97 protein-coding genes, 4 tRNA genes and 1 pseudogene (1 of these 102 running past the window's edge) are annotated in these 115,343 nt (G+C 70.3%); 59 read left to right on the top strand and 43 right to left on the bottom strand.

All coding sequences use genetic code 11. From position 1 onward, the window contains the following. Positions 1–2,957: the 3' portion of a magnesium-translocating P-type ATPase gene (gene mgtA / locus K8625_RS28930; RefSeq protein WP_223784506.1), read on the top strand. Its footprint begins 532 nt before the window's first position; only the last 2,957 of its 3,489 coding nucleotides appear in the window; its start codon lies beyond the left edge, outside the window; its stop codon occupies positions 2,955–2,957. Here mgtA and K8625_RS28925 read toward each other — a convergent pair. The 4 genes from K8625_RS28925 to K8625_RS28910 form a co-directional block, all read right to left on the bottom strand. Continuing rightward, positions 2,878–5,397 (bottom strand): cation-transporting P-type ATPase, encoded by a 2,520-nt coding sequence (locus K8625_RS28925; RefSeq protein ID WP_223784505.1) that lies wholly within the window; start codon positions 5,395–5,397, stop codon positions 2,878–2,880. The genes mgtA and K8625_RS28925 overlap by 80 nt on opposite strands. Positions 5,398–5,861: 464 nt before the next feature. Then, a complete protein-coding gene (locus tag K8625_RS44585) occupies positions 5,862–6,047 on the bottom strand; it encodes a suppressor of fused domain protein (RefSeq protein ID WP_223784504.1) in 186 nt (61 codons plus the stop codon). Between the two features lie 210 nt (positions 6,048–6,257). Continuing rightward, the gene (locus K8625_RS28915; RefSeq protein WP_223784503.1) at positions 6,258–7,676 is read right to left on the bottom strand and encodes a hypothetical protein; all 1,419 of its coding nucleotides are present in this window, start codon (positions 7,674–7,676) and stop codon (positions 6,258–6,260) included. Between the two features lie 156 nt (positions 7,677–7,832). Then, on the bottom strand, positions 7,833–8,900 hold the full coding sequence (locus K8625_RS28910; RefSeq protein ID WP_223784502.1) for an alkene reductase: 1,068 nt from the start codon (positions 8,898–8,900) through the stop codon (positions 7,833–7,835). A gap of 65 nt (positions 8,901–8,965) precedes the next feature. On the opposite strand from K8625_RS28910, the gene K8625_RS28905 reads away from it, so the two are divergent. Then, positions 8,966–9,868, top strand: a complete 903-nt coding sequence (locus K8625_RS28905) for a LysR family transcriptional regulator (protein WP_223784501.1) — start codon at positions 8,966–8,968, stop codon at positions 9,866–9,868. Between the two features lie 60 nt (positions 9,869–9,928). On the opposite strand, the gene K8625_RS28900 is transcribed toward K8625_RS28905, so the two are convergent. Together K8625_RS28900 and K8625_RS28895 are read right to left on the bottom strand one after the other, a co-directional pair. Continuing rightward, on the bottom strand, positions 9,929–10,636 hold the full coding sequence (locus K8625_RS28900) for a hypothetical protein (protein WP_223784500.1): 708 nt from the start codon (positions 10,634–10,636) through the stop codon (positions 9,929–9,931). Between the two features lie 39 nt (positions 10,637–10,675). Then, the gene (locus K8625_RS28895) at positions 10,676–11,518 is read right to left on the bottom strand and encodes a pirin family protein (protein ID WP_223747849.1); all 843 of its coding nucleotides are present in this window, start codon (positions 11,516–11,518) and stop codon (positions 10,676–10,678) included. An 85-nt stretch (positions 11,519–11,603) separates the two neighbouring features. On the opposite strand from K8625_RS28895, the gene K8625_RS28890 reads away from it, so the two are divergent. The 13 genes from K8625_RS28890 (at position 11,604) to K8625_RS28830 (ending at position 27,248) form a co-directional block, all read left to right on the top strand. Beyond that, complete coding sequence (locus K8625_RS28890) at positions 11,604–12,434, top strand: LysR family transcriptional regulator (RefSeq protein WP_223747848.1); 831 nt, start codon at positions 11,604–11,606, stop codon at positions 12,432–12,434. A 171-nt stretch (positions 12,435–12,605) separates the two neighbouring features. Further along, positions 12,606–13,370 (top strand): hypothetical protein, encoded by a 765-nt coding sequence (locus tag K8625_RS28885; RefSeq protein ID WP_223747847.1) that lies wholly within the window; start codon positions 12,606–12,608, stop codon positions 13,368–13,370. 388 nt (positions 13,371–13,758) lie between these two features. Beyond that, positions 13,759–14,913 carry an EGF domain-containing protein gene (locus tag K8625_RS28880; protein WP_223747846.1) on the top strand — a complete coding sequence of 385 codons (1,155 nt, stop codon included), beginning with the start codon at positions 13,759–13,761 and terminating at the stop codon, positions 14,911–14,913. A 60-nt stretch (positions 14,914–14,973) separates the two neighbouring features. Further along, positions 14,974–15,612: a glutathione S-transferase family protein gene (locus tag K8625_RS28875; RefSeq protein WP_223747845.1), complete on the top strand. Its 639-nt coding sequence runs from the start codon at positions 14,974–14,976 to the stop codon at positions 15,610–15,612. A 90-nt stretch (positions 15,613–15,702) separates the two neighbouring features. Beyond that, positions 15,703–16,806, top strand: a complete 1,104-nt coding sequence (locus K8625_RS28870) for an alpha/beta fold hydrolase (RefSeq protein WP_223784499.1) — start codon at positions 15,703–15,705, stop codon at positions 16,804–16,806. A 241-nt stretch (positions 16,807–17,047) separates the two neighbouring features. Beyond that, positions 17,048–18,415, top strand: a complete 1,368-nt coding sequence (locus K8625_RS28865) for a TolC family protein (protein WP_223784498.1) — start codon at positions 17,048–17,050, stop codon at positions 18,413–18,415. A 232-nt stretch (positions 18,416–18,647) separates the two neighbouring features. After that, the gene (locus tag K8625_RS28860) at positions 18,648–19,739 is read left to right on the top strand and encodes an efflux RND transporter periplasmic adaptor subunit (RefSeq protein WP_223784497.1); all 1,092 of its coding nucleotides are present in this window, start codon (positions 18,648–18,650) and stop codon (positions 19,737–19,739) included. Position 19,740: 1 nt separating this feature from the next. After that, positions 19,741–22,881, top strand: coding sequence for an efflux RND transporter permease subunit (locus K8625_RS28855; protein WP_223784496.1), 3,141 nt, complete (start codon positions 19,741–19,743; stop codon positions 22,879–22,881). 379 nt (positions 22,882–23,260) lie between these two features. After that, on the top strand, positions 23,261–23,815 hold the full coding sequence (locus K8625_RS28850) for a peroxiredoxin (RefSeq protein WP_141324803.1): 555 nt from the start codon (positions 23,261–23,263) through the stop codon (positions 23,813–23,815). Between the two features lie 6 nt (positions 23,816–23,821). After that, positions 23,822–24,346 carry a carboxymuconolactone decarboxylase family protein gene (locus K8625_RS28845; RefSeq protein WP_223747840.1) on the top strand — a complete coding sequence of 175 codons (525 nt, stop codon included), beginning with the start codon at positions 23,822–23,824 and terminating at the stop codon, positions 24,344–24,346. A gap of 129 nt (positions 24,347–24,475) precedes the next feature. Next, positions 24,476–24,952: a DNA starvation/stationary phase protection protein Dps gene (gene dps, locus K8625_RS28840; RefSeq protein ID WP_046711706.1), complete on the top strand. Its 477-nt coding sequence runs from the start codon at positions 24,476–24,478 to the stop codon at positions 24,950–24,952. A gap of 179 nt (positions 24,953–25,131) precedes the next feature. Then, a complete protein-coding gene (locus K8625_RS28835) occupies positions 25,132–25,938 on the top strand; it encodes a hypothetical protein (RefSeq protein ID WP_223747839.1) in 807 nt (268 codons plus the stop codon). Positions 25,939–25,985: 47 nt separating this feature from the next. Next, the gene (locus K8625_RS28830; RefSeq protein ID WP_223747838.1) at positions 25,986–27,248 is read left to right on the top strand and encodes a pyridoxal phosphate-dependent aminotransferase; all 1,263 of its coding nucleotides are present in this window, start codon (positions 25,986–25,988) and stop codon (positions 27,246–27,248) included. Between the two features lie 71 nt (positions 27,249–27,319). On the opposite strand, the gene K8625_RS28825 is transcribed toward K8625_RS28830, so the two are convergent. Further along, positions 27,320–27,724, bottom strand: a complete 405-nt coding sequence (locus tag K8625_RS28825; protein WP_223784495.1) for a hypothetical protein — start codon at positions 27,722–27,724, stop codon at positions 27,320–27,322. 295 nt (positions 27,725–28,019) lie between these two features. Between K8625_RS28825 and K8625_RS28820 the strand changes: the two genes are divergently transcribed. From K8625_RS28820 to K8625_RS28810, 3 genes are all read left to right on the top strand, one after another. After that, positions 28,020–29,336, top strand: coding sequence for an MFS transporter (locus K8625_RS28820; RefSeq protein ID WP_223784494.1), 1,317 nt, complete (start codon positions 28,020–28,022; stop codon positions 29,334–29,336). 93 nt (positions 29,337–29,429) lie between these two features. Next, entirely contained in the window at positions 29,430–30,206 is a 777-nt protein-coding gene (locus K8625_RS28815; protein ID WP_223747835.1) for a hypothetical protein, read from the top strand. A gap of 155 nt (positions 30,207–30,361) precedes the next feature. Continuing rightward, positions 30,362–31,141, top strand: a complete 780-nt coding sequence (locus tag K8625_RS28810) for a hypothetical protein (RefSeq protein ID WP_223784493.1) — start codon at positions 30,362–30,364, stop codon at positions 31,139–31,141. 3 nt (positions 31,142–31,144) lie between these two features. Here the strand turns inward: K8625_RS28810 and K8625_RS28805 are convergent, their stop codons facing one another. The 6 genes from K8625_RS28805 to K8625_RS28780 all read right to left on the bottom strand — a co-directional run bounded on the left by K8625_RS28805 (position 31,145) and on the right by K8625_RS28780 (position 37,908). Continuing rightward, complete coding sequence (locus K8625_RS28805; RefSeq protein WP_223747833.1) at positions 31,145–33,349, bottom strand: hypothetical protein; 2,205 nt, start codon at positions 33,347–33,349, stop codon at positions 31,145–31,147. A gap of 94 nt (positions 33,350–33,443) precedes the next feature. After that, entirely contained in the window at positions 33,444–33,836 is a 393-nt protein-coding gene (locus tag K8625_RS28800; protein WP_223747832.1) for a hypothetical protein, read from the bottom strand. A gap of 17 nt (positions 33,837–33,853) precedes the next feature. Beyond that, a complete protein-coding gene (locus K8625_RS28795; RefSeq protein ID WP_046711697.1) occupies positions 33,854–35,002 on the bottom strand; it encodes a zinc-dependent alcohol dehydrogenase in 1,149 nt (382 codons plus the stop codon). Positions 35,003–35,115: 113 nt separating this feature from the next. After that, a complete protein-coding gene (locus K8625_RS28790; RefSeq protein ID WP_223747830.1) occupies positions 35,116–35,787 on the bottom strand; it encodes a DNA-3-methyladenine glycosylase in 672 nt (223 codons plus the stop codon). Between the two features lie 54 nt (positions 35,788–35,841). After that, complete coding sequence (locus tag K8625_RS28785; RefSeq protein WP_223747829.1) at positions 35,842–36,330, bottom strand: hemerythrin domain-containing protein; 489 nt, start codon at positions 36,328–36,330, stop codon at positions 35,842–35,844. Between the two features lie 66 nt (positions 36,331–36,396). Next, a complete protein-coding gene (locus K8625_RS28780) occupies positions 36,397–37,908 on the bottom strand; it encodes an FAD-dependent oxidoreductase (protein ID WP_223784492.1) in 1,512 nt (503 codons plus the stop codon). A 442-nt stretch (positions 37,909–38,350) separates the two neighbouring features. Between K8625_RS28780 and K8625_RS28775 the strand changes: the two genes are divergently transcribed. The 3 genes from K8625_RS28775 (at position 38,351) to K8625_RS28765 (ending at position 42,296) form a co-directional block, all read left to right on the top strand. Beyond that, on the top strand, positions 38,351–40,465 hold the full coding sequence (locus tag K8625_RS28775) for an ATP-binding protein (protein WP_370640353.1): 2,115 nt from the start codon (positions 38,351–38,353) through the stop codon (positions 40,463–40,465). After that, on the top strand, positions 40,462–40,872 hold the full coding sequence (locus K8625_RS28770) for a response regulator (protein ID WP_046711692.1): 411 nt from the start codon (positions 40,462–40,464) through the stop codon (positions 40,870–40,872). Before K8625_RS28775 ends, K8625_RS28770 begins: the two co-directional genes overlap by 4 nt. Before the next feature lie 611 nt (positions 40,873–41,483). Beyond that, positions 41,484–42,296: a GvpL/GvpF family gas vesicle protein gene (locus tag K8625_RS28765; RefSeq protein ID WP_223784491.1), complete on the top strand. Its 813-nt coding sequence runs from the start codon at positions 41,484–41,486 to the stop codon at positions 42,294–42,296. Here K8625_RS28765 and K8625_RS28760 read toward each other — a convergent pair. The 5 genes from K8625_RS28760 to K8625_RS28740 are packed head-to-tail and all read right to left on the bottom strand — an operon-like array spanning position 42,279 to position 48,357. Continuing rightward, positions 42,279–43,373 carry a hypothetical protein gene (locus K8625_RS28760; protein ID WP_223784490.1) on the bottom strand — a complete coding sequence of 365 codons (1,095 nt, stop codon included), beginning with the start codon at positions 43,371–43,373 and terminating at the stop codon, positions 42,279–42,281. The two genes, K8625_RS28765 and K8625_RS28760, sit on opposite strands and share 18 nt — an antisense overlap. Next, on the bottom strand, positions 43,370–45,241 hold the full coding sequence (locus K8625_RS28755; RefSeq protein WP_223784489.1) for a Gldg family protein: 1,872 nt from the start codon (positions 45,239–45,241) through the stop codon (positions 43,370–43,372). Before K8625_RS28755 ends, K8625_RS28760 begins: the two co-directional genes overlap by 4 nt. Next, positions 45,238–45,960 carry an ABC transporter permease gene (locus K8625_RS28750; RefSeq protein ID WP_141329342.1) on the bottom strand — a complete coding sequence of 241 codons (723 nt, stop codon included), beginning with the start codon at positions 45,958–45,960 and terminating at the stop codon, positions 45,238–45,240. Before K8625_RS28750 ends, K8625_RS28755 begins: the two co-directional genes overlap by 4 nt. After that, entirely contained in the window at positions 45,957–46,886 is a 930-nt protein-coding gene (locus K8625_RS28745) for an ABC transporter ATP-binding protein (RefSeq protein WP_141329344.1), read from the bottom strand. Before K8625_RS28745 ends, K8625_RS28750 begins: the two co-directional genes overlap by 4 nt. Positions 46,887–46,938: 52 nt before the next feature. Then, positions 46,939–48,357: a TIGR01777 family oxidoreductase gene (locus tag K8625_RS28740; protein WP_223747824.1), complete on the bottom strand. Its 1,419-nt coding sequence runs from the start codon at positions 48,355–48,357 to the stop codon at positions 46,939–46,941. 31 nt (positions 48,358–48,388) lie between these two features. Between K8625_RS28740 and K8625_RS28735 the strand changes: the two genes are divergently transcribed. The 3 genes from K8625_RS28735 (at position 48,389) to K8625_RS28725 (ending at position 51,787) form a co-directional block, all read left to right on the top strand. Continuing rightward, positions 48,389–49,360 (top strand): L-threonylcarbamoyladenylate synthase, encoded by a 972-nt coding sequence (locus tag K8625_RS28735; protein WP_223747823.1) that lies wholly within the window; start codon positions 48,389–48,391, stop codon positions 49,358–49,360. A gap of 634 nt (positions 49,361–49,994) precedes the next feature. After that, the gene (locus K8625_RS28730; protein WP_223784488.1) at positions 49,995–50,582 is read left to right on the top strand and encodes a hypothetical protein; all 588 of its coding nucleotides are present in this window, start codon (positions 49,995–49,997) and stop codon (positions 50,580–50,582) included. A gap of 182 nt (positions 50,583–50,764) precedes the next feature. Further along, positions 50,765–51,787 (top strand): hypothetical protein, encoded by a 1,023-nt coding sequence (locus tag K8625_RS28725; protein WP_223784487.1) that lies wholly within the window; start codon positions 50,765–50,767, stop codon positions 51,785–51,787. On the opposite strand, the gene hemH is transcribed toward K8625_RS28725, so the two are convergent. From hemH to K8625_RS28695, 6 genes are all read right to left on the bottom strand, one after another. Further along, positions 51,735–52,826: a ferrochelatase gene (gene hemH, locus K8625_RS28720; protein WP_223747820.1), complete on the bottom strand. Its 1,092-nt coding sequence runs from the start codon at positions 52,824–52,826 to the stop codon at positions 51,735–51,737. The genes K8625_RS28725 and hemH overlap by 53 nt on opposite strands. Further along, entirely contained in the window at positions 52,826–53,212 is a 387-nt protein-coding gene (gene apaG, locus K8625_RS28715) for a Co2+/Mg2+ efflux protein ApaG (RefSeq protein WP_223747819.1), read from the bottom strand. Before apaG ends, hemH begins: the two co-directional genes overlap by 1 nt. Before the next feature lie 67 nt (positions 53,213–53,279). Then, positions 53,280–54,230 (bottom strand): TerC family protein, encoded by a 951-nt coding sequence (locus K8625_RS28710; protein WP_223747818.1) that lies wholly within the window; start codon positions 54,228–54,230, stop codon positions 53,280–53,282. A gap of 123 nt (positions 54,231–54,353) precedes the next feature. After that, positions 54,354–56,492 carry a glycogen debranching protein GlgX gene (glgX, locus tag K8625_RS28705; RefSeq protein WP_223747817.1) on the bottom strand — a complete coding sequence of 713 codons (2,139 nt, stop codon included), beginning with the start codon at positions 56,490–56,492 and terminating at the stop codon, positions 54,354–54,356. Continuing rightward, positions 56,489–59,590, bottom strand: coding sequence for a malto-oligosyltrehalose synthase (treY, locus tag K8625_RS28700; protein ID WP_223784486.1), 3,102 nt, complete (start codon positions 59,588–59,590; stop codon positions 56,489–56,491). The genes glgX and treY overlap by 4 nt, the downstream gene beginning before the upstream one ends. 178 nt (positions 59,591–59,768) lie before the next feature. After that, the gene (locus K8625_RS28695) at positions 59,769–60,086 is read right to left on the bottom strand and encodes an SWIB/MDM2 domain-containing protein (protein WP_223747815.1); all 318 of its coding nucleotides are present in this window, start codon (positions 60,084–60,086) and stop codon (positions 59,769–59,771) included. Positions 60,087–60,484: 398 nt separating this feature from the next. On the opposite strand from K8625_RS28695, the gene K8625_RS28690 reads away from it, so the two are divergent. The 5 genes from K8625_RS28690 to K8625_RS28670 all read left to right on the top strand — a co-directional run bounded on the left by K8625_RS28690 (position 60,485) and on the right by K8625_RS28670 (position 69,295). Continuing rightward, positions 60,485–61,465 (top strand): NAD(P)-dependent oxidoreductase, encoded by a 981-nt coding sequence (locus K8625_RS28690; RefSeq protein WP_223748024.1) that lies wholly within the window; start codon positions 60,485–60,487, stop codon positions 61,463–61,465. A 91-nt stretch (positions 61,466–61,556) separates the two neighbouring features. Next, a complete protein-coding gene (locus K8625_RS28685; protein ID WP_046711679.1) occupies positions 61,557–62,222 on the top strand; it encodes an HAD family phosphatase in 666 nt (221 codons plus the stop codon). A gap of 13 nt (positions 62,223–62,235) precedes the next feature. Continuing rightward, positions 62,236–63,846 carry a lactate racemase domain-containing protein gene (locus K8625_RS28680; protein WP_223747814.1) on the top strand — a complete coding sequence of 537 codons (1,611 nt, stop codon included), beginning with the start codon at positions 62,236–62,238 and terminating at the stop codon, positions 63,844–63,846. 8 nt (positions 63,847–63,854) lie between these two features. Beyond that, complete coding sequence (locus K8625_RS28675; protein ID WP_223784485.1) at positions 63,855–68,270, top strand: AMP-binding protein; 4,416 nt, start codon at positions 63,855–63,857, stop codon at positions 68,268–68,270. Further along, complete coding sequence (locus tag K8625_RS28670) at positions 68,267–69,295, top strand: NAD-dependent epimerase/dehydratase family protein (protein WP_223747812.1); 1,029 nt, start codon at positions 68,267–68,269, stop codon at positions 69,293–69,295. Before K8625_RS28675 ends, K8625_RS28670 begins: the two co-directional genes overlap by 4 nt. Positions 69,296–69,653: 358 nt before the next feature. On the opposite strand, the gene K8625_RS28665 is transcribed toward K8625_RS28670, so the two are convergent. The 3 genes from K8625_RS28665 to K8625_RS28655 form a co-directional block, all read right to left on the bottom strand. Beyond that, a complete protein-coding gene (locus K8625_RS28665) occupies positions 69,654–71,198 on the bottom strand; it encodes an MFS transporter (protein ID WP_223784484.1) in 1,545 nt (514 codons plus the stop codon). 206 nt (positions 71,199–71,404) lie between these two features. Further along, entirely contained in the window at positions 71,405–71,560 is a 156-nt protein-coding gene (locus K8625_RS28660) for a hypothetical protein (RefSeq protein WP_194869235.1), read from the bottom strand. 2 nt (positions 71,561–71,562) lie between these two features. Continuing rightward, positions 71,563–72,444, bottom strand: a complete 882-nt coding sequence (locus K8625_RS28655) for a GGDEF domain-containing protein (protein WP_046711675.1) — start codon at positions 72,442–72,444, stop codon at positions 71,563–71,565. Between the two features lie 226 nt (positions 72,445–72,670). Between K8625_RS28655 and glgC the strand changes: the two genes are divergently transcribed. Both glgC and K8625_RS28645 read left to right on the top strand, forming a co-directional pair. Next, positions 72,671–73,900 (top strand): glucose-1-phosphate adenylyltransferase, encoded by a 1,230-nt coding sequence (gene glgC, locus K8625_RS28650; RefSeq protein WP_223747810.1) that lies wholly within the window; start codon positions 72,671–72,673, stop codon positions 73,898–73,900. Positions 73,901–73,907: 7 nt separating this feature from the next. Next, the gene (locus K8625_RS28645; protein ID WP_223747809.1) at positions 73,908–74,441 is read left to right on the top strand and encodes a GNAT family N-acetyltransferase; all 534 of its coding nucleotides are present in this window, start codon (positions 73,908–73,910) and stop codon (positions 74,439–74,441) included. Here the strand turns inward: K8625_RS28645 and K8625_RS28640 are convergent. The 4 genes from K8625_RS28640 to add all read right to left on the bottom strand — a co-directional run bounded on the left by K8625_RS28640 (position 74,434) and on the right by add (position 78,679). Then, complete coding sequence (locus K8625_RS28640) at positions 74,434–74,901, bottom strand: hypothetical protein (protein ID WP_223747808.1); 468 nt, start codon at positions 74,899–74,901, stop codon at positions 74,434–74,436. The genes K8625_RS28645 and K8625_RS28640 overlap by 8 nt on opposite strands. Before the next feature lie 128 nt (positions 74,902–75,029). Beyond that, positions 75,030–76,454 (bottom strand): RtcB family protein, encoded by a 1,425-nt coding sequence (locus K8625_RS28635; protein ID WP_223747807.1) that lies wholly within the window; start codon positions 76,452–76,454, stop codon positions 75,030–75,032. Positions 76,455–76,629: 175 nt separating this feature from the next. Then, positions 76,630–77,409 (bottom strand): SDR family oxidoreductase, encoded by a 780-nt coding sequence (locus K8625_RS28630; RefSeq protein WP_223784483.1) that lies wholly within the window; start codon positions 77,407–77,409, stop codon positions 76,630–76,632. Positions 77,410–77,515: 106 nt separating this feature from the next. Further along, a complete protein-coding gene (gene add / locus K8625_RS28625) occupies positions 77,516–78,679 on the bottom strand; it encodes an adenosine deaminase (RefSeq protein ID WP_046711669.1) in 1,164 nt (387 codons plus the stop codon). A gap of 92 nt (positions 78,680–78,771) precedes the next feature. Here add and K8625_RS28620 point away from each other — a divergent pair, with 92 nt between their 5' ends. Beyond that, positions 78,772–79,818 (top strand): PQQ-binding-like beta-propeller repeat protein, encoded by a 1,047-nt coding sequence (locus tag K8625_RS28620; RefSeq protein WP_370641995.1) that lies wholly within the window; start codon positions 78,772–78,774, stop codon positions 79,816–79,818. A gap of 214 nt (positions 79,819–80,032) precedes the next feature. On the opposite strand, the gene K8625_RS28615 is transcribed toward K8625_RS28620, so the two are convergent. Next, entirely contained in the window at positions 80,033–82,345 is a 2,313-nt protein-coding gene (locus K8625_RS28615; protein ID WP_141326224.1) for an ATP-dependent helicase, read from the bottom strand. Between the two features lie 125 nt (positions 82,346–82,470). Here K8625_RS28615 and K8625_RS28610 point away from each other — a divergent pair, with 125 nt between their 5' ends. From K8625_RS28610 to K8625_RS28595, 4 genes are all read left to right on the top strand, one after another. Beyond that, the gene (locus K8625_RS28610) at positions 82,471–82,956 is read left to right on the top strand and encodes a PaaI family thioesterase (RefSeq protein WP_141326223.1); all 486 of its coding nucleotides are present in this window, start codon (positions 82,471–82,473) and stop codon (positions 82,954–82,956) included. A gap of 123 nt (positions 82,957–83,079) precedes the next feature. Beyond that, positions 83,080–83,724: an RNA polymerase sigma factor gene (locus K8625_RS28605; protein WP_223747803.1), complete on the top strand. Its 645-nt coding sequence runs from the start codon at positions 83,080–83,082 to the stop codon at positions 83,722–83,724. Next, entirely contained in the window at positions 83,717–84,265 is a 549-nt protein-coding gene (locus tag K8625_RS28600) for a zf-HC2 domain-containing protein (RefSeq protein WP_223784481.1), read from the top strand. Before K8625_RS28605 ends, K8625_RS28600 begins: the two co-directional genes overlap by 8 nt. A gap of 11 nt (positions 84,266–84,276) precedes the next feature. Next, positions 84,277–85,443: an AraC family transcriptional regulator gene (locus K8625_RS28595; protein ID WP_223784480.1), complete on the top strand. Its 1,167-nt coding sequence runs from the start codon at positions 84,277–84,279 to the stop codon at positions 85,441–85,443. Positions 85,444–85,512: 69 nt separating this feature from the next. On the opposite strand, the gene K8625_RS28590 is transcribed toward K8625_RS28595, so the two are convergent. Together K8625_RS28590 and K8625_RS28585 are read right to left on the bottom strand one after the other, a co-directional pair. Then, positions 85,513–86,700 carry a hypothetical protein gene (locus K8625_RS28590; RefSeq protein ID WP_223784479.1) on the bottom strand — a complete coding sequence of 396 codons (1,188 nt, stop codon included), beginning with the start codon at positions 86,698–86,700 and terminating at the stop codon, positions 85,513–85,515. A 46-nt stretch (positions 86,701–86,746) separates the two neighbouring features. After that, positions 86,747–87,418: an RNA polymerase sigma factor gene (locus K8625_RS28585; protein WP_046711661.1), complete on the bottom strand. Its 672-nt coding sequence runs from the start codon at positions 87,416–87,418 to the stop codon at positions 86,747–86,749. A gap of 319 nt (positions 87,419–87,737) precedes the next feature. Here K8625_RS28585 and K8625_RS28580 point away from each other — a divergent pair, with 319 nt between their 5' ends. The 4 genes from K8625_RS28580 to K8625_RS28565 all read left to right on the top strand — a co-directional run bounded on the left by K8625_RS28580 (position 87,738) and on the right by K8625_RS28565 (position 91,974). Beyond that, entirely contained in the window at positions 87,738–88,445 is a 708-nt protein-coding gene (locus K8625_RS28580; RefSeq protein WP_223784478.1) for a metallophosphoesterase, read from the top strand. Between the two features lie 332 nt (positions 88,446–88,777). Continuing rightward, complete coding sequence (locus K8625_RS28575; RefSeq protein WP_223747798.1) at positions 88,778–90,541, top strand: VWA domain-containing protein; 1,764 nt, start codon at positions 88,778–88,780, stop codon at positions 90,539–90,541. A 32-nt stretch (positions 90,542–90,573) separates the two neighbouring features. Beyond that, positions 90,574–91,581 carry a hypothetical protein gene (locus tag K8625_RS28570; RefSeq protein ID WP_223784477.1) on the top strand — a complete coding sequence of 336 codons (1,008 nt, stop codon included), beginning with the start codon at positions 90,574–90,576 and terminating at the stop codon, positions 91,579–91,581. 21 nt (positions 91,582–91,602) lie between these two features. Further along, positions 91,603–91,974 (top strand): Mov34/MPN/PAD-1 family protein, encoded by a 372-nt coding sequence (locus tag K8625_RS28565; RefSeq protein ID WP_223747796.1) that lies wholly within the window; start codon positions 91,603–91,605, stop codon positions 91,972–91,974. A 2-nt stretch (positions 91,975–91,976) separates the two neighbouring features. Here the strand turns inward: K8625_RS28565 and K8625_RS28560 are convergent, their stop codons facing one another. The 3 genes from K8625_RS28560 to nfi all read right to left on the bottom strand — a co-directional run bounded on the left by K8625_RS28560 (position 91,977) and on the right by nfi (position 95,816). Beyond that, positions 91,977–92,483, bottom strand: coding sequence for a DUF2267 domain-containing protein (locus K8625_RS28560; protein WP_046717553.1), 507 nt, complete (start codon positions 92,481–92,483; stop codon positions 91,977–91,979). Positions 92,484–92,587: 104 nt separating this feature from the next. Beyond that, the gene (locus tag K8625_RS28555; protein WP_223784476.1) at positions 92,588–94,930 is read right to left on the bottom strand and encodes a GMC family oxidoreductase N-terminal domain-containing protein; all 2,343 of its coding nucleotides are present in this window, start codon (positions 94,928–94,930) and stop codon (positions 92,588–92,590) included. 184 nt (positions 94,931–95,114) lie between these two features. Beyond that, the gene (nfi, locus tag K8625_RS28550) at positions 95,115–95,816 is read right to left on the bottom strand and encodes a deoxyribonuclease V (protein WP_223784475.1); all 702 of its coding nucleotides are present in this window, start codon (positions 95,814–95,816) and stop codon (positions 95,115–95,117) included. A 299-nt stretch (positions 95,817–96,115) separates the two neighbouring features. On the opposite strand from nfi, the gene K8625_RS28545 reads away from it, so the two are divergent. From K8625_RS28545 to K8625_RS28515, 7 genes are all read left to right on the top strand, one after another. Next, the gene (locus K8625_RS28545; RefSeq protein WP_223747793.1) at positions 96,116–97,147 is read left to right on the top strand and encodes a hypothetical protein; all 1,032 of its coding nucleotides are present in this window, start codon (positions 96,116–96,118) and stop codon (positions 97,145–97,147) included. Positions 97,148–97,183: 36 nt separating this feature from the next. Beyond that, on the top strand, positions 97,184–98,539 hold the full coding sequence (locus tag K8625_RS28540; protein WP_223747792.1) for a hypothetical protein: 1,356 nt from the start codon (positions 97,184–97,186) through the stop codon (positions 98,537–98,539). Positions 98,540–98,644: 105 nt separating this feature from the next. Beyond that, entirely contained in the window at positions 98,645–99,730 is a 1,086-nt protein-coding gene (locus K8625_RS28535; RefSeq protein WP_223784474.1) for a hypothetical protein, read from the top strand. A 139-nt stretch (positions 99,731–99,869) separates the two neighbouring features. Further along, the gene (locus K8625_RS28530; protein ID WP_223747790.1) at positions 99,870–101,171 is read left to right on the top strand and encodes a S8 family peptidase; all 1,302 of its coding nucleotides are present in this window, start codon (positions 99,870–99,872) and stop codon (positions 101,169–101,171) included. A 190-nt stretch (positions 101,172–101,361) separates the two neighbouring features. After that, on the top strand, positions 101,362–101,610 hold the full coding sequence (locus tag K8625_RS28525) for a hypothetical protein (protein ID WP_046711652.1): 249 nt from the start codon (positions 101,362–101,364) through the stop codon (positions 101,608–101,610). Positions 101,611–101,619: 9 nt separating this feature from the next. Continuing rightward, complete coding sequence (locus K8625_RS28520) at positions 101,620–102,201, top strand: ThiF family adenylyltransferase (protein ID WP_223784473.1); 582 nt, start codon at positions 101,620–101,622, stop codon at positions 102,199–102,201. 84 nt (positions 102,202–102,285) lie between these two features. Continuing rightward, positions 102,286–102,356: transfer RNA gene (locus tag K8625_RS28515), tRNA-Gly, on the top strand. A 115-nt stretch (positions 102,357–102,471) separates the two neighbouring features. Here K8625_RS28515 and K8625_RS28510 read toward each other — a convergent pair. Continuing rightward, complete coding sequence (locus K8625_RS28510; protein WP_223747788.1) at positions 102,472–102,813, bottom strand: zinc ribbon domain-containing protein YjdM; 342 nt, start codon at positions 102,811–102,813, stop codon at positions 102,472–102,474. On the opposite strand from K8625_RS28510, the pseudogene K8625_RS28505 reads away from it, so the two are divergent. Beyond that, positions 102,812–103,135 (top strand): annotated as a pseudogene (locus K8625_RS28505) (AAA family ATPase); the annotation flags it as partial. The gene K8625_RS28510 and the pseudogene K8625_RS28505 sit on opposite strands and share 2 nt — an antisense overlap. Before the next feature lie 170 nt (positions 103,136–103,305). Here K8625_RS28505 and K8625_RS28500 read toward each other — a convergent pair. Both K8625_RS28500 and K8625_RS28495 read right to left on the bottom strand, forming a co-directional pair. Then, positions 103,306–104,322: a hypothetical protein gene (locus K8625_RS28500; RefSeq protein ID WP_223784472.1), complete on the bottom strand. Its 1,017-nt coding sequence runs from the start codon at positions 104,320–104,322 to the stop codon at positions 103,306–103,308. Between the two features lie 87 nt (positions 104,323–104,409). Further along, positions 104,410–105,072 (bottom strand): glutathione S-transferase family protein, encoded by a 663-nt coding sequence (locus K8625_RS28495; protein WP_223784471.1) that lies wholly within the window; start codon positions 105,070–105,072, stop codon positions 104,410–104,412. A gap of 198 nt (positions 105,073–105,270) precedes the next feature. Here K8625_RS28495 and K8625_RS28490 point away from each other — a divergent pair, with 198 nt between their 5' ends. After that, positions 105,271–106,248 (top strand): hypothetical protein, encoded by a 978-nt coding sequence (locus K8625_RS28490; protein WP_223784470.1) that lies wholly within the window; start codon positions 105,271–105,273, stop codon positions 106,246–106,248. Between the two features lie 11 nt (positions 106,249–106,259). On the opposite strand, the gene K8625_RS28485 is transcribed toward K8625_RS28490, so the two are convergent. Beyond that, positions 106,260–107,327 (bottom strand): serine/threonine-protein kinase, encoded by a 1,068-nt coding sequence (locus K8625_RS28485; RefSeq protein ID WP_223747784.1) that lies wholly within the window; start codon positions 107,325–107,327, stop codon positions 106,260–106,262. Between the two features lie 284 nt (positions 107,328–107,611). On the opposite strand from K8625_RS28485, the gene K8625_RS44580 reads away from it, so the two are divergent. Together K8625_RS44580 and K8625_RS28475 are read left to right on the top strand one after the other, a co-directional pair. Further along, positions 107,612–107,818 (top strand): LytTR family DNA-binding domain-containing protein, encoded by a 207-nt coding sequence (locus K8625_RS44580; protein WP_223784635.1) that lies wholly within the window; start codon positions 107,612–107,614, stop codon positions 107,816–107,818. Positions 107,819–107,916: 98 nt separating this feature from the next. Continuing rightward, positions 107,917–108,174: a hypothetical protein gene (locus tag K8625_RS28475; protein ID WP_223747783.1), complete on the top strand. Its 258-nt coding sequence runs from the start codon at positions 107,917–107,919 to the stop codon at positions 108,172–108,174. Positions 108,175–108,532: 358 nt separating this feature from the next. Here the strand turns inward: K8625_RS28475 and K8625_RS28470 are convergent, their stop codons facing one another. After that, positions 108,533–109,186 carry a glutathione S-transferase family protein gene (locus K8625_RS28470; protein ID WP_223784469.1) on the bottom strand — a complete coding sequence of 218 codons (654 nt, stop codon included), beginning with the start codon at positions 109,184–109,186 and terminating at the stop codon, positions 108,533–108,535. Positions 109,187–109,275: 89 nt separating this feature from the next. On the opposite strand from K8625_RS28470, the gene K8625_RS28465 reads away from it, so the two are divergent. The 7 genes from K8625_RS28465 to K8625_RS28435 all read left to right on the top strand — a co-directional run bounded on the left by K8625_RS28465 (position 109,276) and on the right by K8625_RS28435 (position 112,359). Next, a complete protein-coding gene (locus tag K8625_RS28465; protein WP_223747781.1) occupies positions 109,276–110,085 on the top strand; it encodes a helix-turn-helix transcriptional regulator in 810 nt (269 codons plus the stop codon). A gap of 103 nt (positions 110,086–110,188) precedes the next feature. After that, positions 110,189–110,347, top strand: a complete 159-nt coding sequence (locus K8625_RS28460) for a hypothetical protein (protein ID WP_223747780.1) — start codon at positions 110,189–110,191, stop codon at positions 110,345–110,347. A gap of 98 nt (positions 110,348–110,445) precedes the next feature. Continuing rightward, positions 110,446–110,531, top strand: a tRNA-Tyr gene (locus K8625_RS28455). A gap of 44 nt (positions 110,532–110,575) precedes the next feature. Continuing rightward, positions 110,576–110,646: transfer RNA gene (locus K8625_RS28450), tRNA-Ile, on the top strand. Positions 110,647–110,652: 6 nt separating this feature from the next. Beyond that, positions 110,653–110,725, top strand: a tRNA-His gene (locus K8625_RS28445). Between the two features lie 59 nt (positions 110,726–110,784). Then, positions 110,785–111,843: an amidohydrolase family protein gene (locus K8625_RS28440; protein WP_223747779.1), complete on the top strand. Its 1,059-nt coding sequence runs from the start codon at positions 110,785–110,787 to the stop codon at positions 111,841–111,843. A 240-nt stretch (positions 111,844–112,083) separates the two neighbouring features. After that, on the top strand, positions 112,084–112,359 hold the full coding sequence (locus tag K8625_RS28435; protein ID WP_223747778.1) for an ABC-type transport auxiliary lipoprotein family protein: 276 nt from the start codon (positions 112,084–112,086) through the stop codon (positions 112,357–112,359). A gap of 259 nt (positions 112,360–112,618) precedes the next feature. Here the strand turns inward: K8625_RS28435 and K8625_RS28430 are convergent, their stop codons facing one another. Further along, positions 112,619–113,443, bottom strand: coding sequence for a hypothetical protein (locus K8625_RS28430; protein WP_223784468.1), 825 nt, complete (start codon positions 113,441–113,443; stop codon positions 112,619–112,621). 860 nt (positions 113,444–114,303) lie between these two features. Between K8625_RS28430 and K8625_RS28425 the strand changes: the two genes are divergently transcribed. After that, complete coding sequence (locus tag K8625_RS28425) at positions 114,304–115,224, top strand: potassium transporter TrkG (RefSeq protein WP_223784467.1); 921 nt, start codon at positions 114,304–114,306, stop codon at positions 115,222–115,224. The last annotated feature ends 119 nt before the right edge of the window (positions 115,225–115,343 follow it).

Below are 115,343 nucleotides of genomic sequence, written 5' to 3'. Positions count from 1 at the left end.
GTGTCCCGTCCTCGCGGCGCATCGCGAGGATTCCCGGCGCCAGGACCCTCCTCGAGGCGCTCAGCGAAGCACCACCGTCACTGACGCACAGCCCCCGGGTGCTGGGCGAGGCCACCGGCTACAACTTCCTCATCCACCTGCTCGACGCCGCGACCCTGTGGGCCCTGCTCCGCTCGGTGGGGGTGGACGCTCCCGCGGCGGGGGTCTTCACGGCGTTCATGCTGTCCACGCTGGCCCGCACGCTCGGGGTCGTCCCCGGCGGCCTCGGGACGTTCGAGGCCGCGTCCATCGGCCTGCTGCACCTGATGGGCGTCTCGATGGAGGCGTCGCTCTCGGCGACGCTGCTGTTCCGTGGGTTCAGCTTCTACCTCCCCCTGGTCCCCGGGCTGCTGCTGTCCAGGCGCGAGCTGCGCGGGCAACGGGAGGCCTCCCGTCCGAGCCCCGTCGAGCGATATTGGAGTCAGTCCCTCCCGGCCCTGCTCGAGGCCCTGCGGACGACCCCCGAGGGACTCTCCCGTGAGGAGGCCGCGCGTCGGCGGGAGCTTCACCGCGCGAACGCGGTGGAGCAGACGCATGCGCCCTCCCGCCTGGGCGTCGTCTGGGGCCAGCTCAAGAGCCCCCTGGTCCTGCTCCTGGTCATCGCGGCGGCCATCTCCGCGTTCACCGGCGCGTGGAGCGATGCCCTCATCGTCCTGGCCATCCTGTCGGGCAGCGTGCTGCTCGGCTACTCACGCGAGTACAAGGCCCAGGCCACCATCGCGCGGCTGAGGGAGCAGGTCACGACCGGGGTGAAGGTCCTGCGCGACGGGCGACCCACCACCGCGCCGCTGCCGGACATCGTCCCGGGGGATGTCGTGCTGCTGTCGGCGGGCAGCGTGGTGCCCGCGGACGCCCGCCTCCTCGAGGCGACGGACCTGTTCGTCAGCCAGGCGGTGCTGACCGGAGAGAGCTTCCCGGTGGAGAAACGCCCCGGGAGCGCGCTCCCCGAGGCGGCGCTCATCGGACGTGACAACTGCGTCTTCCGGGGGACGCATGTGCGCAATGGCACCGGCCGATGCCTCGTCGTCGCGACCGGCCGGGACACGTCTTTCGGAGGCATCACCCGACACCTGGCGCTCCGGGCCCCCGAGACGGAGTTCGACCGGGGCCTGAGGCAGTTCGGTCATGTCCTGCTCACCACCATGATGGTGATGGTGCTCACCGTCGTCGCCATCAACACGCTGCTGAACCGGCCGCCCCTGGAGACGCTCCTGTTCGCCCTCGCCCTCGCGGTGGGGCTGAGCCCGGAGCTGCTGCCGGCCATCCTCAGCGTGAACCTCTCCGCAGGCTCTCAGGCCATGGCCAACCGAGGCGTGCTGGTCCGCAGGCTCGGCGCCATCGAGAACCTGGGCAGCATGGACGTGCTGTGCACCGACAAGACGGGGACCCTGACCGAAGGGGTCGTCAGCCTCCTGGGGGCCCACGACACCTCGGGCCAGCCATCCGAGCACGTCCTCACCCTGGCGACCCTCAACGCCGGACTCCAGGCGGGCCTGGCCAATCCGCTCGACGAGGCCATCCTCCGGGCGCGACCGCTCCCGGCCGAGGGCGCCCGGAAGCTGGGGGAGATTCCCTACGACTTCGTCCGCAAGCGCCTGTCCGTCATCGTCCGCCAGGGTGGCGAGGTCCTGCTCGTCACCAAGGGGGCCTTCCCCCAGGTCGTGGAGGCCTGCACCCGGACGGCCGGAGGAGCCCCGCTCGACGCGCCGCTCCGGGCGAGGCTTCAGGACCAGGTCGACGCCTGGGGAGAACAGGGAGTGCGCGTGCTGGCCCTGGCGACGCGCGCCATCCAGGCCCGGGAGCGCTACACGCGGGAAGACGAGCACGAGCTGACCTTCCTGGGATTCTTGACCTTCGTCGACCAGCCCAAGGCGGGCGCCCGGGAGGCCCTCCTGGAGCTCTCCGGGTTGGGGGTGCGCGTCAAGCTCATCACCGGAGACAGCCGCAGGGTCGCGGAGCACGTCGCGAGGCAGGTGGGGCTCGGCGCCGAGCGGGTGCTCACGGGCGCCCGGCTCCACCACCTGACGGACGAGGCGCTGTGGCACCAGGTCGAGCACGTGGAGCTCTTCGTCGAGGTGGACCCGACCCAGAAGGAGCGCATCATCCTGGCGCTGAAGAAGCAGGGCCATGTGGTGGGCTTCCTGGGAGACGGGGTGAACGACGCCCCGGCGATGCACGCGGCCGATGCCAGCCTCTCCGTGGACCAGGCCGCGGACGTGGCCCGGGAGGCCGCGGACTTCGTCCTCCTCCGGCGACACCTGGACGTCGTCCGACACGGCATCGAGGAGGGGCGCAGGACGTTCGCCAACACGATGAAGTACGTGCTCACCACGACGAGCGCGAACCTGGGGAACATGATCAGCATGGCGGCCGCCTCGCTGTTCCTTCCCTTCCTGCCGCTGCTGCCGGGGCAGATCCTCCTGAACAACTTCCTCTCCGACATCCCCGCGGTGGGGCTGGCGGGCGACAGCGTGGACCCCGAGCTGGTGGACCGGCCGCGGCGCTGGGACAAGCGCCTCATCGGGCGGTTCATGGTGACCTTCGGACTGCTGAGCTCGCTCTTCGACGTCCTCACCTTCGGGGTGCTGCGGCAGCTGTTCCACGCCGGCCCCGAGCTGTTCCGCACCGGCTGGTTCATCGAGTCGCTGCTGACGGAGCTGGCGGTCGCGCTGGTGGTGCGCACGCGCCGTCCCTTCTACCGCAGCCGCCCTGGGAGGCTGCTGCTGGTCTCCACGGGGGCCGTCATCGCGCTCACCTTCCTGGTGCCCTTCATCCCCCACGCGAGCGTCCTCGGCTTCGTGCGCCCTCCCCTCCTGCTGCTCGTGGCGGTGACCACCATCACCCTGCTGTATGTCGTCGCAGCGGAGCAGGCCAAGGGGCCCTTCTTCCGGAGACAGGACCCAGCCCACGTCCGATGAGCAGCGGCACCAGCGCCACCAGCACCCCCAGCGCGACGCGCGCCCAGTCATCGACATGCAAGGGGTGCAGCCCCAGCACCGCCGCGAAGGGCCGCACCTGGATGAGCAGGACGGACACGCCCAGGGACAAAGCGCAGATCCACCGGGCCGTGCGGGTGCGCAGCCCCGTGAGCACGGCCGCGAAGCAGGCGCTCGCGAGCGTGAGCGAGGCCAGCGCCACCGCGCGACCGTGCTCCACGTCGCGCGTGGGGCCGAGGCTCCGGTCGTAGCCCCAGACCAGTCCCGCGGTCAGCAACCCGCCCGCCACCACGAGGGTGACCCAGTCCCGCGAGGAGAAGACGCGCGTGGCGCTCCGTCCCCGGGAGGGCCCCAGCCGGCCCGGCCGCGCCGCCTCCTGGAAGGCCAGCATCGCCGTGGGGTGGATGATGAGCTCCAACCACACGATGTGGATGGGCAGGTACAGCAGCGGATAGCCCGCCAGCGGGAGCAGCGCGGCCGTGAACACGAGCGGGATGTGGACGAGCAGCAGGTACTGGAAGCAGCGCTGGAGGTTGTCGAAGAGCTGTCGGCCCTCCGCGATGGCGCGCACCAGCGTGCCGAAGTCGTCGTCGAGCAACACGATGGACGAGGCCTCGCGCGCGCCGCGCGTCCCGCGCTCCCCCATGCAGATGCCCACGTCGGCGGACTGGAGCGCGGGGATGTCGTTCACCCCGTCCCCCGTCGCCGCCACCACCTCGCCGTGCTCTTGCAGCGCCCGCACCAGCGCGTGCTTCTGGGCCGGCAGCGCCCGGGCCACCACGTCCACCGCCGGGGGCGCGCCCGCGTCCTGAAGGCGCGCCTCCAGCACCTCGCCCGTCATGACCACGGGCCGTGCGCCGCCGAGCCCCAGCTCCCGCGCCACCGTCAACGCCGTCTCCGGATGGTCCCCTGTCACCATCACGGTGCGCAGCCCCGCCTCCCTGCACTCGCGCACCGCCTCCCTGACCCCGACGCGAATCGGGTCCTCGCAGGCGATGACCCCCAGGAAGTGGAAGCCCTGGTCGGGCTCGCCCCCACGCCACGAGGCGGGGTCCAACGGCTGACTCGCGCACGCGATGACCTTGCGCCCCTCGCGCGCGAGCGCCGAGACGCGCTGGGCCCACGCCGCCCGGTCGTCGGGCGCGAGCGCAGCGCGGGCCATCACCTGTTCGGGGGCTCCCTTCACGGCGGCGAGCAGCCCAGCGCCCTCCTCCACCACCGCGGTCTCCCGCTGGCGCTCCTCCGTGAAGGGGAACGTGGCCCGGACCCACCCTCCGCGCACGGGGACCGAGGCCCGCGCGGCCTCTTCGAGCAGCGCGGTGTCGAGCGGGTCCTGCCCTTCCTCGCGCGACGCCAGCGCCGCGACGCGCAGCAGCTCCTCCCGGGTGACGTCCGACGAGGGGAGCACCCTGGCCACGCCCAGCCGACCCTCCGTCAGCGTGCCCGTCTTGTCGGAGCAGATGCACGTGACCCGGCCGATGTTCTCCACGGAGACGGCGCGCCGCACCAGGGCCTGCCTGCGCGCGAGCCGGTAGACGCCCGCGCCCAGGAAGAAGGTGAGCGCCAGGGGGAACTCCTCGGGGAGCGCGGCCACGCCGAGCGTGGCGGCGCTCAAAAGCGCATCCGCCCATCCGAAGCCCTGGCGCCAGCGGACGAAGGCGAGGACGCCACACAGCCCGGCGGCCACCATCACCAGGACGGAGACCAGCTGCGCCACGGCCTGCTGGAGCGGTGTACGGGCTCGCGCGCCCCGCTCGGCGGAGCGCACGATGCTCCCATAGAGCGTGTCGGCGCCCGTGTAGACGACGCGCACCCAGGCCGTCCCCGTCAGCAGGCGCGTCCCGGCGAGGCCCCAGTATCGCCCCTCCACGGGTGGCGCCTCTCCGGGCGGCAGTTGCCCCAGGGGCCGCTTGCCCACCGGCAGGGACTCGCCCGTCAGCGAGGACTCCTCGGCCTGGAGTCCCTCGCCCCGCACGACCAGACCATCGGCGGGGAAGTAGGCACCGGCGTCCACGCGGGCCAGGTCCCCCACCACCACCTCCGCGGCGGGGACCTCCGCCTCGCGCCCATCCCGGAGCACGACGGCCCGCGCCGCCAACCGGCTCTGCAGGCCCTCGGTGGAGACGCGCGTGCGATGGTGAAGGAAGGCATCCATGCCGAGCAGTGGAGCAATGGCTCCCAGCAGCACCAGCCCCTCCGACACCTTGCCCAGCACGAGGTAGAGCGTGCTCATCCCCACGAGGAACCAGAGCATCGGGTCGCCCGCCGCCTCGCGAAGGCTCGCCAGGGTGGAGCGGCGGGGCCTCACCACCACGTCATTGCGCCCATACTGCCCGCGCCGCGCCAGCACTTCGTCGGATGCGAGCCCCGTGGCCTCTTCCAGGGGACAGGGCAGGCGGCGGGTGGGGACGGGGATGCGCATGAGCGCTCACGGTGCCGCTTCGTCGCGAGGCTGGCGGGTCGCCAGGGCGTCCACGGAGACGGGTCTGGCGGCGACGCCCGACTCCGGATTGGCTCGAGGCAAACGTGCGGCGGGAGCACGCGTCGCACATTCACCGCCCCCACGCAGGGTCGCTGCGTCGGCTCCGTTCGGGCGCTCGGCGCGCTGTCCCCCGCCGGGTTCCGCCAGGACGACCCCGACCCGCCAAGACCACGCCGACGGGATGGGCTCCTCCCCTGGCGGGCATCAAGGTCGAGCAATGGCTCCAGGTAGAAGAGGTCCACTACCGCCAGCGACAGGAACAGGGTCAACAAGCGGCGCCCGCCGGCCACCCCCACTGCGCCATCCCGGAGGAAGTGCTGCCCTTGGCCCGTGGTGCGTGGGGCCCGCGTGCGCGCCCCCTGGCGCGCGGACGGCTGGCGCGTGCCCGGACAGCCCGCTTGAGCTCAGACGAGCGAAGGGCGATGGACGTCCGCGGGGCTCACGTCGCTGGCCTCCAGGAGCTCGCTGAAGGCGTCGAACCCTTCCTTCTGGATGAACGCGTACTCCGCCTCATGCAGCGGCACGAGCCAGCACAGCTCGAGGTGCTGGGGGCCCAGGTGGAGTCCGCCGAACTCCTCGTCCTCCCCCACGGCCTCGTCCACGGGCGGTGGCGAAGCGCGCGACGGGGGACTGCGCGGAGGCCGGGAAGAAGTGGACCTCGACGACGTCGGTCTGCCGGGAGAAGCGCTGCCGGTCGCGCGGCATGCCCCAGTGCCGCAGGTAGGCCCCCAGCACGACGGTCCGCCGGAGGTCCTGTTGGAACAGCTCGGGTGAGTCCATGCGGCCAGTCTACCGTCACGTCACTTCGTGGCGGGCACAGGCGGCTTGACGGGCTCGGGCCGCGGCGGTGCCTGGAGCGGAGGCAGTGACGCGGTCAACGCGCCCACGTAGAGCCGGCCGGAGAAACCATCCGGCTGTCGGGCGGGGTAGAGCTTCAGCCCCGCGTCCTGCGCGGTGGCCTGCCGCGCCTCCAGCGACGGGCTGATTCCGAAGACGTTGCACTCCACGTCCTCCTCCCAGACGCTGTAGCGACACACGTACTGGGTGCCGCGCCGGAAGCCCACGTCCAGCGCTCGCACCGAGGGCAGCACCTTCGCCACCCGCGAGCCCATGGGCTCCAGGTCCCCATCCCAGCTCACCTGCGTGGTGCGAGCGTGGACGCTCCCCGTGAGCACCAGCGTCCAGGCCTGGAGGCGCCTGGCCCGCGCCTTCAACAGTCCCTGGGCCATCCGCTCCTCGCGCTCGTTGCCGTGCGCCTTGTCGGAGTCGATGGCGACCACGGCCACGTCCTTGCCGGAGACGCGCAGGCGGCGCGCCTGCTCGACGAGCCAGAGCATGGCGCGGCTGCTGCGCCCGTCCTGGTACACCCGGCGCCAGAAGGCGCTCCCCGAGAGGAGCTCCTGCAACGCGGAGGAGTCACCGGAGCTGCCCAGATAGCGCTCGAGCAGCGGCTGCTCCACGTCGGGGATGGACAGCGCCAGCGTCACCGGCAACTCCCGGGACGTGGCCTCACACAACATCCGCAGCGCCACGGACGGCACCTCCTGTGTGCCCAGCGGGTCCGCCACCAGCAGGACGCCGCCCGCGGAGAACAGCGACGAAGCGCCCTCCACGGGAGCACCACAGGAGGGCGGAGCGACGGGGGCGCGCTCCTCCTCGTTGCCTCCCTCCATCACCACCGAGCGCATGGGCAGGGGAGGATTGCCGCCCACCAGCTCCAGCGCGGGAGCCATCTCCAGCGCCGCGAGGAGCCGCTGCTCCACGCCCATGTCGCGAAGGCCCTGCGCCGGCCGGTAGCCCTCCAGGCCGGGGAGGCCCTTGAAGTCGGCGATGATATCCACCTGCCTGCTCGGGGTGCCGCGGACCTCGGAGGCGAACGCCGGGTCATGCACGTAGCGAAGGCGGAAGATGCGGACGACGGACTGTCGGGGGCCGTGCCGCTCACCCTGGATGTAGAAGCGCTCCGGCGGGGAGATGTCCGGGATGAAGGAGGAGAACATCTCCAGGCCGCCCTCCTTCTCCAGCACGTCGAAGCGGCCCGTCTCCAGGATGTGCCGGGCCGTCATCATCGCGTCCTCGACGGGCACCTGGTAGACGAGCTCCTCCGCCGGAACCTCGTATTGGCCCGTCTCCGGGTTGTACTGGGTCGCGATGCCTCGCGTGGGGCCGACACATCCCACGAACCCCAACAGCCCCAGCATCACTCCGGACCATCGCATCGAAGCCTCCATGGCCAACCCGCGGCCCTCGATGAACGACTGGCGCGCGCCGGACATATTCCTCCACCGTCGGATTCGTGGGAACCCGGGCCCGTGCGAGCACCGGCTCCGGTGCGGACCTGGCAGCTTGCCCGCGCCTCGGGTGCGCTTCGCGCTTCACCTCGCGGAGGGCGTGCCGCGCGGGTAGTCCGTGTACCCCTCCGCGCCACTCGCATGGAGCAGCTCCTTGCGAATCTCCGCCAGGGGGAGCCCCTCTCGTGCGCGCGTGACGAAGTCGGGGTTCGCGATGAATGGCGAACCGAAGGCCACCAGCTCCGCCTGCCCGGCGGCGAGGGCGGCCTGGGCGCTCTGCGCCGTGAAGCCCCGGTTGGCGATGAGCGCCCCCCCGAAGGCGGCGCGGAGCGCCTTCACCGTCGCCGGCAACGCCTGGTGCGAGTTGCCCACCACGTGGACATAGACCAGACCGCGCAGCCTGCCCGCGACGTAGGTGTAGAGCGCGTGGATGTCGTCGTAGAGGGGCATGTCCACGTGGGTGTTGTAGGGCGACAACCGCACGCCCACCCGGTCCGCGCCAATCGCCTCTGCGCAGTCGTGCGCCACCTCCACCAGGAGCCGCGCGCGGTTCTCCAGGCTGCCGCCATGGGCATCCGTGCGCGGGTTCAGGTGCGGGTTGAAGAACTGCTCGAACAGGAAGCCATTGGCCCCATGCAGCTCGATGCCGTCGAAGCCGGCATCGATGGCGTTCCTCGCGGCCTGGACGAACTCGCGTCGGACCTGGGCCACGTCCCGCGAGGTCATCGCCTCGGGCGTCGAGATGGGCCTGGGCCCCTGGGCGTCGGTGAATATGTCTCCTTGGGCCGGCACCACGCCCGGCGCCAGCAGTCGCGCCCCCGGCGGCAGGTTGAGCACGTGGCCGACACGGCCGCAGTGCATCACCTGGACGAAGATGTGGCCGCCCGCGTCGTGCACGGCGTCCGTCACCTCACGCCAGCCGGCCACCTGCTCGCGGCTGTAGATGCCCGCCTCACGGGCGAAGCCGAGGCCGTTGGGCGAGGGGCTCGTCCCTTCGGTGATGATCAACCCCGCCTCCGCCCGCTGCCGGTAGTAGTCGCGCATCAACGCGTTGGGCGTCCCGCCGATGGCGCGACTTCGCGACATGGGCGCCATGACGACGCGGTTCGACAGCGTGATGCGACCCAATCCGTAGGGAGTGAACAGTGCCATGCGCGGAACATGCGCGGACGAAGGCTTCCGGACAATCGAACCTGGATTGGATACACTGTCCGGATATGCGGACAGTCGACCCGAATGGCATCATCGCGTTCCTGGAGGTGGTCGAGCGCGGCAGCTTCCGGGGCGCCGCGCGGGCGCTGGCCCTGCCCAAGTCGACGGTCAGCCAGCGTGTGGCGGTGCTCGAGGAGCAGCTCGGCGTCCAGTTGCTCCTGCGCACCACGCGCACCGTCATGCTCACCGACATCGGCGCCAGCTACCAACGTGAGGTCGCGCCGGCCATGGCCGCGCTGCGTGACGCCGAGGCATTGGTGAGCGAGCTGCAGGCGCACCCGAGCGGACGGCTCCGCATGAGCGCGCCGGTCGAGCTCGGCCAGCGGTTGATGGGCGGGGTGCTCGCGGCCTTCGCGCAGCGGTATCCGCAGGTGAAGCTGGAGCTGGAGCTCACCGACAGGGAGGTGAACATGGTCGAGGAGGGACATGACCTGTGCATCCGCGTCGGTCCGCTCCGGGACTCGCAGCTCATCGCCCGCAAGCTCGGCGCGCCCTCGCACGTGGGCGTCTTCGGGAGCGCCGCCTATCTCAAGAAGGCGGGCAGACCCAAGCACCCTCGCGAGCTGTCGGCGCACCGGTGCCTGAGCATGGGCAGCTCCACCTCTCCGATGACCTGGGCGTTCAGCGGGACGCGGCCCGTGGGCATCCGGCCGGCCATCGCGGTGAACAGCTTCCAGGTGCTGTGCGCGCTGGCGGCCGCGGGGGCGGGGCTGGCGCGCCTGCCCCGCGCGCAGGCGAACACGCGCGCCCTGGTGGAGGTCCTCGAACCGTTCGCGCCAGCCCCGCACCAGGCCTTCGCCGTCTATCCGGCCGCGCGGCACCCGAGCGCGGCGCTGCGCGCGATGCTCACGGTGCTGGGCGAGACGTTCGGCTCCTGTGAGGCCGCGGTTCGCGGGGGTGAGCCGTGATGGCCTCGCGGCGGCGGGAGGCGGTGCCCGTCCGGCTCAGCCTCGCCCCCACGGCGCCCCTCACAGGGGCTTGAGCCGGGCCTCGGCCTCGACGTGCCGGGCGCGGAGCTTCTCCCATGCGCCGGGCAGGAACGGGTCCTTCCCGCTCGCCATCAACTCCCACACCGACTCCTCGTGGTAGCCGTCCTCATCCAGCGCCTCGGGGACGAAGAACTCCGCGGCCACGTCCTTCGAGGTGAAGTGGAGCGGCAGGCCCCAGCCCTCGCCCGCGAACACCACGGCGTCGAGCTCGGTGGCGTTCACCCCCGTGTGGCCATCGAGCATCACCACGCGGGCCTTCAAGCGCGCCGTGTGCAACTCGGCCGACTCGTCCCCGTGGTCTCCGAAGCAGCCGCCCGTGAGCTCCACCGACTTCGTCACGTAGCAGCACGCGCTGCCGCTGAAGCGCAGGTTCCTGGCGCGCACCTCGCCGAACACCACGAACAAGCTGATGTCGTAGGGGCTCGTCGACAGGTCGATGTCGCCGGCCACCTCGAGGTCGCCATCCACCACGAGAATCCACGGAGACTCGGGGACGAGCTTCTCGAGTCGCACGGGCCCGGTCGCCAGATGAATCTCGGGCACGGGATTGTCGTGCTGCCCGGCCCGCTCCTGGATGTGCTCGAGGTTCTGGACGAACCAGCTGAAGGTCTCCGCTTCGTTCGCGGCCTCGAAGCGGGCCTTGATCTCGTCGAGCGGGACGACGCGCGTTGCCAGGTCGGGGAACATCGGGCCGTCATATCAAACGCGGCCCGCGCCCAGCGTGCGTCAGGCCACGTCGATGAAGATGGCGGCGCTCCCGGTGGCCGCGCTCAGCTGGACCTCGCCCTCCCCCAGCTGCGCGCCCTCGCCGAGCGCCAGATCCACGCCCGAGCCACCTCCCACCGCCTCCACCCGGACGGGCCCCGTCGTCGCGAGCAGGTAGCCACGACGGGCACGGCCGATGGTGAGCCGCTCCGACCGGCCCGCGGCGAGCGGGAGCCACCAGACCTTCACGTCCGCGCGCAGCGACATTCCCTCGTCGCCCGCGATGAGCTGGCGCCCTCCCCCCGAGAAGTCGCGCGACGAGTAGACCGGCGGCCCCCCATGGGTGTTCGGCCGGAACCACAGCTGGAGCATCCGCGTGGGGCTGTCCGTGTCGTTCCCCTCCGCGTGCACCATCCCATCCCGCGCGGAGATCAACTGCGCGGTCCTGGCGCCCATCGTGGCGCCGTGCGCCTGGTCTCCGTGGTGGGACAGCGTCCCGTCCACGACGATGCTGAGGATCTCCATCTCCTCGTGTGGATGGAGCGGGAAGCGCGACCTCGGCGCGAACGTCGCGTCCGCGAGGACGAGCAACGGCCCCAGCGGCTTCCCCCGTCCGGCGTGAGGTCCCACCGTCGCCACGAAGTGGTCACGGAGCGAGAGCCACGAGAGCGTGGTTCGTGGCAGGGAGGCGAGCGGACGGTGTTCGAGGTGCGGCATGGGTGTGCTCTTTTCGGTGCGGCAGCCGGAGAGGGCGACGGCGCTCCCGGCAACGAACGCTCGACGGGAGAGCGTCACGACGTGCGCCTGGGAGGCGTCGTCGGGCGACCCGGTGCCCGAGCGGCGGAAGGTGGGGTGGCGGGCCATCAGCGCGTGCTCCTACGTGGTGGGATTGATAGCCGGGCACGCCTCGTTTGACACCTGCGCGTGGGCGCACAGAGGATGTGTGCCCATGCACATCTCCTGGGATGAGATTCAGACCCTCGAGGCGCTCGTCCGCACCGGCGGCATCGAGGCCGCGGGGCGCGAGCTGTCGCTGCGCCACTCCTCCGTCTCCAGACGCATCGCCGCGCTGGAGGCGCGCCTGGGAACGGCGCTCTTCGCGCGGGGTGCGCGCCTGGTGCCTGGCACGCTGACGCTGCGAATCGCCGAGCGGGCCGCGCCCATGCGCGATGCGGCCCGGGACATCGAGGGCTTCCTGGGGTCCGAGCGGCGGGGTCGGGAGCGGACCGTGGTCGTCACGACCAGCGACGTGCTGGCGCCGCTCCTGTTCCGCGCGCTCGCGAAGGCACGCCCCGCGCAGGCGGTGGAGGTCCTCGTGAGCGACGACGAGCTGGAGCTCTTGCCCGGCCAGGTCGACCTGGCGCTGCGCCCCGGCCAGAACCCGAGCGGCTCGCTGCGCGGTCGGCGGCTCGGGCGGCTGAAGGTCGGCGTCTACCGCGCGAAGGGCGGAAATGCGGACTGGCTCCAGCCGAGCGCCGAGCTGCGCGCCAAGTCCTCGATGCGCTGGTGGCGCGAGGTGCCCGGGGCTTCGCCGGGCGCGGTGACGTGCAATTCACTCCTGGCCATGCGGGACGCGTGCTGCGTGGGGCTTGGGAGGGCCGCGCTCCCGTCCTTCCTCGCGCATGGAGATGCCCGGCTGCAGTTGGAGCGGGAGCTCGACGGTGGGCCACCGCTCTGGCTCCTCGCGCCGATGGCTCGCGGCGTCCCCAAGGCGCTTCGAGAGACCCAGAGCGACATCTTCACCGCGCTGCGCTCGACGGAGGACGCCTTCGCCGAGTAGCGCGGAGGTCACGCGAGCATCAGGGACGAAGCTCCCCGAGCAGACGCAACGTGACCTCTGTCCATGGCGGCGCCATCATCGATTTCGGCATCCAGCCCCTCGACGACGCGGTCCTCGAGCGTCCGCCATGTTATGCGGTTTCGCCCAAGCATCTCCGCCACGGAGCAAGCCATGCGCAGCCTCATCCTCTGGACCCTGTTGTTGTTCGCCACGGAGAGCCTGGCCGTCGAGACCCGGCTCGTCGTCCGGGCGCGCGCCCGGGACGGCAAGTTCGTCGGGACGTCCATGGGCGGCGTGCAGGTGGTGCTCCGCGATGCACGGACGGGTCAGGTGCTGACCCAGGGCGTCACCGCCGGCTCGACGGGCAACACCCAGACGCTGATGAAGCAGCCCCAGGTGCGCGGCGCGCCGCTCGCGGACGAGGCCTCCGCGAAGTACACGGCCACGGTGGACCTCACCGAGCCGACCCTGGTGACGGTGGAGGTCTCGGGGCCCCTCGCGCAGCGGCAGGCGCTCGCCACCAGCACGACGCAACTGTGGCTCCTGCCCGGCAAGCACGTCGAGGGCGATGGCCTCATCCTGGAGCTGCCCGGCTTCGTCGTCGACGTGGTGACGCCGTCCGCGCAGGAGTTCATCAAGCTGCCGGCCGACAAGAAGCTCACCGTGCCACTCCGCGCCAACCTGGTGCTCATGTGTGGCTGCTCCACCGAGCCCAACGGCATCTGGGACTCCAATCGGTACGAGCTGCGGGCCTCCGTGAAGCACAACGGCAAGCCCCTCTCCCAGGTCCCCCTGAAGTTCGCCGGGAAGACCAGCACCTACGAGGCCGCGCTGTCCGTGCAGCAGCCGGGCATCTACGAAGTCACCGTGACGGCGTTCGACCCCGCCACCGGAAACTCCGGCGTCGACTCCACCACGTTCGTCGTCGAGCAGTAGCGCGGCGCCTGTCCGCCCCTGAACGAGCGGACGCCGCCTCCGAGTCGGAGTCAGCGTCCGCAAGTCACCAGGAGGCCGACACCGCCGCGGCTCCGTGCGCCCGAAATGGAAGACTCGCGCTCGGGGTGGATTCGACTTCCCCGAGGGGAAGGCTCATGCCCGGGCGCCATCTCCTGACAGCGGGCCATCGGAGCGTGACATGCAAACCGAGACAAAGACTCTCTTCGCGAAGGGGTGGGGCACGGCGTGTGTCCTGACACTGATGGGAGCCTGTAGCGGTGGACTCGAGCCCGCCACTGACGAAGCGGCGCTCACCCGCCTCGTCCCAGAGGAGCGCGCCGGCCCGGTCCCGACACCGCTGGCGTCACAGCCATCGTATGCCCAAGCCGTGGACTCGACCTCCACGGCGGGCGTGCTCCAACCCGCGCAAGCGCTGGGTCCGCCCGATGGACAGGCGGCGCTGGTGCTGAGCCTCCCTGGCGCGGCGCTGGTGCTGGACATGGGAGAGGGCACCGAGGGGACGGGAGACCTGGAGGTCTCCTATCGGAACGCGACGGTGGAGGTCCTCACGTGGGTGGAGTTCCTGCGCGCGGACAAGAGCGTCATCAGCACCGGCCCGCTGCGGCTGGCGAACCTGGAGCTGGGCACGCACACCACCACAGTGCCGTACCAGGACAAGCCCGTCCCCTATCGCTATGTGCGGATGACAGGCGTGCTCGCGCTCTACGGGGTGGACGCGGTGCGGAACATGGGCTCCGACGGCATCACCTGTGGCGACGGCCAGCCGAACGAAGGCGAGACGTGCGACGACGCGAACCGCACCTCGGGGGACGGATGCAGCCGCGACTGCCAGAAGGAGGCGGGGTTCAGGTGCGAAAGCACCCCCAGCGTCTGCACGGACATCGACGAGTGCGCGGAACGGCTCGACAACTGCGCCGCGGGCTTCTCCTGCATCAACAGGCCGGGAAGCTTCTTCTGCTGGGAGGGCGTCTGCCGGCCGCCCCACTCCGTCTGCGGCAATCAGTGCTTCAACCTGTATACGGACAAGGAGAACTGCGGACGCTGCGGCAATCGCTGTGGCTGGAGGGATGTCTGTGCTCGTGGCGTGTGCAAGACCATCGGCAAGCTGGCCTTCACCCTGTCCTGGAGCCGGCCGGGGAACGGAGACCTCATCGTGAGGGCCCCCGGCGGCATCCATTACAGCGCCCAGAACCCAGGACCGGAGGGACAGGAGCTGTTCGTCTTCGATGACCAGGATGGGAAGGGGCCGGAGGTCGTCTACTGGGCGCCGGGCGTCGAGCCAGACCTCGGCGACTACAACATCTGCTTCGAAGCCAGGTCCTTCGACCCAGCCCCCAGCTTCAACAATCCGGTCAGCGCCTCCGCGACGTACCTGGGCCCCTGGAATGGAACCACCCACCTGGGCAGCACCACCGTCACCGCCCACTCCACGGGAGAACCGGAGTGCGGACGGCCCACCCGTGGATTCGTGGGGCGGATGACCTACTGGGGCCGCTTCGCTCCGGAGCCTTCCGCTCCGTAGGCCCCCACGCGAAGTATCCTGACATCCCCCTGTCACTCCGGGTGGGTAGAGCTTCCGCTCATGAAACTCTACTTCCATCCGATGTCCGGCAACTCGCGCCGCGTGCTGCTCGTCGCCACCCACCTCGACGTGCCCCTCGAGCGCGTCATGGTGGACCTGCCCAAGGGCGAGCAGCGCGCGGCGTCGCACCTGGGTCGCAACCCCAACGGGCTCGTCCCCGTCCTCGACGACGACGGCTTCCTGCTCTGGGAGTCTCGCGCCATCATGCAGTACCTGGTCGAGCTGACACCGGGACAGACGCTGCTCCCCACGGAGGCGCGCGGGCGCGCGGACGTGAGCCGCTGGCTCTTCTGGTGCTCGGCGCACATGGCGCCGGCGTGCACCATCCTGGTCCAGGAGAACTTCGTGAAGGCGATGACGGGCCGTGGACCGCCGGACCCCGCCGAGGTCGCGCGAGGGGAAGCGCTCTTCGCGAAGTACGCACGCCTCCTGGACGAGCACCTCGCGGGCAAGACGTGGGTCTCGCAGGAGCGCCTGACGCTCGCGGACTTCTCCCTGGCCGCGGGGTTCGCGCTCGCCGGACCGGCGCGCCTGCCGCTCGGGGATTTTCCGAACGTCCGGACGTGGCTCGGCCGCGTGCAGGAGCTCGAGGCGTGGAAGCGCACCGCTCCGACCCTGCCGCTGCCGGCTCGCGGCTGAGTCGAGCGGAGACGGCCTTGGGGTGAAATCGGGGACGGGCGAGAAGGCGAGGTTGCAATCGGGGCCCCCCTGGAGCGTTCCTTGAGCGCCATGGCCCCTCGTCCACTTCGAGCCCCCCGTCCCCACTTCGCCCACCTTCGCTCGGGAGTCCTCGGGCTCGCGCTCCTGATGGGTGGATGTGCCACCTCCCGCCCCGCCCCCGGCGTGGCGGCCGCGTCACCGGACGGTGCCGACGCGGCCCATGCGGTGGGCTTCACATCGCTCAGCTACACGGATGGGGCGCGCCAGCGCACGTTGAAGACGGTGGTCTGGTATCCGGCGGCCGAGGGCACGCGGATGGAGGAGCACCCGACGTCGCCCATCTTCGTGCCCTTCGTCGCCGCGAAGGACGCGCCGGTGGCCACGGCCCACGCGCGCTGGCCGCTCGTCGTCCTGTCCCACGGCAATGGCGGCGCGGCCATCAACATGTCGTGGTTCGGCGCGCACCTGGCGGCCCATGGGTTCATCGTCATGTCGGTGGACCACCCCGGCAACACCTATGGCGACACGAGCCCCGAGGGCTATGTGCGCGGCTGGGAGCGGCCCCAGGACTTCACGGCCTTGTTGGATGCGGTGTCGAAGGACGCGGTCTGGGGGCCCCGGGTGGATGCCGGGCGCATCGGCGCGGCGGGACACTCCATGGGGGGCTACACGGCGCTCGCGCTGGTGGGGGCGCGGCTCAACCTGTCGCCCATCATGCAGGGGTGCACCTCGCCGGAGACGCGCGCGCACCCGGGCTGCGATGAGCTGCGCGATGTGGACTACAGCCGCATCGACCTCGCGGTGGCACGGGCGTCGTACAAGGATGCCCGGGTGAGGGCGGCCTTCTCCATGGCCCCCGGCATGGCGGGGAGCTACGAGGCGCGGGACGTCGCGGACATCGACGTACCGGTGGCGCTGGTGCTGGCCCAGGGGGACGAGCTGATGCCCCACGCGCAGAACGGCATGCACCTGGCGAAGCTGTTGCCCTCGGCGAAGACGGTGGTGCTGGAGGACGCGGCGCACTTCACCTTCCTGCCCCGGTGCACGGAGCTCGGATTCAAGGTGGCGGAGATGCTGTGTCGGGACGCCACGCCCGGGACGCGAGGGGCCTCGCAAGCTCGGACGCTCGCGGAGGCCGTGGCGTTCTTCCGGCGGACGCTCGGCGGCGACTGAGCGGGACTCGCCGGTCCCGTTCGCCGACGGATGGACCCCGTTCGCCGCTCGCGCGGGCCCGCTGACAGAACACTCCACCCGCGTGCTGCTCGCGCGGGCACCGTGCCTCCACGACCTGTTGCCTGGAGGCATGTCCCATGTCGTGCAAGCGGCGCGCTGTCCTTCTCCTCGCCGTCGGTCTGGCGTCATGTGCGACCGAGGATGACGGCGCCCCCCAGACGGCCGTGGGCGGCACGCCATCGTGAGTCACCACTCACGGGGCGTTCGTCGACTGGCGCTCGCCCTCGTCCTCGTCGCCGTTCCGACACACGCCGAGCCGCTGCCTCCGCTCAAGGTCGAGGACGCGATGCTCAGCCCCGTCCCTCCCGCACCCCGGCTCGTGAGGAGCTGGGGTGAGGCGCTCGCGCTCGTCCGGGAACGGTCCACGGATTTGCGCGGCGCCGAAGCGGGCGTGGAGCGCGCGAGCGGCCGCTGGCGACAGGCGCTCTCGGCGCTGCTGCCCCAGGCACGCACCCAGGTGGCGGTGGCCCAGGACCTCCTCAATCCCTCCCTGGCCCCAGGTGTTCTTCCCGGGGCGGCAGGGGACGACCGCACCGCCACCCAGCCCGCGCTCACGCTCACGACCACGCTGACCCAGTCGCTCGTCGGCCCGGGCGCGTGGCGAGGCCTGTCCTCCGCGCGAGAAGCCGAGGCCGGCGCGGTGGCCACGCTCCAGGACCTCCGCCGTCGCCTCGTCCTCGGGCTCGCGCAGGCCCTCGTGGCCACGGTCGCCGCCGAACGCGCGGCCGAGATGAACCGTGTCGGCCTGCTGCGCGCCCTGGAGCGCGCCGCCCTCACGCAGCGCGCCTTCGAGCTGGGCGCGGGCAACCAACTGGACGTGGTGCGCGTCCAGCAGGACGTGGCGGTGGCGCGCGGCGCGCTCGTCGCGGGGGACGAGCAACTGCGACGGACGCGTGAGGCGCTGGGACTCGCGCTCGGCTTCGGAGAGTCGATAGGCGTCGACCCGTCCTTCGACCTGCACGGGCTGGTGGATGACACCCGGCGGGACTGCGTCGCGCTGGAGAACCTGGACGCCCGGGCGGACCTCGTGGCGGCGCGGACGCAGGTGGCCGCGGCTCGTGACAGTCGGAGACAAGCGGTCGCGGGATATCTCCCCACCCTCGGTGTCAGCAGCACGCTCCTCGGCCTCACCACGGAGCCGGGCTTCGGCCGCTTCGCGACGTGGAGCGTCTCCGCCGTGCTCTCCCTGCCACTCTGGGAGGGTGGCCTGCGAGAAGGACTCGTGCGCGAGCGCGCGGGCCTGGAGAAGCAGGCCGAGGCCCAACTGGAGGACGCCCGCCGAGATGTCTCGGTGGAGGTGACACGCGCACGCCGGAGCGTGGAGGTGGCCGAGTCCCTGGTGAAGACAGCGGTGGAGTCACGCGACCTCGCCGAGCGCACCGACCAACTCACCCGCCGCGCGTTCGAGGTGGGACGGGGCAGCAGCCTCGAACTGGTGCAGAGCGGCGCGGCCCTGCGAGAGGCCGAGCTGAACCTGGTGCTGCGTGAGTTCCAGCGCGTCCAGGCCCACCTGGACGCATTCCTCACGGAGGCTCGATGCAACGGATGAATTCCCCGATGCGCCCCCTGGAGACAGGGATGACGCGTCCGCGGACAGCGCGTCCAAGCCCACCTGGATGCCTTCCTCACGGAGGCCCGCTGCAACGGATGAATCCCCCCGATGCACCCCTGGAGACAGGGATGAAGCGGCTGTGGACGGCTCGTCCGGGCTCACCTGGACGACCGCATGACGGAGGCCCGATGCGACGGATGAAGCGGCTGGTGCGCCCCTGGAGACTCGGATGAAGCGGCTGTGGAGTGTGGCGTTGTTGGTGGTGTTGGGGTGCTCGGGGAAGACGGCGGCCCCAGCCGCGCCCGAGCCTCGGGAAATCGACGTGGTCACCGTGGCCCCTCGCGAAGTGCGCGACACAGGGGAGTACCTGGGCAGCCTGCTGTCGCGACAGAGCGTCACGGTGCTCCCCCGGGTGGACGGCTACGTGCGCCGCATCCACGTGCGCCCGGGCCAGCACGTGGAGTCAGGTGCACCGCTCCTCGAGGTCGACTCCCGCGTGGAGACCGCCGCGCTCGACGGTGCGCAGGCGCAGCTCAGCTCCGCGAGGGTCGAACTGGAGCTGGCTCGCCGCACGCTGACCCGCACCCAGGCGCTGCGTCAGGAGGGGCTCGCCAGCGCGCAGGAACTGGAGAGCACCCAGGCCCGCGTCGAGGCCGCCCAGGCCACCGAGCGCGCGGCCTCGGCCCAGGTCGCCCAGCGCCAGGTGCAGCTCCAGTTCCACGTCATCCGCGCGCCCTTCGCCGGCACCGTCGACGACGTGCTCGCCCGTGAAGGCGACTTCGTCACCGCCTCCACCCCGCTCACCCGCGTCGCCCAGGCCGAAATCCTCGAGGTGAGCGTGTCCGTGCCATCTCATCGCGCCCGCTCGCTGAAGCCCGACACGGTGATGGAGGTGCTCGACGCGAAGGGCGCCGTGCTGCTCACCAGCCCCCTCTTCTTCGTCGCGCCCCAGGCCGACCCTCGCACCCAGCTGGTCGAGGTGAAGGCCGCGTTCCAGAACACCCAGGGCCTGCGCCCCAGTGAGCTGGTGCGAGCGCGCCTCGTCTATTCCGTGCGCGACGCGCTCCAGATTCCCGCGCTCGCGGTGGTGCGTCAGAGCGGCCAGCCCTTCGCCCTCGTGGTGCGCGAGAAGGACGGCGCCACCGTGGTGGAGCGTCGGCCCATCACCCTCGGCGCGCTCGGCGAGCGCAGCTACGTCGTGGAGCAGGGCCTGGAGACAGGCGAGCGCGTGGCCGTCTCGTTCCTGCAGGCCCTGCGCGACGGCGCGCCCGTGAAGGTGAAGGCCTCGCTGCACACCGCCGCGCGGATGAACGGACGCTGACATGTTCATCGACTTCTTCATCCGCCGACCCGTCTTCGCCATCGTCTGCTCCATCCTGCTGACGCTGGTGGGCCTCATCGCCATCCCCACCCTGCCCGTCGCGCAGTACCCGGACCTGGCGCCGCCCCAGGTCACCGTGTCCGCCACCTACGTGGGCGCCAGCGCCGAGGTGGTGGAGAGCGCCGTCACCATCCCCCTGGAGCAGGAGCTCAACGGGGTGGAGGGCATGCGCTACATCTCCTCCACCAGCGGCAACGACGGCACCAGCAACGTCACCATCACCTTCGAGGCCACGCGCGACATCGAGGTCGCCGCCGTGGACGTGCAGAACCGCGTCAGCCGCGCCGCCGCGCGACTGCCCGCCCAGGTGAACCAGACGGGCATCGTGGTCAACAAGGCCTCCAGCCAGATCCTCCTCTCCGTCGCGCTCTACAGCCCGGATGACCGCTACGACGCGAAGTTCCTCTCCAACTACGCGGATGTGAATCTCAAGGACGCCATCAAGCGCGTGCGCGGCGTGGGCGACGTGCGCATCTTCGGCGAGCGCAAGTTCTCCATGCGCGTGTGGCTGGACCCCACCGAGCTCGCCCGCCGCAAGCTCACGCCCCTGGACGTGACGCGCGCCCTCCAGGAGCAGAACCTCCAGGTGGCCGCGGGACAGGTGGGCCAACCCCCGTCCGAGGAGGACCAGCCCTACCAGCTCGCGGTGCGCGCCCGCGGCCGCCTCATCGAGCCGGAGGAGTTCGGCGACATCGTCCTCATGCGGGACGAAAGCGGCAGGGCCGTGCGCATGAAGGACGTGGCCCGCGTGGAGCTGGGCGCGGAGAACTACGGCACCCTCTTGCGCTTCAGCGGCAAGCAGGCCGTGGGCATCGCCACCTTCCAGCTCCCCACCGCCAACGCGCTCGAGGTGCGTGACGCCGTCCTCGCCGAGCTGCAACGCCTGTCCGCCCAGTTCCCTCCGGGCATGGAGTACCAGACGGGCACCGACACCACGCTCGCGGTGCGCGCCACCCTGCGCGAGGTGGTCCGCACGCTGGTGGAGGCCATCGTCCTGGTCGTCCTGGTCATCTTCCTGTTCCTCCACGGCTGGCGCAGCGTCCTCATCACCGCGCTCACCCTCCCCGTGTCGCTCGTGGGCACCTTCGCCTTCGTGAAGCTGCTCGACTTCTCCATCAACACGCTCACCCTCTTCGGCCTCACCCTGGCCACGGGCCTCGTCGTGGACGACGCCATCGTCGTCATCGAGAACATCGAGCGGCTGATGCTGGAGCGGAAGCTGACCGCCGCCGAAGCCGCGCGCGAGGGCATGAAGGAGGTGTCCGGCGCCGTCATCGCCATCTCCATCGTGCTGGTGGCGGTGTTCCTCCCGGTGGCCCTCTTCCCCGGCACCACCGGCGCCATCTACCGCCAGTTCGCGCTCACCATCGCCGCGTCCGTGGCCCTCTCCACCTTCTGCGCCCTCACCCTCACCCCCGCGCTCGCCGCGCGCATGCTGTCCCACCACACCGGGGACAAGTGGGTCTTCTTCCGTCAGGTGGACCGCGTGCTCGACCGGACACGCCACCTGTACGGCCGAGGACTGAGCCGGCTCCTGACGCATCCGGCCCTCGTGCTCGGCGCCTTCCTCCTGTGCGTCGTCGCCACGGCCGCGCTGGTCGTCGTCACGCCCACGGGCTTCATCCCCGACGAGGACCAGGGCTACCTGCTGGTCACCGTGCAGGGCCCCGAGGGCACGTCCCTCTCCCAGACGCAGAAGGTCATGGCCGAGGTGGAGCAGGTGCTGCTCGCCCAGCCGGAGGTGCGCGCCCTCTTCGCCAACGGCGGCATGTCCCCGCAGGGCACCGGCTCCAACCTGGCCAACATCTTCGTCCCCCTGAAGCCCTGGGACGAGCGGACCGGAAAGGACCAGAGCGTGGCCGCGCTCGTCGAGCGGCTGCGCGCCCCCTTGAGCCGCATCGGCGGCGCGCGCGTGGTGCCCTTCCAGCCGCCCGCCATCCGGGGCGTCGGTGCCGTGGGCGGCTTCCAGTTCGTCGTCGAGGACACCGCGGGCGTAAGCTCCCTGGACCAGCTCGCCTCCGCCGCGCGGCAGCTCATGGCCCAGGGCAACGAGGACGGCCGGCTGCGCGGCGTCTTCACCGGCTTCAACGCGGACACGCCGCTGCTCGACGTGGAGGTGGACCGCCAGCTCGCCAAGGCCGTGGGCGTGCCCATCGACCAGATCTTCAGCACGCTCCAGGTCTACATGGGCAGCCAGTACATCAACGACTTCAACTACGCGAACCGCGCGTACCGCGTCTACGTGCAGGCCGAGCAGCAGTTCCGCGACAGCCCCGCGGACATCGCCGCCTTCTACGTGCGCAGCGACACCGGCGACATGATTCCGCTCGAGTCCCTGGTGAAGGTCCAGCCCACCATCTCCGCGCAGCTCATCCGCCACCACAACCTGTTCCGCGCCGTGGAGCTGAGCGGCCAGGCCGCGCCCGGCGTCTCCTCGGGCCAGGCCATGGAGGCCATGGAGGAGCTCGCCGCCCGGCACCTGCCCCAGGGCATGAGCGCCGAATGGACAGGCATCAGCCTGGAGCAGAAAGAGAGCGGCGGCCAATCCCTGCTCATCTTCGGCCTGGGCCTGCTCTTCGTCTTCCTGGTCCTCGCCGCCCAGTACGAGAGCTTCAGCCTGCCCCTCGTCATCATCCTCTCGGTGCCGCTCGCCATCCTCGGCGCGCTCGGCCTGCAGCTCTTGCGCGGCCAGGCCAACGACGTGTTCTGCCAGCTGGGGCTGGTGATGCTCGTGGGGCTCGCCAGCAAGAACGCCATCCTCATCGTCGAGTTCGCCGAGCAGCTGCGCGCCCAGGGCCGGAGCCTCACCGACGCCGTGGTGGAGGCCGCCGAGGTCCGCCTGCGCCCCATCCTCATGACGTCCACCGCCTTCCTGCTCGGCGTGGTGCCCATGATGACCGCGTCGGGCGCGGGCGCGGGCTCGCGCAACTCGCTGGGGACGGCCGTGTTCGGCGGCATGCTCGTCTCCACGGTGGTGAATCTCGTGTTCATCCCCGGCCTCTACGTGCTGGTGCAGAAGCTGCGCGGCGAGGCCAGGCTGCCCGCCCCCGACGCACGCGTTGTCGCCACGCCCTCGCACTGAGGAACGAAGGCCCTGTCACCGGCCCGGGCACCCACATGTCGGGGCCCGGGCCTTTTCAGTTGGCGGCCCATCAATCGGGCGTCTGCCCGCCTGTACCGCGTGCAACCTCGCGAGAGTTCTCGTATTTTCCGCCGGCTCTCCAGTCGTGATGGAGGGCACTCCACCGGCCCGGCTGTTCATCCACCGAAATTGCAGTGGCGAGTGCCACCGACATTTCGTTATTCACCGCCCCGGCGGCAGTGACTCGCAGGGGATGGAAGCCAAGTCCCCGGAATCATTGCAGTGGATGGGCTGGCACGAAGACTGCTGTAGCAGTGCGCAAGAAGACACCTTCCCAGGGGCCATCCCCGGCCCCTCAAACCCAAGGAGCAGTAACGACATGCTGACCGTTGGCGACAAGATCCCGAGCTTCAAGGTCAAGGCCACCGTGAGCCTGGAGAAGGGCAAGGAGTTCCAGGAGATCACGAACGAGACGTACAAGGGCAAGTGGCTGGTGCTGTTTGCCTGGCCGAAGGACTTCACGTTCATCTGCCCCACGGAGATCGCGGAGTTCGGCAAGAAGAACAAGGACTTCCAGGACCGTGACGCGCAGGTGCTGGGCCTGAGCACCGACAGCGAGTTCGTGCACCACGCGTGGCGCACGCACCACCCGGACCTGAAGAACCTGCCCTTCCCGATGCTGGCGGACCTGAAGCACGAGCTGTGCAACGCGCTGGGCATCCTCCACAAGGAGGAGGGCGTGGCGCTGCGCGCGACGTTCATCGCGGACCCCGAGGGCATCATCCGCCACGTGACGGTGAACGACCTGTCCGTGGGCCGCAACGTCTCCGAGACCGTGCGCACGCTGGACGCGCTCCAGACGGACGAGCTGTGCCCCTGCAACTGGAGCAAGGGCGAGGAGACCCTCACCCAGAAGCTGGCGAAGGCGGGGTAAAGCATCATGGCCTCACTCGAAGTCGTCCGCGCGGAACTCACGGACGCCCACAAGGACACCCGCCTCAACCTCCAGGCCGTCCTGGAAGGCGGCAGCCTCACCCCGGAGCAGCGCTGGGGCGTGGCCGTCGCGTGCGCCTTCGCCGCTCGGAATGAGCGGCTGAAGGAGGCGATGTTGAACGAGGCGCGGAAGGCACTCACGAACGCCGAGCCCGTCATCGAGGATGCGCGCGCCGCCGCCTCGCTGATGGCGATGAACAACGTCTACTACCGCTTCCGGCACATGATCGGGAAGGAGTCCTACTCGACCAAGCGGGCCGGTTTGCGGATGAACAGGCTGGCGCAGGTGCTGACCAACAAGGTGGACTTCGAGCTGGTCTGCCTCGCGGTGAGTGCCATCAACGGCTGCGAGATGTGCATGCAGTCCCACGAGAAGGTCGTCCTCGAGGGCGGCCTGTCGGAGGACCAGGTGCACGACGCGGTCCGCGTCGCGTCGGTCATCCACGCCGCGGCGGTGGGTCTGGAGTCGTAAGGCTCCCAGCCGCGAGTCACTGACGTGATGAGAGGCGCCCTCCGGTGGAGACACCGGGGGGCGCTTCCTTTTCCGGCGCCGCGCATCCAACGGGCGTCCAGAACGAACGAGCACGAAAGGAAAGCCATCATGTACCGCAGCCCCAGCCCCCTTCCCGAGAAGACCCGCGCCTCCGTCGTCGAATCCCTCAACGCCCGACTGGCGGACGGCCTGGACCTGCATTCGCAGATCAAGGTGGCCCACTGGAACATCAAGGGCCCGCAGTTCGCGGCGCTGCACCCGCTGTTCGAGACCTTCGCGGTGAGCCTGGCCAATCACAACGACTCCATCGCGGAGCGCGCGGTGACGCTCGGTGGCAAGGCCTACGGCACCACCCGCCACGTGGGCAAGGCGAGCCGCCTGCCGGAGTACCCGCAGGAGACCACCAAGGATTTGGAGCACGTGAAGCTCCTGGCCGAGCGCATCGAGGTATACCTGGACGGCCTGCGTGAGAGCCGCAAGCTGTTCGTCGAGGTGGACGACGCGGACTCCGAGGACCTGGCCACCGGCATCATCGTGGAGTTCGAGAAGCACGCCTGGTTCCTGCGCGCGTCGCTGGAGAGCTGAGACAGCCCTGTCACGTGCGGCGCGTGTGCCCGGAGTGTGCACCGCGCTTCACGCCCCTCGCGGGGGGAGGATTCGGCTTTCCCCTGTCCTTCCGCGAGGTTGCCTCCAGGCACAGCGGTTGCTCTCCCAGGGTGCACCCCGCCCGCGAAGGCGCGGATGGGATACCTTGGAGCAGCGCCATGCGAAGCCTCCTCTCTTTGTCCGTCGTCGTCGCCCTGCTGTCCGGCTGTGGTGGTGAGCCTCCGGAGGAGCTGGTCCAATCCGCGAAGGCGAAGGTGGAGCGCGCCGCCGCGGTGGGGCACCTGACGCGCGGGGCGCTCGAGGTGCTGGGGCTGATGCCGGTGTACACGTGCGGCGAGCCGCGCCGCGGCTTCCTCGACGTCGCCACGGTGGACCTGTCCCAGCGGCTCGCGTGCGCCACCACCACGGTGGAGTCGCTCGACGCGGTGACGGACGGCGTGGTGGTGACGTTCAGCGGCCCCGACTGTCAGGTCCACGGCCTGGGCCTCTCCGGGCGCGTGTTCTTCAAGTACCGCGGCGGCGAGGACCGGATGGAGGTGGAGGCGGACCTGCGCCAGCTGCGCGTGGAGGGCGTGGTGCTGCCCGCCGAGGTGGGCTACGGCACCTGTGGCGATTTGACGAGCGTCTGGGTGAAGGCCGAGGGCGACATCCCCGGGCGCGAGGGCCACACCCTGCGGATGGACGCGAAGGTGACGAAGCGTCCGGGCATGCCGCTTCTGGGCGGCTCGTCGCTGCTGCTCGACGGCACGGGCGAGCTGAGCGGCCCCGACGGCGTGGACAAGCTCACCCTCACCACCCTGCATTACGAGGTGGGTGAGTATCTGCCCAAGGAAGGCATGGCTGTCCTGGAGACGGCGGATGGCCACCACGTGGAGGCGAGCTTCAAGCCGGTGCTGTGGCGGGTGGGCAAGGTGGAGCTGACGGTGGATGACCACTCGCCGGTGACGGTGCCCATCGTCCGGTAGCGCCGGGCCACGCGCGCGGCGCCGGTTTTCCGCTAGGGTGTGGCGCCGTGAGCGACGACGTCACGATTCCCGCCTTCCGCTCCGTGCCGCGCACGGGCGTCATCTACGTCACCGCCGAGGCCACGCGCCGAGGCTACCGTTCCAGCGACCCGGACTGGTGCAACCTGGGCCAGGGGCAGCCGGAGACGGGGGATTTGCCCGGGGCCCCCGCGCGGCTGGGCTCGGTGAACATCGACGTGGCGGACATGGAGTACGCGCCCGTCGCGGGGCTGTGGGACGTGAGGGAGGCCATCGCCGGCCTCTACAACCGCCTCTACCGCAAGGGCATGCCCGGCCAGTACAGCGCGGAGAACGTCTGTCTTTCGGGCGGCGGGCGCGCGGCGCTGACGCGGGCGGCGGCGAGCCTGGGTTCCATCAACCTGGGCCACTTCCTGCCGGACTACACGGCGTACGAAGAGCTGCTGGACGTCTTCAAGGCCTTCACCGCCATCCCCATCCTGCTGGAGGGCGAGCGCGGCTACGCCTTCACGCACGAGGACCTGCGGCGCGAGGTGCAGGGGCGCGGCCTGTCCGCCCTGCTCTTCTCCAACCCGTGCAACCCCACCGGCAAGCTGGTGCAGGGGGACGAGCTGGCCCGGTGGGTGGGCGTGGCGCGCGAGCTGGAGTGCACGCTGCTCATCGACGAGTTCTACTCGCACTACGTCTGGACGGGCCGCCCCGGGCACCTGCCGGTGGAGAGCGCCGCACGCTACGTGGAGGACGTGAACCGGGACCCCATCGTCCTGTTCGACGGCTTCACCAAGAACTGGCGCTACCCGGGCTGGCGCATGACGTGGACGGTGGGGCCCAAGCAGGTGATTGAAGCCGTCTCCAGCGCGGGCAGCTTCCTGGACGGCGGTGGCAGCCGGCCCCTGCAGCGCGCCGCGATTCCGCTCCTCCAGGAGGAGCCGGTCGTCGCGGAGACGATGGCCATCCACAACACGTTCCGGGAGAAGCGAGACAGGTTCCACTCGCGCCTGGAGCGGCTGGGCATCCGCACGGACCGCGCGCCGGACGGGACGTTCTATGTCTGGGGCAACGTGTCCGGCCTGCCCGCGCCGCTCAACGACGGCATGGGCTTCTTCCGTGCCGCGCTGGAGGAGAAGATCATCACCGTGCCCGGTGAGTTCTTCGACGTGAACCCCGGCAAGCGCCGCGCGCGCCCCTCGCGCTTCCGCAGCTACGTGCGCCTGTCCTTCGGCCCGTCGATGGAGGTCCTGGAGAAGGCCCTCACGCGGCTGGAGGCGATGGTGCTCAAGCACAGCCGCTGAAGACAGACGGCCACCTTCCGGAGCGCGCTTTTCCGCGGCGACTCCGGAAGGCAATCCCAGACGAAGACGGCCTAGAGGGCCTTCTCCAGCAGGTTCACGATGCGCTGACGGCGCTCGTGCGTGTAGTTCTCGATGTTGCTGAAGTTGTGCCGGTACGACAGCGTCTTGTTCTCGAAGCGGTAGAAGATGCGGTCGTCCGGCTCGATGCCGCTGATGAAGTACTTCTTGAAGCCGTCCCGGATGGCCTGCTTGGAGAAGTCATCCACGCCGATGTCCTGGAGCGCCAGCACCAGCGGCTCGAAGTAGATGGCGTCGATGCCCTTCTCGAAGAGGTGCGCCAGGCCCTCGGCGCCGAGCGTGTCCCACTCGACCTCGATTTCGACGGGCGCGCCAACGAGTTCGTTCAGCGTCTGCTGCCACTTCGGGAAGACGTTCTGCTTGTACTGCGCGATGGCTCTTCTCTCGGGCAAACCCATGACTGCCCCCTCTGAGGTGGAATCCCAGTGTGCTGATGGGAGGCGCGTCACGATTCTATGGAGGCCCTAACCTGTCAAACACCCCGGGTCCCGAGAAAACGAGACACGTGGTTGTTGGCACTCAGCGCGAGGCGGGCGGCTCGGCGCCGGGTTCCGGGACGACCCGGCGAGCCGGGGCGGGTGCCGGGTTTCCAGGAGACCGTCCAGCGATTGAGGCGGGGCCCCCGCGCGCACGCCAGGCGCCCAAGCGAGCCCGCGCGGCGCGTTTCAGGAGGCCCTATGCTCGGCGGTGTCCATGAGACTCCCCGCCTCCCGGCTCGCACTGCTCGGCGTCCTCTACTTCGTGCAGGGACTGCCCTTCGGCTTCCAGGCCACCGCGCTGCCCGTCTATCTGCGCGGGCAGGGGGTGTCGCTCACCGCGCTGGGCTTCGCGGGGGTGCTCGCGCTGCCCTGGGGACTCAAGGTGCTCTGGGCGCCGCTGGTGGACCGCTACTCCTCGGCGCGCATCGGACGACGCAAGTCGTGGATCCTCCCCATGCAGGCGGGCCTGACGCTCACGTGCGTGGCGGCGGGAATGCTCGTGTCGGAAGGCGGCTCGCTGAAGGTGCTGCTCGGGCTCATCCTGGTGATGAACCTCTTCGCCGCGACCCAGGACATCGCCGTGGACGGGCTCGCGGTGGACCTGCTGCGCCCCGAGGAGCTGGGCCTGGGCAACACCGTACAGGTCGTGGGCTACAAGCTGGGGATGCTCACCGGCGGCGGGCTGCTCGTCTGGGCCAGCAAGTACCTGGGCTGGCCGGGCCTGTTCCACGGCATGGCCCTGCTGTGCGCCATCGCGCTCGGGGTGACGCTCCTGTCTCGCGAGGCGCCGCCGCGTGAGCGCGACGCCGAGCCCACCGCGCCGAAGACCGAGAGCTGGCGACAGTGGTTCGCGGTGTTCCTCACGACGGTGCGTCAGCCGGGCATCGGCTGGGTGCTGCTCTTCATCGGCACGTACAAGTTCGGCGAGACGATGGCGGACGTGCTCTACAAGCCCTTCCTCGTCGACGCGGGCATCCCCGCCTGGCAGATAGGCCAGTGGGTGGGGACGTGGGGCAACGCCGCGTCCATCCTCGGCTCCGTGACAGGTGGCGTGCTCGCCACGCGCATGCCCATCCTCGGAGCCCTGTCGCTCGCCGCGTCGCTGCGCGTGCTCCCGCTCATGGGGCGCTGGTGGCTGGCCACCCACGGCGTCAGCGACGCGGGCGTCATCGGCGTGACGCTCTCGGAGGAGCTCGTCGGCGGCGCGCTCACCACCGTGATGTTCGCGTTCATGATGTCGCGCGTGGACCGGCGCATCGGCGCGTCGCACTACACGCTGATGGCCAGCATCGAGGTCTGGGGCAAGGCCCCCGCCGCGCCTCTCGCGGGCTGGTTGGCGGACCCCCTGCACGGGCTCGCGTTGGGCTATGGCCCCGTGTTCCTGCTCGGCGCCGGACTGTCCGTCGCGTTCCTCGCGCTGCTGATTCCCATCCGTCATCTCCAGGCGCGTTTCGTCACGGATGTGTCACACGAAAACAGCGCCCCACAGCCTCGAGACGAGAGCCCTCCCGTGGAAACAGGCACACGCTGAGCACATCGCGAGACGTGTCAGTCGCGGGTGCTAAGTGCGTACGCGCTGTCCCCCATTCATCGTGGGCGCGCTCGCTCACGAGAGGTGCAACGTATGCTCTCTTCTTCGATGAAGTCCCTGTTGGGTGGTGTCGTCCTGGCCGCCACCCCTGCCCTCGCTGACAGCACCACGACGATTCCCGCGTTCGCGGCCGACATCGCCGCCGCCCGCCTCGCCACGAGCCCGGGTGGCACCACCGTCATCCGCTCCGAGATGCGCGGTGCCGTCGACCGTTTCCTCCACGACGACAGCAAGGTCGACGCCGTCGAGCGTGCGTACCTGGCCGACCGCATCGCCGACCTGACGTTCAAGCAGGGCGTGACGGCCACCGCGATGAAGTACCTCATCGACACCCACGAGCTGAATGACGGCCTGACTTGGTACTCGCCGCTGTGGCTCGACGTCCTCCCGCAGACGCCGGCCGACTACTTCGGCGCCACCGGGCCCCTCACCACCTCCACGGACATCAAGGAGGGCAACATCCCCGCCGGGATGGGCGTCGCCAACCAGCGGACGCTCACCTACAAGGCCAACGCGGCCTGGGGCCTCCAGGACGTGTCGTACTTCAAGCCCATCACCGTCCAGGAGCTGCTCGCCATGCTGAAGGAGCAGGTCATCAACGGCACGCCCAACTCCGATGAGGTGGACGGCGCGCTGGCGTTCATCACGCAGGTCTCCCGCAACAGCAACCGGCTCTACACCACGGGCTGGTCCTGCCAGACGTACTGCGGCGGTGGCGGCCCCGGCGACGCGGGCGGCTTCTTCATCGCCGCGGTGAGCACGGAGCGCAACTTCGTGCGCATGGTGCGCGTGACGACCTGGTCCGACTAGTTCTCCATCGGCGCACCTGCGCCACGGAGAGACACGCGGGAGGGACGCTGCCTCCCGCGTGGGTCCATCGGAGTCACACTCCCCGTGTGCGTGTTGAATACGCGCGCGTCGTCCCCTTGCATCGTGGACGTGAGCGTCCGCGAGAGGAGCAACGCGTGTTCTCTTCGTCACTGAAGTCGCTGCTGGGTGGTGCCGCGCTGCTGGCCGCCGCTCCCGCGTTCGCGGACAGCACCACCACGATTGCCCTCTTCGAGGCGGACATCGCCGCCGCCCGTCTCGCCACGAGCCCGGGAGGTGTCACCGTCATCCGCACCGAGATGCGCGGCGCCGTCAGCCGGTTCTTCCAGGATGACAGCAAGGTCGACGCGGCCGAGCGCATCTACCTGGCCGACCGCATCGCCGACCAGCCCTTCAACGTGGGCGTGACGGCCACCGCGATGAAGTACCTCATCGACGTCCACGAGCTGAACGACGGCGCGACCACACATGCGCCGCTGTGGCTCGACGTCCTCCCGCAGACCCCGGCGGATTACTTCGGCGCCACCGGTCCGCTGACGGTCTCCACGGAGATCATGGAGGGCTACATCCCCAGTGGCCAGGGCGTCGCCAACCAGGCCACGCTCAACTACAAGGCCGGCGCGGCCTTCCGCTATGGGTATCCGCGTAACTTCCAACCCATCACCGTCCAGGAGCTGCTCGCCGAGCTGACGTCTCAGACGGACAACGGCCTGCCCAACTCCGACGAGGTGGATGGCGCGCTGGCGTTCATCACGCAGAGCTCCCGCAACAGCAACCGGCGCTACTCCGCGAGCTGGTACTGCCGGACGTACTGCGGCGGTGGCGGTCCTGGCGACACGGCGGGCTACTACATCGCCGCGGTGAGCACGGACCGCCGCTTCGTGCGCATGGTGCGAGTGACGACCTGGTCGGAGTAGTCCTCAGCCGGCGCGCATGCGCCACTCGAGGCCCGCGGGAGGAAAGGTGCCTCCCGCGTGGGTCCACTCGAGTCGGACTTCACGCCGGCCCTCGGGCGGCAGCTCGAAGCACGCGAGCACCCGCCCCTCGCCCCGCTGGTTGACGCGAGCGTCCAGGCGCTCACCGTCGACGTTCATGGCGAGGGTGAGCACGCCGGCCTGCGGGAAGAACTGTTCCGAGGGATGACGGCGCGGGGAGGTGAGCAGCAGCTCCACCTCGCGCGGCTCGGCGTCGGCGTTCTCCAGGGTGTACGTCAGCGCGTACGAGATGCCTCGGGCTCCCTCGTGGGTCCGGGGCGTTCTCGGCTCGGGCTCGCGCGCGGTCGGCGTCAGGGGCGCGGCATCGGGCCAGACGCCACCGTGTCTGCCGGGCATGGACATGACGAGGTCTCCGGCGCGCTGGCCCGCGGACAGGCGCACCGTGCGGCCGCCGACGAAGACACTGCCGGCCTCGAGCACACCTTGATGGGGAGGAAACGCTGGGGCGCTCGTCTCGGGTGCGTCCGTTCCCGCGCTGGCCATGGGGTGCTCTCCGCGGGAGATGGCGGTGAGCTCGTCCGCAGTGAGGGGCAGCGGGCTGGACACGGTGGCCAGCCGGAACCTCGCGCCCACGTCGAGCTGCCCCTTCGCATCCACGGCCGTGAAGTCCAGGAGCGCCTGGAGCGTGCCGCCCTTTTCATGGCGCGCGGCGAGGACGAGCACGGCGTCACCGGGCTGCACGGTGAGGGCGGCCTCGATGCGTCCGCGTGTGCCCAGACGCACGTCGTCGAGGTGAGCCAGGTCGAGGTCCTCGCGGAGCAGCGGCTCGGCTTCGCGCTCGTCCTGGGGGCGCGGGTCGACGCGCGCATCGAGGAAGCCCGAGGCGAGCACGGCGTGAGGACCACGGAAGAAGAGCCCCTCCGGGTCGGGGACCTTTCCTGACGCCGAGTCGACGAGTCCGGTGAGGTCCTCGGCGAGCGCGTCCTGCTCATCTGGATTGAAGGGCTCGCCGCGCGCGTTCGCGGGGAACTGGGGCGTGAGGTACCTGGAGAAGACGACGCCCGCGAGCCGCAGGTGGATGGGGCGGCCCGAGGTGTTTCGCAGCACGATGGAGCAGCGCTGCGTGCCCGTCGGGGGCAGGGTCTGCGTCACCTGTCCCTGTTCAGCTCGCGCGAAGGTCTCGCCGACGCGATTGACGGCGCGAAGGAACAGGCGGGCCTGGCCGGCGAACGTGAAGCCGCCCTCGCTCTTGCCAGGCACGATGCGCCCCATCGTCGTGCCGAGGACTCCGGAGGTCCGAATCGGCTCGGGGCTCGCGTGGAGGAGCAGCGGCGCGCCCGTGAACGCGCCATCGAGGGGTTCGAGCGCCGCGATGGGGAGCACGTCCGCGTCGAGCGCTCCGACGGGCAGCGGGGGCCGCTCATGCGGATGCGCGGAGACACGAGGCGCGGGGACCTCCTCCTCGCGGGTGGCGTCGACTTCGAGGGCCCTCGCCAGCTCACGCACGTCATGCGCGGCCTCTGTCTTCTCGCCCGAGGCAGGCAGCACGTTGTCTGCGTCGCCGCTCTCTTCCGAAGACTCCGCCGCGCGCCGCGGGACACCCGCCTTCGCCCCATCCGTCGTCGCGCCGGCGCCCTCTTCCGCGGACACCACGACGAGTCGCGGGACAACCTTCACCGCATCCGTCGTCTTCTCAGCGACGTTCTCGTCTGGAGGCGCCGCGACGAGCCGCGGCGCCCCCTTCATGGCGGCCTCCTCCAACATCAGCCCCCCGGGCTCCGCCGTCTTCGTGGCGGCCTTCCCGTCGGAAGGGACCAAGACGGGCGCCGCAAGCGTCTCAGCGACCTGCGCTCCGGCAATCGCTGTCTTCTTGACGCCCCTCCCTTCCGAGGGCGGCGCCGCGGACGTCACGGCGGCCTTCGCCCCCACCATCTTCGCGACCGCCTTCCCCTCGGAAGGAGACACACCAGCCTTCGCGACAGTCTTCTGACCCGAGGCATTCGGCGCCGTCTTCGCGGCCTTCGCCGTCTTCGCGACGGGCTTCGCCTGTCCTCGCTGGGTCGCCACGCCCGGCGTCGCGGCCCCACCCGCCTCGGGCTTCCGCGCGGTCTTCTTCGCGGCCTCCGCAGGGGGCTTCGCCCCCGAGGGTTTCGCGGCGGGACGTCGAGGGGGCGGCTTCGAGGGAGGCATTCCCGGGAATCCTCACAGAGAACAGGCCTGGATGTCGCCTCCCCATGGCGCCGGGTCTCCCCCACCCCGGCGCCACACCGGGCCCCACCTCACCTCACGCGCGCGCCCACTTGCGCCACACGGTGTGGGTGAGCGCCAGCACCCCCGCGGTGGGCAGCGCCCACGGCAGCACCCGCGCCAGACGGTGCTCCCAGACATCCACCCGGTCCGCCAGCAACAACACCATCCAGTGGCGGGCCTTGTGGTCCGGGACCCCATAGGCCACGCGGCGCAACAGGCCGCTCAGCCCCTTCGGCGGCTGCGCCGTTCCATACACCGGCGGCAGCTGCGCGCGGCCCGGATGCTTGAACACACGCACCGGCGAGTGCTGGAACCGGATGGGCATCCGAGCCCCCGGCAAGGGATGCGGCAGTGTCTCCATCGGGACGCCGGGGCGGCTGGAGAAATCCAGGTCCGCGGCGGCGCCAGGTACAGGTCTATCCGGCATGGCTTCACTCCCTCTCGTCACGCATGGCCCGGCGTGAGGACGCACTTGACGCAGCCGTCACGCTTCTGGGCGAACAGGTGGTAGGCCTCCGGCGCATCCTCCAACCCGAACCGGTGGGTGATGATGGCCTTCGCATCGATGCGCCCCTCCCGGATGTGCTTCAGGAGGTGCGGCATGTAGCGGCGCACGTTGCACTGGTTCATCCGCAGCGTGAGCCCCTTGTTCATCGCGGTGCCAATCGGCATCACGTTCCACGGCGGTCCATACACGCCGACGATGGAGACATTGCCGCCCTTGCGCACGGCATCGATGCACCACGAGAGCACCGTGGGAGCACCCGCCTCCAGCTTCATCCCCAGGCCCATCACCCGGTGCGTCGTGGAGCCCTCGGCCTCCATGCCCACCGCGTCGATGCACACGTCCGGGCCCCGGCCCTCGAACATCTCCTTGAGGTAGGCGACGACGTCCCCCACCTCCTGGAAGTTCACCGTCTCCACCTTCGCGAACCGCTCCGCGAAGTCGAGCCGGTACTGCACGCAGTCCACCGCCACCACGCGGCCCGCGCCCATCAGCCACGCCGAGCGCATGGCGAACAACCCCACCGGGCCCGCGCCGAAGACGACCACCGTCTCGCCGCCCTTGATTTCGCCCATCTCCGCGCCCATGTAGCCCGTCGGCAGGATGTCACCGAGGAACAGCACCTCCTCGTCCTCCATGTCGTCCGGAATCTTCAGGGGCCCCACGTCCGCGTACGGCACGCGCACGTACTCGGCCTGGCCACCGTCGTAGCCGCCCGTCGTGTGCGAATAGCCATACACGCCGCACGCCACGTCGCTGGAGGGGTTGCTGTTCTCACACAGCGCCGTGAGCCCCCGCTCACAATAGAAACAGCCGCCGCACGAGATGTTGAAGGGCACCACCACGCGGTCGCCCTTGCGCAGCTGGGAGACCTCCGTGCCCGTCTCCTCCACCACGCCGGTGAACTCGTGCCCGAAGGTGTGGCCCACCCGGGTGTCCGGGACCAGCCCGTGCAGCAGGTGCAGGTCCGAGCCACAGATGGCGCTCTTGGTCACCCGCAGGATGACGTCTTGGGGGTGCTCCAGCCGGGGGTCCGGCTTGTTCTCCACTCGGACCCTGAAGGGTCCCTGGTAGGTCAATGCTCGCATGAGGGCGTCTCTCCCGTTTCATCTACGGGTGAGGACGCCAGCGCCGTGCGGCAAGGCGCGTCATCAGCGAGCCCCCCGCTCGCTCACTCGCCATGAAGCGCGAGGGGCGCCGCTCAGCCCTCGGACGGCTCCCAGCTCAGCTCCGTGGCGCGCCACATGTACCAGCTCGCCACCGAGCGCCAGGGCCGCCAGCGCTCGCCGTATTCCAGGAGCGCCTTCGGCCTGGGCATCTCCTCCAGGCCGTACGCGAGCATGAAGCCCTTGCGCACGCCGAAGTCGTCCACCGGCAGCACGTCCGGGCGGCCGAGCCGGAACATCAGCAGCATCTCCACCGTCCACTGGCCGATGCCCCGCACCTGGGTGAAGTGCTCGATGAGGGCCTCGTCGCTCATCCGGCGCACCCGCGCGAGCGGCGGCACCGTGCCATCCAGCGTCTTGCGCGCCAGGTCCTGGAGCGCGGCCATCTTGTTGGCGGACAGCCCCGCCTCGCGCAGCGCCTTCTCCGGCGTCGCGAGCAGGGCCTCCGGAGTGAAGTCACGGCCCGTGCCCACCTGAGCGCTGACGCGCTCGAAGATGGTCGCCGCGGCCTTGCCGTGCAGCTGTTGGAAGACGATGGAGCGCGCCAGCGCCGCGAACGGGCTGTGCAGCGGGCTCAACTCCATGCGGAAGGCGCCCACGCGCTTCATCAGGGCGCCCAGCGTCGGGTCGGCGCGCGCGAGGGCACGGCGGGCGCTCGGGGTGAAGGCTTCGGGCAGGCGCGGAGCGGAGGAGGCGGGGCGGGGCATGGACAAACCCCATGCTGCCGCTCCGGCCGCTCCGCGCAACCCGAATCTTGCGGCCTACAGCGGCGCCGCGTGGTCCGTCTCGGCGGGGACGTTGTTGCGGGGCTCGTCCTCCATCAGCTCCTCGAACTGCTGCTCCATCAGGATGCCCAGGTCCTCGAGCTGCTCCTTGGACAAGAGCTTGCGGACCTTCTTGAAGAGCTCGCCCTCCTCCTCCTCGACGTGGTGTTCGATCTGCTCCTGGAGCACCTTCATCTTCGGGTCGAACTCCTCGTCGTCCGGAGACATCTCCAGCAGGTCCGCGATGATGCGCTTGGCGGACAGGTGCTCCTCCACCGCCTCACGCAGCTCGTCCTCGGTCCGCTCCGACCTGGTGGCCGGATAGAAGTACAGCTCCTCGATGGTGGCGTGCGCGGCGAGCCGGTCGGCGATCATCTTGAACAGCTCGCCCCTGCGCACGTCCGCGTGGTCCGGGAGCTTGCCGTACTGGGCAAAGAGCTTCTTCACCTCGTCATGCTGCTGCTTCAGCAACTCAATCGCGTTCATGTCATGTCTCCATGTCGGCGGGGTTCAAGGCTCGTCTGACTTCGGGAGACGCGCGGGTGGCGGGCGTCAGGTGGGCAGCTTGCGGGAGGGCAGGTCCTTCACCGCGGGTCCGTTGAGCACCTTGCCCGTGGGGCTGAAGCGCGCGCCGTGACAGGGGCAGTCCCACGAGCGCTCCGCGCCGTTCCAATGCACATGGCAGCCCAGGTGCGTGCACACCGGAGAGACGGCGTGCGAAGTGCCATCCTCCTCGCGGTAGACGGCCACCTTCTGCCCGTCCACCTCCAGGACCTTGGCCTCGCCGGGGGCCACCTCGGACAGGTGCTTGCCGTCGGGCCTGGCCAGCCGGTCCGCGACGAAGCGGAAGGCCACCTCCGCGTTCTCCTGGATGAAGTCCTTCACGCCCGCCATGGGCTTGACGCGCGTGGCGTCGTACAGCGCGGCGAAGGGGTTCTCCCGCCCGAGGATGAGGTCGGTGAGGAGCATCCCCGCCAGCGTGCCGAACGTCATCCCCGTGCCGGAGAAGCCGGTGGCCACGTAGACGTGCTTGCGGGCGCTGTCGCGGCCGATGTAGGCCAGCCCGTCGGCCGGCTCGATGACCTGACCGGACCAGCGGTGGGTGATGGACTCCACCGGGAAGCGCTCGCGCGCGAAGTCCTCCAGCGCCGCGTAGCAGCGCGCCGTGTCCTCCTCGGCGCCCACCTTGTGGTCCTCGCCGCCGACGATGACGTAGGTGCGCCCGTCCACCGGCTGCGTGCGGATGTAGTGATAGGGCTCCTTGCAGTCGTAGTACTGCGCGGGCTCCAACGCTCCGTCCAGCGGACCGGCCACCGCGTAGGTGCGGTACGGGAAGAGCTTGGTGTGCATGAAGACGCGGTTGAGCGGCGTCGTGGTCGCCTCCACCACGTCGGTGGCCGTGACGACGCCCCGGTCCGTGACGACGCGGCAGGGCTTGCCGTCCCGCACCTCCAGCACCCGCGTGTTCTCGAACAGGTGACAGCCCTCGCCGGGGATGCGGTCCGCCAGCCCGAGCAGGTACTTGCGCGGATGGAACAGGGCCTGGTCCTCCACGCGCAGCGCGCCCTTCACCGCGAAGGGCAGCGGCACGCGCTGCGTGAGCGTGGCGAGCAGCCCCGCGTCGCGCGCGGCGGACACCTCTTCCTCCAGCGATTGCAGCTCGCGCGCCGTCTCCGCGTACTGGAACATGGGCACGCGCTGGAAATCGCAGTCCAGGCGCAGCTCCTCCACCAGCGACGCAATCTGCTCCATCGCGGCGCGGCTGGAGGACGCCGCCAGCCGGGCGCCCTTCTCCCCGAAGTCGCGGCGCAGCGTGGCGTAGGGCGTGTCGAGCAGCTCCGTGAGGTGCGCCGTCGTCTGCCCCGTCTGCCCGGACAGGATGCGGTTCATCTCCAGCACCGCCACCCGCTTGCCGGCGCGCTTGAGCAGCCACGCCGTGGTGAGGCCCGCCATCCCCCCGCCGATGACGGCCACGTCCACCGTCAGGTCCCCGGGCAGCGTGGGGAAGTCTCGCGTGGGCGTGGTCAGCGTCCAGAGCGAGCGATGCGTCCGCGTCTCATCCATGTCCCAAGACTAGGGATGCGCCTCAGGTGCGATAACCCGACGCGGCCGGCGCCCATGCCTGGCCGCCTGCTCGGCGTCGGGGCCACCCGGGATGTGAACGAGCAAACAGAGCGGGCCGCCGGGTGTTGGCAAGTCACGCGGGATTCCAAGCGGTTCTGGGGTGGTGGAGCGGCCCGCGATACATAGAGGCAGGGACGGCCCCCCGACCCCTGCCTCGTACCCAGGGAGCCACGAAGGATGCCGGTGGAAAGATTGGCTGGGAGCACCAGCCTCGTCGATGTGATGGACCGGGTCCTGGACCGCGGCCTGCGCTGGGACGGCACCGTCCCACCGGACGCCCCCGAGCCCTGCGCGCCCGTCGTGGTGACCTCCCTGGAGCTTCGCGTCGAAGACACCCCTCCTGCTGACGACACACCTCGACTTCCTCCTGGAGCCTGACGCATTGGTCTCGTACGCCCCGCTCGCCCCAGCCCCCGCCTCCTCCGTCGACGCGCGCCTCGCCCTGGCCGAGCAGCTGCTCGCCTGCGAGTCCGCGAGAGGGTGTGCCCGGGCCGTGGTGGAGTGGCTGCCCGCGCATGCCCAGGCGCTCGCCGCGGCCTGCGTGGCCCGCGAGGAGCCCGGAGCCCGGATGACCTGCCTGGCCGCGCAGGGGCTCTGCGAGGCCCAGCAGGCGGCGCTCGCCGCGTGGTCCGACGCCGACTCCACGCACCCGCTGGCGGACGTGCTCACCCAGGCCGTGCCGCGCTTCTTCCCGAAGGAGCGCGCGCCCCTGCCCTCCCCTGGCGCGCAGGGCCTGTTCGCCGTGCCGCTGGGACGCGCGGGCGCATCCCCCGTGGGCCTGCTGCTGGTCTGGGCGAGCACCCCCGAGCTGCCCGCCGAGGTCGCCTGGGTCGCCGGGCACGCGGGGCCCTTCCTCGCGCGCCAGGCCACGTCCGGTCCGCTCGCCGCGGGGGGCTCGGAGCTGTTCCGCCGCATCATCGACGCGGTGACGGACCCGGTGCTGCTGACGGACCTGGAGGGACGCGCGCGCCTGGCCAACGCGCGCGCGGAGGCGCTGCTGATGGCGGGCCCCGACGCGAGCCACGGCCGCCGCCGCGCCGTGCACCTCAACCAGCGCGTGTTCTCCGCCGCGGTGGCGAGCAGCGCCAGCGGCGGCCAGCCCGGGGTGAGCTGGCGCGAGGTGCCGCTGGTGGACCCCGTGGAGGGGCTGGACCTGCTCTTCGAGATGGTCAGCACGCGGGTGTACGAGCCGGACGGCCGCGAGGCCATGGTCAGCGTGCTGCGCAACGTGACGGACCTGGGCCGCGCGACGCAGGCGTTGGGTGAGAGCTACCGGCGCCTTCGCGCCACCGAGCGCGAGGCGCGCAGCGAGCGCCACCGGCTGGACCGGGTGCTGGACTCCGTGGCGGACCCCATCATCCTGTCGGACCCGTCCGGCGTCACGGTGATGATGAACGAGCCGGCCGAGCGGCTCTTCTCGCTGCCGCCCGAGGGAGGCCGCGCAGCGCAGCGCCGCGTGCGCTCCAACCACGCGACGTTCGTGTCGTTCCTCGCCAACGTGCTGGACACGGGCGGCAGTCCCCGCTGGCGCGGGCACCTGAGCCTGGTGGACCCGACGAGCGGCGCCACCCTGCCGGTGGAGGCGGTGGCGAGCAAGGTGCTGGGCGAAGGCGGGGAGCTGACGGGCATCGTCACGCTCTTCCAGGACCGGGGCGAGGCGCTGGAGAAGGCGCGGCTGCTCGAGCGGCTCAAGGAGGTCTCCACGCTGCTGGAGGCGCGCGTGCAGGTGGCCACCGCGGAGCTGGCGGAGCAGAACGAGAAGCTGCGCCGTCAGGCCATCCAGTTGGAGCAGGCCAGCGCGGCCAAGTCCCAGTTCCTGGCCAACATGTCCCACGAGTTCAGGACGCCGCTCAACGCCATCCTCGGCTACACGAACATGCTGCTGCAGGGCGTGTCCGGGGAGCTGACCGCGCCGCAGAAGCGCAACCTCACGCGCATCGACTCCAATGGCCGGCACCTGCTGGAGGTCATCAACGAAATCCTGGACATCACCCGCATCGAGGCGGGGCGGATGCCGCTGCACCTGTCGGACTTCGTCATCCCGGAGCTGCTCCAGGAGGTGATGGCGGAGATGGACCCCATCATCGCGCGCAGCAAGCTGACGGTGACGACGCACCTGGGCGCGCGGCTGCCGCCGGTGCACAGCGACCGTCAGAAGGTGAAGCAGGTGGTGCTCAACCTGCTGTCCAATGCCCTGAAGTTCACGCACGAGGGCACGGTGAAGGTGGTGGCGGAGTACCAGCCGTCATCTTCCATGCTCACCATCTGCGTGGAGGACACGGGGATTGGCATCGCCCCGGCGGACCAGGAGAAGATCTTCGAGGACTTCCAACAGGTGGACAGCTCGCCCACCCGCGCCTATGGAGGCACGGGCCTGGGGTTGTCCATCTGCAGACGTCTGGCCGACATGCTGGGGGGGCGCGTCACCCTCCAGAGCACCCAGGGGCAGGGGTCGGCCTTCACGCTGCACTTCCCACGACGCCCGAGGCGGACATGACGAATCCCTCCCCGAATCTCAAGCCGCTCGTGCTCGTCGTGGACGACTACGATGACGCGCGTGAGATGTACGCGGAGTACCTGGAGTTCTCCGGGTTCCGCGTGGCGCAGGCGAGGAACGGGCAGGAGGCGCTGGACCAGGCCTTCGCGCTCACGCCGGACATCATCCTGATGGATTTGTCGTTGCCCATCATCGATGGGTGGGAGGCGACGCGGCGGCTGAAGAACGACGCGCGCACGCGCACCATCCCCGTGGTCGCGCTCACGGGGCATGCGATGACGGGCCAGTCCGATGAAGCGAAGGGCGCGGGGTGCGACTCCTTCGTCACCAAGCCGTGCCTGCCCGACGAGCTCGTGGCGGAGGTGCGGACCATCCTCGCCCGGCGCGGAGGCGCCGCGATTCGCTGAGGCGTGCCGTGTCCCGGTCCCCCCGTCCTCCCAGCAAGGCCTCTTCCCGACGAGGCGCCGCCTCGCCCAAGCCCTCCCGCGTCCGACGCGCGGCGCCCACCGCCGAGGCGAAGCGCCCGGGGGGCTCCGCGTCCCGCGCCGCGCCTCCGCGGACCTCCGTTGCTCCCGACACGCCCGCGCGCGGCGGCAAGGCGGAGCGGCCCGAGCCGCGAGCGACGACGCTGTCCCGTGGGAGCAAGGCCGCTGTCACGCGAGAGGTGACGCCCACGTCCGATGTCTCTCCGGAGCTGGTGCCCTCACGCGGGAGCAAGGCTGCGTCCACACGGAGGCTGACACCCGCGAGTCGCGGCGCGGATGACAATACGGCCTTGGGGGAGGCAGCGCTCGCTCGCGGGAGCAGGACTGCCCACACCAGCTCGGACACGCTGACGCCCGACGTCCCGCCCCAGGTGATGCCCGAGAGCCACATCGTCGGTGTGACACCCGACGGTTCGCGGGACGTAGCGCTGCTCGAGAGCACCGGGGGGGCCGTCATCCTGAGTGAGGCCGCTCCCGCGCGAGGCGGCGACAGCCCTCGCCCCATGCGGTCCGCAGCCCCAAGCACTCGGGAGGTGCGGGCCGACCCTCAGGGCAAGAGCGCTCGCCCCCAGCCGGACGCCCCCACGGCCGAGGAGCTCGCGGGGCCCCAGTATCTCTACGGCGTGGTGCGCGCCGACGGCCCGCTGGACTTCGGTCCCATCGGCCTGGGCATGCCGCCCTGCCACGTGCGCGCCGTGCGCGAGGGGGGGCTGGCCGCGCTGGTGTCCTCCACGCCTTCGCGCAGGGTGGACCCGACGCGGGCCCATCTGCTGGCGCACCAGCGCGCCGCCGAGGTGGTGCTGCGCGAGCACACGCTGCTGCCCGTGGCCTTCGGCACCGTGCTGGGCTCGGAGGCCGACGTGCGCGCCATGCTGCGCTCCACGCAGGAGGCGCTCACCTCCGTGCTCACCGCGCTGGAGGGCAAGGTGGAGCTGGGGCTCAAGGTGCTCTACCACCGCGAGCACCTGAACCGACGCATGGAGCTGGAGGACGAGGCGCTGCGTCGGCGCGGGGACGAGTCGGAGGTCGAGCACGAGCAGCGACTGGGGCGCGCGGTGGAGCTGCGCGCCGCGCTGGACATGGCGGCCATGCTGGAGGGCCTGCGCCCGCTGGCGGCGGCGTCTCGCACCGACGCGCCCGTGGGCGAGCGCATGCTGCTCAACGCGGCCTTCCTCGTCGCCCGGCGCGACGGCCCCGCCTTCGAGGCGAAGGTCCGGATGCTCGCGGCGCGCTCGGACCTCTACACCTTCCGCTTCACCGGCCCCTGGGCGCCGTACAGCTTCGTCGACGTGCGACTGGGCCGCGCCGACGCCCCGGAGCCCCGGGTGTCACGGACCGCCGGCTGAGGACACCGGCGTCGTCACCCGCGCGGCCTCGGCGGCCAGCGGGTCCACGCCCGCGTGCAGCCGGACCCACCCTGGCGTGTGCTCGGTGCGCGCGTAGAAGCCATCCGTCGCGCGCGCCACCGTCAGCTCGCCCACCGGCTTGCCACCGCGCCGGTACTCCACGCGGAAGGACTCCTTCGGCTCGCCCCCCGGAGGCTGCTCGTCGCGGCCCAGCAGGTCCAACGGAACCAGCCGCCAAACGCGGTCATGCCAGTTGCGGGTGAACTCGTCCGGCTTGTCCGGCGACTCCTCCGGCGAAAGCGTCACCGGGTTGGGCGCCTTGCCGCTCGCCACGAACGCGCGCGACGAGCCGCCCGACGAGATGACCACCGAGTCGAACTCGCCCAAATCGAAGACATGCAGCCGCCGGTCGACCAGGCGCGTCGTCGCGTTCTCCAGGTCCGGCAGCAACGCGGGGCCGAGCAGGAACACCTGTCCGTCCGAGTCACGGCGCAGGTACGGCGTCCCCCACCCGCCCGTCATCGACGCGAGCGTGAACGACTCCGTCCTGCCACCCAACGTCAGCGTCAGCTTGCGCTGCGAGCCCGTCAGCCCCACCTCCGCCAGCTTCTTCTCATCGAGCACGCCCAACGAGCGCGTGGCACGCAGCGGAGCGAAGCGCGGATAGAGCTTCTGGGCGACCTCGTTGGCCCGCATGTCGCGAGGAGGCGGAGGCGGCTGCGCCGAGGGCTGCGTCCCCGCGTCGGCCGCACCCTGTGCCAGCGCCGCGCCGGCGCCGCCATCCACGGACGTGCCACCGTCGGCGGACGCGTCGGCAACACCCTCCACCGGGGGCAGCGGCTTCGCGGGCTTGAAGCCCAGGCGGACCCAGAGCGCGTCCCGGTCCTGCGAGTCGCGGTACAGCTCCACGTAGCGCGCCTCATCCTCGTAGCGCACCTTGTCCAGCGCGCGCGCCGGCAGCTCCACGACCGTCACGTCACCAGGGGCGCCCGCCGGAGCGCGCTGCCACACCAGGTAGGCGGCCACCAGCGCCACCACCGCGAGGGCGCCCTGCAGGGCCAGGTCCCGGGCCTTCATTGCTCACCTCCCGCCGCCACGCTGGCGCGCGGAGCACGGCGGCCCCGCCGCCGCGTCGTCACGAAGCCCACGGCCAGCACCAGCGCCGGCGCCAGGAACACGGTGGCGTAGAACCACGCCACGTCCTGCTCGCGGGTGTGCTGGATGGGCACGTCCTCCTCCGACGACACCGCGCCGGAGACGGCCTCTTCGCCCGTCAGCCACCGCAGGGTGTCCACCGCGAGGTACGCGTTGCCCATGTTGGGCAGCACCACATCGCTCACCACGTCCGCGTCCGCCATCACCACCGCGCGCATCGGCTCCTTGCCCTTGGCGGCGGGCTCCTCCACCGCCACCACCAGCGGCCAGGTGCGGCGCATCTCGCCCGGGTCCGGGCTGAAGTTGCCGTTGGCGTCCGAGAAGGTGGCCCCATGCGCGCGCACGGAGATGTCGTGCATGACGCCGTTGGGCAGCGGCTGGAGCTGGTCCAGCGCGCCCGCGCCCAGGAAGGCCACGGGGGACTGACCCGCCATCGCGGACAGCGACGTGACGGACGGGTGCGAGCTGAAGCTCGCCGTGCCCAGGTTGCCGCGGTCGCTCTGCTGACGGGCGGTGCGGAAGTACACCTGGTCGTTCGCCAGCGGCGTGCCGAGGTACTTCAGCCCCATGGGCGCGAGCAGCGCCTCGAAGCTGGGGCCCTCCGGCTCCAGCGCCATCCACAGCCGCCCGCCGCGAGACAGGTACTCGCGCACCGCGGTGAGCTCCTCGGGGAGGAAGTCGCGCGTGGCGCCCATCACCACCAGCGCCGCCGCGTCCCCCGGAACCTCGCGGCCCAGGCCCTCCGCGACGCCCAGCGGACGCACGTCCACGTTCTGCGCGCGCAGCAACTCCTTGAGCTGCGCCACGGACGGCTTCGGCATCTCCCCGGGCACCGGCCGCGTCTCCGCGCGCTCGCCATGGCCCGCGGTGAAGTAGACGACGCGGCGGGGCCTGGCCACCGTCAGCAAGCGCCGCTGCACCTCCTGGTCCAGCCGCTGCAACTGTCCCCGCGCGCGGTCCAGCTCCAGGCCCACCGTGAAGGGCTCCTTGCGCTCACCGCGCGCCAGGACGATGGTGCCGTTGTTGTGCACGCCGAGCGTCTTCGCGCGCGCGGGCTCCACCGCCTGGTCCAGCCGCTCCACGCTGAGCAGCCCCGGGCTCTCCACCGACAGGTCGCGGAAGTACTGCCCCACCGCCTCGCCCACCTCGTTCGCGGGCGGGAAGAAGAGCATGACCTGGAGCGGCTCGTTGAGCCCGCGCACCACCTTGCGCGTGGAGTCGCCGGGCTTCGCCGTGCGGAAGTACGACAGGTCCCAGGTCGTGTTCGCCTGCGTGACGACGTACATGGTGGCGAACGCGAACACGAGCACGAAGGACAGCCCCAGCCCCGAGTACAGCGCGCTGCGGGCCCGGCCCGTCTCCATCACCGGCGCGCGCGCCATGGCCTGCGTCGCGACCTCCACCAGCGCCAGCGGCACCAGGCAGCACGCGAGCAGCGCGGGGAACAGCGCCGCCAGCATCACCGCCAGCTTCGGCGCCTTCTGCGACAGGGGGGCGTCGAACAGGGACAGGCCCAGGTCGGACTGGAGGAAGTAGAGCCCCAGCGCCAGAAGCCCCAGCCCGTACAGGCCCAGCACCCAGCCATCCACGCGGCGACGGTCGAGGCTCGCGCCGCGCGAGCCCACGAACCGCCACGCCGTCGCGCCCACCGCCAGCGCCACGCCGAGCCCGGAGAAGAGCCCGCGGCCCGTCCCCACGCCCAGGATGCGCTCGCCGATGAAGACGGCCAGCAGGCCCGCCACGAAGGCCAGCGTCGCCATGAGCCCGCTCCCCGAAGTGCGCGCGCTCATCGCCACCTCCGCGCCTCGAGCACCCGCGTGGCCGCGAACAGCGCCACGTAGGTGACCACCAGGTAGTAGACGACGTCACGCACGTGCACGAGCCCCGATTGGAACGGCGGGAAGTGCTGGTTCCACAGCGACATCGCGCTGAACACGTCCGCCAGCGGCTGCTCCGTGATTCGCGCGAGCAACCAGCAGAGGATGAGCGCCACCAGCATCACCGCGGACGTAATCGCCGCGAGCAGCTGGTTCTTCGCCAGCGCCGAGCCGAACGTGCCCACCGCCAGGGACGCGCTGCCCAGCAGCAACAGCCCCAGGTAGCCGGCGCCCACGTGGCCCCAGGACACCTTGCCGTTCACCAGCACCAACACCGGCATGTACAGCGTGCACAGCACGTACAGCGCCAGGAACGCGAAGCCCGCCAGGAACTTGCCCAGCACGATGTCCCGGTCGCGCAGCGGCGAGGAGTACAGCAGGGGCAGCGTGCCCGTCTGTCGCTCCTCGGCGAGCAGGCGCATGGAGATGAACACCGAGGCGACGATGGTGAAGCCGCTCGAGTAATAGAAGAACTGCGAGAGCACCTCGGCGGAGCGCTTGCTCGCGCCGCCCAGGGCGTACGCGTTGAAGAACAGGCCGTTCAACGCGAGGATGACCGCGATGACGACGTAGCCGCTGAGCGTGCGCAGGTAGCCGGACAGCTCGCGGCGGGCGATGAGCAGCGCCTTCACGCGCGCACCTCCTGACCATGCGTCAGCTTGAGGAAGATGGACTCCAGGTGTCCCGCGCCCACGTCCAGTCGCAGCAGCTCCAGCCCCGCGCCTACCACCGCCTGCGCCACGCGCGGCCGCACGTCCGGCGACGCGCGCAGCGTCAGGGCCACCAGCCCGTCGCGGGCGCTGCCCACCTCCACCTCGCCGAAGGGCCGCAGCACCTCGACGGCGCGCGCGGAGTCGCCCCGCACCTCCACCTCGACGGAGCCCCCGCCGCCCATCTTCCGGCCCAGCTCCTCCTCCGTCCCCTGCGCCACCAGCGTGCCCTTGTGGATGATGAGCAGCCGGTCACACGTCTGGGAGATCTCCGGGAGGATGTGGCTGGAGACCAGCACCGTGTGCGTGCCCTTGAGGCCGCGGATGACGTCGCGCATCTCCACGATCTGCCGCGGGTCCAGGCCGCTCGTCGGCTCGTCGAGGATGAGCAGCGCGGGCTTGTGCACCAGCGCCTGCGCCACGCCCACGCGCTGACGGTAGCCGTGGCTGAGCGTGGAGATGAGCTCGCCGTCCACCTCGCGAAGCCCCGTCTTCTCCTCGGCCTCGCCCACGCGCGCGGGGGTGTCCCTGGCCGTCACGCCGCGCAGCTGCGCGACGTAGGCCAGGTACTCGCCCACCGTCATCTCCTCGTAGAGCGGCGGCACGTCCGGGAGGTAGCCGATGCGCTGGCGCACCTCGTGGGCGTTGCTCACCACGTCATGGCCGTCGATGACGACGCGGCCGGCGGTTGGCAACAGCACGCACCCCAGGACCTTCAGCGTCGTCGACTTGCCCGCGCCATTGAGGCCGAGGAAGCCGATGACCTCTCCCTGGCCGATGGTGAAGGCCAGGTCCCGGATGGCCGCGTGCTCACCGTAGTACTTGGTCAGCCCTTCGACCTGAATCATAGGGGGCCATTCCATCAGTCCCCCCAGGGGGGATTGTCAAGCCTCGAACCGCTCAGCCATGGCGGAACTCCGGGCCCGCCGTGGTGCGGCCGAGCGTGAAGCGCAGCGCCCCCTCCAGCTCCGGGAAGAGGAACGCGTAGCCGAGCCGCTCGGCGGCGTTGGGGAGCACCCGGGCACCCGACAGCAGGGCCTCCTGCCCCATCTGTCCGAAGAGCGTCCTGATGACGGCCGCGGGCATGGGCAGGAAGGCGGGCCGCCGCAGCACCCGGCCGAGCGTCCGGGCGAAGTCCGCCTGCCGCACCGCGCCCGGCGCCACGGCGTTGATGGGCCCCCGGGCCGCCGGGGTGAAGAGGCTGAAGTGGATGAGTCCCAGGATGTCCTCCATCGACACCCAGCCCATCCACTGGCGCCCCGAGCCGATGGGCCCGCCGCCGCCCGCGAGGAACGCGGGCAGCATCTTCGCCAGCGCGCCGTCGCGCGCGTCCAGCACCGGGCCGATGCGCAGGTGCACCACGCGGATGCCCGCGGCCTCGGCGGGCGCGGTGGCGGCCTCCCAGACGCGGCACACGTCCGCGAGGAAGCCCGTGCCCGGCGCGCTCTCCTCGGTGAGCGGCTCGTCACCCCGGTCGCCGTAGATGCCGCTGCCGGCCGCGCACACCAGCACGCGGGGCTTCTTCTTCATCTTCGCCAGCGCCTCGGCCAGCGTGAGCGTGCCCTCGGAGCGGCTCTTGAGGATGGCGTCCTTGTACTCGGGGGACCAGCGCTTGCCGGCGACATTGGCGCCCGCCAGGTGCACCACCGCGTCCACGCCCTCCAGCGCGTCGGTGTCCACCTGTCCCTTGTCCGGCGCCCACGCCACCTCGTGCCGCGAGGCGTCCGCCCGCCCTCGCACCAGTCGCTGGACCTGGTGGCCTCCGGTGGTGAGCAGCGGCAGGAGCGCCGAGCCGATGAGCCCCGACGCGCCGGTGACGGCCACGCGCAGCGGGCCCTGGTCCGCGAACGCGGCGTGGCGTCGCGCGTCCGTGAGCGTCACCCGGTGGCGATAGGCGAACATCCGCTCCAGGGTGTGGCGCGCGAAGCCGCCTCCGAGGAGCCGGCCTGGCGGGCCCATGGGCAGGGCGTACTCGATTTCGTCCTCGAGGATGGAGGAGTGGGTGGCGGGCTCGGGCCACATGCGATGGGTGTGGACCCACTTGGAGAAGGGGCCGGACACCTGCGTGTCCTGGAAGAGGGAGCCCTCGACGTACGCGGTGTGCTCGGCCACCCAGCGTCGGGGGATGGGGCCCATGCGCATCCGCATGACGACGCGGGCGCCGGTGTGGATGCCGTCGCCGGTGCGCTCGAGCAGCTCCATCCGCTCCCATGGGGGCGTCAGCCGTGCGAGCGCCCCTTCCCGGGCATGCCAGGCGAACAGCTCCGTCGCGGGGATGGGCGCCCGACTGCGCGCCTCGAAGACGAGTGACTTGCTCATGACGCCTCCTGGCGCGACAGTGCGGCATCGCATGGTAAAGCCGGAGCTCGTCGAACGCGCGGTGGAAGTGCTGCGCAGTGGTGGTGTCATCGCCCTGCCAACGGAGACGGTGTATGGCCTGGCGGCCAACGCCGAGGACGAGCTGGCCGTGCGCCGTGTCTTCGCCATCAAGGGTCGTCCCGCCACCCATCCGCTCATCGTCCACCTGGCGGGTGTCGAGCACCTGACCTCGTGGGCCCGGGAGGTCCCCGAGGCCGCGCGTCGCCTCGCGGACGCCTTCTGGCCGGGGCCCCTCACGCTGGTGCTCCCGCGCACGCCGCGCGCCACGGACGCCATCACCGGAGGCCAGGACACGGTGGCCCTGCGCGTGCCCGGACACCCCGTGGCGCTCGCGGTGCTCAAGGCCCTGGGCGGCGGCGTGGCGGCGCCGAGCGCGAACCGCTTCGGACGGGTGAGCCCCACCACCGCGGAGCACGTGCGCGTGGACCTGGGGAGCGACGTGGACCTCGTGTTGGATGGCGGACCGTGCGACGTGGGCGTCGAGTCCACCATCGTCGATCTGAGCTCCGGCTCGCCCGCCATCCTCCGGCCGGGCGGACTGTCGGCCGAGGCCATCGAGCGGGTGCTGGGGCATCCGGTGCCGGTGCGCGTGGCCTCGAAGGTCCGCGTGTCGGGCTCGCTGGAGTCGCACTACGCGCCCCGCGCGGGCGTGGTGCTCGCGGAGCCCACAGAGGCCGCGGCCCGCGTGCGTGCATTGAGGGAGCAGGGGTTGAGCGTCGGCGTGCTCGGGCCGCGAGGGCTGGAGCTGCCAGGGGATGTGCCGCGCTTCGACGTGCCGGAGGACCCGGCGGGCGCGGCGCGCGTGTTGTACGCGAGGCTGCGCGAGGCGGACGAGAAGGGACACGACGTGCTCGTGGCCTGTCTGCCCTCGGCCAGCGGCCTGGGCATCGCGGTGCGCGACAGGCTCGCGCGCGCCGCCGCGCCTCGCACGCCCCATCACTGAGCGCGTCGGCCACCTCGGCCGGCACGCGCGTCCGGCGCATGAGCGCGGCACAGACTTGCGGGCCCTCGAGCATGCCGGCGCAGGTGCATGCACTGACGTCACTCCCGAGGCAGGGCGCACGCTCGAACCGTGGCACCACCCGAGCCGCGCGGTCCCTGGCACATCCGAGGCTTGGCGCACACTCGAACCGTGGCACCATACGAGCCGCGCAGCCCTGGCACATCCGACGCTTGGCGCACGCTCGAATCGTGGCACCACCCGAGCCGTGCGGTCCCTGACACATCCGAGGCAGGGCGTCTGAATCGACCTCGCGCCACCTGCGCCGCGCCTGGCACATCCGAGGCTTGGCGCCTGACGACCTCGCGCCGCCTGCGCCGCGCCTGGCACATCCGAGGCTTGGCGCCTGACGACCTCGCGCCACCTGCGCCGCGCCTGGCACATCCGAGGATTGGCCCCTGACAACCTCGCGCCGCCTGCGCCGCGCAGCCCCTGGCACATCCGAGGATTGGCGCCTGACGACCTCGCGCCGCCTGCGCCGCGCGATATGCCGCGCGCGCTTCCGCGTTGTTCAGGACGTCCCGCGTGTGAGGCGAGTCTCCCTCCGCACGCGGCCACACCCGGGAACGAGGCGACGATGACGATGACGAGACGGTGGCTCGCCGTATGCGCGGGCCTGGCGGCGGTCGTGTGCGCATCCGGCTGCGCCAGCAGTCCTCAGAAGGCGCTGCTCGGTCGGACCAGCGGGCTCGTCGTCTACGACTTGCCCGCCATGCAGGTGATGAAGGCCGCGGAGGCGGAGCTCGGTGAGCGCGGCTACGCGCTGCTGCCCAGCACCGACCCCTACTTCCTCCAGACGCCGTGGAAGGTGAGCGGCAACTACGACATGGGCTCCAGCTGGTCGCGCCTCTACGTCGAGGGCCGCGTCCGCGCGGACGGGCGCTTCGTCGTGCGCGCCTACGAGATGGCCGCCACCACCTTCGCCAGGACACAGGCGCTGCCCTTCGGCCTGCGCCAGACGACGAGCGCCACCATCGACGACAAACCCAACGCCACCCCCGCCGAGCTCATCGCCTCCGAACCCGAACTCCAGACGCGCTCCGCTCGCGCCAACATCCGCCGCAACCTGGACCTGGAGTGGGCCATCCTGGAGCGCCTCAACCCCGACTTCGCCAACAAGGTGAAGGAGCAGGTCGACCTCTACGTCGCCCACGAGCCCCGATGACGCATCCGGACAACCCTCGCGGCCCCCAGCAGCGCCGCGAGGGCACGTCCCCAGGGCCCGAGGCCCGCTCGGACCGTGACTCCACCCGGGCGCGCCGGGGGACACGCGGCCGGGTGACGGACTTGAATGAGGGGTGGGGCTCCGATATCCCGCGTGTACTCCCAGAGGAGCGTCCCCGCGTGATGCGAAGCCTGTTCGGACTGGTCGTCGCCCTGTCGTTGTCCGCCTGCAAGGAAGAACCCCGAGGCCAGCTCGAGCCCATTCCTCGTCCTCCGGGCCTGAAGGACGCCCCCGCCCCGGGAGCCGCGCCCACCGCCGCCGCCCAGCCTCCGGTGGACCCGTCCAAGGTCACCCTCCGCTGGAAGCTCGCCGCGAGCGCCCCCGTCACCTACCACCTGGACCTGGAGCGCTCCGGCGCCGCCCCCGCGCCGCAGGAGGCCGCCGAGGAGACGCCCGCCAAGGGCAAGAAGGGCAAGGGCAAGGAGGAGCCTGCTCCCCCGCGCGCCGCCGCCCCCGCCGCGTCCTTCCCCACCGGCTTCACCTACGTGCTGGAGCGCACCAACTCCGGCGACTACCGCCTGCGCGTGCTCCCCGAGGGCAAGGACACCACCGAGGACACGGGCGCGCTGAGCGAGCGCGGCTTCGTGCTCGACGGCCTCCAGGGCATCAACCGCAACATCGCCGCGCTGGTGCTGGAGCTGCCGCTCGCGCCCGTGGGCCCCAACGACACCTGGGCGCTGGGCACGGAGCTGCTCACGCACGACGCGCTGGGTCCCCTGTTCACCACCACCAAGACGGAGCGCCGCAACCGCGTGAAGCTCACCGCGCTCACCCAGGAGGGCGACGACCAGGTGGCCACGCTGGAGTACGACCTGCTCGAGCAGCTCTCCGGCAAGGTGACCAGCCGCCGCGCCCCGCCCGCGGTGCCCGCGCGCGCGGACGACCCGGCCGAGGAGGACGCCGAGCCCGCCGACGAGTCCGCCGGCCCTCCCACCACGGACGCCAGCGCCGAGGTGCGCATCACCGGCAAGGGTGAGTTCCTGGTGAAGGCCGGCCGGTGGCGCACGTGGGAGGGCACCATCGCGTCGTCCTCGCGCGGGCCCTTTCCCGCCAACGCCCTGCAGGTGCCGCCCGGCACGGTGAAGCTCAAGCTCACCGCGCGGGAGTCGGCGCCCCCCGCGGCCACGGCGAAGCCCCAGCAGTAGCCGCGCCGTCGGACTCGCGCACCATCCGCACCACCGCGTCCACCCACGTCGGGTGGGCGTTGAGCGAGGGGACGAGCGTCAACGACTCGCCCCCCGCCTCGACGAACTGCTCGCGGGCGCGCATGCCCACCTCCTCCAGCGTCTCCAGGCAGTCGGCGACGAAGGACGGGCACATCACCGCCAGCCGCTTCACGCCCTGCTTCGCCAGCTCCGGCAGCACCAGGTCCGTGTAGGGCTTCACCCACGGCGTGCGCCCCAGCCGAGACTGGAAGGACACGCTGAAGCCGCCCTGGGGAAGTCCCAGCCGCTCGACAATCCCCCGCGTGGTGGCGAAGCACTGGGCGCGGTAGCAGTGCCGGTTGGCGTCCGTGAGCGCGTCGCAGCACCCTGCGGACGCGAAGCAGTGCTGGCCCGACGTGTCCGTCTTGCGCACGTGCCGCTCCGGCACGCCGTGATAGCTGAAGAGCACGTGGTCCGCGCGGGCCTCGGCAATCACCGGCCGCGCGACCTCCGCGAAGGCGTCCAGGAACGACGGGTGCCCGTGGAAGGCCGGAACCGCGCGCACGTTGGGCACGTCCCAGCCGCTGGAGAGCACCTCGTACACGCGCGCCAGCGACGACGCCGACGAGGACGTGGCCTCCTGCGGGTACAGCGGCAGCACCGTGAAGTCCGACACGCCGCGCGCGCGCATGGCCGCCACCGTGTCGGGGATGGACGGGCTGCCGTAGCGCATGGCCAGCGCCACGTCGTACTCGTGGCCCAGCTTCTCGCGCACCGCCACCTCCAGCGCCCGGCTGTACACGAGCAGCGGCGAGCCCTCCGGCATCCACACCTTGCGGTACGCCTCCGCGCTCTTGGCCGGGCGCGTGGGCAGGATGATGAGGTTGAGCAGCATCCAGCGCCCCACCGGGTGGATGTCCACCACGCGCGGGTCGCTCAGGAACTCGCGCAGGTAGCGCCGCACCGGCCCGCTGTGGGGCGCGTCCGGCGTGCCCAGGTTGACGAGCAGCAACCCTCGCTTGTTCGCGGGCGTGTTCATCAGTGCAGGGCGTTGGGCAGCGTGAGGGCGAACTCGGCGATGCGCGCATCGAAGTGCGAGCCGTCCGGGCGCTCCATGTCGTAGCTGCCGCGCATCGTCCCGAAGGGCGTGCGCAGCATCGCCCAGCTCGTGTACTCGAAGCGCTCGCCCGGGGCCACGCGGGGCTGGCGGCCCACCACGCCCTCCCCCTTCACCTCCTCCACCTTCCCGGAGGCATCCGTGATGACCCAGTGCCGCGCCTTGAGCTGCGCGGGCGCCTCCCCCTCGTTGACGATTTCCACCGTGTACATGAACGCGTACTGCCCCGACTCGGGCGAGCTGCGCTCGGGCCAGTAGGCCGGCTTCACGGTGATTTTGATGCCATCAGTGGTGGCGCTGGAAGACATGCCTCCACATTTGAAGGCAAGGCCCCCGGGTTGCAAGCAAAACCCCGGCGCCCCCCCGCCCCCGGGCTCAGGTCTTGGCGCTCTCCCGGTCCTGACCGGGCTCCGGGCTCTTGGGCCAGATGAGCGAGGCGATGATGGCCAGCAGGAGGATGCCGCCAATCACGCCCAGCGACAGGCCGATGTGGATGTGGATGTCGAAGAACGTGATGAGCATCTTCACGCCCACGAAGGCCAGGATGGCGCTCAGCCCCAGCTTCAGCAGGTGGAACTTCTCCATCAGGCTGGCCACGACGAAGAACAGCGAGCGCAGGCCGAGAATCGCGCACACGTTGGACGTGTAGACGATGAACGCGTCCTGGCTGATGCCCAGCACCGCGGGGATGGAGTCCAGGGCGAAGAGCAGATCCGTGGCCTCCACCACCAGCAGCACGATGAACAGCGGCGTCACCTTGCGCCGGCCGTCCTCGGTGACGAAGAAGCGGCTGCCTTCGCCCATGCGGGCCACCGGCAGCACCCGGCGCGCGAGCTTGACGATGCCCTGCTGCTCCGGGTCGATCTCCTCGTCCTTGGAGAAGAGCATCTTCAGCGCGGTGAAGACCAGGAAGGCGCCGAACAGGTAGATGAGCCAGTGGAAGCGCGACACCAGCGCCGTGCCGGCAATGATGAGCACCGCGCGCATGACGAACGCGCCCAGGATTCCCCAGAACAGCACCCGGTGCTGGTGCTCGGGCGCCACCCGGAAGTAGCTGAACACCAGCAGGAAGACGAACAGGTTGTCGACGGAGAGCGAGTACTCCACGACATACGCCGTCACCCACTGGAGCGCGGGCGTGCTGCCGGAGAAGTACCAGATGCCTCCGCAGAACGTCAGGCTGATGGTGATCCATACCAGCGTCCAGATGCCCGCTTCCTTGGGCGTCACCGCGTGGTCCTTGCGGTGGAACAGCCCGAGGTCCACGGCGAGCATCGCCAGGACGAAGAGGTTGAAGCCCACCCAGAGCGCGACTTGCGTATTCACGTATGAATCCTGTTTCAGGAACGGCGGGCGCACCCTAGCGGCGGCGCGTCCGGGCGTCGACACTTCCGTGTAACCGCCCAGGCCCCCACCTGGAGGCCCGGCCCACCGTCCCCGCCCGCGGCGCTACTCCGTCGACGGCCGGCGCAGCACCATCAACGAACGCCCCGCGACCTGCACCTTGCCACCCGCCGGTGTGTGGGCGTGCTGGGACTCCTCCGACGTGGATGTGTCCACCACCTGCTCCCAGTCCGCGCCCCACTCGAGCGCCGGCAGCAGGAAGCTGATGGGCTCGTGGTGGGCGTTCATCAGCACCAACAGCGTGTCACCGACAATCCGGTTGCCCTCGTCGTCCGGCGCGGCGATGGCGTCCCCGCCCAGGAGGATGGCGAGCGAACGCACATAGGGCTTCTCCCAGTCGTCCTTGCGCATCTCCTTGCCGTCCGGCCGGAACCACGCCAGGTCCTTCAGCTCGCTGTCCCACATGTGGGCGCCGCGGAAGAAGCGGCGCTTGCGCAGCACGGGCTGCTCGCGGCGCAGGCGCGTCAGCCGGCAGGTGAAGTCCAGCAGCGCGCGCTGGGTGTCGTCGAGCTCCCAGTTCACCCAGGACAGGGCGTTGTCCTGGCAGTAGGCGTTGTTGTTGCCCTTCTGGGTGCGGCCCATCTCGTCGCCGGCCACCAGCATGGGCACGCCCTGGGACAGGAAGAGCGTGGCCAGGAAGTTGCGCTTCTGCTGCTCGCGCAGGGCGTTGATTTTGACGTCGCCCGTCTCGCCCTCCACGCCGCAGTTCCAGGAGTGGTTGTCGTTGCCGCCGTCGCGGTTGTCCTCGCCGTTGGCCTCGTTGTGCTTGTCGTTGTAGGTGACCAGGTCGTGCAGCGTGAAGCCGTCGTGCGCGGTGACGAAGTTGACGCTCGCGGAGGGCTTGCGGCCCGACAGCGCGTACAGGTCCGAGCTGCCCGTGAGCCGGTAGCCGATCTCCGCCGCCTGCCGGTCATCGCCCTTCCAGTACCGTCGGATGGTGTCGCGGTACTTGCCGTTCCACTCGCTCCACAAGACGGGGAAGTTGCCCACCTGGTAGCCGAAGTCGCCCACGTCCCACGGCTCGGAGATGAGCTTCACCCGGCTGAGCACCGGGTCCTGGTGGACGATCTGGAAGAAGGCCGCGCGGGTGTCGTAGCCGTGCCGGTCGCGCCCCAGCGTGGTGGCCAGGTCGAAGCGGAACCCGTCCACGTGCATCTCTTCCACCCAGTAGCGCAGGCTGTCGGCCACCAGCTTCAGCGCGTACGGATGCGTGGCGTTCCACGAGTTGCCCGTGCCGGTGACGTCCAGGTAGTAGCGCGGGTCCTTCTCCGTCAGCCGGTAGTACGCGCCGTTGTCCAGGCCCTTGAAGGACAGCGTGGGCCCCAGCTGGTTGCCCTCGCAGGTGTGGTTGTAGACGACGTCGAGGATGACCTCGATGCCCGCCTTGTGCAGCGCCTTCACCATCCCCTTGAACTCGTCCACCTGGGAGCCCGGGCCGCCCGGGGCGCTGTAGCGCGCGTCCGGCGCGAAGTAGCCCAGCGTGCTGTAGCCCCAGTAGTTGGTGAGTCCGCGCTCGACGAGGAACGGCTCGTCGACGATGTGGTGGATGGGCAGGAGCTCCACCGCGGTGACGCCCACCTTCTTCAGGTGCTCGAGGGTGGCCGGGTGTCCCAGGCCCGCGTAGGTGCCGCGCAGGGCCTCCGGCACGCGGGGGTTGAGCTTCGTGAAGCCCTTGACGTGCAGCTCGTACAGGACGGTCTGGTGCCACGGCACGCGCGGGTGGGTGTCCCCCTCCCAGTCGAACGTGTCCTCGAGCACCACGGCCTTGGGCACGCCCGCGGCGTCGTCCTGCTTGTCCTGGACCAGGTCCTCGTCCTTGCCGCCCTGGACGTGGCCATAGATGGGCGCGCGGTAGTCCACCTGCCCGTGGATGGCGCGGGCATAGGGGTCCACCAGCAGCTTGTGCGGATTGAAGCGGAAGCCCTTCTTGGGCTCGAACGGCCCGTGCACGCGCAGGCCGTACAGCGTGCCCGGCTTCAGGTCGGGCACGTACCCGTGGAACACCTGGTGCGTGGTCTCCAGGAGCGGGAAGCGGCGCGTCTCGCGCGTGGGCTCCTGTGCGTCGTAGAGGCAGACCTCCACCTTCTTCGCGTGCTCGCTGAACACCGCGAAGTTGACCCCGTGCCCGTCATACGTGGCGCCCAGGGGGAACGGCTTCCCTGGAAGCACCTCGGCCCTCCTCATCCCGTGCTCCTCTCCAGCAGCACCACCGGGAACCGCTCCAGGAGCGGCGCGAGGGGCAGCACCACGCCACCCGCACCACGCTCGGGCCGCACCTGTCGCCCGGTGAAGACATCGCGGAACATCATGCCCGCATATGCCTCGGGAAGGTCCAGGAACGTGTCGGCATAGGCGCCGGAGAGCCCCTGGGGCGACTCCAGGGCCTCCAGCACGTAACGCGGCGCGCACACCACCACGCCCGCGTCGTCCAGCTCGCGCGCGAAGGCCACCGCCGCCTGGGCGCGGGGCCCGGACAGCTCCAGCGCCCGGTAGCCGCCCCGCCGGAACAGGTCCTGCTGACGCTGGCGCAGCCGCAGCCCATGGGCCAGGAGGAAGAGCTTGGCCCGCCCGTCATCCAGGCCCGCCACCAGCCGCGAGCACAGCCCGGGCGCGTCCTCTCGCGCCTGCGCGTCCAGCTCCTCCAGGAGCCGTGAGCGCAAGGTGAAGTCCACCGGCCGCCGGTTGTCCGGGTCCACCAGGGACAAATCCCACAGCTCGCAGCCCTGGTACGTGTCCACCACGCCGGGCGACGCGAGCTTGAGGACCAGCTGCCCCAGGGCGTTGTGCTGCCCGGCGCGCTCGATGCGGCGCTTGAAGACGCGCACCTCCTCCAGGAAGCCCCCGCCCTTCTCCTCGTCGAAGCACGCGTCCACGAAGGCCGCCACCGCGTCGTCGTAGGCGCCGTCCGGGTTGGTCCACGAGGTGCGGACCTTGGCCTCCTTGATGGCCTTGGACATGTACTCGCGCATCCGGCGGTGGAAGTCGGCCCGGGCCTCGGGCGACAGCGCCTCCCCCATGGGCCAGGCGCCCACGAGCGTCTGCAGGAACAGGTACACGTCGTTGGCGCTGGGGGCCGCGCCGGACGGCAGGGCCTGCGCGAACTTCTCCGTCAGCCGCAGCCAGCGGCGCGCGAGCTTGCGCCACTCCTCGGGCAGCTCCGTCAGCACGTTGATGCGCGCGCGCACGTCCTCGCTGCGCTTGGTGTCGTGGGTGCTGGTGGTGAGCTGGCTCGCGGGCCAGTGCTCGGCGCGCTCCTGGTTGCGCAGGTGGAAGGTGGTGGTGCGCGTGCCGAAGCGCTCGGGCTCCCCGCCCACCTCGTTGAGGCTCACCAGCCGGTTGTAGATGTAGAAGACGGTGTCCTCCAGGCCCTTGGCCATGACGGGGCCCGTCACCTGCTGCAGCTTCATGGCGAAGCGCAGCATGACGGCGCGCTCGCGCTCGTCGGACTGGGGCGGGTACTGGCGCAGGAGGATGTCGCGCAGGAAGTCGAAGATGGACGCGTTGGTGGTGGCGTTGCGCTCCTTGGCGCGCTGGATGGTCCACTCCACGTACTGCACGTCGCGCGCGTCCAGCCCCGGCCGCCAGCCGTCCACGTACGTGCGGTACACGGGGAACAGCGCGATGAACTCCACCAGCGCGCGCCTGAGCGAGTTGAGCGTGAAGTCGCGCGTCCTGCGGCTCATCTCCGAGATGCGGTTGAGCTCGTGCGCCAGCACGTTGATCTCACTCGCCATGGACACGCGCATGATGAGCAGCTTCTTCTGGTAGACCAGCTCGGCGAAGTCGCCCTTCTCCCCGGTGAGCCGCTCGTACGTCTCCGTCAGGTGCGGCTCGGCCGCGGGGTGCACGAACACGCCGCTCACCGCGTTGGCGAAGCGGTAGCCGGTGGTGCCGTGCACCGCCCACGCCTCCGGAATGCGCTCGCGGCCGCCCTGAATCTTCTCCACCACCACGTACAGCGCCTTGCGCAGGACGCTGTCCGGAGACTGCGTCACCTCCGCGCGCCAGCGCTCCCTGAGCGCCGCCTCCACGCCCGGCCAGCGCGTGTCGTCCCCGGCCAGGTCCTGGAGGAACACCGCGTGCGCGCGCTCCACGAAGTAGCGCTCCTGCAGGTCCAGGAAGTACGCCGTCGGGTCGAACAGGCCGTCCGGATGGTCGATGCGCAGCCCGGTGACGCAGCCGTCGCGCAGCCAGCGGAACACCAGCGCGTGCGCCTCCTGGAACACCTCCGGGTCCTCCACGCGGATGGCCGCCAGCCCGTTGATGTCGAAGAAGCGCCGGTAGTTGATCTCCTCCCCCGCCACCCGCCAGTGCGCCAGCCGGTAGCTGCACGAGGCCAGCACCCGGTCCAACAGGTCGAACGAGCGCGGGTTGCCCGGCTCGCCGTTGAAGACGCGGATGTTGTCCTCGATGTACGCGGCGACCTCCGGGCTCTTCTCCACCACCGCGGCGAGCCGGCGCTTGATGACCTCCTTCTCGCGGTGGCGCTCCACGACGCGGGGGCGCTCCACCTCCGTGCGCAGCGGCAGGTGCTCGATGGCGGTGAGGATGGAGAGCAGCTCCACCATGGGCTCGGACTCCGCGCCCAGCTTCGCCTCCAGCCGCTCCAGCCCGTGGCGCAGCACGCGCCCGTATTGCCGGGGCGCCAGCGGCAGCAGGTGGTCGTAGTAGTTCACGAAGAAGGCGCCGTCGCGGAAGGACAGCTTCAGCTCGCCCTTCTCCAGCACCACGCCGTACTGGTCGCCGAGTATCGGCAGCAGCACCTTGTCGCGCAGCTCCTCCTTCACCGGCGACCAGTCGATGTCGAAGTACTTGGCGTAGACGGAGGACGGGCCGTTCTCCAGCACGTCGAACCAGAGCGGGTTGCCGCGCTCGATGCCCATGTGGTTGGGCACCACGTCCAGCACCTGCCCCAGGCCGTGCTCCTGCAGCGTGGCGCACAGGGCCTGGTGGTCCTCGGTGGAGCCCACCTCCGGGTTGAGGTGCTGGTGGTCCACGCAGTCGTAGCCGTGGGTGCTGCCCGGCGTCGCCTTGAGGTAGGGGGACGCGTACAAGTCACTGATGCCCAGGCGGCGCAGGAACGGCACCACGTCGCGCGCCTGCTGGAAGGTGAAGCCCTGATGCAGCTGCACCCGGTAGGTGGACAGCGGCGTCCGGGGGCGCTCGACCAGCGCGTCCTTCACCCGCTTGAACAGGCCCTCGGCCAGGGCCTCGGCGCTCAAGGTGGCACCCGACGAGCCCGTGGGAGCCGTCCCCTCTTCTTCCAATCCGTCGCGGAGCATGGGGCCCAGAGGTAGGGCGCCGTCGCGCGCCGCGCCAGCACCCAGAGCGGCTTCCGACCTCCAGCCAACGCTCCAAGGGCCCGGATTCCCACGAGCCTCGCGCCACAAAAGCAGAGGGCTCACCGGAATCCACCGGAGAGCCCTCGAGATGCAGCCGCCGGGCGGGCCGGCGTCGGGTTCAGCTCAGCTGCTTGTTCACCAGCGAGGTCATCTCGAACATGGTGACGTTCTTCTTGCCGCCGAAGATGGGCTTGAGCTTGTCGTCGGCGTTGATCTGCCGCTTGTTCTTCGCGTCCTGGAGGTTGTTCTTCTTGATGTACGCCCAGAGCTTCTTGACGACCTCGGTGCGCGGCAGCGGCTTGTTGCCGACGATCTCGGCCAGGGCGGCGGAAGGAGTCATCTCCTTCATGAACGACGCGTTCGGCTTACGCTTCGGGGCAGCAGCAGCCTTCTTGGCGGCGGGAGCCTTCTTCGCAGCAGCTTTCTTGGCAGCCATTCGTCTTGAGTCTCCTCCCCTCCGAAGGGGACGTTGTGCGGCCTCGCTTGATTTTAAGCCAGTGCCGGTGGGGCGTAGGTAGCACGCCCAAGCCCGAAAAACAGCCCTCTCCTGCGTTTTTCCCTCGGGAAACGCCCTACGCAACGCGTTTCATGCCCGAGAAACCGGCTCCGCAGCACGTTTTCCCTCGGGGGCGAACCTCACGGACGCGAAAAATGCGCCCGGACGGCCACCGCGCCAGGGTGCATTCCTGCTCGGGAGCGGCCCCCCTTCGTCGCCGCCAGGGCCCGACCATCCGGCCTCCGCGCGATTCGTCGTCCCCCGGGCGCTCGAACGGGCCCGGATGGGAAAACCCCTTGCGGACGAGGTGTACTTTTTCGGATGAAACGCCCATGCCCATGCGTGCCCTCATCACCGGAGCTGGTGGCTTCCTCGGAATCTGGCTGACCCGCGCCCTCGCCGCGCGGGGTGACAAGGTGACGTGCCTCCTCAGGCGAGGCTCGGATGCCTCGGGCCTGGAGGGCATCCCCCACACCCGCGTGGAGGGGGACGTGACACAGGGGGCCTCGCTCGGCCCGGCGGTGGAGGGACAGGACGTCGTCTTCCATCTGGCCGGTGTTCGCCGCGGCGCGACACGCGAGGACTTCATGCGCGTCAACGCCGAGGGCACCCGCCTGTTGTGCGAGGCCATGGTGGCCTCCGGGAGCCGCCCCCGGCTGGTGCTCGTGGGCTCGCTGGCCGCCATGGGCCCCTCCTCCCCCACCCGTCCCCATGTGGAGGAGGACCCCTTCCGGCCCTACGAGTGGTACGGCGAGAGCAAGGCGGAGGCGGAGCGCATCGCCTTCTCCTATGGGGACCGGCTGCCGGTGACGGTGTCCCGGCCGCCGCGCATCCTGGGGCCGTGGGACCGCGAGAACCTGGCCTTCTTCCGGCTGGCGACGAAGGGCATCCGGCTGGAGCTGGCCGGAGGGCCCCGCCCCCTCACCATGGTGGACGTGGAGGACGTGGTCGACGCGCTCATCCTCCAGGCCGAGCACCCGCGCGCGGTGGGCGAGGCCTTCTTCTGCGCGGGTCCCGGCGAACCCCTCTCCCTGGAGTCGGTGCAGGACCTGGGGGCCCGGGCGCTGGGGCTGTCACCCCGCACGGTGCGCGTGAGCCCCTGGCTGCTCACCACCCTCGCGTCGGCGGCGGACGGCGTGTCGCGCGTGACGGGCCGCAAGCTGCCCCTGAGCCGGAAGATGGCGCGGCAGCTGCTCGCCCCGGCCTGGACCTGCTCGGGCGCGAAGGCCGAGCGGCTGCTGGGCTTCCGTCCCCGAAGGGGGGTGGAGGACGCGGTGCGCCGCAGCGCCGAGTGGTACCGCGAGCATGGCTGGCTCTAGCCGTGCTAGCAGGGTCGGGGCTTGCCGCCCCCCGGCCCCCTCGTTTCGTTGACCTACCCCCCCTTGGAGTGTCAGGAAGCTGCGCTGCCACATGCCCTCGAAAGCCGCATTTTTCGATGTCGACGGGACGCTCGTGAAGACGAACGTCGTCCACGTCTACGCGTACTACGCGATGAACCGGGGCTCCGTGCTCGGCATCGCGGGCAGGACGCTGAGCACCGCGATGAGCGTACCGCTCTTCGGCGTCATGGACGCGCTGGACCGCAAGACGTTCAACGAGTTCTTCTACCGGTACTACGCGGGGTTGAGCGAGGACCGGCTCGTCACCATCGCGGAGGACATGTTCGAGGACGTGCTCAAGCCGGCGCTCTTCGAGCAGACCCAGGACCTCATCGACCAGGCGCGCCGCAGCGGCTGCAAGGTCGTGCTCGTCACCGGGGCGCTGGACTTCACCATGCGTCCGCTCGCCCGGCACCTGGGCGCCGATGACCTGATCGCCAACAAGATGCAGTTCGTGGGCGGCAAGGCCACCGGCAAGGTGATTCCGCCCATCATCGAGGGCGCCAACAAGGCGAACTCCATCCGCGCCTACTGCACCAAGGAGGGCCTGACCCTGGACAAGTGCCACGGCTACTCCGACAGCGCCTCTGACTACGCGATGCTCGCGGTGGTGGGACGTCCCACCGCGGTGAACCCGGACCTGCGGCTGCGCTCCATCGCGCGCGCCTACAACTGGCCCATCCTCGACCTCAAGTAGCCCCCTGCCCGCCATGCGCCCGTTCAAGACGCTCCAGAAGCTGTACGACGAGGAAAGCCAGGTCGTCATCACCGAGAAGGGCAGCCCCCCGCGCGCCCTGTTCTACGGTGAGGGTTTCCTCCAGGAAGACCTGCCCGTGGGCACCCGGGTCATCTTCCCCCGTCCGCCCATGGCGGGCGTGCCCAACGTGAAGGCCGCCATCCGCTGGGCCATCAACCACCCGGAGGGCATGGAGCCGCTGCACGCGCTGCTCAAGCCGGGCATGCGCCTGACGTGCGTCATCGACGACATCAGCGTGCCCCTGCCGCCCATGGTGACCCCGGACGTGCGCCAGTCCATCCTGGAGATCGTCCTGGAATTGGCCGCGGACAGCGGCGTGGACGACGTGCACCTGGTCATCGCCAACGCGCTCCACCGCCGCATGACGGAGGGGGAGATGAAGCGGATGGTGGGCGAGAAGATCTTCGACGCCTACTACCCGGACCGCTACTACAACCACGACGCGGAGGACCCGGACGGCATCGTGGCGCTCGAGCGCACGGCGCACGGCGAGGAGGTCTCCGTCAACCGCCGCGTCGCGGAGAGCGACCTCATCGTCTACGTGAACGTGAACTTCGTGCCCATGAACGGCGGGCACAAGTCCATGGGCACCGGCGTGTCCAACTACGCGTCGCTCAGGCACCACCACAACCCGAAGACCATCCGGGCGTCGGACAGCTACATGGAGCCGAAGACCAGCGCGCTCTATCGCAGCAACGAGCGCATCGGGCGCAACATCGACAAGCACCTGAAGGTCTTCCACATCGAGACCACGCTGAACAACCGCATGTTCGGCGCGCCCGTGGACTTCCTGGCCAAGCGCGAGGAGGACTACACCGAGGGCGACCGGCTGAAGTTCCAGGCCATGCGCTACGCGCTGTCCAAGATGCCGCGCGCGGCGGCGCGCAAGGTGCTCAACGCCATCCCCGCGCCCTATGACGTCACGGGTGTGTACGCCGGGGCGACGGAGCCCGCGCACCAGAAGACGCTGGAGACCAGCTGGAAGCAGTACTCGGTGCCGGTGGAGGGGCAGAGCGACATCGTCATCTTCCCCATCCCGTTCATCTCCCCGTACAGCGTCAACTCCATCCTCAACCCGCTGCTCGTGCAGGTGATGGGGCTGGGCTACTTCTTCAACCTCAACCGCGGCGTGCCGCTGGTGAAGAAGGGCGGCGTGCTCATCCTGCTGCATCCGGCCTACGACGAGTTCGACCCCGAGCACCACCCCAGCTACATCGAGTTCTTCCACCGGCTTTTGCCGGAGACGCGCGACTCGATGAAGCTGGAGCACAAGTACGAGAAGGAGTTCGCGGAGAACCCCAGCTACGTGCACCTGTACCGCAAGAACAACGCCTACCACGGCGTGCACCCGTTCTACATGTGGTACTGGGGCGAGAACGGCCGCCAGCACGTGGGCAAGGTCATCGTCGCGGGCGCGGAGAACAACCACGTCCCGGCGCTGCTCGGCTGGGACCGCACCGACACGCTCACCGAGGCCATTGAAGAGGCGCGCGGCTTCATGGGCCGCTCGGCCACCATCAGCCTGCTTCGCATCGCCCCCACGGTGATGGTGGACGTGAAGTGAGGACGGCCATGTCACCGCTTCCCGAGCTGAACGTCTCCCAGGTCTTCACCGGCAAGCGCCTGCTCTTCGCCGGTGCCACGGGCTTCGTGGGCAAGGTGACGCTGTCCATGCTGCTGCACCGCTACGGGCAGGAGCTGGAGCGGGTGTACGTGCTCGTCCGCAAGGGCAGCGCGGCCTCCGCCGAGCGGCGCTTCTTCGACAAGGTGGCGACGAGCGAGCCCTTCCAGCCGCTACGCGACACCTACGGCGAGGAGGGCGCGCTCGAGTTCCTGCGCAAGAAGTGCGAGGTCATCGACGGCGACATCACCGACCCCTGGGTGGGGATGGAGGAGTCGCGGGTGGCGGAGCTGACGGGCCAGGTGCACGCCTTCGTCAACTGCGCGGGCCTGGTGTCCTTCAACCCGTCGCTGGAGGTCGGCCTCAACGTCAACACCCACGGCGTGAAGTACGCGGTGGAGCTGGCGCTGCGCTGGGGCGTGCCGCTCATCCACATGTCCACCTCCTTCGTGGCGGGCAACCGCAACGGGCTCGTCTTCGAGGACGAGGAGGTGCGCGGCTACTTCCCGAAGAAGGACGAGCTGGACGGGCGCGACTTCAGCCTGGAGCAGGAGCTGAAGGACGCGGAGCGCATCGTCGCGCGGCTGCGCGAGCAGGCCGATGACCGCGCGCTGACGTCCACCTTCCGCAAGAAGGCGCTGGACCGGCTCGCCGAGGAGGGCCGCGACGTCAACGACGAGAAGACGCTGCGCCTGGCCGTGGGCCGCGAGCGCAAGCTGTGGCTGAGCGGCGAGCTGGTGCGCGCGGGCATGGAGCGCGCGGCGCACTGGGGCTGGCCCAACACGTACACGTACACGAAGTCCCTGGGCGAGCAGGTCATCGCCGCCACGCCGGGCCTGCGCTACGCGATTGTCCGGCCCTCCATCGTGGAGAGCGCGCGGCACTTCCCCTTCCCCGGCTGGAACGAGGGCTTCACCACGTCCGCGCCGCTGGCCTTCGCCGGCATCAAGGGCCCGGGCGGCATCCCCGCCGGTGAGAACACCATCCTGGACATCATCCCGGTGGACCAGGTGGCGGGGGCGACGCTCGGCATCACCGCGCACTCCATCCAGGTGGAGGAGCGGCGCGTGTACCAGCTCGCGTCCGGCGACGTGAATCCGTTCTACGCCAGCCGCTCGGTGGAGCTGGTGGGCCTGTACCGCCGGCGCTACTACCGCAACCGCGAGTCGGGCAACGCGGTGCTCAACTCGCTGCGCTCCAGGCTGGAGCCGCAGCCGGTGAGCAAGCTGGAGTTCGAGCTGTTCAGCGCGCCCATGCTGGTGCGCGGCGCGAAGTTCCTGAAGAAGGCCATCGACGAGGTGCGGCCCGCCTGGGGCGCGCCCGCCGTGCAGGCCATGCTGGACAAGGCGAAGGTGTCGCTCGACGGGGTGGTGGACGGCAACGCGAGCCTCATCGCGATGACGGAGCTGTTCCTCCCCTTCCTCTACGAGAACCGCTACGTCTTCCGCTGCGACAACACGCGCTCCGTCTACGAGCGCATGGCGCACGCGGACCGGCTGAAGATTCCCTGGGACCCGGAGCACATCGACTGGCGCGCGTACTTCATGGAGACGCACCTGCCGGGCCTGGAGAAGTGGGTGTTCCCCGGCCTGGAGGAGGAGCGCGAGAAGCGCACCGTCATCCCCGCGCACAGAGATTTGCTGGAGATGTTCGAGGCGACGGTGCACGCGTACCGTCACCGGGTGGCCTTCCGCATGGTGTCGGGCGAGAAGGAGGAGCGCTTCACCTTCGGGGAGGTGCACCGCTACGCGGCGCGCGTGGGCAGCTTCCTGCTCAGCTCGGGCGTGAAGGCGGGAGACCGGGTGCTGCTGGTGTCGGAGAACCGGCCCGAGTGGGGCACGTGCTTCTTCGGCATCCTCCGCGCGGGCGCCACCATGGTCCCGGTGGACCCGGGCCTGAGCGAGGCGGAGGTCATCAACATCGCGAAGCGGGCGGAGGCGAAGGTGTGCCTCATGTCCGAGGACGCGGCGCGAGACTTCCCCGGCCTGTTCGGCGCGCTGGGAGACTCGGTCCTCATCGCGAGCCTGGCGCAGGCGATGACGGGCGACCCGGCGGCCAAGGACGACCGCATCGGCACGGTGCGCAAGTCGGCCTCGGCGGATGACCTGGCGAGCCTCATCTTCACGTCCGGCACGACGGGCACGCCCAAGGGCGTGATGCTCACGCACCGCAACTTCGCCTCGCTGGTGGCGAAGCTCGCGGGCGTGTTCGACGTGGGCGTGGGCGACGGCGTGCTGTCGGTGCTGCCCCTGCACCACACCTTCGAGTTCTCCGCGGGCTTCCTCACCCCGTTCTCGCGCGGCGCGGAAATCACGTACATCGACGAGCTGACGTCGGACCGGCTGGGCGAGGTCTTCGAGACGGGCCGCATCAGCGCGATGATTGGCGTGCCGGCCCTGTGGCAGCTCCTGCACCGCAAGATGACGCAGGAGTTCGCCAGCCGCCCGCCCATCGTCGAGCAGGCCATCAAGGCGATGATGGCCACGCACGGCGAGCTGCGGAACCGGGCGGACATCAACCTGGGCAAGCTCCTGTTCTGGCCGGTGCACCGCAAGTTCGGCGGTCGCATCAAGGTGCTGGTGTCCGGCGGCTCGGCGCTGCCCGAGGAGGTCCACAAGGCCTTCCACGAGCTGGGCTTCAACATCACGGAGGGCTACGGCCTGACGGAGGCGGCGCCGGTGCTCGCGGTGGCGAACCCGGGCAACAAGCGCACGCCGGGATCGGTGGGCAAGCCGCTCACAGGCGTCGAGGTGAGAATCCTCAACCCGGACAACGACGGCATCGGCGAGGTGCTGGCCAAGGGCCCCAACGTGATGGCGGGCTACTTCGGGGACCGCGAGGCGACGGAGGCCGTCCTCAAGGAGGGCTGGCTGCACACCGGAGACCTGGGCCGGCTGGACGCCGAGGGGCGGCTGTACCTGGTGGGCCGCGCCAAGGACGTCATCATCGACCACAACGGGAAGAACATCTACCCGGACGAGCTCGAGGAGCTGTACCAGGAGCACCCGCACATCAAGGAGCTGTCCGTCGTCGGCCTGCCCGACGAGGCGGGCGGCGAGAAGGTGGCGTGTCTGTGCGTGCCGGACTACGGCGACCGTCCCCGCGAGGAGGTGCGCCGCGAGCTGGAGGAGCACTTCCGCAAGACGGGCGCGGGCATGCCCTTCTACCGTCGCGCGAAGGTGCTGCGCTTCTGGGATGGCGAGCTGCCGCGCACCTCCACGCGCAAGGTGAAGCGCAAGCTGGTGGTGGAGGAGCTGCAGCGGCTGGAGCGCATGGCGGCCTCGGCCACCAAGGCGCGCGAGAAGGTATCCGCCGCGACGACGACGACGGGCGGCGTGGCCGACTGGCTCTTCCCGCTCATCGCCGAGGTGAGCCACAAGCCGGTGTCGAGCGTGCGGCCGGAGACGCAGCTGACGGGCGAGCTGGGCTTCGACTCGCTGATGCTCACGGAGCTGTCCTCCGCCTTGGAGGCGGCGGGAGTGCCGCTGCCGGCCATCGATGATTTGACGCAGGTGCAGACGGTGGAGGACCTGCGCAAGCTGGTGGTGGCCTCCGGGAAGCGCCCTTCGGCGGAGACGCGGGCGAAGGACATCTCCAAGCAGAACGCGAAGGCGGAGGAGGTGGAGATTCCGGTGCCGGACGTCGTCGCGGACGTGGGCCGGCAGCTGCTCTCCTTCGGGCAGAAGGTGCTCTACGGCGGCGTGTTCGACGTGAAGGTGACGGGCCGTCCCTTCATCCCGATGAACCGCAACTTCCTGGTCATCGCCAACCACGCCAGCCACCTGGACGCGGGCCTGGTGCGGGTGGTGCTGGAGGAGCAGGGAGACCGGCTGGTGTCGCTGGCCGCGCGCGACTACTTCTTCGACACGCCGCTCAAGCGCGCCTGGTTCGAGAACTTCACCAACCTGGTGCCGATTGAACGCCATGGCTCGCTGCGCGAGTCGCTGCGTCAGGCCGGCGAGGCGCTGCGCCAGGGCTTCAACGTCCTCATCTTCCCGGAGGGCACGCGCTCGCCCACCGGCGAGCTGCAGGAGTTCAAGTCCACGCTGGGCTACCTGGCGCTGACGTACCGGGTGGACGTGCTGCCGCTGTACATCCACGGGGCGTTCGACGCCCTGCCCAAGGGCAGCGTGTTCCCCAAGTCGAAGGACCTGAAGGTGAGCATCGGTCCCGCGCTGGGCCACGAGGCGCTGCGCGCGCGCACGCAGGGCATGGCGCGCTCGGAGAGCTACCGCTACGCCACGCGCATCGCCGAGGACGCGGTGCGGGAGCTGCGCGACGGACGGGTGCTGCACCTGGACGCGCCTCCTTCGGTGGACGTGCAGGTCATGCCCGCGCATGACGCGCCGGGAGGGAAGAACTCGTGAAGCTGCTGGTGACGGGAGGCACGGGGTTCCTCGGCGCGCATCTGGTGCCGAAGCTGGTGGCGGCCGGGCACACGGTGCGCCTCATCGGGCGCTCGCGTCCGACGGGGCCGGCCTACGAGGGCACCGAGTACGTCGCGGGGGACCTGAAGGACCGGGACGCGGTGCGCCGCGCGCTCGACGGCGTGGAGGGCCTGTACCACCTGGCCGGGCTCGTCTCCTTCCAGCCGAAGGACGCGCGCAAGATGTTCGAACTGCACGTGGACAGCACGCGGGAGCTCCTGCGTGACGTGCGCGAGGCGGGCGTGAAGCGCGTGGTGCTCGCGTCCACCTCCGGCACCACGGCGGTGTCGAAGGAGGAGGCGGTGCTCGACGAGTCCGCCGACTACCCGCTCACGGTGGTGGCGCGCTGGCCGTACTACCTGTCCAAGATTTACGAAGAGAAGCTGTCGCTGGAGTACTGCCGCAAGCACGCGATTCCGCTCGTGGTGCTCAACCCCAGCCTGCTGATGGGGCCCGGGGATGACCGGCTGTCGTCCACGTGGACGGTGGTGAAGTTCCTCAACCGGGAGATTCCGGCGATGCCGGGTGGCGGCATGTCCTTCGTGGACGTGCGCGACGCGGCGGACGCGTTCCTCCAGGCGCTCACGCGGGGTGAGGTGTACGGCCGCCACCTGATGGGCGTGAACATGACGATGACGGAGTTCTTCCACCGTCTCGAGCGCCTCACGGGTGTCGCGGCGCCCCGGCTCAAGCTGCCCAAGCAGGTGAACATCCTGGGTGGCCACCTGCTGGAGCGCTGGGCGAAGGTGCGCGGCACGCCCGCGCCGCTGGACCCGCAGGAAGTGGAGATTGGCGAGCACTACTTCTGGCTGGACGCCGCCAAGGCGGAGGCCGAGCTGGGCTTCCGCGCGCGGGATGCGCAGGAGACGCTCGCGGACACGGTGAAGCACATCTACGCGAAGCTGCCTCCTGGAAGCCTGCCCGGCACCAAGGGTCGCCTCGGCGAGCTGCGCGACGGGACCTGAGCAACACTCGATATGGGCCGGGACACGGGGCCCGTATCGAGACCCGGGGCCGTGCACGGCTCAAGCACCGTCCCCCAGGGTGAGCCGCACCGACGCGCGCGAGTGATGCCGCCCCGAGAGCGCACCTCGTGGGTACGCCCGCCTCGCGCATCCATCCGGGTCCTTGCGCGAGCCTCTCGCACCATCGGGATGAGCGCGCCCCACCTCACGCATCCATCCGGGTCCTTGCGCGAGCAGCTCGCGCCATCGAGATGAGACGCGCCCCACCTCGCGCATCCATCCGGGTCCTTGCGCGAGCAGCTCGCGCCATCGAGATGAGACGCGCTCCCCTGGAATGGTCCCGGAGCCCCCTGCCCTCTCAGTGCTGTCCCGCGCGCACGTGCTTGAGCGTCACCGCCGCGAGCACCGCGAGCGACGCGAAGACGACCACACCCAGCCCCGCCGCGATGTTGATGCCTTGCGTGAAGGACTCCCGCGCGGGTGCGAGCACCGCGTCGCGCAGCCCCGCTGGTAGCGCGGAGGTCGACGTCACGGCACCGATGATGCTCTCTCGCACGCTGTCGGCCACGCCGTCCGGAACTCCCGCCGGCACCGCGTCCGCCATGTTCCGCCGGTAGATGGCGGTGGCGAAGCTGCCCAGGATGGCCACGCCCAGCGCCACACCGAGCTCGTTCGCCGTCTCCGACGTGGACGCGGCCGAGCCCGCCTTCTCTGGCGGCACCGAGCCCACCACCAGGTCCGTCCCCAGCACCGCCATGGGCGCGAGTCCCATCGTCACGATGACCGAGCCGATGACCAGCACGACGGGCCCACCCACGCTGTCCACCTGGGACATCACCAGGTAGCCCACGCTGGAGAGCGCCAGTCCCGCCGCCATGACGTAGCCCGGCCGCATGCGGCGCACGACGAAGGGCCCCAGCGACGAGCCCACCATCATCCCCAGCATCTGCGGCACCATCCACATCCCCGCCTCCAGCGGCGTGCGCCCCGCCACCATCTGGAGATAGAGCGGCACCAGCAACCCCATGCCGCCGGTGACGATGGCCACCAGCAGCAGGATGAGCAGCGTGGCGCTGAACGCGCGATTGGCGAACAGCCTCGGGTCCAGCAGCGGGTGCTCCAGCGTCAGCTGCCGCCGCACGAACACCACGCCCATCCCCAGCCCCACCACCAACGCGACGAAGGCCTCCACCTGCCAGCCGTGCCGCGCCAGCTCCTTGATGCCGTAGATGGTCGGCAGGATGGCCGCGAGCGACAGCACCACGCTCGTCAGCTCCAGCCTCCCCGCCGAGGCATCCCGGTACTCGGGCAGCAGCACGGGCGCCGTCAGGAGCAGCACCCCCATCACCGGCACGCCCAACAGCAGCGCCGCGCCCCACCAGAAGTGCTCCAGCATCCAGCCCCCGAGCAACGGCGCGATGACCATGCCGATGAGGAAGCAGTTGAGCCATACGGCGATGGCCACCGAGCGCTGGCCCGGCGCCTGGAACATGTTGCTGATGAGCGCCAGCGTGGAGGGCATCAGCGTGGCCCCCGCGATGCCCAGCGCCGCGCGCGCCGCGATGAGCATCTCCGGGCTTCGCGAGTACGCCGCCACCACCGACGCCACGCAGAACCCCGCGGCGCCCACCAAGAGCAGCTTGCGCCGGCCGATGCGGTCCCCCAGCGTGCCCATCGTCACGAGCAGCCCGGAGAGCATGAAGCCGTAGATGTCCATGATCCACAGCTGCTGCGTGCTGCTCGCGCCCAATTGGGAGCTGAGCTGCGGCAGGGCCAGGTACAGCACCGTCACATCCACCGAGATGAGCAGCGTGGGCAGCACGAGCACCGCCAGCCCCGTCCACTCCCGCCGTCCCGCCCGCGCGGGCACCGGGCTCGCCAGGTCCTGCTCCGTCGTCAGCATCGTGGGTCCCCCCGCTCTCGCGGCGAAGCGCTGCCTCGGGATGCCCCAGGCCGGCGCCGAGCCCGCCGACGGCCGCGTCGCCCACTCCTGACAACACACCCCTGGCGGCCCGGACACGAGCGCGCCTCTTCCATGTCCTGTCGATTCAGTCGGGACCGCGCCGTCACGGAGGGGGCCTCGGGAGAGGAGGCCGTCCGCTCCGGAGGCTAGCGGCCCACCGTCTGGCGGGCGCGCTCCACCATCCGCCCCGCCCAGGGCTCCGAGCGGTGGCTCCACACCCAGGCCGCACCGAGGAAGCTCAAGCCGAGCAGCACGAGCACCAGCCGCGCGAGCACCGAGGGCCCCGCCTCAGCCTGCGCCATGCTCAGCCCACCACCTTGTTACGGCCGGTCTTCTTCGCCTTGTAGAGGTTGGCGTCCGCGACCTTGATGAAGTGCGTGGGCTCCGTCATGTCGCCGGTCATCTCCGCCACGCCGATGGAGATGGTCACCGGAATCTCCTTCTCGTCGTAGACGAACGCCTTCTCCGCGATGAGCTTGCGAATCTTCTCCGCGAACAGGCGCGCCTTGTCCGGCCCGTCCTCGGGGATGACCACGGCGAACTCCTCGCCGCCGTAGCGCGCGAAGCACTGCTCGCGGCGCACCAGCCGCTTGACGGACTGGGCCAGCTCCCGCAGCACGTAGTCCCCGGCCAGGTGCCCGTGGACATCGTTGATCTGCTTGAAGTGGTCGATGTCGAACATCATCAGCGACAACGTGCCCTTGTACCGGCTGGAGCGCCCCATCTCCCGCTCGAGGTACTCGAGGAAGAAGCGCTTGTTGTTCACGCCGGTGAGGCCGTCCGCGATGGTCAGCGTGTAGATGGTCTCGTGGTACTGGGTCTCGATGTTGTCGCCATCGAGGAACTTGAAGATGGAGCCGCCGACCTTGATGAGGTCGCCGCTGCGCAAGGGCTGGGCCTGGAGCACTTCCTGGTCGTTCAGGTAGGTGCCGTTGGTGGAGCCCAGATCCTCCACCAGCATCTTCCCGCCCCGCCCCAGCACGCGGGCGTGCCGGCGGGAGACGTTGTCCAGGTCCACCACGATGTGGTTGTGCTGGTCCCGGCCAATGGTCAGCTCGGAGTCGTCGACAAGGTACTTCTTGCCGAGCTCCGGGCCGTGGATCTGCACGAGGCAGCACTCGGTGCTGCGCTCCGGGCGCAGATCCAGGGAGGAAATCTTGGTGACGCGCGTTTCGTCGCCTGACATCGCCGCCAAGGCTAGCACGACCCCGTTTTCGGAAGCCAAGCAACCCAGGTGGGAACCGTGCTTCCCGGCGTCCTGCCGGAGCCCCGGGGGCGCCGATGTCCCACATCTGGCGAGTCCGGCCCGGTGAAGAGGACGTGGGCGGGCGGTTGGGCACTCAACGAAGGCAGCCGAGCAGGCCTCGGCGCCCTTGTCGCCCGAGGGGGGCGGACTAACGTCCGGCCCACCTATGTCCAAAGTCCTGGCGATGATTCTTGCGGGCGGCGCTGGCACGCGCCTGGAGCCCCTCACCCGTGAGCGGGCCAAGCCCGCCGTCCCCTTCGGGGGGCGCTACCGCATCATCGATTTCGCCCTGTCGAACTTCACCAACTCCGGCGTCTACCGCGTCAAGGTCCTGACCCAGTACAAGAGCGACTCGCTCAACAACCACCTGTCCCGCGCCTGGCGGATGTCGGCCTTCCTGGGCCACTACGTGGAAGCCGTGCCCGCGCAGATGCGGACCGGCGTGGACTGGTACAAGGGCAGCGCGGACGCCATCTACCAGAACCTCAACATCATCACCGACGAGGAGCCCGACTTCATCTTCGTCTTCGGCGCGGACCACGTGTACCGGATGGACACGCGGCAGATGCTCGACTTCCACGTGTCCAAGCGCGCCGCGTGCACGGTGGCCGCCATCCCCGTGCCCATCGAGCAGGGCCGCGAGTTCGGCATCATCGACGTGGGCCCCGACGGGCGCATGCGCCAGTTCCTGGAGAAGCCCAAGGACCCGCCGCCCATGCCGGGCAACCCGAAGATGTGCCTGGCCTCCATGGGCAACTACCTCTTCACCACGGAGGTCCTGGTGCAGGAGGTGGTGCGTGACGCCGCCAACGAGGCGAGCGCGCACGACTTCGGCAAGTCCATCATCAGCGAGCTCTACAAGTACGCGCCGGTGTACGTGTACGACTTCGCCACCAACGAGATTGCCGGGCAGGAGCCCAAGGAGCGCGGCTACTGGCGGGACGTGGGGAACATCGACGTGTACTACCAGTCCAACATGGAGCTGGTGGAGGTGGACCCCATCTTCAACCTCTACAACGACCGCTGGCCCATCCACACGCAGGCCAACAACTACCCGCCGGCCAAGTTCGTGTTCGCGGACCAGGACAACCAGCGGGTCGGCCACGCCACGGACTCGCTCATCGCCGAGGGCTGCATCATCTCCGGCGGCAAGGTGAACCGCTCCGTGCTGTCCCCGAAGGTGCGCGTCAACTCCTACTCGGAGGTGGAGGCGTCCATCCTCTTCGAGAACGTCACCATCGGCCGCAGAAGCCGCATCCGCAAGGCCATCATCGACAAGAACGTGGAGATTCCGCCGGGCACGACGATTGGCTACGACCCGGTGGAGGACAAGCGGCGCTTCCACGTCACGCCGGATGGCGTGGTGGTGATTCCCAAGGGCATGAAGGTGACGTGAGGCGGCCATGGGCGCGTCGGGCGGGCTCCACCTTCGGCCAGCACGGGACTCGGACCGGCGCGCCCTGTGGCGCGTCCACACCGAGGCGGTGGGGACGTTGTGTCAGGGCGTCTATGCGCCCGACGAGCTGAGCACCTGGGTGCGGCTGTTGCGGCCGGAGGGCTATCTGCGCCCGGACCGGCCGCGCACCGTGCTGGTGGCGGAGCGCGACCGGCGGCTGGTGGGCTTCGGCCAGCTGGACTCGCTCAACGGGGAGCTGGAGGCGCTGTATGTGCTTCCGGACCAGGTGGGCCACGGCGTGGGCACCCACCTGCTCGCCGCGCTGGAGTCGGTGGCCTGGGGCGGAGGGAGTCCCCAGGTGGGCCTGGACGCGAGCCTCAACGCGGAGGACTTCTACCGTCACCGGGGCTACGTGTCGCTGCACGAGGCGCGGCGGCCCCTGACGGCGCGGGTGCAGCTGGCCTGCGTGCGGATGCAGAAGCGCAGGCCCGTGCTCCCGACGCGCCGTGGGGCCACCACGGCAGCGCCCGCGCCTATCTGAAGGCGGCCTTCACCTCGGGCTTGAAGAGCACCACCAGGGCCCAGATGCTGATGGGGAGCGCCAGGCAGCCACAGGTGCCACAGCATGGCACCAGTGACGCGAAGCAGCCGGCCACCGCGAGCCCCCAGTTCTGGAGCTTCTTCATCATCAGCGCGCCGAAGAAGGCGAGCGCGTTGAGGAGGATGACGGGGCCGTACCACATGAGCCGGCCCGCGAAGGAGCTGGTGGAGGTGAGCAGGGCGCGGTTCTGCTCCAGGGCGTCCTGATAGGGCGCGAGCGCCGGGTTGTTGAAGAGCTGCTCCAGGTCGTCCGGATTCACCGGCGACAGCAGGCTGACGATGGCCCACAGCAGGCTCACGCCGGCCAGCACCATGAGCAGGATGGCCGGCACGGACACGGCGTCCTTGGGGTTGGAGCGAGGAAAGCCGTCTCCGGCGGGAGCTCCGTAGGTGTTCTCCATGTCCTTGTCTCTCCCTTGATGCGTGAAGGGTGGGCCCGGGCCCACGCGCGTGGGGCGCATTCCAGCCAGGGGACGGGGCGTGGACCAAGGAAAATGGCACGCCGTCGTCCCCGGGCTGTCGTTGTAGCTCAGGCCTTGAAGGTGAGCAGCGGGGCCAGCCGGGCCACTTCGCGGACGATGCCGGCCTCCACCTGGGAGTCCACCACCGGACGGATGGGCTTGTAGGCGGCGGGGGCCTCCTCCACCCGGCGCTCGGCGCGCAGGGAGATGCAGTCCACGCCGGACAGGCCCAGCGCGGCCTCGCTGTGGTCCGCTCCGCCGCGCGACATGGAGAAGCGCGAGCGGGCGCGGCCCGCCCCGTGCGACGCGGACTCGAGCGAGCGCGCGTCGCCGCACCCCACCATGAGGAAGGACGTGGCGCCCATGGAGCCGGGGATGATGACGGGCTGTCCGTCGCCCGCGGGGCAGGCCCCCTTGCGCGCCAGCCACCCGCCCTCGTACGGGAGCGTGAGGTTGTGGGGCACGTCGTAGACGAGCGGCGCCTCCACGTCCCCGAACAGCTCGCGCAGCGTCTGGCGCAACAGCTCCGCGAGCAGCAGCCGGTTGAGGAAGGCGTAGTTGGCGGCGGTGGCCTCGGCCTCCAGGTAGCCGGCGACGAGCGCCTCGTCGGCGAGCGGGAGGATGCCGCTCTCCGGGAAGGGCGCGCCCTGGGGCCAGGCCTTGCGCGTGCGCTCCCGCCAGGCCACGCCCACGTGCTTGCCCACGTCCCGGCTGCCCGAGTGAATCATGAACGCGAGCTGGCCTTCGCGCACGCCCCACGCCCAGGCCCGCGCGCGGTCCTCGACGGCCTCCACGCGCTGCACCTCGACGAAGTGGTTGCCTCCGCCGATGGTGGCCAGGCCCGCGTCGCGCACCACGCCCTCGCGGGTGAGCGCGTCCGGTGCCCAGGTCGGGTCGCCGTGCAGCGCGCCGCCCAGGTGGATGCGGTCCACCTCCGCGTCGAGCTGCGCCAGGTCCGCGGTGCGAGCGCAGCCCAGCGGCGTGTCCAGCGTCTCCAGCAGCCAGCCGGGGAGGCCGTCACGCAGGAGCGCGGTGGAGGCGCGCGAGGACATGGCGACGTCCCGCGTGCCGAAGAAGTAGTGGCCCTTCATGCGCTCGACGAAGTCGTCCCGGCGGGAGAGGAAGTCCTCCACCGACAGGTCGGCGACGTGCAGGCGCATGCCGCAGTTGATGTCGGTGCCCACGGCGCCGGGGACGACGAGCCCCCGCGTGTGCAGCACCGAGCCGATGGCCACGCCGGAGTCACCCGGGTGGAAGTCGGGGGTGGCGCGCACGCGGAGGACCTCTCCGCCGCCCGGGTGCTTCAGGGCCGCGAGGTGCGCGAGTTGTTGGAAGGCCTTGCCCTCGACGGGCAGGTCCGGGGGGAGGAGCACCTCGGCGGGCGGCGCGTTCGCGTCACCCAGGAGGCGCACGGAGTAGAGGCGACCGTCATAGGTCACCTCGAGCCCCTCGCGGGCAAGCGCCCGCAGGAGCCGATTCAGTTTCGGCTGCATGACCAACTCGGGAATGCCCCGAGGGCTCGCGTACGAGCGCCCCGGGGGGACGTGGCGGAGGAGATGGTGGACCTTGGGTCAGCAGCCGCGGTCGCCGGACGGCCCGAAGGCCATCCTCAGCGCGCAGGGACGCCGTGGGTCCACGAACCTGACAACGTCCTTCGCCCGTGCGCCACTACGTCGCGCCGGACAGGCCCCCATCCACGTTGATGGCCGCGCCGCTGATGTAGCCACCGCGCGGCGACAGCAGGAAGGCCACCACGTCGGCGAACTCGTCCGCGCGGCCCACGCGCCCCAGGGGGATTCCCGCGTTGCGCGCCATCTCCGCCTGGAACGTCTCCACCGGCTTGCCCAGCTCCTGCGCCCGGCGCACCCACTGACCGCTCTCGATGATGCCCACCAGCACCGCGTTGACGCGGATGTTGCGCGGCCCCAGCTCCTTCGACAGCGCCTTGGTGAGCGCCAGGCCCGCCGCGCGCGACACCGACGACGGCGTGGACTGCGCGCCCGGCGTCTTCGCCCCAATCGCCAGCACGTTGACGATGGCGCCACCACCCGCCTCGCTCAGCAGTGGCAGCACATGGCGCGACGCTCGCACGGCCGCGAACAGCTTGAGCTGGAGGTCCGCTTCCCACTCCGCGTCCGACACCGACGCGAAGGGCCGGGCCGCCGCGGTGCCGGCGTTGTTCACCAGCGCGTCCACCCGGCCCCACCGCGCATGCGCGGCGTCGACGAAGTGCTCCACCTCCCACGCCCTGGACACGTCCGCCTGCACCGCGAGCACGTCCCCGCCCTCGGCCCTGAGCGCCTCGGCCGTGGCCGCCAGCCGCTCCGCGCCCCGGGCACAGAGGGCCACCTTCGCCCCCTCCTTGACGAGCCTCCGGGCCACCGCCGCCCCCAGCCCATCCGAGCCCCCCGTCACCAGCACCACCTTGCCACCCAGCTCCAGGTCCACGTGCGCCTCCGTCCCGGGCCATGACACCAGGGGCCCGGGAGGGAGCCGCCTGTCTGGCCACCGACGCGCGACCGATGACGCCGCGCGCACGGTGGAGGCTACGCCATCACGCCGGCTGCTTCACCGGCACATGCCGCTTCTTGTCGAAGGCCACCAACGTGTTGGCGATCTCCTCGTTCACCAGCCGCAGCATGTCCTGCTTCTCCCGGAACGGGAGGAAGGCGCTCTTGAAGCCGGAGACGATGATGGTCGCCAGGTCGTCCAGCGACAGCCCCAGCTCCTTGTGCGCCACCCACAGCTCCTTCGTCACCGTGGTGTCGGTGATGAGGCGGTTGTCGGTGTTGATGGTCACCCGCAGGCCGTAGTCGAAGTAGAACTTCAGCGGGTGCGCCTGGAGGCTGGACACCGCGCCCGTCTGCACGTTGGACGTGGGGCAGACCTCCAGCGGAATCCGGTGGTCGTTGACGTAGTTGAGCAGGTCCCCGTCCTCGCGCAGCCGCGTGCCGTGGCCGATGCGGTGCGAGCCCAGGTTGTGGATGGCCTGGGAGATGGACTCGGGGCCGTACGCCTCACCGGCGTGCGCGGTGCAGTTGACGTTGTTCTTGAGGATGAGCTGGAAGGCGTCCTTGTGGTCCTTGGCGGGGAAGCTCGCCTCGGCGCCGGCCAGGTCGAAGCCGATGACGCCCCGGTTCTTGTAGGCCACCGACAGCTCCGCCAGCCGCATGGACGTCTGCGGGTTGATGTGGCGGATGCCGCAGACGATGACGCCGCACTTGATGCCCGTCTCGCGCTTGGCCACGCGCAGGCCCTCGAGCACCGAGTCGATGACCGTGGTCATCTTCAGGCCCTTCTGCAGGTGCAGCGCGGGCGAGTAGCGCACCTCCAGCCAGCGCACGTTCTCCGCCGCCGCGTCCACCGCCAGCTCGTACGCCGCGCGGTAGAGCGCGTCCGCCGTCTGGAGCACCGAGAGCGTCACGTCGAACGCGACCAGGTACTCCTCCAGGCTCTTGCACACCTCCCCCATGTGGATGGCGCGCGCCAGGCCGTCCTCGGTGTCCGCGGGCAGCTTCACCTTCTGCTGCTCGGCCAGCTCGAGGATGGTCTTCACCCGCATGGAGCCATCCAGGTGGCAATGCAGGTCCGTCTTGGGGAGCGCGTGCAGCAGCTCCTCCGTCACCGCCAGCGTGGGGGGCGGGACGAAGTCCGTCCGCCGGGCTCCAGAAGGGATGCCGGTGGCGCTGGGAATCTCGTCGTCACGAATCGTAGGCATGGTCGAATTTCCTTCCTTACGCCATCCTCCAAACCATGTCGCCCCGCGCGTGTCCATGCAGGCACACCCTCCTCGCCCTGGCCCTGACATTGGTGTCGGCCGCGGGGTGTCGAGAACCCGCGCAGACGGCTTTCCGGTACTCCACGGATGCATCCTCCCGCGCGGGCCTGACGCCGCTGTCCGACGGGGTCCTCACCGGCAACGAGGCCGGCGCCGTGGTGCGCCTGGACCGGACGGGCACCCTGCAATGGCGGGTGGCCCTGGGCCGCGAGGTGGCCACGCGCCCCGTCGTCGCGGGTGACAGCGTCATCGCCGGGACGGTCGCCGGAGACCTGGTGTCCCTCTCCCTGGCGGACGGCTCGGAGCGCTGGCGGCTCACCGGTGAGCCCCCCGTCCTGACGCCCCTCGTCGTGGCTCCGGACGGGCAGTCCCTCTTCGTGGTGGCCCCGGATGGCGCGGTGCGTTCGCTCGCGGTGGACACCGGGAAGGTCCGCTGGAGGACCCCCGCGCCCAAGTCCGCCGAGCCTCCACCAGAGTCGAGCCGGGGCCTCCCCGCGCCAGTGCTGGCCGACGGACGGCTCGTCGTCGCGCTCGTCGGCACGGGCCTCGTGGCCCTGTCCGTGGCGGACGGCGCCACGCTCTGGCGGCAGGCCACGGAGGACGTGCTCGGCCTGGAGGCGGAGGGTGACGTCCTGTTCCTCGGCACGAAGGCGTCCCAGGTCCGGGCCCTCCGCGCGAAGGACGGCGGGATGCTCTGGGAGAAGACCGTGGCGGACTCGCTCACGGGCCCGCCGTCCCTGGCGCTGGGCATGGTGTGGGTGGGGGCTCGGACGCAGGACGCGCCGGTGCTGGTGGGGCTCGCGCCGTCGGACGGGAAGGAGCTGGCGCGCATGGGGCTGCCCGACCCGCTCACCACGCGCGTGGCCGAGGCCATCGGGGAGCTGCTCCTGGTGCCCACGCAGGGACGGCAGGGGCGACTGGTGGCGCTCAAGCGTCCGACGTGGGAGCGCGCGTTCTCCCTGCGCACCGACACGGCGCTGCGCTCGCCGCCGGTGGTCCAGGGGGACCAGGTGTTCGTGCTCGGACAGGACGGGCGGGTGCTGTCCTGGAAGCTGCGCCCGCTCGAGAACAGTCCCTGAGGCGAACCGTGTCCGTCAGGCGCCTCCGGGCCCGCGCGTCCTTACCGGAATCCGCGCCCGTCCGACGAGGCCTTACACGCTCAGGACTCTGCTGGTTCGAATCCAGCCCCCTCCATTCACGTGGAGGGGTAGCCAAATGGTAAAGGCACCAGATTAAAAACCTGGCAGTCGACCCTCATGGCTTCCTCACTCGGGCGCGGACTGCCCCACCCCGCTACCCTGGCATCAGGAAGCGGGCGATGACGCGCTTGAGGCCCACGGCGCCGCCGAACTCCACCGTCACCTTCGCGTTGGGCCCCGTGCCGTCCGCGGCGACGATGCGGCCCACGCCGAACTGCTCGTGCCGCACGCGCATGCCGCGCACGTCGCCACTCACCCCGTCCATGTCCGACGCCTGTGAGTAGGAGCGGTCGATGCGCGGACCGTCGTCCTCGTCCCAGGTCCGCTTGCGCGGCGCCGCCATGGGAGCGGGCCGGGGCGGCTCCGGGATGTCCTGCTCGCTGATGCCGAACAGCTTGGGGGGCACGTCGCGCAGGAAGCGGCTGGGCGGGTTGTAGCGCAGCTCACCGAACAGCGAGCGGCACTGCGCCAGGCTCACGAAGAGCCGCTTGCGCGCGCGCGTGAAGCCCACGTAGCAGAGCCGCCGCTCCTCGGCCATCTCCTCGCCGTTGTCCGGGTCCTCGCCCTTGAGCGCGCGCGAGTGCGGGAAGACGCCGTCCTCCAGCCCCGTGAGGAACACCGCGTCGAACTCCAGGCCCTTCGCCGCGTGCAGCGTCATCAGCGCCACCCGACCCTCGCCCACCTCCGCGTCCGCGTCGCCCACCAGCGAAATCTGCTCGAGGAACGCCTGCAGCGGAGGAGTGTCCGCCGACAGGGGCGCCGCGTCCACCTCCGGAGGCACCTCGACTTGAGGCCCGGACGCCGCGGCCACCGCCGCCGCGGCGCGGTTCAGGTCGAACTCCTGCGCGGCGCCCAGGAACTCGCGGAGGTTCTCCGCCCGCGTCGTCGACTCGTCGCTGCCCTCGGCGACCAGCGTCTCCACCAGCTTCGTCTCGCGCAGCATCTCGTCCACCGCGCTCGCCGCGTCCGTCGTCCCCTGCGCGTAGCGGTGCAGGGACTCCAACAGCCCGTGGAAGGTGCGCAGCCGCTTCACCGCGGTGGTGTTGAGCGCGGGGATGAGCCCGGGCTCGGCGAGCACCTCGTAGAGGCTCTGGTTGCGGGTGTTCGCGTGGTCCACCACCCGCTCCACCGTAGTGTCGCCGATGCCGCGCGCCGGCGTGTTGATGATGCGCAAGAGGTCCGCGTCCGAGCGCGGGTTCACCATCAACCGCAGGTACGCGGAGGCGTCCCGCACCTCGGCCCGGTCATAGAAGCTGCGCCCGCTCACCAGCGTGTACGGCACGCGCGCCAGCCGCAGCGCCTCCTCCAGCACGCGGCTCTGCGCGTTGACGCGGTAGAACACCGCCATGCTGGAGAACTTGATGAAGCCCTCCCGCTGGAGCGCCAGAATCTGCCGCGCGACCTCCTGCGCCTCCATCCGCTCGTCGCGGTTGAGCATCAGCTGGAGCGTCTGGCCCGCGGGCCGGTCCGACCACAGCTTCTTCTCCATCCGGCGCGTGTTCTTCCGGATGACCTCGTAGGCCGCGTCCAGGATGTTGCGGTCCGAGCGGTAGTTCTGCTCGAGCTTCACCACCTTGGCGCCGGGGTACTCGCGCGGGAAGTTGAGGATGTTGTCCACGTCCGCGCCGCGCCACCGGTAGATGGACTGGTCGTCGTCACCCACGACGACCAGGTTCGCCGAGGGCGGCGGCGCCAGCTGCTTGAGCAGCGCGTACTGCACGGGGTTGGTGTCCTGGAACTCGTCCACCAGCACGTGGTGGAAGCGCCGGCGGTAGTTCTCCAGCACCTCCGGCCGCTTGCGGAAGAGCGTCACCAGCAGGAGCAGCAGGTCCCCGAAGTCCACCGCGTTGGCCGCGCGCAGGCGCTCCTGGTACGCGTGGTAGACGCGCTGGACGAGCAGCCCGCGCTCGTCCCCGGGCTCCACCTCCATGTCCTCGGGCAGCCGGGCCTGGTTCTTCTCCTGGTCGATGCGGCTCAGGATTTCGCGCGGCTGCATGGACTGCTCCAGCCCCGCCTCGCGCATGGCGCGCTTGACCACGTTGAGCTGGTCGCCGTCGTCGTAGATGACGAACGAGCGGGTGAGCCCCACGTGCTCCGCCTCCCGGCGCAGAATCATCGCGGCCGAGGAGTGGAAGGTGCTCACCACCAGGTCGTTCGCCTGACGCCCCAGCAGTTGCACCAGGCGCTCGCGCATCTCGCGCGCCGCCTTGTTGGTGAAGGTGACGGCGAGGATGCGCCAGGGGAACACCTCGTGGACCTTCACCAGGTACGCCACCCGGCGGGTGATGACGCGCGTCTTGCCGCTGCCCGCGCCCGACAGGACGAGGAGCGGGCCGCCGTGGTGCAGCACGGCCTCGCGCTGGGGGTCATTCAGGTCTTCGAGGAGGGCGGATTCGTGGGCGTTCACGGGCGACTCGGGGGGAGCCCCTGCTTCTAACGTCTTTCACCGTCCGGTGGGCGTCCTTCCGCACCCCCTGGCACGCCCGGCCGGTCCCTCGGGCGCCGAGGCTCGGGTATATAGGGCCAGACATCATGTCCGACGCCCCCTCCGTCCCCCCGGCGAAGCCCTCCCAGGCCGCGCTGGACCGCTACGCCGAGCTGTTCAACCAGAGCCTCACCCTGCGCCACTTCGGCGCCCAGGTCGCCTTCCCGGAGGGTCGCAAGGTGGTGGTCACCATCCCCGAGCTCAAGCCCGAACACCGCGGCGGCGTGGGCAGCGCCGCGGCCGTCAACGGCGGCATCCTCGCCGCCCTCTTCGACTACGCCATCGGCACCAGCGGCGCGCTGGTGGACCCGTCCAGGAGATGCGCCACCGTGCAGCTCTCCATGAGCTTCCAGCGCCCCGTCACCGGCGACCACCTGCGCGTGGAGGCCGAAATCGACAGCCAGGGCCTCACCCTGCTGTTCGCCACCGCCCGCGTCTACGACAGCGAGAACCGCGTCTGCGGCCAGTGCCAGGGCGTCGTCCGCCTCTCCAACCTCCCCTGGCCCTCGGGGGAAAGCCCCGCCGCGAACTGACCTTTGGCCACCCCTCCGCACATCCTGCTGGCGCCCGGCGATATGTCCGCCACGGACGTACGTTCCCCGGAGACCGGGGAGCGGCCAGAGCCCCCAGACGCAGCAGAGCGACGGGAAGACGGCATGAGTGCAGCCGTGCAGGGCCTGCGGATGACGACGGTTCGACTAGCGAGGGAAGCCGAGGAGCCGATGGAGGCGGCGCGCGGGGCGGACGAGGAGGTCCTGGCGCGCAAGGCGCTCGCCGGCGACAGGTCTGCCTGGGACGCGTTGGTTGCGCGCCACCACCGCCGCGTCGTGGTATCGCTCCTGGCCCGGGGCGTCCGGGTGGACCGGGCCCACGAGCTCGCCCAGGAGACGTGGGCGAGGCTCATCCAACAACAGCAGCGTGGGCTGCTGACGGAGCTGCGCCTGCCCAACCTCGCCCTCACCCAGGCGGCCTTCCTGGCCGCGGACGATGCCCGCCGGGCCCGGCGAGAGTCCATCTCCGGGGCGGTGGAGGAACTGCCCGAGCGTCAGCATCCGGTGGACCCGGCCGTGTCCGCCGAGCGTCGCCTGCTGTCCGAGGAACAACTGTCCCGCGCCCATGCCGCGCTCGCCCAGGTGTCGCCGAGCGCGCGGAGCGTCTTCCTCCTGGCCTGTGACGGCCAGGAGCTACCCCATGCCGAAGTCGCCGCGAAAGTCGGACTCTCCGTCCAGCGCGTGCGGCAGATCCTGTGCGAGGTGCGCAAGAAGCTGCGCTCCGCGCTCGAGGAGGAGACCCATGCTTAAGCCCCACCTGACCCGCGACTCCGCGGAGCAGTACATCCTGGGCGCGCTCGCCCCGGAGAAGGCGGCGGCGTTGGAGGCCCACACGCTGGAGTGTGAGCCTTGCGCCCTGCTGCTGCAGGAAGAGGCGCTCCTGTCCGAACAGCTCAACGAGGTCGCCCAGGACTGGAGCGTCCGCGAGGAGCGCGTGGCGCGTCCCGCGCGCTGGCACGCGCGCCGCGCGGCCGCGGGCGTCGCCATCGCGGCCCTGGCGGCCTCGCTGGCCCTGGTGCTGCTGCCCGGGGGCAAGGCCACGCAGTCGCGGGAGCTGGAACCCGGGGAGGTGCTGCCGCCCACACTGGCGCTCGGACTGGAGGAGGACCTTCCGGCGACGAACGTGGTGGCCTGCCCGGACCTGGCCACGCAGGCGTTCTGCACGCGCAAGGCGGCGGAGCGGGGCCTGCTGGTCATGACCCCCTCGGGCATCGCCGAGGTCCCCCGCTATGAGGCCCGGACGGGTCTCCCCGAGGGCGCGCTGAGCGCGCGCCAGCCCGTGTCGCTGTGAGGACGCCCGCCATGGACTTCCGGAAGAATCTCGCCGCCCTGCTGCTCGCCCTGGCCGCGCCCGCGGCCCTGGCCGAGCCGTCGGGCAGCACGCCGAAGCTGCCGGTGGGCTGGTACGTCACCGAGAGCGCCCCCAAGCGCTACGAGGCGGGCGTGGACACCAGCGCCCCGTGCGAGGGCAGCCGCAGCGCGTACCTGCGCTCGCTGAGCCACGACGAGGCGGGCTACGGCACCTTCATGCAGGCCTTCGGCGCGCAGGACTTCCGCGGCAAGCGGCTGCGCTTCTCCGCCGCCACACGCGTGAAGGACGTGGATGGCTGGGCGGGGCTGTGGATGCGCGTGGAGGGGCCGGACCCCAAGCAGCCGCTCGCCTTCGACAACATGCAGTCGCGCGCGCTCGTGGGCACCCGCGGCTGCAAGCGCCACGAGGTGGTGCTGGACGTGCCCAAGGAGGCCACCACCATCATGGCGGGCCTCATCATGAGCGGCACGGGCCAGGCGTGGCTGGACGGCGTGCGCTTCGAGGTGGTGGACGAGTCGGTCGCCGTGACGGACCTGCTCGCCTCGCGCCCGCTGGTGGCCTCCACTGGCCCCGCCGGGCTGGACGAGCCCACGCCGGTCGCGAAGAACGACCAACTGCCCGTGGGCCGCGTGGGTGACATCTGGTTCAACAACGGCCGCATCGCGGCGGCCAAGCCGTACACGCGGCGCCACGACGGCGTCTGGGTCAGCATCCTCTCCGAGGAGATCTACGAGCACGGCATCGCCGTGACGGGCACCTTCGGCCAGCGGCAGGTGGACCTCCGCGTGAAGGCCGGCACGTCGCTCACGCACATCGAGGGCAGCTGGGGCGAGGAGCCCGTCAGCATCCAGCTCAGCCCGGACGCGCTCACCATGAAGTGGGGCCGGCTGACGCGGCAGCTGAAGCGGGACAAGGACGCGCCGGTGGACAGCACCTGCAACCGCTATGTGACGACCGAGGGTCCGCGCGTCCTGGACCTCGTCGACGTGTGCGGCGCCGCGCTGAGCACCCGCCCGCCCACCGCGCAGCTCGTGCTGAGCTTCCTCGACAACGGCTTCCGCCGCGTCGTCCCCCCGCGCAACTTCCCCATCCCGCAGCCGCCCGTCCGCAGCCGCGAGGCGCTCAACACACCGAGCGTCACCGCTCCGCCGCAGTAGTCGTGACGGTGGGCCCTTGGAGTCCCGAGGGCCGCGCGCGCGGCCCCTGGGACGGCCGGGGCCTTCCTCTCAGAAGGCGAAGTCCCGCTCCAGCGTGTCATTGCCCGCCTGCACCGAGAGGTGCGCGGTGCGAGCGCCGGTGGCGGAGGCCGAGGACAAATCGAACGACAAACCCTCGGGCCCGTTCGTGGGCCTGAGCGAGGGCCGGCCGGGGCTCAGGAACACCGCCGCCGTCACCGTCCTGCCCGCCAGGGGCTGCACCAGGAGCCGCACGCGCTGACGCTCGCGCACCAGCACCACGCGGAAGTCGCGCCGCTCCTCCAGCACCTCGCGCTGCTCCGGGTGGCGCGCCGAGGACGGGCGCTGCGACACCGGGGCGCGGGACGAGCGCGCGGCCCGGGCCACGCCCGCGTCGCCCTCGTCCATCTCCAGGGCCTCTTCAATCGCGTCGTCACCCTCGCCCAGCGCCAGCACCGCCTGGGCGCACTCGCCACAGCGCGCGGTGTGCGCGTCCACGCGCTCGCGCTCGTCGGCCGTCATCAGGCCCATGTCGAAGCGCCACAAATCATCCCGTGTGAGGTGACGACGGGGAGGCGCATCCACCGGCGCGGCGTCCGCGATGTCCGCGCGGCACTCGGCGCAACCCTGGATGTGGGGGGTCGGACTCTGGGGGCCGGAGGTCCACGTCGCCACCAGGTCATCGCAGCCGGCCCGGGCACCAAACCACCAGGCCTTGTCCTGCTCCGCGGGCTCGAGGAGCGCTTGCTCCTGGCGACGCTCGGGGTTGAGGGGAATGAACCAACGGGCCCTGGGAAGCAGCAGCGCGTCCAGGTTCCCGAGCGACTCGAGGAAGCGGTCTCGATTTCGCGCCGCATCCCCCTGCAAGTCGCCATGCAGGCCCTCCCAGGCGGCGAGGGCAGATGCCTGCGAGGCGGCCCTGTCACGAGCGGCAAGGCCCTCCAGCGCCGAGGCGCGCCACACCTCGGCCTCCTCCCCCCCGTCCAGCGCCACCTCCATCGCCTCTTCCGCGGCCCTCAACAGCACGGGCTGGAGCGCCTGCGGTTTCTGCGCCTGAAGCCAGGTCTCCACTTCCGGTCGACCGAGGCCCCGCAGGGCCGCCTCCACACCTTCGGTCCCCCATTGGGTCGCCCGCCTCAACAAATCTCCGGCGGCTTCGAGGACGACTCCTGGGGGGACACTCGCGGCGGTGAGCTGGGAGCGACGGGCGGCAGAGCGGGACATGGCTTCGGTCTTCATGACTTCATTCCTCCTGAATACCCCGGGGTGTGGCCGGGAAGGAGGCTCACGCTTCCTCCCCTCGTGGCGACTCGCGCTGGAGATCCAGCAGGTAGAGCTTCAAGTAGGCCTGCGCGCGACTGACGCGCTTGTAGGAATTGACCACGGTGATGTTCAGCCGACGCGCGCATTCCTCGTGATCCTCCACGTCCTCGTGGTGATACAGCTCCCATGCCGAGGCCTCCTTGGGGTGCTCCTGCTGGAGCCGTGCGAACGCGGCCCAGTACAGCTCCTGGGCGTCCGCGCGCTCCTCCGTCCTCCTGCCCATCTCGACAGCGCGAGCCCGCTCGGAAGGCGGCTCTTCCATGACGTCATCGGGGTCCGACGAGGGCGCCGCGAGCTCCTCGCGGTGCCGCCGGTAGAAGTCGATGGCCACGTGCTTGACGATGCGCAGGAAGAACGTCTTGGGAGACGCACTCCGGCCCGGCATCTGCTGGGAGATGCCACGGAACTGGTCCAGCCCTCGGTCGAGGAACTTGCCGACCGCGTCCTGATAGAGCTCGTCGCCGTCCGCTGGGGAACCGCGACCGTAGCTCGCCTGAATCTTGCTGATGACGTACCGGGCAGGCCGGCTCCACCGCTGAACCAACGCTCCGAGCGGGCCCCCAATGGGCTCGTTCGTGGCGCGGCGGCGGACCACCTCCGCGAACAATTCGTCATCCGTGAGCTGCTCGAACACCGGAAGGACCTGGGAGCTGTGCCCGGAGACCCGCCCCGGGAGATGGGATTACAGGGATGTCGCGCGGCAAGGTACCACGTTGGCATCCGCAGGCAGCCTCCGAGTGGAGCAGGGGTGCCCAGGCCACCCGGACGACCGGACAGTCGTGGCACCCACGAAGCCCGACGCCCGGGTCGCCGACTTCCTGACAGGATGATCCCCGGGGCCGTCCGGGAGGGGGAACGGGAATCTCCCGGTCAGGAACGTGGGGGCCCCCCGTCCCTGGCCGCATTGCTTCCGGGCGCCTGCCCACCCTCCCGCTTCCAAGGAACCCTCAGTCATGTCCCCCCGCACCATCGTCATCGGAGACCTCCACGGCTGCCACGACGAGGCCCTGGAGCTGCTCGCCAAGGTGGGGGCCACCTCCAGCGACCGCGTCATCTTCGCGGGGGACCTGGTGGACCGGGGGCCCAAGCGCCGGGAGTGCGTGGAGCTGGCCATGCGGCACGAGGCCATCCTGGGCAACCACGAGGAGACGACGCTGCAGCAGCGCCACCGCGCCGCCGAGCGGCTGAATCCCGACCACCTGGAGACCCGGCAGGTGCTCGAGCCCGAGCACTACGAGTGGATGGCCCGGCTGCCCCACTACCTGAGGTTGCCCGAGCACAACGCCGTCGTCGTCCACGCCGGGATGATGCCCGGCCTGCCCGTGGAGGCGCAGGCCCCGTACCACCTGCTCCACGCGCAGTGCATCCAGCCGCCCGCGAAGAAGAGCTACTGGCCCTCCAAGGCACCGGCGGGGTGGACGTTCTGGACCCACCACTGGAAGGGCCCGGAGCGGGTCATCTTCGGACACACCGTGTTCGACCAGCCGCTCGTCACCGAGCACGCGGTGGGCATCGACACGGGGTGCGTCTACGGACGCTCCCTGACGGCGGTGGTGCTGCCGACGTGGGAGCTCGTCTCGGTGCCGGCCCGGAAGACATACCGGGGCGGCAAGGACGTGGCGAAGTTCCCGGTGCATGGCGACGTGTGCGTCTACTCGTGAGCACCCGTCACCGACGCGTCGACTCCGACTGAAAAGCCTCGCGCCCGGCCGACAGGGCCAGACACGCAATGAGAGGTGCGGGTTCGAATCCCGCCGGGGCCGTCAGGCTCCGTAGTTCAACGGTAGAACACTGGACATTCAATCCAGCATCACCGGCCTCGTCACTCGGGCGCACCTTCCTTCCTCCTCACTCCCAGCTTCGCGCGGGTGGCCGTGCCTCGTGCACCTGACGCCCCCCGTGCGCTCCACGCGCGGTGCACTCCCAGGGCCCTGTCGGGCTCGAGGTCCGCCCCGCGCCTGACCCGCCGCACGTCCCGAAAGGGGGACTCCCCATGTCGACGAACCCGAACACGCAGCTGTTGCCCGAGTCCCAGCGAGGCCCCGCCGAGAAGCTCCTGGACCTGGTGCTCAGTGGCTCGGCCCACCTGTGGCACAACCGTCCGGGGCTGGACGTGGGTGGCACGTGGGTGGCCGCGGCGCACGCCACGCCGGCGCAGCGCGCGGTGGGCAAGCCCGTCAAGCCGGGCCTCTTCGTGCCCGCGGCGGTGAAGCTCTACCGGCAGCTGCTCGACATCCACCAGCTCAACTCAGAGCTGATGGCGCACTTCGCGTCGTACGCGCTGACGCAGACGGACTGGCGTGACCTGAAGGTGGCCACGTGCGCGCTCATGCTGGTGCAGCAGCACGCGGGCCAGCCGGTGCGCGGTGACGACGGCCAGGTGGCGTTCCACGACGACGACTACCGCTCCATCGGCGAGGCCATGGTGCTGCACTACGAGCGCAAGTCCACGCGCATGCTCACGCCCAAGGCGGTGCTGCGGGTGGCGGAGCTGCTCGAGCTGCCGGACATCGCCAGCCTCAACCGGCAGGCGGGCTTCGGGGACCCGGCGTCGCGCAAGCCGCCCATGGGCCGCTGGAAGCGCGTGGCGTCCAGGTGGCTGGCCGCGCGGGAGTCCAACCTGTCGATGCTCCAGGGCCTGATGAAGGCCGGCTACAAGGAGACGTTGAAGAAGCTTGCGCGCAAGGCGGGCTACAAGCCGCTCACGCAGGGCTTCTTCGAGGTGCTCGGCTGGAAGCAGAAGCAGGCCGAGGGCGGGCACCGCACGGTGGGCCTGAGCGGGCTGACGTTGGTCAAGCGCGAGCGCTTCGACGGGCTGTCCGAGGCGGAGATCTGCGAGTGGATCGACTCCGAGCGGCTCTCCTACAAGGAGGTCGTGGGTCGGCTGCCGAAGGACGTGGGGATGACGCCGGCCATCATGGCGGCGCTGTTGCCCTCGTTGTCGGACCGCGACCTGCGGCTGATGACGCCCACGTTGGAGGAGCTGGGGTTGCTCGCGGAGCCCACGGTGCGCGCGCGCTGGGAGAAGGCCGTGCAGACGGCGACGGACCAGCGGGCGCTCAACATCGCGAAGAACGTGCGCAGCGAGGTGCTGCGCCAGAAGCTGGAGGAGGCGAGCGACAACGCGGCACGACAGGCGGTGGCGGAGGCGACGGCGGAGACCGACGTGCGGGTGATGTTCCTCATCGACAAGTCGGGCTCCATGGACGGGGCCATCGAGAACTCGAAGGAGGCGCTCGCGCGCATCCTCGCGGGCTTCCCGATGGAGAAGCTGCACATCGCGGCGTTCGACACGATGGGCACCGTGCTCCGGCCCAAGGCCTCCAACCGCACGGCGGTGCAGCACATGCTCGCGGGGCTGAAGGCCTCGGGTGGCACGACGCACGCGGCCGGCGTGCACGCGCTGCACCGGGACGGCATGAGGGTGCCGGAGGGGGCGAAGCTGGTGGTCATCGTGGTGGGCGACGAGGCGGGCGAGGCGGGCGACCAGTTCGCCCGGGCGTTCCGCGACGTCGGCTTCCCGGTGGCGGCGATGGCGCTGTTGGTGAGCGTGGCGGGTGGCCGTGGCAACACGGTGCGCACGTGCGCGAGCCAGCTGCGGGTGCCCTTCAGCGAGGTGAACGTGGACCAGTTCGCGGACCCCTACCAGGTCCCCCGGGTGCTCAAGGCGCTGCTGGACGCGCCGACGCTGCCCGGTGCCAGCCAGTCCGGCTGGGTCGAGCGGGTGATGCGCACGCCGCTGTTGAAGGTGGCGTGAGCGCGAAGTCGCGGTGAAGGCAAGGAGGCGTCGTGGACTACCGGAAGTTGCTCGGGAAGGTGGAGTCGGCGGTGCTGCCGTATCTGGGCGGCGGCACCGTGGACACCGCCACGCGACGCCTCCGTGTCACCACCCCCGTGGCCCCGGGGTGGTGGCGCTTCGAGTTGAAGGGGCGCGAGGCCACCGCCCGTGAGCCCGCCGGGCCCGAGGGCCTGGAGGCGCTGCCACGGGTGCGCGGCCATGTCTGGGGAGCGCGCCTGGTGCTCGAGGGCGCGGTGGCACGGCCCCTGGAGCTGATGCCGGAGGACGAGCCGTCACCGCTCGCGCTCGTGAGCGCGCGGCGCTGGCACGACGGCGCGCTGCTGTTCGACGGCGTGGAGTTCGAGGGCGAGGCGGAGGACGCCGCGCGTCGGGCCTTGGAGGAGGGACGGCCGCTCGCGTCGGTGAAGGGCGTGAGCGCTCCGCTGCGCGCGGCGTTCGGCTATGCGCTGCTGGAGGCCGCGTCGAGGACATTGGACATCCGCTTCGCCCCCGCGGAGACGCGAGGGCGGGTGCTGAGGGTGGCTGAGCTGGGCCGTCCGGAGGCGGAGTCGTGCCTGCGCGCCCTGGCGGAGGAGCGGCGGGTCCACCAGCGGGCGCTCGAGGCGCGGCGCGTGGCCGAGCAGCAGCGAGCGTGGCTCGACGCGCAGACGGTCCGCGCCTCCGAGCTGGCCCAGGAGGCCCGTCGACGGGTGCTGTCGGGCGACATGTCACGGGGCCGGGGCGCGCCAGTGGGAGACCACTCCCGCGCGGAGGTGGCGCTGCGGGGCGCGGGAGCGCGGCTGCTTCATCATCGTCGCATGGCGGGGAACCAGTTGGAGGTGACGTTCAGCTTCATGGGGGAGCGGTTCGTCTCCATCGTGGACGCGCGCACGCTCCAGGTGCTGGACGCGGGCGTGTGCCTGGCGGGAGCGGACAGCGAGGTGACGCTGGAGAGCCTGCCCTCGGTCATCCGCGAGGCCATCGACACGGACGTGCTGGTCATCACCCGGCACGCGTGACACGCGAAGAGAGGAGGAACCATGTCGTCGCATGAGGTGTGCCTGCTCATCGGACGGGACGAGGAGGTGCTGTGGTGCGAGGCCTCCGACAGCCCCGTGCTGCTGCCTGACTCCCGCGCGCGCTGGGAGGCCATCTGGTACTGGCGTGAGGAGCTGGTGGAGGTGACGCACAGCCACCCCGAGGGTCCACTCGGCTTCTCCGAGGAGGACGAGACGACGATGGCCGCGTTGACCGAGGCGCTCGGACGCGCCCCCCGCTTCTCCGTCGTGGCCCCCGGCGGCATGGTGGCCCGCGAGGACGGCCGCGACGTCTGGGTGTCCGAGGAGCCCTGGTGGACCGGTCCCCTGCGCGAAATCTCCGGCATGCGTTACACGCCGATGGCGCGGGCCTGACGTCAGCTGGGACGTCGCCACAGCTCCCTGAGGTCCTCGGGGAGCTGGTCCATGACGTCCTCGGCCTCGCCCTCGGAAATCTGCGCCCGCACGGAGTTGAGCACCGCGCGGACCACGGGCTCCACCGCTTCCGGGTTGAGCGCCAGGTCCTCGCCCACGCGCGCGAGCAGCTCCTCGCGGCCGAAGCCCTTGGGCAGCTCGTCCTCGTGGCGCTCGCAGCGGTGCAGCAGCAGCGTCAGCTTGTTGGGAAGCTGAGCCTCCAGGTCCTGCGTCTCGCCCTGGGTGATGCGCTGCTCCACCGCGCAGAGCACGGACACCGCGGCCTTCTCGGCCACCGAGGGCGACATGCCGCCCCGCTCGCACAGGTGCTTCAGGAAGGCCGCGTAGTGCTGGCTCGCGTGCGCCTCCTTCCGACGGGCGCGGCGGACCTCGATGGGCAGACCGCCTCGCTCGTTCGAGCCGTCCGTCGAAGAAGACTCCTGCCCTTCGCGCTCCCGCTTGTCCGCCATGGCCGTGTCCTCCCAGAGTGCCTTCGTGGGGTCAGGTTGCCCACGGCGCACGGGAGGAGCACCACCCGCTGGCACGGCGGAACAGGCCGCCGGCTCCCCGCCCGCTACGCGGCCTTCTTCACATAGGTGTCGTAGAGGGCGCCGAAGAAGAAGCGGCCGAAGCGCAGCAGTGTCTGCCACTGGCCCACCGCGTCCCGCGCGCCGAGTACGCGCAACGTGGAGAGCTGCTTCGCGAAGTCCGCCGGGTCCAGTGACAGCACGCCGCGCGCGACGCAGGGGCCCGAGATGTCCATGCCCCGGTACACGGACACGAGCAGCCGCGTGGTGTCGGCCCACAGGTCGAAGCCCGCATCGTCGTGGACGTCCTTGTACCCATCCAGGAAGAAGCGCTCACCCGACTCGGCGACGAGCGGCAGCAGGTAGCGCATCCGCCGCCCGCCAGGACGTGCGCCCTCCTGGGTCATCAGGTGCAGCTCGCCCCCCTCCACGACGAGCGGCCGGGGCGACAACGCCAGGGCCTCCACCATGCCGGAGAGCGCCAGCGGGTGCAGCCGGTCCTCGAGCGTGCGCTCCAGGTCTCGCGTCTCCACCGTGACGACGAAGCGCAGACGCGTGGCGCCCTCGCGCTTCGGGTCTCCCGCGACGAGCTCATGCTCATGCACCGCGCCGGACACGTGGCCGTACATCGTCTCGGAGAAGCGCACGCCCACCGGCGTCCGCGCTTCGGCCGCGGGTGCCTCCAGCGCGGGCGTGTAGTCGATGTGCCAGCCTCGCCGACGCGCCAGCAACGCGACGGAGCGCTCGGCCACCGCGGAGATGGTGAACAGCGGGTTGGTCCCCAGGGACCTCGGAATCACCGAGCCGTCGCTGACGTAGAGCCCCTCGTGGACCTCGCTCCCCTCATGACGGGAGAAGACGCGTCCCTCGTGGTCCACCACGCCCGCGCCCGCGTGCTCCGCCATGACGCAGCCTCCGAGCGGATGGGTGCACAGGACCTCGTGTCCGGTGAGCCGGTTCCACAGCGGGTTGCGCACGAAGGTGCCGCCCAGGGCCGCGGTGGCCTCGCGCAGCCGCTGGTCCACGCGCGCGAGCTCCGGCTGCGTGCCCACGTCCGGCCAGTGCACCCGCACCCGGTCCCCTTCCATGCGCAGCTCGCCCACGCCCGCGTCGTGGGACATCACGAGGAAGGTCTGCGTGTTGCGCATGGCCCCGTGGTACGGGCCGCGCACCGCGCTGTCCGCCACCCGGGCCAGCTCCTCCAGCTTGTCCTTCAGCCCCGAGTCCATGTCCTCGCCGCCCACCGCGGCCGCGGCGGACAGCAGCGCCAGCATCGGCTTGCCGAACGCGCCCGGCATGGCCCCGTTCTCGATGACCATGCCGTCCTCCTGCCGGGCCGTCGCGCGCTCGTCGATGATGCCGCTGATGGTGGGGCCCACCGGCTCGCGGCCCTCCGGCGGATTCACGCCGTGGCCCACGCCGTTGACGGGCACGTCCGTGTTGTAGCCGAAGGCCATCACGTCCCCGTTGGCGCTGAAGCGCTGGCCCAGCTGCTTCGACAGCGACAGCCCCAGCGCGCGCGAGCGCATCAGGATCTCCGCCGTGCCCATGGTGCCCGCCGCGAGCACCACCAGGTCCGCCGTCAGCCACAGGTCCGGCGCCTCGAAGCGCTCGCGACCGGTGTTCATCGGCCGGTAGTAGATGCGCCAGCGATTCCCGTCGCGCGCCAGGTAGCGCACGGACACCTCGGTGAAGACCTTCGCGCCGTGGCGATGCGCGTCCGGCAGGTAGTTCATCAGCACGGAGTTCTTCGCGCCCTGGTTGCAGCCGGTGAGGCAGTCCCCGCACAGCGTGCACGCGCCCTGCTTCACGCCGGCGTCGTTCACCTGCTCCTCGAAGGAGACCGCCAGCGGGGGGCGCTTGAAGGTGCCGCCCATGCGACGGGCCGCGCGCTCCATGGCCGCCAGCGAGGCCAGGCGCGGCGAGGACTCCGGATAGGGCGTGGGCCGCAGCATGCGCTCGGCCCACGTGAAGCCATCCTCCAGGAGCCCGGGCACGTCCTCACGGAACGCCTCCGGCCAGCGTGAATCCTGGAGCACGCGAGGGTCCGGCCGCAGCGTCACGCCCGCGTTGATGAGCGACGTGCCGCCCAGCCCACACCCCGACACCACCGCCACGTCGCCGCCCCGGTGCAGTTCGAACAGGGCGGTGGCGCGGCCCAGGTCGACGTTGCTCTCCGCCTCCAGGTGGACCTGGAGTTCCTGGGCGAAGTCCGCCTCCGTGCGCGGGTAGTCCCCCGGCTGCAGCTCGCGGCCCCGCTCCAGCACGCACACCTGGCGCCCCGCCCTGGCGAGCCGGCTGGCGGTGATGGCGCCGCCATACCCCGACCCCACCACGACGACGGGGTAATGCGACGCCAGCTCACTCCACGGGGATGACAACCTCCGCATCGACGCTCCCACGGGCGACCCCCACCTTCGCTGCGCCACCCTCACGAGAGCGCCCACGCCCTCTTCGCGCCAGGTGGCCGGGGACACGTCCGCCCGGGCCGTGCTCGCGCCCGGAACCGTCCCCATCTCGAGGACTCTGGACATAGAGGTCGTCGGGCCGTCGGTCAAATCCAGGGAGGTCGTCTCACTCCAGCTCCGCGGCCTCGCCGTCCGCGCGGCGCAGCGCGTTCACCATCCGGTGCGCGTGACGCGTCGTCTCCGGCTCGCGGTACTTCGGGCTCGCCCGCAGGACCAGCTCCACCGCCGTGGGCAGGTCCATCAGGTGCCCCGGCGAGACGTAAACGGGCTGCACCGACTTGCGCGTGCGGACCGCCATGCCCACCACCTCGCCCTTGTGGATGATGGGCGACGTGGAGCCACGCGCGTCCGCAAGCTTGCCGTGCGTGCCGACGAGCAGGGACTTGGCGCACCCGATGGAGGGGATGCCGAACAGGAGCCCACCGTGGCTCGCGATGCCCAGCCGTCGCGGATGGGCGATGCCGTGCCCGTCGAAGATGAGGACGTCGGGCCGCATCGAGAGCCGCTCCCACGCGACGGCGACCACCGGCAGCTCCCGGAACGAGAGCAGCCCCGGCACATACGGAAACCCGAGGGTCACCGCCGAACCCGCCTGGGCCACGGGCACGAGCGCGCCGGCGTCCAGCACCACGACTCCGCCGAAGCCCGTGTCCCGCCCCTTCTCCGTGGACACGTCCGCGCCCGCGACGCGCTCCACCCTCAGGCCCGGTGGGGGCTGGAGCACCACCCGCTCCCGGAGCTCGCGCTGGAGCGCAACGGCCTCCGTCGGCGTGACGTCCCAGCGATGCATCCGAGCTGACAGTTCCATGTGTGACACGACTCCTCTCGCCTGCCCCGAGGATGCGTCCCCGCACCGCGACCGCAACCCAGGAGGTCACCCGAGGACGTCCTGGGCGTGGACTCTCGAACGCTCCCACCGACTCCTGGGGCAAGCCCCTGTCCCCCGTCGCACTGCCCTCCAGGTCCAGCATGGAATACACGGCCGCCGTGCCTACCGTGCAGCCTCCCAGGCATCGGTGAAGCCGCTCCCACGGACCTCTGCTTCGCGCCGCGCCTGGGACACCAGAGGGCCGGCCCACGGGAGCGTCGCATGTCCGGGAGTATCTGATGCGTCGAGTCCTCGCAGGCTGTCTCGCGGTATCCGCGCTGGGAGCATCGCTTCCCGCCGCCGCTTCGGAGTGTGGCTACACCGCCGCCGGGTGGAACGCCCCCAACGGCGCGGTGGTGTTCAGCCGCAGCAACGACGGGCCCATCCGCAACGTCATTGATGCGATTGGCGAGTTCCGTACGCACTCCATGCTCTCCCACGGCCCCACCGGCGGCGTCACCCACGCCACCATGAAGGACCCGGCCCAGAACAACTGGCCCACCGTCTGTGGAACACCGCTCGTCGCGTCGCAGCTCCAGTACGGCTACCCGGGCCTGGAGCAGGTGAACCAGGGCGGCATCTACCATTACCTCTACGATGCGAACGGCCACGGGCCGGACTGGACGGCGTGGCAGCTGGGCGACCCCGCGGGCGCGGCCCGCATCGCGAACAGCCTCTGGTTCAACCACCCGTACGTCAGCGACGTCTCGCGCGTCGATGGAAGCCAGCGCATCGACCGGCCGCTGTGGAACGGCTCACGCGTGCCCTACTCGCTGTTCCAGTACCGGGACCTGGAGGCGGCGCACGAGATTCCGGGCAACGCGGCCAACAACGGCATGGTGTGCTCCACCTTCCTCGCCTACGCGCACGTCTACGCGGGCAAGGGCGCCGTCTCCCCGTACACGTACCCGCACGAGGTCACCGCCAACGCGGCCAACTCCGTCCACTGGGGCGTGCATGGCCAGTGCAAGGAGTCGCTGGGCTGGTTCGAGAACGTCGCGCTGAGCGTCATCTGCCCCGTCTTCTGGAACGTGTGCACCAACGCCGGCAACCAGGTGGCCAACTGCATGTCCGCCAACCGCTGCGACACCAGCACCAGCGTCATCTGGCGGCAGGTGCGCGACGACCCCAACGCCACCGCCACTTCCATCAGCCCGGACCGCATCGGCGGCTGGGGCGTACACCCGTCCAACGTCACGCTGTGGGCCAGCGACTACTCCCATCAGCTCCAGTGGAACTCCGGCGGCAACGTCTACGGCTGCTGGCAGTGAGCCCTCACGCGTCGCTCGAATCGACAGGAGCCCTGGATGACTCCCACGCAACCCTCACGGTGGCGCAGACGCAGGACGTTCATGCTCGGACTGGGAATCGCGGCGCTGATGGCGGGTGTGCTGCTGCGCTCGAACGAGCCGGACACACCTCCCGGCCCCAAGCCCTCTCCCGCCCTCGACGGCACGCCCACGCGCGCCGAGGTGCGGACCACCGCGGTGTTGCCCTCGCGCACCGAGCACGCGCGGAGGCCCGCCGCCGCGCCTCGCGTCCCCGCGCCCCTCATCGACGAGGTGACGGTGGAGAAGCGGGAGGTCTGCTCCGGCGAGGACAACCTCATCAGCGTCCGCGCCCACTCGCCGGACGGAGACGACACCCACCTGCACGCCACCATCGGCGCGGGCAGCGGCCTGCGCGTGCCCCTGCGGGTCTGGCGGATGGCGGATGGGACGTACGAGCTGCCCACCGTGACGGTGTTCGGCAAGGACAACGTCGCCACCCAGGCGCGCGTGCCCCGGTACACGGTGAAGGACTGTGAGCCGGAGCGACAGGTGGACATCTTCTCCCGACGCGCGCCCAACACGGAGGAGGAGTTCGAGTTCCTCGCGCGCATCCTGGAGCGTCCCCGGGCCGGCGCCGCGCCCACGCCTTTCGCCCCCGTGAAGTTCGTCTGGACCTTCGACGACCGTCACACCGTGACGACGAGCGCGCCCCGGGTGACGCACTCGCTGCGCCCCGACCCGATGCGGCCCGCGGCGCTGTACTCGCAGCACCTGGTGAAGGTGGAGGCGTTCGATGCGTCCGGGAAGAAGGCGGCGGGACGCTCCTCGCTCCAGCTCCTCGATACGACGTTCGAGAACTTCGCCAAGAAAGGCATCGTCACGGTGCTCGCGGTGGGCTCGCCGCGCTTCCCCGTCGAGGACGCGCAGGGCGTGGTCCGTCAGACCTTCCAGCTGTCCCACCGCTGGAAGCGTCCGGTGCGGCTGGAGCGGGTGACGGCGCTGCGCTCGCTCGTCCCGGAGGCCGATGCACCGCCGCTTCCCGAGGACACCGCCGAGGTGAGCCTGGGCGTGGACCTGCTCCCCGTGGGCCAGGACGTGGAGGTCCCCGTGGCGCTCGACACCCGCGCCGAGGCTTCGGTGACACACGTCACCTATCTGCTCGAGGGAACCACCGAGGATGGACATCCCGCGCGGGGGACCTTCTCCATCATGCGACCGCCTCCCCGCCCCACGCGCGAGAACAGCACGCCCGTGTTGGACCCGGTGCTGCTCGCGAAGGTCAAACGCGCGCGCGAGCTGCTCGGCCAACCCTTCGTCACCGATGAGGACCTCTGGCGGCTGGAGCGTGAAGGCCGCTTCAGTGACTTGAAGGTCCAGCGCGAAGGCCCCTGAGGCCACGCCGTCCAGCCGGTGGGAGCGACCACTCCCACCGGCTCGGCGACCGGTGAGGACCCCGTCGCCCACGGCCCGGCGCCACCATGCTCCCCTGTGGGACGCATGCCCTCCCCGCTCCTGCCACTGCTCCTGCTCGCGCTCGGTACGAGCGAGGCCGGCCTCACGGACACCCCACCGACGGAGGCCCCGTCGGCCCCGTCCCTGGCGCAACTGGAGCGGAGAATCCTCGGACGAGGCTGCGAGCCCCGACTCCTGGGCGACGCGAGCCGCCGCTTCGTGGAGGCGCAGCTCCTGTGTGACGGACACCTGTCCTTCATCCTCGTCCAGAGGTCCCTCGCGGGGAGCCCCCTGCCCGAGACTCCCAGGCGACTGAAGGCGCTCCTCGACGACGCCCTCACACGGGCCCGCGCGCCCTTCCTGCGGGACGGCGTCACCGTCGTCCAGGGACACTCGCTTCCGCGCAGCGTGCTGTACCGGGGCTACGTCCTGTTGATGCTCGCGGGCATGGAGCGCGCGGGCGTGTCCGACGCGCAAAGCACCGCCCTGTTCGACGCGCTGGCCGACCAGCTGGTCGAGGCACTGGAGCGACAGCTCCTGCTGCCCTCCTTCGGCAAGTCCATCTGGCCGTGTGACAGCGCGCCCGCCGCCGCGGGGCTGCTCCTCCACGGACGGCTGCGCGGCGACGCGGCCTCGCTCGCGATGGGTGAGCGCCTCACCGCCCGACTGGTGGAGCTCGCGGCCCTGCCCTCGGGCTTTCCCACGAAGGTCGATGCGCGGGGCAAGCCCGTGGAGCCCTTGCCTCGCGGCACCACCCTGGCGTGGACGGGCGCCTTCCTGGCCATGGGCGCGCACCCTTCCGCCGCCACCTTCACCTCCGCGCTGGTGAAGGGACACTGTGACCACCCAGCAGGTGCCCTGCTCCCCTTCGCGGCCTGTCGGGAATGGCCTCGCGGCGTGAAGGGCAAGGAGGACTCCGCCAGTGGTCCCCTGCTCCAGGGCGGCTACTCCGTGGGCGCCAGCGCCCTGGCCATCGCCGCCACGCGACTGTCCCCGGAGCATCAGGACTGGCACGCGGACCTGCGCAACACCGCGCGGGAGATGGGCATCCGTCCGATGCTCGAAAAACCACATCAGCATCCGCTGGAGGCCTCCCTCTACTGGTGGGGAACCACCGCGCGCGCCTGGTAGGCAATACGCCCCCATGTCGGCATTCCGCGCTTCGTTCAATGACAGACGACTGTCTCATCCCTCGGGACACAATCAGGATTAAGCCGATTTATAAGTCCATCCGTATCATTCGGGGAGACCCAGTGCAGGGGGATGAGCCATGAATCGACGCACGACAGCGATGACGCTGGCCATGGGTGGACTGGCATTGTTGGGGGGCTGCTCGAGCAGCCGGCCCACCTGCAGGGACGCGACGGCCACCGCCGCGCTCCTCGCGCCGCCTCGGGAGAAGTTCGTCGAGGTGAGCAAGAAGGTGCCGGGCGAGTACGTGGTGGTGCTCAAGGAGCCCGAGGCCAGCCTGGAGCCGCTCGCCGTGGCCCAGCTCACCCAGGGCCTCACCACGAAGTACGGAGGCACCGCGTTCTCCGTGTACGAGCACGCGGTGCGCGGCTTCGCCACGCGGATGACGGAGGAGCAGGCTCGCGCGCTGTCGCAGGACTCCGCCGTGGCCTTCGTCCAGGAGAACGGCGTGGTGTCCATCCGCGAGAGCCAGCCCAAGCCCACGTGGGGCATCGACCGGGTGGACCAGCGGCAGCTGCCGCTCGACAAGCTCTACATGTACAACGCCACCGGGCTGGGGGTGCACGTGTACATCCTGGACACCGGCGTGCGCTTCTCCCACAAGGAGTTCGGCGGCCGGGCCTCCGTCGGCTTCGACGCCATCGGCGACAGCATGAAGGGCAATGACTGCCATGGCCACGGCACGCACGTGGCGGGCACCGCCGCGGGCAGCTCCTACGGGCTGGCGAGGAACGCCACGGTGCACTCCGTCCGGGTGCTCGGCTGTGATGGCAGCGGCACCACGGCCGGCGTCATCGCGGGCGTGGACTGGGTGACGAAGAACCACAAGTCGCCCGCCGTGGCCAACATGAGCCTGGGCACCGACACGGACCCGGCGCTCGACGAGGCGGTGCGCCGCTCCATCGCGTCGGGCGTCGTCTACGTGCTCGCCGCCGGCAACGAGTCGGGAGATGCGTGCAAGCACTCGCCCGCCCGCGCGCCGGAGGCCATCACCGTGGCCGCCACGGACACGAGCGACAAGCGCGCCCACTTCTCCAACTACGGCGACTGCGTGGACGTCTTCGCGCCCGGCAACAAGATCACCTCCGCCTGGCACTACGGCGACTTCCAGACGCGCATCCTGAGCGGCACCTCCATGGCCGCGCCGCACGTGACGGGCGTGGCCGCGCTCTGGCTGGAGCTCAACCCCCAGGCCACCCCCGACGCCGTCGCCAGCGCGCTGTTCGAGAACGCCACCGAGGGCGAGGTGCGCAGCGCGGGTGAGTGCACGCCCAACCGCATGGCGTACTCGGGCTTCATCGGCGCCTTGCCGCTCACCCCCACGGTGAGCACGCCGCCCGAACCCTCGCCGACGACGGTGAGCGGCGAAGGCTCGAAGTAGGCATCCGGCCGCGAGGACCCTCCCCCTCGCGGCCCCCGAGGGCCGGGCTCCGTCTCCACGGCGGAGTCCGGCCCTCGTCTTTCCAGCGCCCGGGCGCCCCCGGTCAGGAAGCCGCGCCCGCCCGCGTCCCGCGAGCCACCCCGTCGGCCGCGCTCCCGCGTCCCACGAGGGCCCCGCGAGGAGCCCCACCATGGCCACGCTGAACATCACCTACGACGGCATGTCCGCGGACGTGCCGGTGGAGCTGGACCGCCCCGTCTCCGACGCCGACGTGCGCCGCATCGCCACGGAGATGGTGCGCTCGGGTGGCGTGCCCGGCCTGCACCTGGCCCACCTGCGCGAGGACGCCTTCCAGCACTTCATGGTGGACCGCTTCCGCGGCGCCCGCGGCGACGAGCGCATCTACCTGCGCCCCAAGGTCCCCTTCGGCGCGCGGTGAGGTGACGTCATGCGCATCGTCTTCTGTGGCGTGGGGGCCATCGGCTCGCAGGCGGCCGTGCTGTGCCGCAACCTGGAGGCCACGCTGGTGTTCGTCGACTTCGACCGCGTGGAGTCCAAGAACCTGCTCTCGCAGGCCTATGTGAAGCCCTCGGTGGGGAAGAACAAGGCCGAGGCGCTCAAGCTCCAGCTCCTCAACCTGCACGGCGTGAAGGCGGAGTCCTTCGGCGTGCGCGTCACCCGCGACAACGTGGCGGCCCTGTGCGGCGGCGCGGACCTGGTGGTGGACTGCTTCGACAACCAGGACAGCCGCCTGCTGCTCTCCGCGTTCGCGAGGGAGGCCGGCAAGCCGCTGGTGCACGGCGCGGTGAGCGCGGATGGCACCTTCGGACTGGTGCGCTGGGACGAGCGATTCACGCCGGACGCCGAGGACACCGCCGGACAGGCCACCTGCGAGGGCGGCGCGCACCTGCCGCTGCTGGGGTTGCTGGCCGCGACGCTGGCTCGCGGCATCCAGGACTTCGTCAAGCACGGCACGCGACGCGACACCCTGGTGAACCTGTCAGCGGTCGTCCCCACCGCGGGAACGTGACGAGGCGCGGGGAAGACAGGGCGGAGTCAGGGATGAAACTGCTCCGCCGTAGATTCCCCGCAAGCTCGTTGGAAGCGCAGCAACGCGGGTGTCGTCCAGCGGCAGGATGACGGTTTCCCATACCGTCGACACGGGTTCGAATCCCGTCGCCCGCTTCGCCTCACGCAACAAACCCTACCGGGGTCGTCCAACCAGCAGGCTGGCGGACTCTGACTCCACGGCGAATCCCGCGTCGTCAATGGATGGAGAGGCATCGCCCATGGGCGATACCTACGCCTTCTTCACGAACTCCGACTTGAGCCCCATGGCACCGATGCCGTCGACCTTGCAGTCGATGTCGTGGTCCCCATCGACGAGGCGAATGTTCCGGACCTTGGTGCCGACCTTGACCACCGTCGACGAACCCTTGACCTTCAAGTCCTTGATGACGGTGACGCTGTCGCCGTCCTGCAGCAGGTTGCCGTAGGCGTCACGCACCTCGCGCTTCGCCTCCCCCTGCTCGACCGCGGCGGCTGTCGACCACTCGTGAGCACACTCCGGGCAGACGTAGAGGCTACCGTCTTCGTACGTATAGGCGGAGTTGCACTTCGGGCAGGCAGGCAAGGCGCTCATGTCGATTCCAAGGAGAGAGACGCGAGGGCATATACACGAGCGACGCGCCAAGGGCCTCCACTCCATCATTCTCCGACCAAGGAAGACCGTGACCGTTCATCTGCACGTCATCACCGGGGGCCCGGGCTCCGGAAAGAGCCGTCTCATCGAGGCGCTGGCGGCGGAGGGGCTCGCGCACATGCCCGAGGCGGGGCGTGCCATCATCCAGCAACAGGTGGCGATTGGCGGCGCGGCCCTTCCCTGGGCCGACCGGATGGCCTTCGCCGAGCTGATGCTGGGCTGGGAGCTGCGCTCCCACCAGGAGGCGCGAGAGAGAGGCGTTCCCGTCATCCTGGACCGAGGCATCCCCGACGTCATCGGGTATCTGCAAGTATCGCTCGATGGTCGACGTCTACACACGCCTCGGCTACGAGCTGCTTCCTCTTCCCCGGACCTCGATTCCAGAGCGAGTGCGATTCGTTCGCGCGAACCTCCCTTGAGGCCGCGTCGGCGCTACAGGAACTCGTCCCCGCCCGTTGTCTCCGGCTCCTGCGCGGAGAGGAGGACCTTCCCAGGCACCTGCTCCACGCGCAGGCCCAGCCCCATCGCCGCCAACTCCTCGACCGCGGTGAGCGCCTCCATCACGGGCACGACGTCCGCGACCCTGGCGGGCACGGCGATGCGCTCGAGACGCGCGCCCACCTGTTCCAGCAACGCGTGAGCCGGGAGCGCCTCGACGTATCGGCCGTACAGAGAGGCGGGCGCGCACAGCTGAGCGACCTTCGAGGGAGGGACGGACGCGACGAACGCATCGAAGCGCGCCCTCACCTCCTCCGTTGAAGTCTCCTTCCTCCAGAAGCCGAGCAGGGAGCGAAGGAAGTCCAACAGTGGTTGCCCCAGCTTGCCTGCGACGACCTCCAGCGCTCGTTCAGCGCGCACGGCGTCGGGCTCCACGAAGTACAGCGGCAGCAGCTCTTCAATATCCGGCGTGTAGAGGGGCTCGGCGAGCTGCTCCGGTGCGCCCGCGAAGGCGCGCAGTGCCTCGGGTTCGAGCGGCGCCCCTCCGAGCCAGCGGCACCACAGCGCCTCCAAAGAGCCCGCGGAGCGCGACGCGCGACGCAGCAGATGGGAGCGTGCCTGCTCCACGCCTCCGAACAACACGACCGTCACCAGGTCGCCGAAGGCAGGCCCCTCGGGGAACTCGAGCGCATCCACACCTGTCCAGCGCGCGTAGCGGTTGCGCTTCAAGTCACGCTGGACCTCGCTCGCCACCTCGCTCCACGCGGACCAGGGCACGCCGAGCGCCGCGTAGTCCTTCCGGAGCCCCTCGTCCGCGGGGGCCGAGACTTCGTTGGGGCGCTTCTTGAAGTCGGCCCGTACGCGCTTGAGCTCCTTCGCGAGCGCGGGCAGCTCCTCCGAGGGACAGCCTCCTGTCAGCAGCCGGAGGCGGGAGACGGGAACGCCGGTCAGCTTGAGCAGCCAGGACTTGAATGCCGACCAGGCGGGTGCGGAGAGGTGTCGTGACTCCAAGGGCTGTCCTCGCTCAGTCGGCAGGTCCGCTCCCCGCGAGGGAGCATCACGCCAGGGTGCTCACGTCATGATAATCGCGGCGCGAAGCTAACGCGCGCTGCCCGCCGGGACGCCCAGACGCTGCTCATAGGCATCCAGCGTCCGCTGCCATGCGGGCCGTTGCTCACAGCGCTCGCGATAGGCGGAGACCCTCGGAAAGCCCTCCAGCACGCCCGCGTTGCGGACCTCACGCAGGACGGTGACCATCAGGATGTCCGCCACGGTGAACGCCTCGCCAGCCAGATACGGACGGCCCTCCAGCCAGGCCTCCACCGCGCCCAGCACGCGCTCGGCATACTGGACCACCCCGGGACGCCGCTGCGCGCCAGTGGGGTCCGCGGCGCCGAACAGGTCGATCATCACCAACTGGAACAGCGGAGGCTCGACGCTGTTGAGCGCGGCGAAGCACCACCGCATCACCTGGGCGCGGCCTTGGAAGTCCGCGGGCATCAACCGGCCCGTCTTCTCCGCGAGGTACAACAGGATGGCGCCTGATTCGGTGAGCACGAAGCCCTCGTCTTCGAGCACCGGCACCTGGGCAAAGGGGTTCATCCGCCGGAACTCCTCGCTCCCGAGCTCCCCCGCGGGATGGTCCACGCCGTGGACCCGATAGGGCACGCCGAGCTCCTCGAGCGCCCACAGGACGCGCAGATCCCTCGTGAGCCCCACCACCTTCGAGTTGACGCGGCCAAAGCCATGGACCGTGAGCATTCTCGCAGTATTGGCTCCCGCCCACCTGCCGTCGAGGCCCGCGAGGCACCGTCCCGACGCTCTTTCGCGAAATGTCCGGCATGACCCTGGTTCGTCCGCAGTGAGGCGAGCGGACCGAGACAACAGCAGGAGCGCGCTCGCACGGTATGCTGCGAGGCCATGCACCCGACGCGTCGTCTCCTGTCTCGTGGAGCGTGGTTGTTCGACATCAATCCGCAGCGACTCATCGTCGTCCACGGAGCCGAGGGTGTTCGCCGGGAGCTGGCAGCGGACTCGCCGGGTCATCCCTCCGCGCCCGTGGTGCTCGCCGCGCTCGACGAGGCGAAGGACGTCTGGGTGGGGAATGGAGAGGGGCGTGTCTTCTCCGTGGGAGCCGATGCGAGCACTCCCGCCCAGGCTTTTCCGAGGGAGTGCTTCGATCTCACCACCGATGGAGACCGGCTCATCGGAGCGCAGGTGGACGGAAACCTCGCCCTGACCACCCTCTTCACGACCGATGGGTCCGGGCAGAAGTGGGAGCCCATGCCCCTTCCCGCCCCCGTGTCCGCCACGCACGGGTACGGATACTCCGAGGGGCTCCCACTTCCGGAGTCGCCTGACGGGGCGCTCCTCGACAGCAGCCCCTTCGGCATCACCGTCGTGGAGAAGGGCCGGGGCCGCGTCTACGTGCTCCGCTCGGGCGCGACTCAGCCGGAAGGAGCACTCCAGGTGGAGCCGGGCCATGAGCAGGACCTCTGGAGGGCCCTGGCCACGCCGCACGGCGTCCTCCTGCTGCTCATCGTCAACTACAGGCTGACGGGGCTCCTCCACTTCGCGCTCGACGGAACCCTGCTCGGCTCCCTCCCGCGCAGTGACAGCGATGAGGACGAGGATGAGCTGACCTGGGGTGGGGCCGGGATATGTGTCCTCGATGCGGACCGGGCGGCCCTCTTCGTCCAGGACAAGATGCTCCTGGTGTCCCTGCCCGGGCTCGAGGTGCTCGAGACGCTCGAAGGGGAATGGCCTCGCCCCGTGTCCGTGACGTCCGCCGGACGCGACCGGTGGTGGGTGGGCCCCGAGGACCGTGACGCGCTCTTCCTGCTCACCGCCGAGCCCGGCCAGCCCTTGCGCATCCACGCCACGAACCCTCCGGTGAGCCCGGGCGCGCCGCTCGAGCTTCGTGAACGTGTGGGGTGAGGACGCCGGCCCTACGGAGTCGTAGCGGGGGCCCGCGGGGGCTCGGGTGCGGCCCCCATCCGCCAGAGCAAGAGGCCGCCTCCGAGCAGCACCAGGAGCCCCACGGCCGCCGCGAGCATCCGACCTCGCGTCACGGTGAGCCGTGGCTGAGTCTCCAGGCGGTCCGAGGTCGGGCTCACCTGCTGGGCGAGCTGGGCCACGTGCTTCGGTTTCACTGACTCACCCGTGGAGCGGATGAACTTCTCCAGGTCCGCCTTGAACGCGTGGCAGTCCGGATAACGCTCATCCCGCTCCTTGGCGAGCGCTCGGGCGAGGATTTCACGTAGGGCGTCGGGCAGGTCCGGCCGGTGCCGCTCCGCGGGTATCATGGGCTCGGTCAGGATTGCCTGCATCACGCTCCTTTCGGGCGTGGCTTCGAACGGCCTGCGCTGGGTGAGCAGCTCATAGAGCACCACACCGAGCGAATAGACATCCATCCGCCGGTCCACCGGCGTGCGGCTCATGACGTCGGGCGCGTTGTAGACCTCGTCGTGAACGAGGGGAATCATGCGCGGCGTAAACCGGGACCGCAGTTCGTCGACGCCGAAGTCCACCATCATGGCCTTCCCCTGGTGTGACAGGAGGATGTTGTAAGGCCTGATACAGCGGTGGATGAGCCTCAGCGGCTCGCCCGTCTCGGAGTCCGCGAGGTCATGGGCGAAGGCGAGCCCCTCGCAGACCTGCGAGATGATGCGCGCGCACAGGGTCGCCGGAAGCGTCATCCGCTGGGCGGCCATGTGCTTGAGCACCTCGCGCAGGCTGGGGCCCTCGATGTGCTCCCTGGCGAGGAAGTACGTGCCGTCCGTCACACCGAAGTCGAAGACCTTCACGATGTTCGGATGGTCGAGCAGGGTGGCATGCCTCCCCGTGTCGAGGAACAGCTCCGCGAACCCCACATCCTCGGCCATGTCCGACCGGAGGCACTGGAGCACCAGCGGCTTCTCGCGCCCGCGCGGGCCGGAGACCTGGGCGAGGTGGTCCTCGATGATGCCGCCGAAGAGCAGTCGGGTGCGTGTGTATGGACCGAGTTGGGATGTCACGAGACGGATGATTAGCAGATGTGCCGCCCCCGATTTCGCGACAGGAGGCGAGAATCGGGCCGCCGCCTCGAACACCGCGACCCGACTCCCGCTCGAACGCCGGGTGGGTCAAGGACCGCCGGGCTTCGACTTGAGCTACAACCGTTCGTCGCGGAGCGCCTCGCCCTTCAGGAAGGACGTCATCCGCTCGAGGATGCGCGGGTCCGACTGGAAGAGCCCATCCTGTCCCGCGCCCTCCAGCACCAGGTGCACGGCCTTGGAGCCTCCGCGACGGGGGCACCGAGCTGAGCGAGACGGGCCTGGAGCGGCTCGAGCAACTGCTCCCCACCGACTTCGTCCGCATCCACCGCTCCTATCTCGTCCGAACGACGGACATCCGTGAGCTCGTCGCCTCGGAGGGCTCACGCACCGCAGTGGAGCTGCGAGACGGCACCCGCCTGCCCGTGGGTCGCAGCCGACTGCCCGTCCTGCGCAAGCGGCGGGAGGCGTAACCCCACCCGCGAACGGGGACACCCACTCCCTGCAACGACTTGCGTCAAACGCAGTCACGAACCGCACATGGTATGGTGTTCCCCTTCGAGGAGGACACATGCGGTCATTCATTCCTGGTGCGCTGCTGGCGACGTTGGTGGGCTGTGGCGGTCCCGTGACGCAGGAGGGCGAGCCGGACCTGGCCTCGCAGGAGGCACCGCTGCCGGACTGCTCCAACGAGCCGAACGCGAACCTCCACAGGTACTACAGCGACGCCACGTACACCGAGCTCATCGGTGAGTATGGTTGCTACTGCGGCGGGCTCTATGTCTGGGGTGGCCGGTCGAGCTATTCGGTGTACATCCAGGAGTGCTGAGCTGACGCATCCGGCGGCGACGGCATCCCCTCCAAAGACTGCCGTCCGCCTGACCGCTTGCACCGCGGCAGGGAAGCCCGAACCTCCTGTTCCAGGGGAGGATGACGCAGTTGGGACGGCTTCGCTTCACGCAGTCGTCCGACCTGCGCCCCTCGACCTGCCCGAGCGCGTCGGGCTCCTCCGCGGCCGGGCCCGGAGCCAACACGGCCCATCGGCAGCACCGTCGCAATCACTGCTCCGATGATGCCTGCTCGCATCTGGCCCTCCTCATGTGCAGTGCTGCCTTGTACGACCTCTCCAGGGCAGTACGAGAGGCGCTGGGATTGCCGCCCGGGCCGGAAGCAGTGAAGCCCGAGGCCTATTCCGGGGAGGCTCCCAGCACCGGAGTCAAATCCGGGTCTGCCTTCTGCATTGCCCGGCGATACGCCGGCCGCGCGCCAATGCGCTGCAGGTACGCCAGGATGTCCGGCCAGGGCGAGAGGTCATACGGCTTGAACAGCCGCATCGTGGTCAACGAGAACACGGTCATGATGTCCGCGGCCGTCAATGCGTTGCCGGCCAGATAGGGAGCCTCGCCCAGCCGCTTCTCCAGGGTGGAGAGGACGAGCGTGAAGCGCTCCCTGGCCGCCTGCAGCAGCGCGGAGCTTCCTGAAGGGTCGACTCGCTCCAGGTATCTCACCTGCAGGACGACGGGTTGCAACGTCCCGTTGGCGAAGTGGAACCAGTAGAGGTAGTCGGCGAAGCCGGGCTCGCCGGGCCGCACCGCGAGGCGGCCGCCTCCATGGGTCTGGATGAGATAGTCACAGATGGCCCCGGACTCCCCGAGGACCAGGTCTCCATCGGTGAGGATGGGGGCCGTGCCCATCGGGTGGAGCGCCTTGTACTCCGGCGGCGCGAGCCGGTTGTCGGCCCGGCGCGCATAGCGCTTCAGAGCATAGTCCAGCCCGAGCTCCTCACAGAGCCAGACGATGCGCTCGGACTGTGAGTGGCCGAGGTGATGAAGCGTCAGCAAGGCAGCACTCCTGCCCGTGGCGTTGTGGTGGTCATGCGCGAACCGTAGGCTGCGCATGGCACGGCGAAAAGACGTGCCCGGATACCGGTATGGCGACTACCACCCTCCCTGAATTCCTCCGCGCCCGCCGAGAGCGGCTCCAGCCCGAAGTGACTGGGAGGCGGCGCACGCCAGGGCTGCGTCGCGAGGAGGTCGCGGCGCGCGCCGGCGTGAGCGTCACCTGGTACACGTGGCTCGAGCAGGGGCGAGGCGGAGTCCCCTCCGACGACGTGCTCGAACGCCTCGCTCGCGCGCTCGAGCTCGACGACACGAACCGCGAGATGTTGTTCCTGCTCGCGCATGAACGCCCACCTCCGCGCCGGCACACGCCGCCCGCCGACGTCACGCCCGCCCTTCAGCGCGTGCTGGACAACCTCCGCGTGCCCGCGCTCGTGAAGACGCCGACGTTCCAGATCGTCGCGTGGAATCGCGCCGCCGTCGTGCTTTTCGGCGACTACGCCGCCATGCCGGAGCACGAGCGCAACATGCTGCGCCGGGTCTTCCACCCCAAGGCCACCACGTTCCTGCCCCACGCCGAGGACATGCAGCGAACCTGCCTCGCCGCGTTTCGCGTCGCCATCGCGCGCGCGGGCGCCACGCCGGAGGCGGCCGCGCTCGTCGACGAGCTGATGGCGACGAGCGAGGACTTCCGCCGTCTCTGGGCCGAGAACGAGCTGCACACGCACGGCGTGAGGCCCAGGCGGCTCGTTCGCCCCGACGTGGGTGAGCTCCGGTTCGAGGCGTCCATGTTCACCGTCGATGACAGCGACGGCCTCAGCATGGTCGTCCTCTCGCCGGTGGATGACGCCTCCGCGCGCGCGGTCGAGCAGCTGCTCCAGGAGCGAGCGCCGCCGCCCTGAGCCCCACCGCGCGGGCCCGCCAGGTACGACCCGAGGATGTTCGGAGCCTTTGTCAGGGACGAAAATCATCCACCGTGGATTCTCCCTGAAAGGAGCGGTGACCATGACCCCGGTGATGAAGCGGACGAGCCCGACGAAGTTCAGCTATCGCCACATCCTCTGGACCCGGCTCGACGCCGCCTCCCGTTCGCACGTGGACGCCGCCTCGATTTCCATCGTGGGACTCGGCCACATCCATGGCCATCCGCCCGCCCCCTGTTGACGCTCGCGCTCCGTCTCCGAAGCGCCGCGCCACGCAGAGGCCGGGCTCCCATCCAGGGGACCCGGCCTCTCGGCTTTCAGGGTCCCACTGCTCCTCCTGGGGACGTAGAGCGTTAGGGAAGACGCGCGGGCCTGTAGAGCCCGAGCCCGACAGGGCCCGCTGGGTTCGACTCCCAGCGTCCCCATTGCGTGGCGCAGGCCACGCACCTCAATCACAGACCTTGCATCACGGGGTATGGCTCTAAGGCAGAGTGCTCGTCTGATAAGCGAGCGGTCCCGGTTCGATTCCGGGTACCCCGACATCATGTTGGCCGAAGGCGAATGGTGAGCCACCGGGATGTGACCCCGGCGAAGAGGGTTCGATTCCCTCCCGTCAACCTCAACATTTGAAGCGCGGGGCGCTCGTGAGATAGGCATCGGGATTGAGGAGGCATCCCGATGAACGTCCGCCTGCCGAAGGTTGCCCTGGAGGAGGCCTATCTCCACCCCGCCGATGTGGCCCGAGTGCTCGGCGACGAGGCCGCCCTCGCCCAGCTCTCCGATGGCGGTGGCGTCACGACCGACTATTACCGTCCGATCCTGCCCCTCCTCGGTGATTTCGATGAGGCCCGCCTGCGCAGCATGGACGAGGCGGGCATCGCTCACGCCATCCTGTCCCTGACCGCTCCAGGCATCCAGCGCATCGTCGACCCGCGAAAGGCCGCCGCGCAGGCCCGGCTCGAGAACGACTTCCTGGCCGAGCGCATCGCGGAGCACCCCGACCGCTACTCGGGCTTCGCCGCCGTCGCGCTTCAAGCCGGTGAAGAGGCCATCGCCGAAGCGCGCCGGGCCGTCACCGAGCTCGGATTCAAGGGCGTGCTCATCAACGGCTACACCAACACCGCGGACCCGAACGTCGGTCTCTACCTCGACGACCCTTCGCTCCACGGATTCTGGGAGGCCCTCTGTGGGCTCGACGTGCCGGTCTACCTGCACCCTCGCCCAGCGCTTCCAGGAGGGCTGCTGGCCTACGCCGGTCACCCCGAGATGAAGGGCGCCACCTGGGGCTTCGGCACGGAGACCGCTTCCCACGCCGTGCGGCTCCTCCTGGGCGGGCACTTCGACCGGTTCCCGAGCTGCAAGCTCATCCTCGGGCACATGGGCGAGGGCCTGCCCGCCTTGCTGTGGCGAACCCAGAACATGTTCGAGCTGAACCGCTTCGACAAGCGACTCAAGAAGACGCTGCCGGAGTACTTCGCCGACAACATCTGGCTCACCACGAGCGGCAGCTTCTCCGACAGCGCCCTCACGAACGCCATCCTCACCGTCGGAGCCGACCACATCATGTTCTCGGTCGACTACCCCTACTCCGAAGCCGCGCCCGCGGCGGCATGGATCGACCGCGCCCCCATCAGCGAGCTCGACCGACGGAAGATCACCCACGGCAATGCCAGGGACCTGTTCCAGCTCCGGCTGGCCCCAAGCCCTCATGGGGTCCTCGCCCAGGGACACCGGTAACCAACCCCGTCGGTCTCTGCCGACTCGCAGAATCCATCGCTGACAGGGCGCTCCTGCTCCGAGGTCCCCAGGACCTCGTCTCCGCGGTGCGCCGTGGGTCTCTCCGGCCGGCGTCGCCCGAGCCGGGTCCTCGTTTCCGTGGAGTTTTTTCGGCTCCCCGCACGCGACCTCCCGCCCGGCCTCTCGTTGCTCTCCGCAGGGGTGAAACGGTGTCTTCGGGCCCGTGAAACAGGATGATTCGTGAGCAAATCAGGGGGCCTGGGAGTTCTCCTCTCGCCGCAGAACCCCCTGCGTCCCGCGGGAGGCTCGGTGACCTTCAGCGTGCGGGCGTTCGACATGTACGGCAACGAGGCGCCCGCATTCCTGGCCATGTGGACGGTGGTGAATGGCGGAGGCACGGTCGATGCCTCGGACGTCTTCTGCGTGGCGTCTCCCGCTTCGGGGGGAACGAAGGCGGTGGCGGTTGCTGCAGCTCGTGGAGTGGGACGTCCGTGCTCGGGCTCCTCGTCCTGGTGACGCTGGCGCTCGACTCGCGGAAGCGGCACACCCCGTTCTCCAACGCGTCCTGGTTGAGTCCCAGGTCGCGCGCGAGACCGGCGATGCGCACTTCCCCCTGCTCTGACTGGACGAGCATCGCGGGTATGGATTTTCGTGGGTGGAGACAGTCACCGTGTGGCGACGGGGTGCGGCTTCGACGACGTGAGCACGGTGCGGGATGACTGGGAGAGGAGCCTGGGCCCGCTGCAGACGAGCCCAGGTCTTGGGGGGAGAGGGATTACTTGACGCACCCGGCCCGGCCCCGCTTGACGGGGGAGAGGTCCATCTCCCACGTGCGGGTGCCGGCGTTGTAGTTGACGCTCACGCCGTCGTAATAGCTGTCCTGGTTGAAGCGACCGCCGAGCTCGGAGAGGAAGCAGGCGACGCCACCGGAGTTGTAGGCGAGGTCGCGGTTGATGGGGTCAGCGCCGGAGACCCAAAGCCAATTGCCGTGGCCTTCAGGGAAGTCGACGCACAGGGCGCGGGCGCCGCCGTCATCGGCGAGGTCACCGCCGAGGTACCAGTTGATGTTGTCATTCCAGACGCGGACGTAGTCGGCGGTGGAGTCGAATGCGCCGGAGGCTTCAATCCGGGTGAGGAAGCAGCGACGGTTGGGCGTCACGGCGCCGAGGAGCTTGGCGGCCTCGCCCTTGGACCACAAGACCTCGGGGGTTCGGTTGGCGGCGGTGTTGACGCACTGGACGGTGGTGGAGAGGGCCGTGCTCACGTATTGGTTGATGGAGAGGATCCACTCACCCCCGTAGATGTGGGTGCCGGCGGAGGCCCAACTGATGTCGTCAGGGAAGGCGGGCTGGAGGCTTCCGCCGAGGCCGGTGAGGAAGCAGGTACGGTTGGTGGAGGTGCCGATGGAAGTGGAGATGGATTCGGCCCGGTTTGTTCGCCACGTATAGGGGCTGGAGAGGCTGACCTGTTGCTCGACCTGGTCGACGGCCTCATCGGCGACGACGGGCGAGGCCGCCTCGAGAGTGTCGGCAGCGAGGGGCTCACCGCCGCAAGCGGCAGTGAAGGTGGCGAGAGGGAGGGCGAAAAGGAGGTTGCGCACGGCGAGACCTGTTCCTTTCAATGACAGCCACGCGAGAGCGGAAGGCAGCGTACCGAGCGTGGCCGAGGAGGCTCCGGACCGGAATACCGCGTCATGCGGGTCCGAATCACGGAGTGAGCCCGGGTAGAGCAACCCGAGTGCCAGTGCATGCTCCGAGGAGGGGCGCGAGAGGACCGGTAAGGTTTGCCGCGAGAACGGGGGCAAACCTTGCCGGCCGCGGCAGTGATTGCGATGAGGGCCTCTGTGGTTCGAGGGAGGACCTCGATTGGATTTGCGTCGGGCTCGTTGAGTCCGTTCAACTGTGGGAGAAGGACCCAACGATGCCGAAACCGAAGCCTCCATACCCGCCGGAGTTCCGAGCGCGAATCGTCGAGTTGGCGAAGGAGGGACGGACGAGAAGCAGGAACTGGCCCTGTGCCTCCCCAGAACTCGGTCGCTGCGTCATGGGCGCGCCAAGGCCAGTCCAATAGCGCGTCAAGGCGAGTGAGCGCGGCGCCCGGGCGGGACGGCTCGGCCCTGGTAGCTCAACGTGTGGGCAAAGATGGGCCCCGTCTCCGTCGTGGGCCGTGATGCAGGGCGGCAGCGAGTCGGTGGGCGCGTGGCCGCCCACGACCCGTCAACGTCCCTGACACGAGGGGACCTGCAGCACCTGGCGCTGCTGCCAGCCCGGGCAGGGAGGCCCGCACAAATTCCGCATCGCGAGGCCTCGCTCCACGCATCATGGCCTCTGCCACCGGAGCCGGAGAGGTTCATGGCGCCGGCGAGGAGTGGGGCACGAGGCCCCCGCGTGCCGGGCGTCCAGATTCACACTCGAAAAACTGGTGGGCCGCCCTTGGGTGATGGATGGTTGCCCCCACTCAGTGACGCCCCTCCTTCGCTCGCCCATACAGTGGCTCTGGCTGCGCTGGTCCTCCATCTCCCCGGCCATGCTGCTGGCCCTCTCCTTCGGGGTCCTCATCGCATTCGGGACGCTCGGACTGCTCTGGCTGCCGGGTTTGTACACCGGGCCGCGACTGGGGCTCCTCGACGCGCTCTTCACGATGACCAGCGCGGTGTGCGTGACGGGACTCACCGTCGTGGACACCGCCACGACCTTTACCCGCTGGGGTCAACTGTGGCTCCTCGTCTTCATCCAGTTGGGTGGGCTGGGACTCATCACCCTGGCCACCCTTGTCATTGGCGCGCTCGGCCGGAAGCTGTCCCTTCGCAGCGAGGTCATTGTCGGCGCCCCCATCGACTACACGCACCGACAGAACGTCGTGTCGCTGACCCTGCGGGTCGCGCGCTTCACCCTCTGGGTGGAGGCATTGGGGGCGCTGCTCCTGTGGCTGCTATGGCTGCCACGGTTCGGATGGAAGGAGGCGGCGTGGCATGCCGTCTTCCACTCAGTGAGCGCATTCTGCAACGCGGGCTTTTCGACATTCAGTGACTCACTGGTGGGCTTCGCGAGCGCCCCACTCACACTCTTCATCGTCTCGAGCCTCATCATTCTCGGGGGATTGGGCTACCTTTCAGGAGAAGAGGCGCTGCGCTGGTGGCGCGGTCGGAACCAACGCTCGCGGCGCATGAGTGTCCATACCTTCGCGGCACTGCTCGTCACGAGTGTCCTCCTCGTTGGTGGCGCCGTGCTCTTCACGCTCTTCGAGTGGAACGGGGTGCTGCGGTCCATGGGCTACGTGGACCGGGTCGCCAACGCCTGGTTCATGTCCGCCACGGCGCGCACCGCGGGATTCAACAGCGTGAGCTACTCCGAGGTGAGTGTTGCTGAGCGAAGTGGTTGATGGAGAGCGCGGTCGCGACGAGCGCGTTGGTTGCCGGGAAGAGATGTTGCAGGCCGTGCGGAGTCCAGCAGCGAGCCGGATTCTGGCGCGCCACGCTGCGTGAGGTAATCCACGGGGCC

This window comes from Myxococcus sp. AS-1-15 (assembly GCF_020037055.1).
Classification (GTDB): domain Bacteria; phylum Myxococcota; class Myxococcia; order Myxococcales; family Myxococcaceae; genus Myxococcus; species Myxococcus fulvus.
This window is presented reverse-complemented; position numbering and strand designations above follow the sequence as displayed.

Coding starts and splice junctions, on each gene's coding strand:
- K8625_RS28925 (WP_223784505.1), bottom strand. CDS start 5,397: ATGCGCATCCCCGTCCCCACCCGCCGCCTGCCCTGTCCCCTGGAAGAG.
- K8625_RS28915 (WP_223784503.1), bottom strand. CDS start 7,676: ATGCGATGGTCCGGAGTGATGCTGGGGCTGTTGGGGTTCGTGGGATGT.
- K8625_RS28910 (WP_223784502.1), bottom strand. CDS start 8,900: ATGGCACTGTTCACTCCCTACGGATTGGGTCGCATCACGCTGTCGAAC.
- K8625_RS28905 (WP_223784501.1), top strand. CDS start 8,966: ATGCGGACAGTCGACCCGAATGGCATCATCGCGTTCCTGGAGGTGGTC.
- K8625_RS28900 (WP_223784500.1), bottom strand. CDS start 10,636: ATGTTCCCCGACCTGGCAACGCGCGTCGTCCCGCTCGACGAGATCAAG.
- K8625_RS28895 (WP_223747849.1), bottom strand. CDS start 11,518: ATGGCCCGCCACCCCACCTTCCGCCGCTCGGGCACCGGGTCGCCCGAC.
- K8625_RS28890 (WP_223747848.1), top strand. CDS start 11,604: ATGCACATCTCCTGGGATGAGATTCAGACCCTCGAGGCGCTCGTCCGC.
- K8625_RS28885 (WP_223747847.1), top strand. CDS start 12,606: ATGCGCAGCCTCATCCTCTGGACCCTGTTGTTGTTCGCCACGGAGAGC.
- K8625_RS28875 (WP_223747845.1), top strand. CDS start 14,974: ATGAAACTCTACTTCCATCCGATGTCCGGCAACTCGCGCCGCGTGCTG.
- K8625_RS28870 (WP_223784499.1), top strand. CDS start 15,703: ATGGCCCCTCGTCCACTTCGAGCCCCCCGTCCCCACTTCGCCCACCTT.
- K8625_RS28860 (WP_223784497.1), top strand. CDS start 18,648: ATGAAGCGGCTGTGGAGTGTGGCGTTGTTGGTGGTGTTGGGGTGCTCG.
- K8625_RS28855 (WP_223784496.1), top strand. CDS start 19,741: ATGTTCATCGACTTCTTCATCCGCCGACCCGTCTTCGCCATCGTCTGC.
- K8625_RS28850 (WP_141324803.1), top strand. CDS start 23,261: ATGCTGACCGTTGGCGACAAGATCCCGAGCTTCAAGGTCAAGGCCACC.
- K8625_RS28845 (WP_223747840.1), top strand. CDS start 23,822: ATGGCCTCACTCGAAGTCGTCCGCGCGGAACTCACGGACGCCCACAAG.
- dps (WP_046711706.1), top strand. CDS start 24,476: ATGTACCGCAGCCCCAGCCCCCTTCCCGAGAAGACCCGCGCCTCCGTC.
- K8625_RS28835 (WP_223747839.1), top strand. CDS start 25,132: ATGCGAAGCCTCCTCTCTTTGTCCGTCGTCGTCGCCCTGCTGTCCGGC.
- K8625_RS28825 (WP_223784495.1), bottom strand. CDS start 27,724: ATGGGTTTGCCCGAGAGAAGAGCCATCGCGCAGTACAAGCAGAACGTC.
- K8625_RS28820 (WP_223784494.1), top strand. CDS start 28,020: ATGAGACTCCCCGCCTCCCGGCTCGCACTGCTCGGCGTCCTCTACTTC.
- K8625_RS28815 (WP_223747835.1), top strand. CDS start 29,430: ATGCTCTCTTCTTCGATGAAGTCCCTGTTGGGTGGTGTCGTCCTGGCC.
- K8625_RS28805 (WP_223747833.1), bottom strand. CDS start 33,349: ATGCCTCCCTCGAAGCCGCCCCCTCGACGTCCCGCCGCGAAACCCTCG.
- K8625_RS28800 (WP_223747832.1), bottom strand. CDS start 33,836: ATGCCGGATAGACCTGTACCTGGCGCCGCCGCGGACCTGGATTTCTCC.
- K8625_RS28795 (WP_046711697.1), bottom strand. CDS start 35,002: ATGCGAGCATTGACCTACCAGGGACCCTTCAGGGTCCGAGTGGAGAAC.
- K8625_RS28790 (WP_223747830.1), bottom strand. CDS start 35,787: ATGCCCCGCCCCGCCTCCTCCGCTCCGCGCCTGCCCGAAGCCTTCACC.
- K8625_RS28785 (WP_223747829.1), bottom strand. CDS start 36,330: ATGAACGCGATTGAGTTGCTGAAGCAGCAGCATGACGAGGTGAAGAAG.
- K8625_RS28780 (WP_223784492.1), bottom strand. CDS start 37,908: ATGGATGAGACGCGGACGCATCGCTCGCTCTGGACGCTGACCACGCCC.
- K8625_RS28770 (WP_046711692.1), top strand. CDS start 40,462: ATGACGAATCCCTCCCCGAATCTCAAGCCGCTCGTGCTCGTCGTGGAC.
- K8625_RS28760 (WP_223784490.1), bottom strand. CDS start 43,373: ATGAAGGCCCGGGACCTGGCCCTGCAGGGCGCCCTCGCGGTGGTGGCG.
- K8625_RS28755 (WP_223784489.1), bottom strand. CDS start 45,241: ATGAGCGCGCGCACTTCGGGGAGCGGGCTCATGGCGACGCTGGCCTTC.
- K8625_RS28745 (WP_141329344.1), bottom strand. CDS start 46,886: ATGATTCAGGTCGAAGGGCTGACCAAGTACTACGGTGAGCACGCGGCC.
- K8625_RS28740 (WP_223747824.1), bottom strand. CDS start 48,357: ATGAGCAAGTCACTCGTCTTCGAGGCGCGCAGTCGGGCGCCCATCCCC.
- K8625_RS28735 (WP_223747823.1), top strand. CDS start 48,389: ATGGTAAAGCCGGAGCTCGTCGAACGCGCGGTGGAAGTGCTGCGCAGT.
- K8625_RS28730 (WP_223784488.1), top strand. CDS start 49,995: ATGACGATGACGAGACGGTGGCTCGCCGTATGCGCGGGCCTGGCGGCG.
- K8625_RS28725 (WP_223784487.1), top strand. CDS start 50,765: ATGCGAAGCCTGTTCGGACTGGTCGTCGCCCTGTCGTTGTCCGCCTGC.
- hemH (WP_223747820.1), bottom strand. CDS start 52,826: ATGAACACGCCCGCGAACAAGCGAGGGTTGCTGCTCGTCAACCTGGGC.
- apaG (WP_223747819.1), bottom strand. CDS start 53,212: ATGTCTTCCAGCGCCACCACTGATGGCATCAAAATCACCGTGAAGCCG.
- glgX (WP_223747817.1), bottom strand. CDS start 56,492: ATGAGGAGGGCCGAGGTGCTTCCAGGGAAGCCGTTCCCCCTGGGCGCC.
- treY (WP_223784486.1), bottom strand. CDS start 59,590: ATGCTCCGCGACGGATTGGAAGAAGAGGGGACGGCTCCCACGGGCTCG.
- K8625_RS28695 (WP_223747815.1), bottom strand. CDS start 60,086: ATGGCTGCCAAGAAAGCTGCTGCGAAGAAGGCTCCCGCCGCCAAGAAG.
- K8625_RS28690 (WP_223748024.1), top strand. CDS start 60,485: ATGCGTGCCCTCATCACCGGAGCTGGTGGCTTCCTCGGAATCTGGCTG.
- K8625_RS28685 (WP_046711679.1), top strand. CDS start 61,557: ATGCCCTCGAAAGCCGCATTTTTCGATGTCGACGGGACGCTCGTGAAG.
- K8625_RS28680 (WP_223747814.1), top strand. CDS start 62,236: ATGCGCCCGTTCAAGACGCTCCAGAAGCTGTACGACGAGGAAAGCCAG.
- K8625_RS28675 (WP_223784485.1), top strand. CDS start 63,855: ATGTCACCGCTTCCCGAGCTGAACGTCTCCCAGGTCTTCACCGGCAAG.
- K8625_RS28665 (WP_223784484.1), bottom strand. CDS start 71,198: ATGCTGACGACGGAGCAGGACCTGGCGAGCCCGGTGCCCGCGCGGGCG.
- K8625_RS28660 (WP_194869235.1), bottom strand. CDS start 71,560: ATGGCGCAGGCTGAGGCGGGGCCCTCGGTGCTCGCGCGGCTGGTGCTC.
- K8625_RS28655 (WP_046711675.1), bottom strand. CDS start 72,444: ATGTCAGGCGACGAAACGCGCGTCACCAAGATTTCCTCCCTGGATCTG.
- glgC (WP_223747810.1), top strand. CDS start 72,671: ATGTCCAAAGTCCTGGCGATGATTCTTGCGGGCGGCGCTGGCACGCGC.
- K8625_RS28645 (WP_223747809.1), top strand. CDS start 73,908: ATGGGCGCGTCGGGCGGGCTCCACCTTCGGCCAGCACGGGACTCGGAC.
- K8625_RS28640 (WP_223747808.1), bottom strand. CDS start 74,901: ATGGAGAACACCTACGGAGCTCCCGCCGGAGACGGCTTTCCTCGCTCC.
- K8625_RS28635 (WP_223747807.1), bottom strand. CDS start 76,454: ATGCAGCCGAAACTGAATCGGCTCCTGCGGGCGCTTGCCCGCGAGGGG.
- add (WP_046711669.1), bottom strand. CDS start 78,679: ATGCCTACGATTCGTGACGACGAGATTCCCAGCGCCACCGGCATCCCT.
- K8625_RS28610 (WP_141326223.1), top strand. CDS start 82,471: ATGTCCGACGCCCCCTCCGTCCCCCCGGCGAAGCCCTCCCAGGCCGCG.
- K8625_RS28605 (WP_223747803.1), top strand. CDS start 83,080: ATGAGTGCAGCCGTGCAGGGCCTGCGGATGACGACGGTTCGACTAGCG.
- K8625_RS28600 (WP_223784481.1), top strand. CDS start 83,717: ATGCTTAAGCCCCACCTGACCCGCGACTCCGCGGAGCAGTACATCCTG.
- K8625_RS28595 (WP_223784480.1), top strand. CDS start 84,277: ATGGACTTCCGGAAGAATCTCGCCGCCCTGCTGCTCGCCCTGGCCGCG.
- K8625_RS28590 (WP_223784479.1), bottom strand. CDS start 86,700: ATGAAGACCGAAGCCATGTCCCGCTCTGCCGCCCGTCGCTCCCAGCTC.
- K8625_RS28580 (WP_223784478.1), top strand. CDS start 87,738: ATGTCCCCCCGCACCATCGTCATCGGAGACCTCCACGGCTGCCACGAC.
- K8625_RS28575 (WP_223747798.1), top strand. CDS start 88,778: ATGTCGACGAACCCGAACACGCAGCTGTTGCCCGAGTCCCAGCGAGGC.
- K8625_RS28565 (WP_223747796.1), top strand. CDS start 91,603: ATGTCGTCGCATGAGGTGTGCCTGCTCATCGGACGGGACGAGGAGGTG.
- K8625_RS28560 (WP_046717553.1), bottom strand. CDS start 92,483: ATGGCGGACAAGCGGGAGCGCGAAGGGCAGGAGTCTTCTTCGACGGAC.
- K8625_RS28555 (WP_223784476.1), bottom strand. CDS start 94,930: ATGCGGAGGTTGTCATCCCCGTGGAGTGAGCTGGCGTCGCATTACCCC.
- nfi (WP_223784475.1), bottom strand. CDS start 95,816: ATGGAACTGTCAGCTCGGATGCATCGCTGGGACGTCACGCCGACGGAG.
- K8625_RS28545 (WP_223747793.1), top strand. CDS start 96,116: ATGCGTCGAGTCCTCGCAGGCTGTCTCGCGGTATCCGCGCTGGGAGCA.
- K8625_RS28540 (WP_223747792.1), top strand. CDS start 97,184: ATGACTCCCACGCAACCCTCACGGTGGCGCAGACGCAGGACGTTCATG.
- K8625_RS28535 (WP_223784474.1), top strand. CDS start 98,645: ATGCCCTCCCCGCTCCTGCCACTGCTCCTGCTCGCGCTCGGTACGAGC.
- K8625_RS28530 (WP_223747790.1), top strand. CDS start 99,870: ATGAATCGACGCACGACAGCGATGACGCTGGCCATGGGTGGACTGGCA.
- K8625_RS28525 (WP_046711652.1), top strand. CDS start 101,362: ATGGCCACGCTGAACATCACCTACGACGGCATGTCCGCGGACGTGCCG.
- K8625_RS28520 (WP_223784473.1), top strand. CDS start 101,620: ATGCGCATCGTCTTCTGTGGCGTGGGGGCCATCGGCTCGCAGGCGGCC.
- K8625_RS28510 (WP_223747788.1), bottom strand. CDS start 102,813: ATGAGCGCCTTGCCTGCCTGCCCGAAGTGCAACTCCGCCTATACGTAC.
- K8625_RS28495 (WP_223784471.1), bottom strand. CDS start 105,072: ATGCTCACGGTCCATGGCTTTGGCCGCGTCAACTCGAAGGTGGTGGGG.
- K8625_RS28475 (WP_223747783.1), top strand. CDS start 107,917: ATGCGGTCATTCATTCCTGGTGCGCTGCTGGCGACGTTGGTGGGCTGT.
- K8625_RS28465 (WP_223747781.1), top strand. CDS start 109,276: ATGGCGACTACCACCCTCCCTGAATTCCTCCGCGCCCGCCGAGAGCGG.
- K8625_RS28460 (WP_223747780.1), top strand. CDS start 110,189: ATGACCCCGGTGATGAAGCGGACGAGCCCGACGAAGTTCAGCTATCGC.
- K8625_RS28440 (WP_223747779.1), top strand. CDS start 110,785: ATGAACGTCCGCCTGCCGAAGGTTGCCCTGGAGGAGGCCTATCTCCAC.